This window comes from Kitasatospora sp. NPDC023118 (assembly GCF_055560875.1).
Genome location: NZ_JBVHHW010000006.1, coordinates 55,355 through 165,420, shown reverse-complemented (window position 1 = coordinate 165,420; position 110,066 = coordinate 55,355). Strand labels below are relative to the sequence as shown.

107 protein-coding genes and 2 pseudogenes (2 of these 109 running past the window's edge) are annotated in these 110,066 nt (G+C 73.1%); 46 read left to right on the top strand and 63 right to left on the bottom strand.

The features are described 5' to 3' along the window. The 7 genes from ACZ3UD_RS10225 to ACZ3UD_RS10195 form a co-directional block, all read right to left on the bottom strand. On the bottom strand, positions 1-190 hold the 5' portion of the coding sequence (locus tag ACZ3UD_RS10225; RefSeq protein WP_465584791.1) for a hypothetical protein. 29 nt of this gene lie to the left of the window's left edge; only the first 190 of its 219 coding nucleotides appear in the window; it begins with the start codon at positions 188-190; the stop codon falls past the left edge of the window. Between the two features lie 132 nt (positions 191-322). After that, on the bottom strand, positions 323-1,093 hold the full coding sequence (locus ACZ3UD_RS10220) for a bestrophin-like domain (RefSeq protein WP_393028238.1): 771 nt from the start codon (positions 1,091-1,093) through the stop codon (positions 323-325). Between the two features lie 114 nt (positions 1,094-1,207). Continuing rightward, complete coding sequence (locus tag ACZ3UD_RS10215) at positions 1,208-2,101, bottom strand: hypothetical protein (protein WP_465584787.1); 894 nt, start codon at positions 2,099-2,101, stop codon at positions 1,208-1,210. A gap of 317 nt (positions 2,102-2,418) precedes the next feature. Next, positions 2,419-3,825 carry a family 2B encapsulin nanocompartment shell protein gene (locus ACZ3UD_RS10210; protein WP_465584785.1) on the bottom strand — a complete coding sequence of 469 codons (1,407 nt, stop codon included), beginning with the start codon at positions 3,823-3,825 and terminating at the stop codon, positions 2,419-2,421. Positions 3,826-4,383: 558 nt separating this feature from the next. Continuing rightward, positions 4,384-4,896 (bottom strand): hypothetical protein, encoded by a 513-nt coding sequence (locus ACZ3UD_RS10205; protein WP_465584782.1) that lies wholly within the window; start codon positions 4,894-4,896, stop codon positions 4,384-4,386. Between the two features lie 192 nt (positions 4,897-5,088). Continuing rightward, the gene (pdxR, locus tag ACZ3UD_RS10200; RefSeq protein ID WP_465584780.1) at positions 5,089-6,543 is read right to left on the bottom strand and encodes a MocR-like pyridoxine biosynthesis transcription factor PdxR; all 1,455 of its coding nucleotides are present in this window, start codon (positions 6,541-6,543) and stop codon (positions 5,089-5,091) included. 160 nt (positions 6,544-6,703) lie between these two features. Beyond that, positions 6,704-7,222, bottom strand: a complete 519-nt coding sequence (locus ACZ3UD_RS10195; RefSeq protein ID WP_465584777.1) for a universal stress protein — start codon at positions 7,220-7,222, stop codon at positions 6,704-6,706. 201 nt (positions 7,223-7,423) lie between these two features. Here ACZ3UD_RS10195 and ACZ3UD_RS10190 point away from each other — a divergent pair, with 201 nt between their 5' ends. Next, entirely contained in the window at positions 7,424-7,858 is a 435-nt protein-coding gene (locus ACZ3UD_RS10190) for a GNAT family N-acetyltransferase (protein WP_465584774.1), read from the top strand. Between the two features lie 7 nt (positions 7,859-7,865). On the opposite strand, the gene ACZ3UD_RS10185 is transcribed toward ACZ3UD_RS10190, so the two are convergent. Both ACZ3UD_RS10185 and ACZ3UD_RS10180 read right to left on the bottom strand, forming a co-directional pair. Further along, positions 7,866-8,453: a pyridoxamine 5'-phosphate oxidase family protein gene (locus tag ACZ3UD_RS10185; RefSeq protein ID WP_465584772.1), complete on the bottom strand. Its 588-nt coding sequence runs from the start codon at positions 8,451-8,453 to the stop codon at positions 7,866-7,868. 107 nt (positions 8,454-8,560) lie between these two features. Further along, positions 8,561-8,995 carry a CBS domain-containing protein gene (locus tag ACZ3UD_RS10180; protein ID WP_465584769.1) on the bottom strand — a complete coding sequence of 145 codons (435 nt, stop codon included), beginning with the start codon at positions 8,993-8,995 and terminating at the stop codon, positions 8,561-8,563. A 228-nt stretch (positions 8,996-9,223) separates the two neighbouring features. Here ACZ3UD_RS10180 and ligD point away from each other — a divergent pair. Further along, a pseudogene (gene ligD, locus ACZ3UD_RS10175) lies at positions 9,224-10,102 on the top strand (non-homologous end-joining DNA ligase); the annotation flags it as partial. Positions 10,103-10,204: 102 nt separating this feature from the next. Next, complete coding sequence (locus tag ACZ3UD_RS10170; protein WP_465585095.1) at positions 10,205-11,059, top strand: ATP-dependent DNA ligase; 855 nt, start codon at positions 10,205-10,207, stop codon at positions 11,057-11,059. Between the two features lie 11 nt (positions 11,060-11,070). Here ACZ3UD_RS10170 and ACZ3UD_RS10165 read toward each other — a convergent pair whose 3' ends face one another. The 4 genes from ACZ3UD_RS10165 to ACZ3UD_RS10150 all read right to left on the bottom strand — a co-directional run bounded on the left by ACZ3UD_RS10165 (position 11,071) and on the right by ACZ3UD_RS10150 (position 12,893). Beyond that, positions 11,071-11,658: a type 1 glutamine amidotransferase domain-containing protein gene (locus tag ACZ3UD_RS10165; protein ID WP_465584767.1), complete on the bottom strand. Its 588-nt coding sequence runs from the start codon at positions 11,656-11,658 to the stop codon at positions 11,071-11,073. A 3-nt stretch (positions 11,659-11,661) separates the two neighbouring features. After that, positions 11,662-11,958, bottom strand: coding sequence for a PRC-barrel domain containing protein (locus tag ACZ3UD_RS10160; protein WP_465584764.1), 297 nt, complete (start codon positions 11,956-11,958; stop codon positions 11,662-11,664). A 14-nt stretch (positions 11,959-11,972) separates the two neighbouring features. Then, a complete protein-coding gene (locus ACZ3UD_RS10155; RefSeq protein ID WP_465584762.1) occupies positions 11,973-12,383 on the bottom strand; it encodes a hypothetical protein in 411 nt (136 codons plus the stop codon). A 66-nt stretch (positions 12,384-12,449) separates the two neighbouring features. Then, positions 12,450-12,893, bottom strand: coding sequence for an HAD family hydrolase (locus tag ACZ3UD_RS10150; protein ID WP_465584759.1), 444 nt, complete (start codon positions 12,891-12,893; stop codon positions 12,450-12,452). Positions 12,894-13,542: 649 nt separating this feature from the next. Here ACZ3UD_RS10150 and ACZ3UD_RS10145 point away from each other — a divergent pair. Continuing rightward, positions 13,543-13,776: a hypothetical protein gene (locus ACZ3UD_RS10145; RefSeq protein ID WP_465584756.1), complete on the top strand. Its 234-nt coding sequence runs from the start codon at positions 13,543-13,545 to the stop codon at positions 13,774-13,776. 22 nt (positions 13,777-13,798) lie between these two features. Beyond that, positions 13,799-14,185 carry a VOC family protein gene (locus tag ACZ3UD_RS10140; RefSeq protein ID WP_465584754.1) on the top strand — a complete coding sequence of 129 codons (387 nt, stop codon included), beginning with the start codon at positions 13,799-13,801 and terminating at the stop codon, positions 14,183-14,185. Between the two features lie 91 nt (positions 14,186-14,276). On the opposite strand, the gene ACZ3UD_RS10135 is transcribed toward ACZ3UD_RS10140, so the two are convergent. From ACZ3UD_RS10135 to ACZ3UD_RS10125, 3 genes are all read right to left on the bottom strand, one after another. Beyond that, positions 14,277-14,885, bottom strand: coding sequence for a GNAT family N-acetyltransferase (locus ACZ3UD_RS10135; RefSeq protein ID WP_465584752.1), 609 nt, complete (start codon positions 14,883-14,885; stop codon positions 14,277-14,279). Between the two features lie 132 nt (positions 14,886-15,017). After that, positions 15,018-15,674, bottom strand: a complete 657-nt coding sequence (locus ACZ3UD_RS10130) for a TNT domain-containing protein (RefSeq protein ID WP_465584748.1) — start codon at positions 15,672-15,674, stop codon at positions 15,018-15,020. A gap of 254 nt (positions 15,675-15,928) precedes the next feature. Continuing rightward, positions 15,929-17,242 carry a geranylgeranyl reductase family protein gene (locus tag ACZ3UD_RS10125; protein WP_465584745.1) on the bottom strand — a complete coding sequence of 438 codons (1,314 nt, stop codon included), beginning with the start codon at positions 17,240-17,242 and terminating at the stop codon, positions 15,929-15,931. 466 nt (positions 17,243-17,708) lie between these two features. Here ACZ3UD_RS10125 and ACZ3UD_RS10120 point away from each other — a divergent pair, with 466 nt between their 5' ends. After that, positions 17,709-18,743: an LPXTG cell wall anchor domain-containing protein gene (locus ACZ3UD_RS10120; RefSeq protein WP_465584742.1), complete on the top strand. Its 1,035-nt coding sequence runs from the start codon at positions 17,709-17,711 to the stop codon at positions 18,741-18,743. A 287-nt stretch (positions 18,744-19,030) separates the two neighbouring features. On the opposite strand, the gene ACZ3UD_RS10115 is transcribed toward ACZ3UD_RS10120, so the two are convergent. The 3 genes from ACZ3UD_RS10115 to ACZ3UD_RS10105 form a co-directional block, all read right to left on the bottom strand. Then, entirely contained in the window at positions 19,031-20,131 is a 1,101-nt protein-coding gene (locus ACZ3UD_RS10115) for a calcium:cation antiporter (RefSeq protein ID WP_465584739.1), read from the bottom strand. Positions 20,132-20,222: 91 nt separating this feature from the next. After that, a complete protein-coding gene (locus ACZ3UD_RS10110; RefSeq protein WP_465584736.1) occupies positions 20,223-21,758 on the bottom strand; it encodes a serine/threonine-protein kinase in 1,536 nt (511 codons plus the stop codon). Continuing rightward, positions 21,755-22,516, bottom strand: a complete 762-nt coding sequence (locus ACZ3UD_RS10105) for a serine/threonine protein kinase (protein ID WP_465584734.1) — start codon at positions 22,514-22,516, stop codon at positions 21,755-21,757. Before ACZ3UD_RS10105 ends, ACZ3UD_RS10110 begins: the two co-directional genes overlap by 4 nt. Positions 22,517-22,819: 303 nt before the next feature. Here ACZ3UD_RS10105 and ACZ3UD_RS10100 point away from each other — a divergent pair, with 303 nt between their 5' ends. Both ACZ3UD_RS10100 and nagB read left to right on the top strand, forming a co-directional pair. Beyond that, positions 22,820-23,227, top strand: coding sequence for a hypothetical protein (locus ACZ3UD_RS10100; RefSeq protein ID WP_465584731.1), 408 nt, complete (start codon positions 22,820-22,822; stop codon positions 23,225-23,227). Between the two features lie 260 nt (positions 23,228-23,487). Further along, positions 23,488-24,270: a glucosamine-6-phosphate deaminase gene (gene nagB, locus ACZ3UD_RS10095; protein WP_465584728.1), complete on the top strand. Its 783-nt coding sequence runs from the start codon at positions 23,488-23,490 to the stop codon at positions 24,268-24,270. Between the two features lie 75 nt (positions 24,271-24,345). Here nagB and ACZ3UD_RS10090 read toward each other — a convergent pair whose 3' ends face one another. The 3 genes from ACZ3UD_RS10090 to ACZ3UD_RS10080 all read right to left on the bottom strand — a co-directional run bounded on the left by ACZ3UD_RS10090 (position 24,346) and on the right by ACZ3UD_RS10080 (position 27,895). Next, a complete protein-coding gene (locus ACZ3UD_RS10090; RefSeq protein ID WP_465584725.1) occupies positions 24,346-25,476 on the bottom strand; it encodes an aminotransferase class I/II-fold pyridoxal phosphate-dependent enzyme in 1,131 nt (376 codons plus the stop codon). Positions 25,477-25,481: 5 nt separating this feature from the next. Then, positions 25,482-26,147 (bottom strand): helix-turn-helix transcriptional regulator, encoded by a 666-nt coding sequence (locus ACZ3UD_RS10085; protein WP_465584722.1) that lies wholly within the window; start codon positions 26,145-26,147, stop codon positions 25,482-25,484. A 98-nt stretch (positions 26,148-26,245) separates the two neighbouring features. Continuing rightward, complete coding sequence (locus ACZ3UD_RS10080; protein WP_465584719.1) at positions 26,246-27,895, bottom strand: beta-propeller fold lactonase family protein; 1,650 nt, start codon at positions 27,893-27,895, stop codon at positions 26,246-26,248. 369 nt (positions 27,896-28,264) lie between these two features. On the opposite strand from ACZ3UD_RS10080, the gene ACZ3UD_RS10075 reads away from it, so the two are divergent. Genes ACZ3UD_RS10075 through ACZ3UD_RS10065 form a run of 3 tightly spaced genes read left to right on the top strand, consistent with a single transcriptional unit; the run spans position 28,265 to position 31,106 of the window. Next, a complete protein-coding gene (locus ACZ3UD_RS10075; protein WP_465585094.1) occupies positions 28,265-29,026 on the top strand; it encodes a (Fe-S)-binding protein in 762 nt (253 codons plus the stop codon). Then, positions 29,023-30,453 carry a lactate utilization protein B gene (locus ACZ3UD_RS10070; RefSeq protein ID WP_465584716.1) on the top strand — a complete coding sequence of 477 codons (1,431 nt, stop codon included), beginning with the start codon at positions 29,023-29,025 and terminating at the stop codon, positions 30,451-30,453. The genes ACZ3UD_RS10075 and ACZ3UD_RS10070 overlap by 4 nt, the downstream gene beginning before the upstream one ends. Then, positions 30,450-31,106: a LutC/YkgG family protein gene (locus tag ACZ3UD_RS10065; protein ID WP_465584713.1), complete on the top strand. Its 657-nt coding sequence runs from the start codon at positions 30,450-30,452 to the stop codon at positions 31,104-31,106. Before ACZ3UD_RS10070 ends, ACZ3UD_RS10065 begins: the two co-directional genes overlap by 4 nt. Here ACZ3UD_RS10065 and ddaH read toward each other — a convergent pair. Together ddaH and ACZ3UD_RS10055 are read right to left on the bottom strand one after the other, a co-directional pair. Then, positions 31,093-31,920, bottom strand: a complete 828-nt coding sequence (ddaH, locus tag ACZ3UD_RS10060; RefSeq protein WP_465584711.1) for a dimethylargininase — start codon at positions 31,918-31,920, stop codon at positions 31,093-31,095. The genes ACZ3UD_RS10065 and ddaH overlap by 14 nt on opposite strands. Positions 31,921-32,081: 161 nt before the next feature. Then, positions 32,082-32,993: a 4Fe-4S domain-containing protein gene (locus ACZ3UD_RS10055; RefSeq protein WP_465584708.1), complete on the bottom strand. Its 912-nt coding sequence runs from the start codon at positions 32,991-32,993 to the stop codon at positions 32,082-32,084. A gap of 220 nt (positions 32,994-33,213) precedes the next feature. Between ACZ3UD_RS10055 and ACZ3UD_RS10050 the strand changes: the two genes are divergently transcribed. Then, a complete protein-coding gene (locus ACZ3UD_RS10050) occupies positions 33,214-33,996 on the top strand; it encodes an SGNH/GDSL hydrolase family protein (RefSeq protein ID WP_465584705.1) in 783 nt (260 codons plus the stop codon). A gap of 7 nt (positions 33,997-34,003) precedes the next feature. On the opposite strand, the gene ACZ3UD_RS10045 is transcribed toward ACZ3UD_RS10050, so the two are convergent. Further along, a complete protein-coding gene (locus ACZ3UD_RS10045) occupies positions 34,004-34,417 on the bottom strand; it encodes a ribosomal maturation YjgA family protein (RefSeq protein WP_465584697.1) in 414 nt (137 codons plus the stop codon). An 85-nt stretch (positions 34,418-34,502) separates the two neighbouring features. On the opposite strand from ACZ3UD_RS10045, the gene ACZ3UD_RS10040 reads away from it, so the two are divergent. Beyond that, positions 34,503-35,966, top strand: a complete 1,464-nt coding sequence (locus tag ACZ3UD_RS10040) for a DUF2252 domain-containing protein (RefSeq protein ID WP_465584694.1) — start codon at positions 34,503-34,505, stop codon at positions 35,964-35,966. Between the two features lies 1 nt (position 35,967). Here ACZ3UD_RS10040 and ACZ3UD_RS10035 read toward each other — a convergent pair whose 3' ends face one another. The 3 genes from ACZ3UD_RS10035 to ACZ3UD_RS10025 are packed head-to-tail and all read right to left on the bottom strand — an operon-like array spanning position 35,968 to position 38,685. Beyond that, on the bottom strand, positions 35,968-36,654 hold the full coding sequence (locus ACZ3UD_RS10035) for an alpha/beta fold hydrolase (RefSeq protein ID WP_465584692.1): 687 nt from the start codon (positions 36,652-36,654) through the stop codon (positions 35,968-35,970). 28 nt (positions 36,655-36,682) lie between these two features. Next, a complete protein-coding gene (locus tag ACZ3UD_RS10030; RefSeq protein WP_465584689.1) occupies positions 36,683-38,212 on the bottom strand; it encodes an MFS transporter in 1,530 nt (509 codons plus the stop codon). Continuing rightward, positions 38,209-38,685: a helix-turn-helix domain-containing protein gene (locus tag ACZ3UD_RS10025; RefSeq protein ID WP_465584687.1), complete on the bottom strand. Its 477-nt coding sequence runs from the start codon at positions 38,683-38,685 to the stop codon at positions 38,209-38,211. Before ACZ3UD_RS10025 ends, ACZ3UD_RS10030 begins: the two co-directional genes overlap by 4 nt. A gap of 171 nt (positions 38,686-38,856) precedes the next feature. Between ACZ3UD_RS10025 and ACZ3UD_RS10020 the strand changes: the two genes are divergently transcribed. From ACZ3UD_RS10020 to ACZ3UD_RS10010, 3 genes are all read left to right on the top strand, one after another. Beyond that, positions 38,857-40,155, top strand: a complete 1,299-nt coding sequence (locus ACZ3UD_RS10020) for a DUF5685 family protein (RefSeq protein ID WP_465584684.1) — start codon at positions 38,857-38,859, stop codon at positions 40,153-40,155. A gap of 58 nt (positions 40,156-40,213) precedes the next feature. Beyond that, entirely contained in the window at positions 40,214-40,570 is a 357-nt protein-coding gene (locus ACZ3UD_RS10015; protein ID WP_465584681.1) for a hypothetical protein, read from the top strand. A 198-nt stretch (positions 40,571-40,768) separates the two neighbouring features. Further along, positions 40,769-41,809: a TolB family protein gene (locus ACZ3UD_RS10010; RefSeq protein WP_465584678.1), complete on the top strand. Its 1,041-nt coding sequence runs from the start codon at positions 40,769-40,771 to the stop codon at positions 41,807-41,809. Here the strand turns inward: ACZ3UD_RS10010 and ACZ3UD_RS10005 are convergent. Both ACZ3UD_RS10005 and ACZ3UD_RS10000 read right to left on the bottom strand, forming a co-directional pair. Beyond that, positions 41,797-42,396 carry a hypothetical protein gene (locus tag ACZ3UD_RS10005; protein WP_465584675.1) on the bottom strand — a complete coding sequence of 200 codons (600 nt, stop codon included), beginning with the start codon at positions 42,394-42,396 and terminating at the stop codon, positions 41,797-41,799. The genes ACZ3UD_RS10010 and ACZ3UD_RS10005 overlap by 13 nt on opposite strands. 221 nt (positions 42,397-42,617) lie before the next feature. Then, on the bottom strand, positions 42,618-43,145 hold the full coding sequence (locus ACZ3UD_RS10000) for a MarR family winged helix-turn-helix transcriptional regulator (protein WP_465584672.1): 528 nt from the start codon (positions 43,143-43,145) through the stop codon (positions 42,618-42,620). 82 nt (positions 43,146-43,227) lie between these two features. Here ACZ3UD_RS10000 and ACZ3UD_RS09995 point away from each other — a divergent pair, with 82 nt between their 5' ends. Further along, positions 43,228-44,475, top strand: coding sequence for an MFS transporter (locus tag ACZ3UD_RS09995; protein WP_465584670.1), 1,248 nt, complete (start codon positions 43,228-43,230; stop codon positions 44,473-44,475). Between the two features lie 10 nt (positions 44,476-44,485). Here ACZ3UD_RS09995 and ACZ3UD_RS09990 read toward each other — a convergent pair whose 3' ends face one another. Both ACZ3UD_RS09990 and ACZ3UD_RS09985 read right to left on the bottom strand, forming a co-directional pair. Next, positions 44,486-45,427 (bottom strand): alkaline phosphatase family protein, encoded by a 942-nt coding sequence (locus ACZ3UD_RS09990; protein WP_465584667.1) that lies wholly within the window; start codon positions 45,425-45,427, stop codon positions 44,486-44,488. Positions 45,428-45,503: 76 nt separating this feature from the next. Then, positions 45,504-46,499 carry a phospholipase D-like domain-containing protein gene (locus tag ACZ3UD_RS09985; RefSeq protein ID WP_465584664.1) on the bottom strand — a complete coding sequence of 332 codons (996 nt, stop codon included), beginning with the start codon at positions 46,497-46,499 and terminating at the stop codon, positions 45,504-45,506. 280 nt (positions 46,500-46,779) lie between these two features. Here ACZ3UD_RS09985 and ACZ3UD_RS09980 point away from each other — a divergent pair, with 280 nt between their 5' ends. Then, on the top strand, positions 46,780-48,042 hold the full coding sequence (locus ACZ3UD_RS09980; RefSeq protein WP_465584661.1) for a serine hydrolase domain-containing protein: 1,263 nt from the start codon (positions 46,780-46,782) through the stop codon (positions 48,040-48,042). Positions 48,043-48,402: 360 nt separating this feature from the next. Here the strand turns inward: ACZ3UD_RS09980 and ACZ3UD_RS09975 are convergent, their stop codons facing one another. The 4 genes from ACZ3UD_RS09975 to ACZ3UD_RS09960 form a co-directional block, all read right to left on the bottom strand. Then, on the bottom strand, positions 48,403-49,026 hold the full coding sequence (locus ACZ3UD_RS09975) for a sigma-70 family RNA polymerase sigma factor (RefSeq protein ID WP_465584658.1): 624 nt from the start codon (positions 49,024-49,026) through the stop codon (positions 48,403-48,405). 201 nt (positions 49,027-49,227) lie between these two features. Next, a complete protein-coding gene (locus ACZ3UD_RS09970; protein WP_465584656.1) occupies positions 49,228-49,578 on the bottom strand; it encodes a hypothetical protein in 351 nt (116 codons plus the stop codon). 750 nt (positions 49,579-50,328) lie between these two features. Next, positions 50,329-52,575: a hypothetical protein gene (locus tag ACZ3UD_RS09965; protein ID WP_465584653.1), complete on the bottom strand. Its 2,247-nt coding sequence runs from the start codon at positions 52,573-52,575 to the stop codon at positions 50,329-50,331. Positions 52,576-52,916: 341 nt separating this feature from the next. Next, positions 52,917-55,295 (bottom strand): ATP-binding protein, encoded by a 2,379-nt coding sequence (locus ACZ3UD_RS09960; protein WP_465584651.1) that lies wholly within the window; start codon positions 55,293-55,295, stop codon positions 52,917-52,919. 176 nt (positions 55,296-55,471) lie between these two features. Between ACZ3UD_RS09960 and ACZ3UD_RS09955 the strand changes: the two genes are divergently transcribed. Then, on the top strand, positions 55,472-56,032 hold the full coding sequence (locus ACZ3UD_RS09955) for a hypothetical protein (protein WP_465584648.1): 561 nt from the start codon (positions 55,472-55,474) through the stop codon (positions 56,030-56,032). A gap of 91 nt (positions 56,033-56,123) precedes the next feature. On the opposite strand, the gene ACZ3UD_RS09950 is transcribed toward ACZ3UD_RS09955, so the two are convergent. The 3 genes from ACZ3UD_RS09950 to ACZ3UD_RS09940 form a co-directional block, all read right to left on the bottom strand. Then, positions 56,124-57,743, bottom strand: coding sequence for a serine/threonine-protein kinase (locus ACZ3UD_RS09950; RefSeq protein ID WP_465584645.1), 1,620 nt, complete (start codon positions 57,741-57,743; stop codon positions 56,124-56,126). Positions 57,744-57,757: 14 nt separating this feature from the next. Further along, positions 57,758-59,413 carry a serine/threonine-protein kinase gene (locus ACZ3UD_RS09945; protein WP_465584643.1) on the bottom strand — a complete coding sequence of 552 codons (1,656 nt, stop codon included), beginning with the start codon at positions 59,411-59,413 and terminating at the stop codon, positions 57,758-57,760. Between the two features lie 693 nt (positions 59,414-60,106). Next, complete coding sequence (locus tag ACZ3UD_RS09940) at positions 60,107-60,325, bottom strand: helix-turn-helix domain-containing protein (protein WP_465584640.1); 219 nt, start codon at positions 60,323-60,325, stop codon at positions 60,107-60,109. Positions 60,326-60,564: 239 nt separating this feature from the next. Between ACZ3UD_RS09940 and ACZ3UD_RS09935 the strand changes: the two genes are divergently transcribed. Then, positions 60,565-61,002, top strand: a complete 438-nt coding sequence (locus ACZ3UD_RS09935; RefSeq protein WP_465584638.1) for a helix-turn-helix domain-containing protein — start codon at positions 60,565-60,567, stop codon at positions 61,000-61,002. Positions 61,003-61,077: 75 nt separating this feature from the next. Here the strand turns inward: ACZ3UD_RS09935 and ACZ3UD_RS09930 are convergent, their stop codons facing one another. The 3 genes from ACZ3UD_RS09930 to ACZ3UD_RS09920 form a co-directional block, all read right to left on the bottom strand. Then, complete coding sequence (locus ACZ3UD_RS09930; RefSeq protein ID WP_465584635.1) at positions 61,078-61,242, bottom strand: peptidoglycan-binding domain-containing protein; 165 nt, start codon at positions 61,240-61,242, stop codon at positions 61,078-61,080. 244 nt (positions 61,243-61,486) lie between these two features. Next, complete coding sequence (locus ACZ3UD_RS09925) at positions 61,487-62,170, bottom strand: hypothetical protein (protein ID WP_465584633.1); 684 nt, start codon at positions 62,168-62,170, stop codon at positions 61,487-61,489. 108 nt (positions 62,171-62,278) lie between these two features. After that, the gene (locus ACZ3UD_RS09920) at positions 62,279-63,148 is read right to left on the bottom strand and encodes an SAM-dependent methyltransferase (RefSeq protein ID WP_465584631.1); all 870 of its coding nucleotides are present in this window, start codon (positions 63,146-63,148) and stop codon (positions 62,279-62,281) included. A gap of 164 nt (positions 63,149-63,312) precedes the next feature. Here ACZ3UD_RS09920 and ACZ3UD_RS09915 point away from each other — a divergent pair, with 164 nt between their 5' ends. Next, complete coding sequence (locus tag ACZ3UD_RS09915; protein WP_465584628.1) at positions 63,313-64,149, top strand: ATP-grasp domain-containing protein; 837 nt, start codon at positions 63,313-63,315, stop codon at positions 64,147-64,149. Here the strand turns inward: ACZ3UD_RS09915 and ACZ3UD_RS09910 are convergent. After that, positions 64,124-65,002 (bottom strand): NAD-dependent protein deacetylase, encoded by an 879-nt coding sequence (locus ACZ3UD_RS09910; RefSeq protein ID WP_465584626.1) that lies wholly within the window; start codon positions 65,000-65,002, stop codon positions 64,124-64,126. The two genes, ACZ3UD_RS09915 and ACZ3UD_RS09910, sit on opposite strands and share 26 nt — an antisense overlap. A 718-nt stretch (positions 65,003-65,720) precedes the next feature. Between ACZ3UD_RS09910 and ACZ3UD_RS09905 the strand changes: the two genes are divergently transcribed. Both ACZ3UD_RS09905 and ACZ3UD_RS09900 read left to right on the top strand, forming a co-directional pair. Continuing rightward, positions 65,721-67,211: a purine-cytosine permease family protein gene (locus tag ACZ3UD_RS09905; RefSeq protein WP_465584623.1), complete on the top strand. Its 1,491-nt coding sequence runs from the start codon at positions 65,721-65,723 to the stop codon at positions 67,209-67,211. Between the two features lie 549 nt (positions 67,212-67,760). After that, positions 67,761-68,696, top strand: a complete 936-nt coding sequence (locus tag ACZ3UD_RS09900) for an NmrA family NAD(P)-binding protein (RefSeq protein WP_465584620.1) — start codon at positions 67,761-67,763, stop codon at positions 68,694-68,696. A gap of 125 nt (positions 68,697-68,821) precedes the next feature. Here the strand turns inward: ACZ3UD_RS09900 and ACZ3UD_RS09895 are convergent, their stop codons facing one another. Continuing rightward, entirely contained in the window at positions 68,822-69,862 is a 1,041-nt protein-coding gene (locus ACZ3UD_RS09895) for a transporter substrate-binding domain-containing protein (RefSeq protein WP_465584618.1), read from the bottom strand. A gap of 316 nt (positions 69,863-70,178) precedes the next feature. On the opposite strand from ACZ3UD_RS09895, the gene ACZ3UD_RS09890 reads away from it, so the two are divergent. Beyond that, entirely contained in the window at positions 70,179-70,493 is a 315-nt protein-coding gene (locus ACZ3UD_RS09890; protein WP_465584615.1) for a metalloregulator ArsR/SmtB family transcription factor, read from the top strand. Continuing rightward, positions 70,490-70,894 carry an SRPBCC family protein gene (locus ACZ3UD_RS09885; RefSeq protein ID WP_465584613.1) on the top strand — a complete coding sequence of 135 codons (405 nt, stop codon included), beginning with the start codon at positions 70,490-70,492 and terminating at the stop codon, positions 70,892-70,894. The genes ACZ3UD_RS09890 and ACZ3UD_RS09885 overlap by 4 nt, the downstream gene beginning before the upstream one ends. A 14-nt stretch (positions 70,895-70,908) precedes the next feature. Here ACZ3UD_RS09885 and ACZ3UD_RS09880 read toward each other — a convergent pair whose 3' ends face one another. From ACZ3UD_RS09880 to ACZ3UD_RS09870, 3 genes are all read right to left on the bottom strand, one after another. Then, a complete protein-coding gene (locus ACZ3UD_RS09880) occupies positions 70,909-71,310 on the bottom strand; it encodes a pyridoxamine 5'-phosphate oxidase family protein (protein WP_380613454.1) in 402 nt (133 codons plus the stop codon). Between the two features lie 108 nt (positions 71,311-71,418). Continuing rightward, positions 71,419-72,051 (bottom strand): MBL fold metallo-hydrolase, encoded by a 633-nt coding sequence (locus tag ACZ3UD_RS09875; protein WP_465584609.1) that lies wholly within the window; start codon positions 72,049-72,051, stop codon positions 71,419-71,421. Then, positions 72,048-73,133 (bottom strand): S-(hydroxymethyl)mycothiol dehydrogenase, encoded by a 1,086-nt coding sequence (locus tag ACZ3UD_RS09870; RefSeq protein ID WP_465584606.1) that lies wholly within the window; start codon positions 73,131-73,133, stop codon positions 72,048-72,050. Before ACZ3UD_RS09870 ends, ACZ3UD_RS09875 begins: the two co-directional genes overlap by 4 nt. A gap of 639 nt (positions 73,134-73,772) precedes the next feature. Between ACZ3UD_RS09870 and ACZ3UD_RS09865 the strand changes: the two genes are divergently transcribed. The 5 genes from ACZ3UD_RS09865 to ACZ3UD_RS09845 all read left to right on the top strand — a co-directional run bounded on the left by ACZ3UD_RS09865 (position 73,773) and on the right by ACZ3UD_RS09845 (position 78,863). Further along, on the top strand, positions 73,773-74,993 hold the full coding sequence (locus ACZ3UD_RS09865; protein ID WP_465584604.1) for a cytochrome P450: 1,221 nt from the start codon (positions 73,773-73,775) through the stop codon (positions 74,991-74,993). Beyond that, entirely contained in the window at positions 74,990-75,247 is a 258-nt protein-coding gene (locus tag ACZ3UD_RS09860; RefSeq protein WP_465584602.1) for a ferredoxin, read from the top strand. The genes ACZ3UD_RS09865 and ACZ3UD_RS09860 overlap by 4 nt, the downstream gene beginning before the upstream one ends. A gap of 358 nt (positions 75,248-75,605) precedes the next feature. Beyond that, positions 75,606-77,285: a murein biosynthesis integral membrane protein MurJ gene (murJ, locus tag ACZ3UD_RS09855; RefSeq protein WP_465584599.1), complete on the top strand. Its 1,680-nt coding sequence runs from the start codon at positions 75,606-75,608 to the stop codon at positions 77,283-77,285. Between the two features lie 94 nt (positions 77,286-77,379). Beyond that, entirely contained in the window at positions 77,380-78,342 is a 963-nt protein-coding gene (locus ACZ3UD_RS09850) for a trypsin-like serine peptidase (protein WP_465584596.1), read from the top strand. Between the two features lie 158 nt (positions 78,343-78,500). Next, positions 78,501-78,863: a hypothetical protein gene (locus ACZ3UD_RS09845; protein ID WP_465584594.1), complete on the top strand. Its 363-nt coding sequence runs from the start codon at positions 78,501-78,503 to the stop codon at positions 78,861-78,863. 409 nt (positions 78,864-79,272) lie between these two features. Here ACZ3UD_RS09845 and ACZ3UD_RS09840 read toward each other — a convergent pair whose 3' ends face one another. After that, the gene (locus tag ACZ3UD_RS09840; protein ID WP_465584591.1) at positions 79,273-80,511 is read right to left on the bottom strand and encodes a phosphotransferase family protein; all 1,239 of its coding nucleotides are present in this window, start codon (positions 80,509-80,511) and stop codon (positions 79,273-79,275) included. Positions 80,512-80,597: 86 nt separating this feature from the next. On the opposite strand from ACZ3UD_RS09840, the gene ACZ3UD_RS09835 reads away from it, so the two are divergent. After that, on the top strand, positions 80,598-81,167 hold the full coding sequence (locus ACZ3UD_RS09835) for an MBL fold metallo-hydrolase (RefSeq protein ID WP_465584589.1): 570 nt from the start codon (positions 80,598-80,600) through the stop codon (positions 81,165-81,167). A 128-nt stretch (positions 81,168-81,295) separates the two neighbouring features. Here the strand turns inward: ACZ3UD_RS09835 and ACZ3UD_RS09830 are convergent, their stop codons facing one another. From ACZ3UD_RS09830 to ACZ3UD_RS09820, 3 genes and pseudogenes are all read right to left on the bottom strand, one after another. After that, positions 81,296-82,165 carry a PhzF family phenazine biosynthesis protein gene (locus ACZ3UD_RS09830; RefSeq protein ID WP_465584586.1) on the bottom strand — a complete coding sequence of 290 codons (870 nt, stop codon included), beginning with the start codon at positions 82,163-82,165 and terminating at the stop codon, positions 81,296-81,298. A gap of 55 nt (positions 82,166-82,220) precedes the next feature. Then, complete coding sequence (locus ACZ3UD_RS09825; RefSeq protein WP_465584583.1) at positions 82,221-82,358, bottom strand: hypothetical protein; 138 nt, start codon at positions 82,356-82,358, stop codon at positions 82,221-82,223. Between the two features lie 137 nt (positions 82,359-82,495). Further along, positions 82,496-82,666: pseudogene (locus tag ACZ3UD_RS09820) on the bottom strand (hypothetical protein); the annotation flags it as partial. Between ACZ3UD_RS09820 and ACZ3UD_RS09815 the strand changes: the two are divergent. From ACZ3UD_RS09815 to ACZ3UD_RS09790, 6 genes are all read left to right on the top strand, one after another. After that, on the top strand, positions 82,643-82,801 hold the full coding sequence (locus ACZ3UD_RS09815) for a hypothetical protein (RefSeq protein ID WP_465584582.1): 159 nt from the start codon (positions 82,643-82,645) through the stop codon (positions 82,799-82,801). The pseudogene ACZ3UD_RS09820 and the gene ACZ3UD_RS09815 sit on opposite strands and share 24 nt — an antisense overlap. 27 nt (positions 82,802-82,828) lie before the next feature. Next, complete coding sequence (locus ACZ3UD_RS09810; RefSeq protein WP_465584579.1) at positions 82,829-83,392, top strand: hypothetical protein; 564 nt, start codon at positions 82,829-82,831, stop codon at positions 83,390-83,392. Between the two features lie 154 nt (positions 83,393-83,546). Continuing rightward, complete coding sequence (locus ACZ3UD_RS09805; protein WP_465584576.1) at positions 83,547-84,350, top strand: MBL fold metallo-hydrolase; 804 nt, start codon at positions 83,547-83,549, stop codon at positions 84,348-84,350. A gap of 7 nt (positions 84,351-84,357) precedes the next feature. Then, complete coding sequence (locus ACZ3UD_RS09800; RefSeq protein ID WP_465584573.1) at positions 84,358-84,789, top strand: nuclear transport factor 2 family protein; 432 nt, start codon at positions 84,358-84,360, stop codon at positions 84,787-84,789. Between the two features lie 158 nt (positions 84,790-84,947). Continuing rightward, a complete protein-coding gene (locus tag ACZ3UD_RS09795) occupies positions 84,948-86,204 on the top strand; it encodes an NAD(P)/FAD-dependent oxidoreductase (RefSeq protein ID WP_465584571.1) in 1,257 nt (418 codons plus the stop codon). Between the two features lie 62 nt (positions 86,205-86,266). Continuing rightward, the gene (locus ACZ3UD_RS09790) at positions 86,267-86,431 is read left to right on the top strand and encodes a hypothetical protein (RefSeq protein ID WP_465584568.1); all 165 of its coding nucleotides are present in this window, start codon (positions 86,267-86,269) and stop codon (positions 86,429-86,431) included. Positions 86,432-86,439: 8 nt separating this feature from the next. Here the strand turns inward: ACZ3UD_RS09790 and ACZ3UD_RS09785 are convergent, their stop codons facing one another. Continuing rightward, entirely contained in the window at positions 86,440-86,997 is a 558-nt protein-coding gene (locus ACZ3UD_RS09785) for a GNAT family N-acetyltransferase (RefSeq protein ID WP_465585092.1), read from the bottom strand. A gap of 612 nt (positions 86,998-87,609) precedes the next feature. Here ACZ3UD_RS09785 and ACZ3UD_RS09780 point away from each other — a divergent pair. Further along, complete coding sequence (locus ACZ3UD_RS09780; RefSeq protein WP_465584566.1) at positions 87,610-87,762, top strand: hypothetical protein; 153 nt, start codon at positions 87,610-87,612, stop codon at positions 87,760-87,762. Between the two features lie 183 nt (positions 87,763-87,945). Here the strand turns inward: ACZ3UD_RS09780 and ACZ3UD_RS09775 are convergent, their stop codons facing one another. The 3 genes from ACZ3UD_RS09775 to ACZ3UD_RS09765 all read right to left on the bottom strand — a co-directional run bounded on the left by ACZ3UD_RS09775 (position 87,946) and on the right by ACZ3UD_RS09765 (position 91,694). Continuing rightward, complete coding sequence (locus ACZ3UD_RS09775) at positions 87,946-88,362, bottom strand: hypothetical protein (protein WP_465584563.1); 417 nt, start codon at positions 88,360-88,362, stop codon at positions 87,946-87,948. Positions 88,363-88,368: 6 nt separating this feature from the next. Next, positions 88,369-88,923, bottom strand: a complete 555-nt coding sequence (locus tag ACZ3UD_RS09770; protein WP_465584561.1) for a universal stress protein — start codon at positions 88,921-88,923, stop codon at positions 88,369-88,371. Between the two features lie 386 nt (positions 88,924-89,309). Next, positions 89,310-91,694 carry a sensor histidine kinase gene (locus ACZ3UD_RS09765; RefSeq protein WP_465584558.1) on the bottom strand — a complete coding sequence of 795 codons (2,385 nt, stop codon included), beginning with the start codon at positions 91,692-91,694 and terminating at the stop codon, positions 89,310-89,312. A gap of 79 nt (positions 91,695-91,773) precedes the next feature. Between ACZ3UD_RS09765 and ACZ3UD_RS09760 the strand changes: the two genes are divergently transcribed. From ACZ3UD_RS09760 to ACZ3UD_RS09745, 4 genes are all read left to right on the top strand, one after another. Beyond that, a complete protein-coding gene (locus ACZ3UD_RS09760; RefSeq protein ID WP_465584556.1) occupies positions 91,774-92,121 on the top strand; it encodes a GntR family transcriptional regulator in 348 nt (115 codons plus the stop codon). A gap of 68 nt (positions 92,122-92,189) precedes the next feature. Then, positions 92,190-93,119 carry a DUF1648 domain-containing protein gene (locus tag ACZ3UD_RS09755; protein WP_465584553.1) on the top strand — a complete coding sequence of 310 codons (930 nt, stop codon included), beginning with the start codon at positions 92,190-92,192 and terminating at the stop codon, positions 93,117-93,119. A 156-nt stretch (positions 93,120-93,275) separates the two neighbouring features. After that, positions 93,276-93,401 (top strand): hypothetical protein, encoded by a 126-nt coding sequence (locus tag ACZ3UD_RS09750; protein WP_465584551.1) that lies wholly within the window; start codon positions 93,276-93,278, stop codon positions 93,399-93,401. Between the two features lie 187 nt (positions 93,402-93,588). Then, entirely contained in the window at positions 93,589-94,338 is a 750-nt protein-coding gene (locus ACZ3UD_RS09745; RefSeq protein WP_465584548.1) for a hypothetical protein, read from the top strand. A gap of 29 nt (positions 94,339-94,367) precedes the next feature. Here the strand turns inward: ACZ3UD_RS09745 and ACZ3UD_RS09740 are convergent, their stop codons facing one another. Next, positions 94,368-95,039, bottom strand: coding sequence for a response regulator (locus tag ACZ3UD_RS09740; RefSeq protein ID WP_465584545.1), 672 nt, complete (start codon positions 95,037-95,039; stop codon positions 94,368-94,370). After that, entirely contained in the window at positions 95,036-96,232 is a 1,197-nt protein-coding gene (locus ACZ3UD_RS09735) for a sensor histidine kinase (protein ID WP_465584542.1), read from the bottom strand. Before ACZ3UD_RS09735 ends, ACZ3UD_RS09740 begins: the two co-directional genes overlap by 4 nt. Positions 96,233-96,356: 124 nt before the next feature. Between ACZ3UD_RS09735 and ACZ3UD_RS09730 the strand changes: the two genes are divergently transcribed. Together ACZ3UD_RS09730 and ACZ3UD_RS09725 are read left to right on the top strand one after the other, a co-directional pair. Beyond that, a complete protein-coding gene (locus ACZ3UD_RS09730; RefSeq protein ID WP_465584539.1) occupies positions 96,357-97,268 on the top strand; it encodes an ATP-binding cassette domain-containing protein in 912 nt (303 codons plus the stop codon). Further along, entirely contained in the window at positions 97,265-98,086 is an 822-nt protein-coding gene (locus tag ACZ3UD_RS09725; RefSeq protein ID WP_465584537.1) for an ABC-2 transporter permease, read from the top strand. Before ACZ3UD_RS09730 ends, ACZ3UD_RS09725 begins: the two co-directional genes overlap by 4 nt. A gap of 52 nt (positions 98,087-98,138) precedes the next feature. Here ACZ3UD_RS09725 and ACZ3UD_RS09720 read toward each other — a convergent pair whose 3' ends face one another. Both ACZ3UD_RS09720 and ACZ3UD_RS09715 read right to left on the bottom strand, forming a co-directional pair. Then, entirely contained in the window at positions 98,139-99,608 is a 1,470-nt protein-coding gene (locus tag ACZ3UD_RS09720; RefSeq protein WP_465584534.1) for an MFS transporter, read from the bottom strand. Positions 99,609-99,816: 208 nt separating this feature from the next. Further along, positions 99,817-102,219 carry a sodium-translocating pyrophosphatase gene (locus ACZ3UD_RS09715; protein ID WP_465584532.1) on the bottom strand — a complete coding sequence of 801 codons (2,403 nt, stop codon included), beginning with the start codon at positions 102,217-102,219 and terminating at the stop codon, positions 99,817-99,819. Between the two features lie 214 nt (positions 102,220-102,433). Between ACZ3UD_RS09715 and ACZ3UD_RS09710 the strand changes: the two genes are divergently transcribed. Beyond that, entirely contained in the window at positions 102,434-102,916 is a 483-nt protein-coding gene (locus ACZ3UD_RS09710; RefSeq protein ID WP_465585090.1) for an inorganic diphosphatase, read from the top strand. A gap of 43 nt (positions 102,917-102,959) precedes the next feature. On the opposite strand, the gene ACZ3UD_RS09705 is transcribed toward ACZ3UD_RS09710, so the two are convergent. The 4 genes from ACZ3UD_RS09705 to ACZ3UD_RS09690 form a co-directional block, all read right to left on the bottom strand. Continuing rightward, a complete protein-coding gene (locus ACZ3UD_RS09705) occupies positions 102,960-103,346 on the bottom strand; it encodes a VOC family protein (RefSeq protein ID WP_465584530.1) in 387 nt (128 codons plus the stop codon). Positions 103,347-103,423: 77 nt separating this feature from the next. Beyond that, positions 103,424-103,948, bottom strand: coding sequence for a cupredoxin domain-containing protein (locus ACZ3UD_RS09700; RefSeq protein ID WP_465584527.1), 525 nt, complete (start codon positions 103,946-103,948; stop codon positions 103,424-103,426). 560 nt (positions 103,949-104,508) lie between these two features. Further along, positions 104,509-104,640 carry a hypothetical protein gene (locus ACZ3UD_RS09695; protein WP_465584525.1) on the bottom strand — a complete coding sequence of 44 codons (132 nt, stop codon included), beginning with the start codon at positions 104,638-104,640 and terminating at the stop codon, positions 104,509-104,511. After that, positions 104,640-107,024 carry a sensor histidine kinase gene (locus ACZ3UD_RS09690; protein ID WP_465584523.1) on the bottom strand — a complete coding sequence of 795 codons (2,385 nt, stop codon included), beginning with the start codon at positions 107,022-107,024 and terminating at the stop codon, positions 104,640-104,642. The genes ACZ3UD_RS09695 and ACZ3UD_RS09690 overlap by 1 nt, the downstream gene beginning before the upstream one ends. Positions 107,025-107,517: 493 nt before the next feature. On the opposite strand from ACZ3UD_RS09690, the gene dnaE reads away from it, so the two are divergent. Next, positions 107,518-110,066, top strand: partial view of a DNA polymerase III subunit alpha gene (gene dnaE, locus ACZ3UD_RS09685; protein WP_465584520.1) — the 5' portion only. 1,018 nt of this gene lie beyond the right edge of the window; only the first 2,549 of its 3,567 coding nucleotides appear in the window; it begins with the start codon at positions 107,518-107,520; its stop codon lies beyond the right edge, outside the window.

Here is a 110,066-nt window from a genome sequence, read left to right as displayed (position 1 = left end):
GGTCACCCCCGGCCGCGGCGTGCGTCGACGACCTCGGCATACGCACGGGCGAGCGGATCCGGGCCTTCTCGCGGCTCTTCGATCCATTCTCCTTGCGCGACAGCTCCCGCTGCCGCTTGCGGAGTCGCACTGACAACAGCGAGGAACGGTGAGGAGCGTGCCGGTCAGAGCAGAGATCGATCTGCTTCACCACCAAGCCTCGGCCCGGTGGTGAAGCAGATCGATCTCGACACCTCGACCGAGGCCCCCGACAATCCGGGCAAGGTTATCCGGTGATCACCTGCCCGGATTTCCAGAGGTCGGAGGGCTTCCGAACCCTTGGTCAGCTCTTGAGGTTGAGCGAGGGGAAGAGGTCAACGAACGGCTGCGTGGTGACCGAGACGCTTCTGGCGAACGGATCGTCGAAGTCCCAGATCATGAACAACAGGAAGGCGATCAGCGCGCTGAAGCAGGCCGCGAGGATCAACTCCCGCGGCGTGCGCCGGATCTGCAGCGCGAACAGCATGCCGATGGTCACCACGGCGCCGCCGATCAGCCCGAACCAGACCACGCCCGGCATGCCCGGTCCGGCGTTCTGGCCGCGCTGGTTGCGGGCGTCGGAGGCCTGGCTGATCCGGTCCATGATCGGCTGGTAGGCCTGAGACTCCAGGTCCGAGGCCGGCGACCGGGTGGCCACGTCGTTCTGGAGCTTCTCCAGCAGCTCGGTGCCCTTGTCGGTGATCTCACCGTGCTTGGCCATGTAGTCCCACTCGACGTTGACCACGTACGTGACGTAGCCGTCCACGTCGGCCCGGACCTGGTCACGGAACTCGGCCGGGTAGACCACCGCCCGGTCGCTCACCTCCCGCAGCGACTGCGCCTCGCGGAACAGGTCGTCCTGGGCGGCGCCGCGCGCCTCCCAGACACCCGCGATGGCGAGACCGAGGACGATCGCGTAGACCACGCCGATCATCATCGTGATGTACTCGATGACGTCGGGCGTCTCGTCGACCTTCTTCTCGGTGCCCACCCGACGGTGCCTCAGCAGCACCACCGCCACCACGACGGCACAGGCCGCCGCCATGGCGATGACCAGCGCCACCCACTCGGACATGGGAACTCCCTTCTCTGGCTTGGCTTGTGACGTGAACGGGATGCGAGGGAACTCGGGGTCCGGCGGCCACGGGGTCGCGGGCCCCGCGCCCGGGGGTCTTGTGGGCGAGCGCCGTCAGGACCCGGAGCGACCGCGGCCTCGGTTGCCACGACCCGGCCGCAGGGCCGCCGCCGCCAGCACGGCGGGGACGGTGATCAGCAGCATCGTGGTGGTCGCCGGGGCCGCATGGTGGTTCCGCGCGACGGGCTGCGGCTGGGCCGGCCGGACGTGGAACACCGGCTGCGCCGAGGGGGTCGGCCACAGCGGACTCGGGCGCGCCGGGCTCGACGCCGCGGGGCTGGGCACCACGGCGGGCGGGGCCGCCTGGGGGGCGGGCGAGGCAGGCGCAGGCGCGGCAGGCGCGGGCGGCGGGGGGACGCGCGGTGGCGCGGGCGGAGTGGGCACCGGGGTCGGGCTGGGCGGCGGCGGGGTCGGAGACGGCGTTGGGATCGGCGTTGGAGTCGGAGTCGGAGTCGGAGTCGGAGTCGGTGTGGGGGTCGGCGTGGGAGTCGGGCTGGGCGTCGGGGTCGGGCACGGGTGGTGATGGTGGTGGTGATGCCCGTGCCCGTCGTGGTCGCCGTGCCCGTCGTGGTCACCGCGGTCATCGCCGTCGCCCTGCTCCTCGTCCGGCCGTCCCGGCTGGTGCCCGTGCGGCGGCTTGGGCCCGTGGTGCTTGGCGCCGGGAGCGACGGTCACGCCGACCTGGACGTCCACGTCCAGGTCGACGTCCACTCTGCCGCCCGGACCCACCGTCATCGACATGTCCGTCTCACCGCACACCCAGGTGTCGACCACCGGACCGTGCGGGTGTCCACCCGGGCGCTCGGCGCCGGAGGCGGTGGCGCCGCCGACCAGCGAGCACATGGCCACCACGCCGACCGCAGCGCCGATCAGTCGCACCCGCCGCCCGGGGGTCGCAGTCCCACCGCCGTGCTGCGGTATCCGTCGGAACTGCCGACGCTGCGACATGGGCTCCACACACCTTTCGGGTCGGCCGGGGGACGGCAGGGGCTCGGGCTGATCAGCCACGGCGAAGGAGACAGAGTCAGTCGAATCCGGAACGAGAAACCGATCGGGCACGACCAGGTGCCTTCAAACGTGATCAGGCGGACGGCCCGCCGTCGCGGGCGGGCCGTCCGCCATCAGGTCAAACGATCTTCACGCCGGCCGGTTACGGCCTGCGCGCACTGTTCTCCGCACTCGGCGGAGCACTCAGCGGAGCACTCGGCACTCGGCGTTCAGCACCCGGTCCTCAGCGTCCAGCACGCAGCACTCGACACCGACACTCAGTGGCGGCGGTGCGCGATCTCGACGTTCTCCAGGACGCCGACCGCGTCCGGCACCAGGATCGCGCAGGAGTAGTAGGCACTGACCAGGTAGGAGATGATCGCCTTCTCGTCGATCCCCATGAAGCGCACCGACAGCGAGGGCTGGTACTCGTCCGGGATGCCGTTCTGGTGCAGGCCGATGACGCCCTGATTGTCCTCACCGGTACGGATCACCAGGATCGAGCTGGTGTTCTCCTTGGTGATCGGGATCTTGCTGCACGGCAGGATCGGCACCCCGCGCCAGGCCGGCACCTGCTGCCCGCCGAGGTCGACGTGGTGCGGGTAGATGCCCCGGGCGTTGAACTCGCGGCCGATCGCGGCGATGGTCCGCGGGTGCGCCAGCAGGTAGTCGGGGTCGCGGCGGCGGTTGAGCAGCTCGTCCAGGTCGTCCGGGGTGGGCGGGCCGGAGTGGGTCTGGATCCGCTGGTCGAAGTCGGCGTTGTTGAGCAGGCCGAACTCCGGGTTGTTGATCATCTCGTGCTCCTGGCGCTCGCGCAGGGCCTCGATGGTCAGCCGGAGCTGGTGCTCGATCTGGTTCATCGGCTCGTTGTACAGGTCCGCGACACGGGTGTGGACCTTGAGGATGGTCTGGGCGACGCTCAGCTCGTACTCACGCGGCTTGAGCTCGTAGTCCACGAAGGCGCCGGGGAGTTCGTACTCGCCATGGTGGCCGGCCGACATGGCGATCTCGGCCTCGCCGCGCTCGTTCTGAGCCTGCAGCGGCAGGGCCAGGAAGGACTCCAGGTGCTCCTGGAGGCTGGGCGCGTTGTCCCGAATGCGGGCGAAGTCGGCCCGGTTCAGGGTCAGGGCGACACCGGAGGTGGCGGTCTTCGCGGTGTACTCCCAGACGGCGTCCTCGTTGAGCAGCGAGTCGTCGCCGAAGCGGTCGCCGTCACCGGCCACGCCGACCACGGTCTCGTCGCCGTACTTGCCGGTGCCGATCTTGTTGATCTTGCCGTGGGCGATCAGGAAGATCTTGTCGGCCGCGTCGCCCTGGGTGGCGAGGACCTCACCGGGACCGAAGTCGACCTGCTGGCAGCGGTCGGCGAGGGCGGTCAGCACCTCCTCGTCCTCGTAGCCGCGCAGCAGGGCGAGCTCGCCCAGCTCGGCCGGGATCACACGAACCTGGGAGCCGGTCTTGATGAACTCCACCACGCCGTTGCCGACGGTGTAGGTGAGCCGACGGTTGACGCGGTAGGCGCCACCGTTGGCCTGCACCCAGGGAAGCACCTTGAGCAGCCAGCGGGAGGTGATCTCCTGCATCTGCGGCGCGGACTTGGTCGTGGTGGCAAGGTTGCGGGCAGCTGCCGTCGCAAGGCTCTGCTGCCGGTCCTGCTGTGTCTCCGGGCTTGTGTCCACGGGCATCGGCAGGGTCTCCATTCGTGTGGTCGGATCACGCGGCCTGGGCCGTACCGCACCGCCGGGGCACGCGAGCCGTGGCGGACCATCAGATCTGCCTACTGGTGGGGAAGTTGGCGGGGTACGGAGAGAGCGGCCACCGTCTCGCGGCGGCCCATCCGGAACCCTAGATCACCAGAACCCGGCCAGGACCATACGGAGGCCGACTACCCCCCGATAGGGTGAATCTCCCCCGATCCACTCACACGGCCCCACTCTCCGCAGGAACATCCGTTCCCACCTCCGGCCCCCGTCCTGCCAACGCCTTCCCGCCCCTTCCTCCGCCCCCACCGGTCGCCCGAACCCGGGCCGCGGGCGTCAACCCGGCGCATCGCTCAGGCCACCTCGCACCAGACCCGGACCCGGTCCAGCCGGCCCGCCGCCAGGTCCTCGCCGGGAATGCGCGGGGGACCGACGGCACGAAAAGCCCGTCAGGTGCCGGTACGGGGGCGGCCGGCACCTGACGGGGGTACGGGGGAGGCGCAAGAGGGGGATGCGCCGGGGAGAGGTGGTGCTGCCGGCGGGTCAGGCGCAGGCGACCTGGGTGCCCGGGATACCGGTGATGCCCGAGTTCTTGGCCTCACCGGCCTGGTACTCGTAGTACAGGTAGGAGTAGAAGTCGATCCTGGTCTCCGCGCCGCAGGACGAGTCGGGGGCGATGGTGTAAGTGACCGTGAAGGTGCTGCTGGCGCCTGGGGCCAGCGGCACGTTGTAGCGGGCGATGCCGCCGTGGACGTTGTCGCTGCAGCCGTTGGTCTGGGTGCCACAGGCCGTGGCGGTGAACTTGAGGCCCTGCTCCAGGCTGGTGTCGTAGGTCTGCTGGACGCTCTGGTAGACGAACTGGATCGGTGTGTCGTACGGGTTGGTGAGCGTCATGGTGAGCGTGAACTCGCCGCCGCGGACGGTGGTCTGACGGTCGGAGACCGCCGTGAGCGGCAGCTGGCTGTCGGCCCGGGCCGGCGCGGCGGAGAAGAGCAGACCGACGGCGACGGCCGGACACGCCGCGAGCGCCGCCCGGCTCAGATGTGTTCTGCGCATGCCCAAGGAGCGTAGGCGGCGGTGCCGCTCCGCTTGCCCTCCTCGGCCCGAAGCCGTACCGACGCAGGACCGGAGAGCGGACGCCCGGGACCGGTCGTACGCCGAAACGGCCCGGCGGGGTGTGCGCAGGCCCTATGCTTCGCCACCCGCCGGTCACCGCCCGCCGGTCACCGCCCGCCGGTCGCGCTTCGCTCAGGCGGACGGCGGCAGGATGTCGGACAGGGCGGCGAGTGCCGCCGGGTAGGCGTGGTCGGGTGGGGTGGCGTAGCCGACGACCAGGCCGTCGGCCGGGGGCATGGCCTCGGGGGTGACGGCCGGGTGGCGGTAGTCGGCGAGGCCGTCGAGGGCGAGACCGCGGTAGGCGGCGGCCTTCAGCACCGACCGCTCGGTGCCCGGCTCCAGGCGCAGCACCGCGTGCAGGCCCGCCGCGATGCCGGAGACCTGGATGTGCGGGGCGTTCGCGGCGAGCGCGGCCACCAACTGGTCGCGGCGGTCGCGGTAGCGGCGCCGCATCCGACGGACGTGGCGGTCGTAGCCGCCGGAGTCGATGAACTCGGCGAGGGTCAGCTGGTCCAGCGCGCTGGCCCAGCCCTCGCGTTCGCCCTTGACCGCGAGCACCCGGTCGACCAGGTGGTCCGGCACCACCATCCAGCCGAGCCGCAGCGCGGGGCTGAGGCTCTTGCTGGTGCTGCCGAGGTAGAGCACCCGCTCGGGGTCCAGCCCCTGGACGGCGCCGACCGGTTGGCGGTCGTAGCGGAACTCGCCGTCGTAGTCGTCCTCCAGGAGGAGCCCGCCGCGTCCGCGCGCCCAGTCGATGACGGCGGCGCGGCGGCCGGCGTGCAGCGGGCCGCCGGTCGGGAACTGGTGGGCGGGGGTGAGCAGCGCGGTGCGGACGTCCGGGAGGTGCGCCAACACGCCGACCCGGGCGCCCTGTTCGTCGATCGGCAGCGGCACGGTGGTGACCCCGGCGGCGGCGAGCAGCCCGCGGTGGAAGCCCAGCCCGTACGCCTCGACGGCCAGCGGCCCCCGCTCGGCGGGCGGCAGAACGGGCGCCGAGCCGTCGAAGAGCAGCCGTAGCGCGTGGGCGAAGCCGGAGCAGACGACGATCCGGTCGGGGTCGGTGCGCACCCCGCGGGCGCGGGCGAGGTAGTCGGCGAGGGCGGTGCGCAGTTCGCGCCGGCCTTGCGGATCGCCGGGCCCGAAGGCCTCGTTGGGCGCGGCGGTGAGGGCCCGGCGGGCGGCGGCCAGCCAGGCGGTACGGGGGAAGGAGGCGGCGTCGGGCTGGCCCTGGCGCAGGTCGTGGACGGGCCCGGGCCGCACCGAGGGGCGGCGGGCCCGGGCGGGCGGGACGGGCGCGGCGCGTTCGGCGACGGTGGTGCCGGAGCCCTGGCGGGCGGTCAGCCAGCCCTCGGCGACGAGTTCGGCGTAGGCCTCGGCGGCGGTGTTGCGGGCCAGGCCGAGGTCGGCGGCGAGGGCGCGGTACGGGGGCAGCCGGGTGCCGGGCGCGAGTCTGCCGCTGCGGATCGCCTCGCGCAGCGCGGCCATCAGCGCGGCGCGGCGACCGCCGCCGGCGGGGAGGTCGAGGTGCAGGTCGTTGCCGGTCGGGTGGGCCGGCTCGGTAGGGTGCGCGCCCGGCGTTTCCGTCATGGTTCCGCACCCTACCCGCCGCCTCCGCGCGCTCCTGCGGGCGGTCAGCCCTGGCGGTAGGGGCTCGCCTGGCCGTAGTCCCCGTACGGGTTGGGCTGGTTGGGCTGGTTGGGCCGCCGGGTCTGGCAATTCGCGCCCGGCGGGAATCGTCAGACAGGTCTTAGGGGACGACGGTCACCGGCCAGCGCCCGGCCTTGACCAGCCGGACGGCCACCGAGCCGATCACCTTGTGCCCGGCCTGTTCGGAGACGCCGACCACGACGGCGTCGGCGCGCAGCTCGTCGGCGAGCTTGGCCAGGCCGGTGTACGGGTCGCCGCGCATGGTCAGGAAGCGCCAGTCCACCTTCCACACGTCACGGGAATGGTGCTCGGCCTCGCGCAGCGCGGCCAGCAATTCGTCCGCGATCTCCCGGGTCGTCTCCTCCACCGCGGCCCCGGCCAGGGCGGTCGCGGCGCCGAGTACCGGCTGGACGTACGCCACGGCGAGGGCGGCGCCCTGGCGGCGGGCCAGTCCTGCGGCGTAGGCGGTGGCTCGCCAGGAGGAGTCGGAGCCGTCCAGGCCCGCCAGGATCACCTTGGGCCCGTCGGTCCCCAGTTCGAAGCCCGTGGGCGCGGCCGCCACCTCGTGGTCCTCGTCGCCGACGGCCCCGGTGTCCGCCGCATCGCTCTCTTTGCTCATGGGCCGAAGGCTATGCCCGCCGCTGCGGGCGAGTGCGAGGGGCACTCCGGGTGAGGGCTGTGGCGCGGGCCACCGGCAACTGGGCCGTCCGGGCCGGCCTGTCCGAGTAAGGCCCCCCGGACGCACGAAGCCGTCGCACCCCGCCCAGGGTCCGGCCTCCGCCGTCGTCGGGCCCTCATCAGGTCACTAGCATGGCGCCTCATGATCACCACTCACCAGGGCGGCTACCGGCTCTCCACCGACCCCGACCTCCTCGACCTCGACCTCGTCCACCACTGGCTCTCCACCGACGCCTCCTGGGCACTCGGGCGCAGCCGGGAGGTGGTGGAGCAGTCGGTGCGCGGGTCGGTGGTGTTCGGGGTGTACGAACCCGAGGGCGGGCAGGTGGCGTTCGCGCGGGTGGTGACCGATCACGCGACCTTCGCCTGGCTGTGCGACGTGTACGTCGACCGGGGGCAGCGGGGGCGGGGGCTCGGCACCTGGCTGGCGGAGGAGGTGGTGGCGTACCTGCGACCCTACCGGCTGAAGCGGGTGCTGCTGTCGACGGTGGACGCCCACGAGGTGTACGCCAAGGCCGGGTTCGTGCCGTTCCCCGACCCGCAGAAGCTGATGGTCCTCGGCGGGCCGGGGAGCTGACGCGGCGTCAGGCCGCAGGCCGGGGCGGGAGCGGCAGCGGGACGGCGGGCAGGCCGTCGATGCTGCTGGCGACCAGCGGCTTGCGCTCGCAGTAGGCGCTGAACTCCGCCTCGTCCTTGCGGTCGAAGTACTGGGCGTGCAGGTCGCGGTCGGCGCGGTAGTCCATGAACGGCACCGCGTAGCCGCAGGAGTCGCTGACCCGGTCGGCCTTCACCAGCACGATCGCGCGCAGGCCGGAGCCGTCCGCGGTGGGCTCGAAGCGGCCGAGCAGGTCGGCGAAACGCGGGTCGTCACGGAAGACGGGCTCGCCGTGGCCGTGCACTCGCACCACGGTGGGTGGGCCCTCGAAGGCGCACCACATCAGCGTGATCCGGCCGTTCTCCCGCAGGTGGGCGACGGTCTCGGCCTGCGAGCCGCCGAAGTCCAGGTAGGCGAGGGTGAGTTCGTCGATCACCACGAGGGTGCCGGAGCGGCCCTTGGGCGAGATGTTGACGTGTCCGTCGGCGGCCAGCGGCGCGGTCGCGACGAAGTAGACGGGCTGACGTTCGATGAACTGCCGCAACCGGCCGTCGATGCATTCGTACTGCTTTCCCATGTGCGCAAGTGTGCCCGCATCTCGGACCGTGAGAAAGGAAAATCCATCCGATGAGACGGCGACCAGCCGCCCCGGGGCCTGCCCGGGGCGGCTGGTCGCCGGCAGGGTCAGCGCTTCATGTAGACGCTGTCCATGAAGTCGATGATCTGCTGATCCGTCAGTCGGTGGCCGTTGCGGTGGCCCATCGCCAGGTCGGCCTCGCTGATCATGCCGACCAGCCGCTCCCCGTCGATCACCGGGATGCGGCGGATCTGGTGCTGCTCCATCTTCTTCAGCACCACGTCCATGGTGTCGTCGGCGCGCACGCAGTGCAGGTGCCCGGCCAGCTCGATCGCCGTCATCTTGGCCGGGTCCTTGCCCTCGGCGAGACAGCGCGTCACGATGTCGCGGTCGGTGATGATGCCGTGCAGCTTCTGGTCGTCGCCGCAGATCGGCAGCGCGCCCACGTTCTTGTCGCGCATCATCCGCGCGGCCTCGTCCAACGTCTGGTGGGCGCCGATGCACTGGGCGCCGGTGTGCATGATGTCTCGGGCAGTGGTCACGGGGACTCCTTAGTCGGTGCTACCCCCCGACGGCTCTCCCCCTCATGGTCGACACCGGCGATCGCGGTGTGACCGTGCCATCACCATAGGCAACACCGCGCCCACTCGCGACCGCGAGGGCCGACGCCGCAGTGCCGATACGAAGGACGGTGAAGGCCCCGGGCGGTCGTGGTCGCGGCGCGGCAGACTGGCTGCGGGGGCCACCGCAGGACGCTTCGGAGACGGCCCATGCCGCAGATGACGGTGGACGGGCGCACCCTCGCCCTCTCCCACCTCGACAAGGTGTACTACCCGCGCACCGGCACCCCCAAGGGCGAGGTGCTGCGCTACTACGCCGCCGTGCACGCCGCCCTGCTCCCCCACCTGCGCGACCGCCCGGTCTCCTTCCTGCGCTGCCCGGACGGCGTCGAGGCCGAGGTCTTCGTCGCCAAGAACCCGCCGCCCGGCACCCCGGACTGGGTGCGCACGGTGGAGGTGCCCAGCAGCGGCGGCGACCTGCGCCAGGTGGTGCTGGAGGACGGCGCGGCGCTGCTCGCGGTCGCCAACCTGGGCTGTCTGGAACTGCACGTCCCGCAGTGGCACGCGGCCGCGCCCGGCCTGGCCGACCGGCTGGTGCTGGACCTCGACCCGGGCGAGGGCGCGGACGTGCTGACCTGCCGGGCGGTCGCGCTGCTGCTGCGCGAGCGGCTGGCCGCGGACGGCCTCTCCGCCTGGGTGAAGACCTCCGGCTCCAAGGGGCTGCACCTGCTGGTGCCGATCGAGCCCACGCCCAGCGCCGAGGTCTCCGGGTACGCGAAGGCGCTGGCCGCCGCCCTGGAGGCCGAGCACCCGGAGCTGGTGGTGCACACCATGGCCAAGGCGCGCCGCCGCAGCCGGGTGCTGGTCGACTGGTCGCAGAACAACGCCAAGAAGACCACCGCCGCCCCGTACACCCTGAGGGCCCGACCGCTGCCGACTGTCTCCGCCCCGCTCTCCTGGGCCGAGCTCGAGCGGGCGCGCGGGGAGGCGGACCTCGTCCTCACCCTCGCCGAGGTCCCCGACCGGCTGGCGGCCGAGGGCGACCTGTTCGCGCCGCTGCTGGACCCGGCCGAGGCCCGGCCGCTGCCCGGCGCGCCCGGGCCGGGTGCCGCGCCCGCGCCGTCAGGCGCACCCAGGACGTCCGCAGCGCCCGGCCAGCCCCGCCAGGTGCTGCACCCGCCCGTCGAGGTGATGCGCCCCGCCGCCGTCACCGCCGTCCCGCCCGCCGACGGGCTGGGCGGGGGCGGGGTGCAGTACGAACTGAAGCTGGACGGCTTCCGCTGCGTCGCCTTCGCCCGCGGTGACCGCCCCGCCGTCCTGCAGTCCCGCTCCGGCCGCGACCTCGCGCCGGAGTTCCCGCCGATCGCCGCCGCCGTCGCCCGGCTACCCGAGGGGCTGGTGCTGGACGCCGAACTGGTCGCCTGGCGCGCGGGCCGGTTCGCCTTCGAGGAACTGCTGCACACCCGCCAGGCCCGGGCGGCCGCTCCGGACGTCGCCCTCGGGCTGATCGCCTTCGACCTGCTCGCCCTGCCCGGCCGCGACGTCCGGCGCCTCCCGCTCACCGACCGGCGCCGCCTGCTGCTCGCCGCCCTGGCCGACGTCCCGCCGCCGATCCAGCCGGTGATGGCCACCGCGGACCGGGCGGAGGCGATGGAGTGGATGGACCGACTCGTCGACATCGGCGTGGAGGGCCTGGTCTGCAAGGCCTCCGGCTCCCCCTACCGCCCGCGGGGCGCGGGCCGCGCCTGGGTCAAGTACCGCCGCAGCGACACCGTGGACGCCACCGTCCGCGCCCTCACCGGCCCGGCCGCCCGCCCGCACGCGCTGGTGGTCCGACTCGACGACGACCGGGTCCTGTTGACCACCCCCCGGCTCACCCCCGTTCAGGCCCGCGAGATCGCCGAGGCCGCCGCCCCGCTCCTCGGCCCGCCCGCCGTCGACCCCGACCACGGCCCGGTCCACCCCCTCACCACCCCCCTGCGCGCCGAACTCACCCTCACCGGCCGCCCACCCACCGCCACCTTCATCCGCCTGCGCGGGGACTGAGCGCGAACGCCTCAGGTCGGGTACCGCTTCGCCGTCGCGTGGGCGAACTCGGTGACCAGGGCGTCGTTGAAGACCGGCAGGTCCCCCGGTTTGCGGCTGGTCACCAGGACGCCGGGCCCGTCGTGGCAGACGTGCACCTCCTCGTCCACCCAGTGGGCGCCCGCGTTCACCAGGTCGGTGCGCAGGCTGGGCCAGGAGGTGAGGGTGCGGCCGCGGACGGCGTCGGCCTCGATCAGGATCCACGGCGCGTGGCAGATCGCCGCGACGGGGCGGCCGGAGGCGCAGCAGCCGTGCACGAAGGCGACCGCCGCCCGGTCCAGCCGGAGCCGGTCCGGGTTGGCGACGCCGCCGGGCAGTACCAGTGCGTCGTAGTCGGCCGGGTCCGCCTCCGCCACCAGGGCGTCCACCGCGAAGGTGTCCCCGAGCGCGCGGTGCCGGACGGCCTGGACCCGGCCCGCAGCGGTGGAGAGCAGCCGCGGGGTGCCGCCGGACTCGGCGACCGCCTGCCAGGGCGAGGTCAGTTCCTCCTGCTCGACGCCGTACGGGGCGACCAGGAGGGCGATCGTCCGGCCGGTGAGGGTCGTGGACGGCCAGGGCATGGCTCAGCGCGGGCGAGGGGCGGTCAGGCCCTCGGCGGTCGGCGGGGCGGTGCTGAGCCGGGCCCGCGGGCAGTCGAGGTGGACGGCGAGGTCCAGGTGGTCGATCCGGGCGACCAGGCCGACCGGGACCAGCACCCGGTTGCCCGGCACCCAGGCCGAGGCGTCGACCAGCAGATGGTCCCCGGCGTCCTGCTCGACCCGGCCGAGCGGGCCGTCGGTCGCGTGCACCTCGTACCCGACCAGGGTCAGGTCGGCGGCGGGATGGGAGCCCGGTCGGTACTCCCACAGGTCGGTACTCATCAGCTCACGTCACCTCACGCCTCCGGCCGGTCCCAGGGGCGGCGTTCACGGCGTTCGCGCCGCTCCTCCCGGTCCGGGTCAACCAGCTCGGCCCCGCTCGCGTCCCGGCGACGGCGCCGCAGCAGCTCGGCGGTGGCGACCGCGGCCGCCACCGAGGCCGTCCAGACCACCGCGAGGGCGATCAGCACGGCCGTGGTCGGGGTCCGTACGCCGATGCTGAGACAGATCGCCGTCATCACCAGCGCGGTCAGCACCACCCCGGCCGAGATCCGGCGCCCGGCGCTGCGCAGCGCGCCCAGGACCCGGCTCGGCCGTTTGGCACCCATGGTGCTCAGTTTCCGGTCGAGGCGTATGTCCTGGCGCAGATCGGACTCGATCTCCTCGAGGAGCCGCCGCTCCCATCCGCTCAACGCGGGTCCGTCCATCTCGGTCACCTCCGACACTTCCGGTGACGTGCTCGCACCCGTGCGGTTGCCCGGTACGGGCCGGCGCTAACCGTTCCGGGGACCGCCTGTTCCGGCGCCCACGGGGCCGAAGGCCCGGGGGCGGGCGAGCAGACTGTCGTCCAGGACACGCAGCAGGGCCGCGGCGTCGCGGTGGACCTCGACCGCGCCGGCCGCCCTCAGCTCGGGACCGGCGTCCCCGCCGCTCTCCAGGGCGACGCAGGGCACCCCGGCCCGCCGCGCCGCCAGCACCTCGCGCACGCTCCCGGCGACGGCCACGGCGTGCGAGGGCAGGCCGTCCACCAGCTGCAGGCCTGCCCCTACCGGGTCGCTGCCGGGAGCGGCCACGGTCAGGGCGGGCGCCCCGGCCGGACCGGGCCCGGTCAGCACGACCGTCCAGCCCCGGGCGGCGCACTCGCGCAGCAGCTCGGCGCCGCCGGGCAGCCGGGGCCGCCAGTCGGTACCGAACAGAGCCGCCGAGATCACCGTCATGGCCACCGCTTCCGCACTTCCGTTCCGCAGGCCCCACACCGTATGCGCCCTTCCAGGTTAGGACGCCGCACGGCCGCGCGCGCTGCCTGCCGGGGAGGGGTTCGCGGGCCTGCGAAACCGCTTGGCGGGCGGTTCACGGGCCGGGATACTCCGGTAGTCCACGAGGGGGGAACGGCTGGCGGTGTTCGCGTGTGCGGGGTGCGGGGTGCGGAGTGCGGTACGGAGCTGACCGGGCCGGTGACCGAGGTGGCGCTGCCGCCGCACGCGCACCGGGAGGGCGGGCACCGGTACCTTCCGGCGCTGCTGGAGCCAGGGACGTTCGCGGTGGATCCGGAGCCGTCCGAACCGCCCTGGCGGCCATGGCACGAGATCGGAGCGGACGAGGCCACGGCACGGGGCGTGTTCGCGCCGATCAGCGGCCTGTGGTCCGGCCCCGGCGGCGCGGTCGTGCTGGCACCGGGCGACACCCGCAGCACCGTGCTGATCCCCGAGCAGTGCGACGGCTGCTGCGCTGCCGCCGGAGGCCCGAATCCGGCGTGCGAGCGGTGCGGTCGGACGGTGGGCACCCGGATCGACGACTGCTACCGCTGGCAGGCGGCCCGGCTCTACCCGGGGGCGGTCCGCCGCCTGGCAGCCCCCGAGCGACGCGGTGCCCGTCCCGCTGGACACCGAGGTGCGGACGTACCTGGCCTTCCCGCCCACCCCGTCCACGGCCCGCCTGGCTGTCGGCGAGGAGCGCGACGACCCGCTGCCGCTGCGCCCGCGGACGCTCTTCGAGCCCGACCGGCGCCTGCTGCTCCACCGCCTCGCCCGGCTGCCCGCCGTCCGGCAGCCGTGGCTGCGCGCGATCTACGATCGGCTCGGCGACGGCCGCCAGTACTAGCGCACACCGAAGGGCACATCCCGTGAGGATCAACCTGACCACCGTGTTCGTCGACGACCAGGACAAGGCACTGCGCTTCTACACCGAGATCCTGGGCTTCGTGAAGAAGACCGAGGTCCCGCTCGGCGAGTACCGCTGGCTCACGGTGGTCTCCCCCGAACAGCCCGACGGCACCGAACTGCTGCTGGAGCCCGACGCGCACCGCGCCGTCGGGCCGTACAAGACGGCCCTGGTCGAGGACGGCATCCCGGCCGCCCAGTTCGCGGTGGACAACGTGCACGCCGAGTACGACCGCCTGCACCGCCTCGGGGTGCGCTTCACCCAGGAGCCGCTGGCGACGGGCCCGGTCACCATCGCCGTCCTGGACGACACCTGTGGCAACCTCATCCAGCTCGCCCAGTACCACTGACGTTGACCTCGCCGTAGTGGTGCTGGAGCGTCATCGCCCGTTCCACACGTTCTGCCAGAAGCCTTGAGGGCGATCGCGATCCCAGGGCGTGTCAGCCGAGTCCCACCTCCGGGTCGGTGGCCAGGCGGGCGTGCAGGTGCTCGTTCGTGTAGGGGCCGTCGCCGTGGCGGTAGGAGGCCCGCAGGGTGCCCTCGTACGGGAAGCCGGCGCGGGCGGCGACGTGACAGGAGGCCTGGTTGTCGACGTCGTGGTAGAGCTCGATCCGGCGCAGGCCGGCGGTGCGCACGCCCCAGCGGGTCACGGCGGTGGTGGCGCGGGTGGCCAGGCCGCGGCCGCGGGCGGCGCGGAGCAGCCAGTAGCCGACCATGGCGACGCCGTCGGCCTGGTCGGCCCAGAGCAGGGCGACGTTGCCGCAGAGGGTGCCGTCGGCCGAGTCGGTGATGGCGAAGGAGGCCGTGCTGCCCTCGGCCCAGCGAGCGTCGGAGCGGTCGAGGTAGGCCTCGGCGCCGGCCGGGTCGGCGGCGTCCGGCAGCGGGTTCCAGCGGGCGATCTCCGGGTCGACCGCGGCCGCGATCACGGCGGCGACGGTGCCGCCGGTCAGGTCCAGGGCGCGGCCCCACGGGCGCAGCTGGACGTCGCCCAGGTCGACGACGGCGGGGCGGAAGAGGCGCTGGTCGGTCGCGGTGTCGCTGATGGTCACCCGGCCTTCCTACCGCCTGCCCGCCCGCGCCCGCCAGCGAATTACCCGGTTCCGGGCGGGCTCCCCGAGTGCGAGGATCGGGCCGTGATCGAGCCGCTGACGGCCCGACGGCCGACGGGACGCCGCGCGGGGTCAGATCCGGGCCAGGTAGCCGTTCTCCACCAGCCACAGCACGTTCAGCCTGGCCGGGCCGCCGGGCACCAGGGAGGCGTCGAGCTGGTACTGCAGGCCCCAGCCGGGCTGGTTGAACCAGGGCGCGATCGGGCCGGCGTGCACCTTGAACGGCTTGACCACCTTGTAGTCGTGGTAGTTGCAGCCGGCCGCCGGGGTGCCGTCGAGGCTCTGCGGCGGTATCGCGCGGTTGGCGTAGGGCAGGCCCTCGGGGGCGAGGAAGGCGCCGTACTCGCTGCCGTAGCGGTCGATGTTCTGGTTCGGGTAGAGGGTGAGGTCGAACTCGACCGGGGTGCCGTCGGGCAGGGTGACGTAGCCGTCGGCGGGCGGGTAGTTCCAGCCGCCCTTGCCTCCGTTGGCGGCCGGGTCGTAGTACTCGGCCAGGAAGTCCTGGTCGGCGGCGCCGCCGGTGCGCTGGTAGCCGAGGAGCTGGCGGCCGACCGGGCCGGTCTTCGGGAGGTCCTCGGGGCCGAGGCGGGCGTCGCCGTGCTGGAAGGTGGCGGAGCACTGGTCGGCCGGGGCGGCGGCCGCGCCGGTGTCGGCGGCGGCAGCGGGGATGCTCACGGCGGTCAGGGCGGCGGCCGCGGCGAGGGGCGCGACGAGCAGGCGAAGGCGCACGGTGTCTCCGTCGAGTCGAACGGGTCGGTCGGAAAGGAGCCATGGCGGGGCCTGGGGATCACTCTCCGTGGCTGGATCGACACCAGGCAATCGGATTCTTTGATCATTCGTCAACATGACCCGGTCAACAGCCCGCTGAACGTCCGGGTTTCGGCCAAACCCCGGACGCCGGGGCCGCCCGTCCGCAAGGATGCGCGCTCCCGGCGTCGACGTCACCGGCCTGGCGTCACCACCCCGACCTCACCACCCCGACCTCACCGCCCCGGCGCGACCCGCCCGAGCAGATGGAGCAGCCGGTCGAGGGCGTCCTTGGAGTTGGGCTCGGTCAGGTTGACCATCAGCCGGAACGCGATCTTCAACAGCGCCGGATTGCCGAGTCCGGCCGCCCCCGCCGCGCCCAGCAGCTTGGGGCGGCCGAGCAGGTCGGCCGCCAGCCGGCCGAGCGCGAAGTAGCCCGCGTACGCGGAGCGCAGCGCCTGCGGGTAGGCGCGCAGGGCGAGTTCGCGGCCGCGGTCGGTGCGGCGGGCGTGGGCCTGGACGATGGTCTCGGCGGCGTAGCGGCCGGACTCCATCGCGTAGGCGATGCCCTCGCCGGTACCGGGGCTGACCGTGCCGCCGGCGTCGCCGATCAGCAACAGGCCGTCGGCGTAGTGGGGTTGGCGGTTGAGGCCCATCGGGAGGGCGGAGCCGCGGATGGGCTCGGTGACGGCCTCGGGGGTGTAGCCGTAGCCGGGCGGGAGGTCGGCGCACCAGTGGCGCAGCAGTTCCCGCCAGTCGACGTCGGTCTTCGAGGTGTCCAGGACGCCGAGGCCGACGTTGGCGGTGCCGTCGCCCATGCCGAACACCCAGGCGTAGCCGGGCAGGAGGCGGCGCGCGGGGTCGTTGGGGTCGCGCAGGTCGAGCCAGGCCTCCAGGTAGCGGTCCTCGTGGCGCGGGGTGGTGAAGTAGGTGCGGTAGGCCACGCCCATCGCGCGGTCGGTGCGCCGGTAGCGCTTCATCGCGACGGAGAGCCGGGTGGAGTTGCCGTCGGCGGCGACCACGATCGGGGCCCGGTACTCGACGGGCCTGCGGTCCTCGCCCAGCTTGGCGGTGACGCCGGTGATCCGGCCGGTCCTCTCGTCCGTCAACGGGCCCGCCACACGGGCGAGTTCGACCAGCCGGGCGCCGGCCGAGGCGGCCTTGCGGGCGAGCAGTTCGTCGAAGTCGGCGCGGCGCCGGACCAGTCCGTGGCCGGGGAAGGCGGACAGCTCGGGCCAGTCGAACTCCAGTGAGCGCCGCCCGGAGATCAGCCGCAGGCCGCGGTTGTGCAGCCAGCCGGCCTCCTCGGACACGTCGATGCCCATGTCGACCAGCTGCTTGACGGTGCGCGGGGTGAGGCCGTCCCCGCAGACCTTCTCGCGCGGGAAGGCGGACTTCTCCAGCAGCAGGACGTCCAGGCCGGTACGGGCGAGGTGGTAGGCGGCGGTGGAGCCGGACGGTCCGGCGCCGACCACGATGACGTCGGCGCTGTCCTCGGCCGGGCCGACCGCCTGTCGGTCCGGTCGCACCTGCTGCTCTGGGCCGGGCATCGTGCATTCCCCCTGGGTCGGATCGGCTGCGCATGACGACGGAACACACACCAGATCACGCAACGGAACGAGCGGACTGGACGGTTCCAGACGGACGATAGAGAACCTCGGCACCGGCCCGCCGCCCCGACACGCGACCCCGGCCCGCCGACCGGCCGAAACCGGCCACCCGCGCGGCCCGTCGGTTCACCCGTCGACGCGCAACCCTCCGTTGACCAGCACCTCGACCATCTGCGGCGCACACTGGTTGATCACAATCGGGTGATCGTATTGTTGCAACGGACTAATCGGATCTATCGCTCTCAGCGCTGCATTTCGGCCAAACCTCCCTTGCGTCATGTTTCTGACTGCGGAACTTTTGTCCCCTCCCGCTCGTTCGGCACCGGCCTCTGGTCCGGCGGCCGACCCGAGGGCTCCCTCCCACTGCGCAGGTTCGTCCCGACCTGCCGTACCCGATGGAACACGCATGCACATCCGCTCCACCGCCGCGCGCACCCTGGTGGCCGTCCCGACCGCCGCCGCCCTGATGCTGCTCGCCCCCGCCGCGCACGCCGTCGCCGGCGGCAACGGCAACGGCAAGGGCGCCCCCGGCAACAACGGCACCGTGAAGATCCACGACGCCGCCACCGGCCAGGAAGACGTGCGCAACGAGCCCAAGGTCTGTACCTTCTACCTGGACTCCTTCGGCTTCGACCCGAACCAGGACGTGCTCTGGGCGATCTTCGACATGAACGACATGTCCGAGCCGGTCGTCTACGGCGACATCCCGGTCGACGACCACGGCCACGTCCGCACCGAGGACATCAACCTGCCGGACGGTCACTACAAGCTGTTCTGGAAGGCTGTCCCGCTGGTCAACGGCGAGCTGCCGGAGATGCCGGACGTCAGCAACCCCAAGCACAAGGTCTTCATGGTCGACTGCGGCGGCAAGACGCCGGCCCCGACCGGCAAGCCCTCGCCGACCGCCACCCCGACCAAGGCCCCGTCGGCCAGCCCGACCGCCGTGCCGAGCACCACCCCCTCGCACACCGCCACGCCGACGCCGTCGCACACCCCGACGCCGACCCACACCCCGGCGCCGACCCACACCCCCGAGCCGACCCACTCGGCCACCCCGGCGCCGGTCCCGCCGACCACCCCGGCCACCCAGCCGTCGGCGACGACCCCGGCGACCCCCGCGCCGACCACCCCGGCCGCCGACGTTCCGACCGACGCCCCGAGCGACGCGCCCAGCACCGCCCCGAGCGCCGGCCCGTCCACCGCGCCGACCGCCACCGTGCCGGTGCACCCCGGAACCGGCACCAAGGTCAGCCCGGACCAGCCCCTGGTCGTGCCCGCCAAGGTCAGCGTCCCGACCCCGATCCCGGGCGCCGCCTCGGACGGCAAGAAGCTGGCCACCACCGGTAGCGACGGCACCCTGCTGTACGCGGGCGCCGGCACCGCCCTGCTGGTCGCCGGCGCGGGCGCGGTGGTCTACACCCGCCGTCGCCGCACCTCCTGAGGCATCCGAGCCTGAGGCCGCTGCCTCCGGGGGTCTGAGCCCTCCGGAGGCCGCACGCCGCGTCTGAGCCGCGGCACCACGGAGCCCCTGACCCGCGGACAGCCGCGGGACGGGGGCTCCCCGCCGTGACCACGGGCGGCGCACCCTGCGGGGTCCGGCACCGGGGGCGCGGCAGCAGGGCCTGTCTTGTGGCCCCGGCGAGGACCCGCAAGACAGGCCCTCAAAGCCCCTGGCCCGTACGGGGGACGGACCAGGGGCTTCCACTCGGGAGTACGGAGCACGGGCCCTCAGGGGTTCACCGCCAGCACCACGAATTCCGCCAGCACCCCCAGGTGCACCGCGCCCTGGAGCATGGTCGCCCGGCGCGGGATGACCGTCAGGGTGCCGAGCACGACGGTCAGCGTGAGCAGCACCATGTGCGCGGGTTCCAGGCCGAGGACGAGCGGGCCGGAGAGCCAGGCGGAGGCGATGGCGACCACCGGGATGGTCAGGCCGATACTGGCGAGCGCCGAGCCCAGGGCCAGGTTGAGGCTGGTCTGCACCCGGTTGCGCAGGGCCGCGCGCAGCGCCGCGATGGTCTCCGGCAGCAGCACCATCATGGCGATCACCACGCCGACCACGGCGTGCGGCAGCCCGGCGTCGTCCACCGCGGACTCGATGGTCGGCGAGACGCCCTTGGCCAGGCCGACCACCGCGACCAGCGCGACGGCGAGCAGCAGCAGGCTGACCCCGGCGGCCCGGAGGGTGGGCGGGCTGGCATGGTCTTCGTCCACCCGGATCTCGCCCTCGGCGGTGACCGGCACAAAGTAGTCCCGGTGCCGCAGCGTCTGGGTGGTCACGAACAGCCCGTACACCAGCAGCGAGGCGGTGGCCGCGTAGCTCAGCTGGGTGGTGGAGAACTGCGGGCCCGGCGCGCTGGTGGTGAAGGTCGGCAGCACCAGGCTGAGCGTGGCGAGGGTCGCGACGCAGGCGAGCGCGGCGCCGGTGCCCTCGGCGTTGAAGACGGCGGTGCGGTACTTGATCGCGGCTACCAGGATGGACAGGCCGAGGATCCCGTTGCAGGCGATCATCACGGCGGCGAACACGGTGTCCCGGGCCAGGGTGGAGGACTTGTCCCCGCCGTCGGCCATCAGCGTCACGATCAGCGCGACCTCGATCACGGTGACCGCCACCGCGAGCACGAGCGATCCGAACGGCTCCCCGGTCCAGCGCGCGATGACCTCGGCGTGGTGCACGGCGGCCAGCACGGCACCCACCAGGAAACACGCGACCACGCCCACCACCCAGCCGGGCAGGTCCTCGTGCCAGGTCAGGGCGAGGACGACGAACGCCACCACGGGGACGACGACGGTCCACTGCGCGGTGACCGCGCGGAGCTTCGTGATCATGCGGCCGAGGATCCCAGACCACGGGCCGGTCACCCGGGTGCCCGCGCCGGGATACGTATGGATGTGGCATGACTCATCCCGATATGGACAGTCACCCGCCGTAGCCGGCAAGGTACCTGAGCACCCTGTCGACATGCGGTCGGACCCGCTCCGGGACGCCCCCGGCGGCCGCCACGGTCTTGTCACTGGTGCGGTAGCCGGCGGTGACCAGGGCGGGCAGGTCGCGGCTGAAGCCGCGTCGCTTGAGCTGCTGGTCCAGCCAGCAGACGTAGTTGCCCATCGCGGCGATCGCGTCGCCCGGGTCCAGGTAGGACTTGGGACCGGGGTGGTTGGCGGCCTTGGACCACGCGTCGAAGACGGCGGGCGTCCACATCGCGATGCCGTACTCGCCGGTCTCCGGGCGGGCCGCGTTCGGGTCGAAGCCGCTCTCGGCCTTGAGCATCGCGGCCAGCAGGATCGGCGTGACCTCCGGCTCTGGGCAGCGCCGGGCCGCCTCCTCGATCATGCCGCGGTAGGCCGTCGGGACGTCCGAGCTGGCCGGGATCGCCCCCGGCGGCGGCGCGGCCCGGTGGGCGTCCGACCCGGTGGGCTCGGGGCCGCCGGTCAGCGCGAGCACGACGGCGGCGCAGGTCAGCAGGCCCAGGCCGGCCCGGGCGGCGGCGCGGCGGCGCCCGGCCGGACGGGCGGTGGCGCGGGCGACCAGCGCGGCGAGGTCGGTGCGGGAGCGCTGGTCCCGGTCGGCGGTCAGGCAGGCGGCCACCACGGCGCGCCAGGGTGCGGGCAACGCCTGGTCCGGCCGCAGTGGGGCCGCGCCGCGGGCGTACGCCTGGGCGGCCAGCGAGCGGGCCCGGGCGGTGGCGCCGAGGAAGGGGTGCAGCCCGCCGGTGAGCAGCTGGTGGGCGATCACCCCGAAGGCCCAGATGTCGGCGCTGGGGCGCAGCGCGACCCCGCGCGCGCCGGTGCGCTGGGACCACCACTCGGGCGGGACGTGGTCGGGCGAGCCCAGCGGCGGGGCGTACGCGTGGGTGCCCTCCAGTTCGGCGGTGAGGCCGAAGTCGGCGATCTTGGCGGTGCCGTCGGGCATCAGCAGGATATTGGCCGGTTTGAGGTCCCCGTGGACCCAGCCACCCCGGTGCATGTGGGTCAGTCCGGCGCAGACCTGGGCGAGGACGCGCTCGGCGCCGGGCACCGCCGTGCCGGGGCGGGCGGTGGCGAGGAGGTCCTGCAGGCTGCGGGCGGCGCGTTCCATCACCAGGGCCACGGCGCCGTCCAGGGCGGGGTGGTCGGGGTCCTCGACGGTGACCACGGCGAGGGTGCGGATCAGGTGGGGGTGGTCGGCGCGGCGGCTGAACCGCAGCTCGCTGTGGGCCATCTGGGCCGCGGTGCGGCGCTGGCCGGGGCTGAACCGGGCCGGGCCGAGGATCTTGACGGCGGCCGGGGTGCCGTCCGGGCCCTCGGCGGCGTAGACGCTGCCCCAGGCACCCGCGCCGAGGAAGGCTCCGGTGCGGTAGCCGGCCAGCGGGTAGCCCTCGGGGACCTCGAAGGGCGGGCGGGCCTGCGGAGGGTGCCGCTCCTCGGATGGCTGGGGGTCCGGCCGGGCGGCGCCCGGTTGATCGGCGGGGGTCACGGCCGGGCGGCCGGGCGCCGGGGCGGGAGCAGGGTCAGGTGCTCCTCCCGGACGAGGTCGAACTTCAGGGCCAGGGCGACGAGTTCCTCGCGCTTGCCGCCGGCCGGGCCCTGCTCGTACGGCTCGCGCAGCCGCAGTTTGGCGCACACCAGGTAGTCGATGTGGTAGTTCACCGCCGAGCGGGTCAGCCCGCGGCAGGAGGACAGGGCGCGCAGCCGGGCCAGCACCTCCGTCACGCCGGGGACGGCGGCGGTGGAGGGCGAGCGCAGCCGGGGTTCGCAGAGCGCGAGCAGGACGAGGAAGTACTTGGCGGTCGGGTCCAGGGCGAAGGGGCTGACGGTGCGCTCGCCGTCGGCGCCGATCGGGCCGCCGTCCAGGTAGGCGTGCTGCGGGGCGAAGACCTTGAAGGAGGCGGGTGTTCCGAGGGCGGGCAGGAGCACCCGGGAGAGCTCGAAGGGAACGGGTGCGCCGAGCCGCCCGGGGGCCACCTTGACGTGCTCCCCCGCGCCCTCCAGGTTCTCGACCACATACGTGGCGGTGGTGCTGAAGTTGGACAGCCGCCAGTAGTCCTCGGCGGCGGCCACCTCGCCGGCGCGGCGGGAGACGCCCTGGTCGCTCAGCGGGATGGCGACCGGCCTACCGGGTTCGCCGCGCCCGAACACCGCCGTCTCGCCCGGGCCCATCCGCAGCAGTCCGGGCGCCGCTCTGGGCGCCATGTCCGGCCCCGGGCCGGGCAGTTGCACGATGACCGTGTCCACGCAGTCACCTCCGCTGGGGTCGGTTCGATGCTATCCGTCCGATTCGCCGCAGCGGCGAGGCGCCACTCGGACGGGTGAAGGAACACCGCCAACCACGGCCGGTTGCCGGGGAGTTGTCAGCCAAAGAACTGATCATTTGTCAGACCGCAGTTCGTCCGCGCGCCGAACGTTCAGCGAACGATTGCAGCCAGTAGTTGAACAGTCACCATGAGTGTGACGCAACGCACACGCAACACGTCCATGATTTGTGCAAGACTCATCTCAAGGAGTGAGATTCCCTTAATTTCCAAGGAGGTTCGCATCATGCGCACTCGGATCGCAGCTGTGATGATGACGGTGGCAGGGATCGCGACCCTGACGGCCGGTCCCGCCACGGCCGCCACGGCGACGTCCGAGACCGGCACCGCGGCCTGCGCCACGGTGCTCAACCGCCCCTGCGTCTCGCACCAGATCGACGGCGAGGGCATCGTCGGCGTCGCCCAGGTCAGCGCCGACCCGAACCAGTTGACGATGGTTCAGGTCGAGGTCCGCACCCAGCAGGCCTGGGGCAGCCCGTGGGAGCCGGTCGCCAGCGCCACCACCGTGCGGCTCGGCTCGGCCCAGGCCGTCACCCCCCGTGTGACCGCCACCGCCCCGCGCGTCATCTGCGCCACCGCCGGCCCGGCGCTGGACGCGAGCAAGCAGGTCACCACCTGTACCAACCCGTTCTGACCGGGGGCCGCCCCGACGCACCACCCGTTCCGCACGACGAGGCGGCATCCGCAGGACAGGGCACCGGGAGCCGGGGCGTTCGCGCCCCGGCTCCCTCCACACCCGCCCCGAGCTCCGCACCCGCCCCGACGGCCCCCACCAGGCGGTACGCCCACCGGCCCGCACCGGCCCCGGGTGGACCTAAAGGCCCCGTTCACGGCAAACTGGTCTAGACCTCGGAGGTCTAGACCTCAGACTCGCCTCAGAACGGTGGACCCAGTATGGAAATCGTGATCGTCCCTGACGCCACAGCGGCCGGCGAACTCATCGCCGCGGCGATCACCGATCTGCTGACCGACAAGCCCGAGGCCCTGCTCGGCGTCGCGACCGGCTCGACCCCGCTGCCGATCTACCAGGCCCTCGCCGCCCGGGTCCGGGACGGCCGCCTGGACGCTTCCCGGGCGCGCATCTGCCAGCTGGACGAGTACGTCGGCCTGCCCGCCGGCCACCCGGAGTCCTACCGCTCGGTCGTGCTGCGCGAGGTCGTGGAGCCGCTCGGCCTGACCGAGGAGTCCTTCCTGGGCCCGGACGGCAACGCCGCCGACATCGCCGCGGCCGCCACCGCCTACGACCGCGCGCTGGCCGGGGCCGGCGGCGTGGACCTGCAGTTGCTCGGCATCGGCACCGACGGCCACATCGGCTTCAACGAGCCCTGCTCCTCGCTCGCCTCGCGGACCCGGATCAAGACCCTGACCCGGCAGACCCGGGTGGACAACGCCCGATTCTTCGACAGCATCGACGAGGTCCCGCACCACGTCATCACCCAGGGCATCGGCACCATCCTGGAGGCCCGCCACCTGGTGCTGCTCGCCACCGGCGAGGCCAAGGCCGAGGCCGTCGCGCTGGCCGTCGAGGGCCCGCTCGCCGCCGCCGTCCCCGCCTCGGCGCTGCAGCTGCACCCGCACGCCACCGTGGTGGTGGACGAGGCCGCCGCCTCCCGCCTCAAGCTGGCCGACTACTTCCGCGACACCTACGCGGCCAAGCCGGCCTGGCAGAAGCTCTGACCCGTAGCAGCCGCAGCAGCCGGGGCGCCGAGCTCCACGGTCTCCATGGGTCGGCGCCCCGGCCGTTCGTGTCCGCTACCGCTTGCGGAGCCAGTCGGCGAAGGCCTCCAGCGCCGGGCCCGGGTCGCTGCGGCCGACGCCGATCCGGAAGCGGTCGGCCGGGGTGGGGGTGAGCTCGGAGCGGAACATGCTCGCGGGCATCAGCAGCACCCCCGCCTGCTCGACCAGCGCCGTGCAGAAGTCCTCCACCCCGTCCGCGCCGAGGTAGCGCGGGTAGGCGACGCAGCCGCCGTCCGGAGCGCGCCAGTCGAAGAGCTCGGGGAACTCGGCGAAGAAGGCGTCGAACCGCGGCAGGTTCTCCGCGATGATGCCCCGGTTGCGGTCCAGGATCCGGTCCCGGGCGGTGATCGCGATCCGGGCCAGCACCTCGCTGGGCGCCGAGTTGCAGATGGTGGTGTAGTGCTTGGCCCGCTCCAGCCGGGTGCGCAGCTCGCGGTCCCGGCAGGCGATCCAGCCGATCCGCAGCCCGGGCAGGCCGAGCGACTTGGAGGTGACGTTGAGCGAGAGCGCCGTCGCCGACAGGTCGGCGGCCTGCGGCAGGATGCGGGCCGGGTCGCGCTCCAGGCCGCGGTAGACCTCGTCCGAGAACAGCCGGATGCCGCGCTCCTCGCACAGGTCGACGAGGCGGCTGAAGTCGGCGGCGTCGATCAGCGTGCCGGTCGGGTTGTTGGGGAAGTTGACCGAGAGCAGCTTGGTGTTGGGGCGCAGCGCCGCCTCGACCGCGTCCAGGTCGAGCGCCCAGTCCTGCCGCTCGTCCAGCGCGACGCCGGTGACCTCGCAGAGTGAGAGCGGGATCGTCTCGGCGGACTGGTAGTTGGGGGTCAGCACCACGGCGTGGTCGCCCGGTTCGAGCAGCACCTGCATGGCGAGGTTGATCCCCTCCTGGGCGCCGCCGAAGCAGATCACGTCTTCCGCCTCGACCCGGTCGTACATCCCGGCGATGGCCTGGCGCAGGCCCGGGTCGCCGTAGGTCTCGGTGTAGCCGAGCGCGAGGGTGTCCCAGGCCTCGCGGTCCTCGGGGCCGGCCAGGGCGAGCAGCTCGGCCATCGTCATGGTCTGGGCGTCGGAGGCGGTGAGGTGGTGGCGCGCGGTGAACTCCCAGCGCGAGAAGTAGGTTTCGAGCCGGAAGTCGGGCAGCTGGGTCATCGGTCTCAGTCCTTCCTGGGGCTGGCGGCGCTGGGGCCGGGGCCCGCCGGGTGCTTGAGCTCGGCGAGCAGGGCGTAGGCGGTGGAGCGGGAGATCCGCAGTGCGGTGGCGACGGCGGGGACGGCGCGGCGGACGGCGAAGATCCCGGCCTCGTCCAGTTCGCGCAGCACGGTGAGCCGGTCCTCGCGGGTGAAGCGTTCCAGCGGGCGGCCCTGGGCTCGGACGTGGCCGCCGATCACGTCGTTCATCCGCTCGGTCCAGTCGCGTTCGAACAGCGGCTCGGGGCGGGGCGCGGTGGGCGCGGCGAAGTTCGCCAGCAGGGCGGCGGCCTGGTCCAGCGGCCCCCGGTCGAGGTTGACGCAGAGCACCGCCGAGGGGTTTCCGGCCTGGTCGCGCAGTACGGCGCTGACCGAGGAGAGCCGCCGGCCGTCCGGCAGCAGCTTCTCGTAGGGGCCGTAGACGTCGGGCGCGGACGGGCCCAGCTGGTCCAGTTCGCCGAGCAGGGAGGGGTCGCCGGGGGCGCGGGTGGTCATCGGGTTCCAGATGGCGAGCACCCGGTCGGTGGCGGTGTCGTGCAGCACCACCTCGGCGTAGGGGCCGAGCAGCAGGGCCACCGCGCGGCAGACGGGTGACCAGGTCCGGACGCGCGGGTCGGGGTCTTCGGCAGGCATGCATGGACTGTACGTCCGGACCGGACACTTCGTCCAGGACTGCTTGGCAGAGGCCCCGCCCACGGGTGCGGGCGAGGCCTCTGGGGAGCGGGTGTCGCTCAGCCGCAGGTGATCAGCAGGCCGAGGACGGAGGTGCAGCTGCGGGTGTCCTTGCTGGTGGCGGGCGACGGGTCGGCGGGGGCGCCGGCGTTGCGGGCCACCGTGACGTCCCAGCTGCTGACCAGGTTCAGCGGGCCGACGCCGAGGGAGAAGTGCCGGGTGGCGCTGGCGCCCTTGGCGAGCGGGGCGCTCAGGGTGCACGTGAGCTTGCCGGCGGCCACGGTGCAGTCGCTGGAGCTCGCGGCCAGGCCGGCGGGCAGGTCGGCCGAGACGGTGGCCGAGGCCACCGGGTCGGGGCCCTGGCCGGTGAGGGTGACGGTGTAGTCGACCCGGCCGGCGAACAGGTCGGTGGCCGGGGTCGCGGTGAGCGCGACGCCCAGGTGGGCGCTGGGCGCGGTGTAGCTGAAGCGGTCGGCGGCGACGGCGGCGCTGGTGCCGCCGGGCGTGGCGACCTGGACGTCCACCGGGCCGGTCACCGTGGTGGCCGGGGCGGTCGCGGTGCAGCTGGTCCTGGTGCAGCTGAAGGAGGTGGCCGCGCCGGCCGCGCCGAAGGTGACGGCGGTGGCGCCGTTCAGGTCGGTCCCGGTGACGGTCACCGTGGTACCGCCCGCCCCGGAGCCGCCGCTCGGGCTAATCCCGGTCACCGCGGGCACCGGCAGCGGGAAGTTCAGCAGGTCGACGGCGTTGCCGGTGAAGTCGGCGAGGTAGCCACGCCGCCCGTCGGCGCTCAGCGCCAGGGTGTACGGGCTGGCGCCGACCGGCACGGTCGCGGTGACCGTCCGGCTCGCGGTGTCGACCACACTCAGGGTGTTGTCGTTGTAGTTGGAGACGTACGCGGCGGAGCCGTCCGGGGCGAGGGTGACGGTGTACGGGCCGTTGCCGACCGCGACGGTGCCGAGCAGGGTGTTGGCGCCGGTGTCGATCACCGCGGCGGTGCTGTCGTCCCCGTCGGCGACCCACAGCCGGCTGCCGTCCGGGCTGAGCGCCAGGCCGAAGGCGCTGTGGCCGACGGCCACGGTGGCGCTCACCGTGCCGCTCGCGGTGTCGACCACGTTCACCGCCTTGCCGCTGGAGGCCGCGACGTACAGCCGCTTGCCGTCCGGCGAGACGGCCAGCCCGTGCGGCTCGGCGCCGACCGGGACGGTGGCCGTGACGGTGTTGGACGACGTGTCCAGCACGCTCACGGTGTCGGCCCCGGCGTTGCTGACGTAGGCGCGCGTGCCGTCCGACGACAGCGCCAGGCCCCAGGGCTGGGCGCCGACCGGGACGGTGGCGATGACGGTGTCGCTCGCGGTGTCCACCACGCTGACCGCGTTGTCCAGGTGGTGGGTCAGGTAGGCCCGGTGCCCGTCTGGCGAGAGGGCGACCGCGTACGAGCCGGTGCCGGCGGTGAAGCTGCCGGTCACGGCCTTGCTCGCGGTGTCCAGCACGCTCACCGTGCCACTGCTCTGGCTGGTCACGTACGCCCGGGCGCCGTCCGGCGTGAGCGCCACCCCGGCCGGGTAGGGCGCCACCGGCACGTGGGCGGTCACGGTCGGCGGCGGTGCGGCCGCCTCGGCGGTCACGGGCTGGGACAGCAGTGCGGCCGTGGCTGCGGATATCGCCACCAGCGCCGTCCAGGTGCGCCGGGGTGCGCGACGTGCTCTCACGGAATCTTCTCCAGGGGGATGGGCCGAGGGGTGCGGTGAATGACGTGGTTCCGGAGCCGCACGAAGCGTAGAAGGCGTGCTGATGGTGCGTCAGGAGCTGATCGGTAATGTCGCCAACTGTTCGGATTCGACCGGATGCGGCTTCGACGGCCGCACCGGGCCGCGAGCCGCTCCACCGGCCCCACCCGGGGAACGCGACCAGGGTCTCGATCGAACCGCGGCGGACATCCACTACGAGGTGTTCGGCCCGGACCTCTGGCTCGGTGCCTGAGATCCTCCGTCAGATCCTCCGTCAGATCCTTCGTCAGCGCGGGCCCGCCCGATACGATTACGGGCGGACCGGTGCCGCTTCGACCGAAGGAGTCCGGGTTGCGGGTCGCGCTGTTCGCCACCTGCGTCAACGACGCGCTGTTCCCCGCCACGGCGGTCGCCACCGTCCGGCTGCTGGAGCGGCTCGGGGTGACGGTGGACTTCCCCGCCGGGCAGACCTGCTGCGGGCAGCCGCACTACAACACCGGCTACCGCCGGGCCTGCGAACCGCTGGTGCGACGCACGGCCCGGGCCTTCGCCGGGTACGACCACGTGGTGACGCCCTCGGGCTCCTGCGTGGCGATGGTCCGGGACAACTACCCGCGGATCGGCGCCCGAGCCGTCGCCGAGGGCCGGGGCGGCGAACTCACCGACGCCGCCGTCGACCTGGCACCCCGAGTGGTCGAACTCACCGAGTTCCTCACCGACGTGCTGGGCGTCGAGGACGTCGGCGCGTACTTCCCGTACACCGTCACCTACCACCCGTCCTGCCACGGCCTGCGGGTGCTCGGCCTGGGCGAGCGGCCGCTTCGACTGCTGCGCGCCGTCAAGGGCCTGGAACTGGTGGAGCTGCCCGGCGCGGAGGAGTGCTGCGGCTTCGGCGGGACCTTCGCGGTGAAGAACGCGGCGGTGTCGGCGGCGATGGCCGAGGACAAGCTCGCCAACGCCCTCGGCACCGGCGCCCACGTGCTGTGCGGCGCCGACAACTCCTGCCTGCTGCACCTCGACGGCACCCTGCGTCGCCGGGGCGAGCCGCTTCGGCCGCTGCACCTCGCGGAGATCCTGGCCAGCACCGAGGAGCACCCCTGGAGGCCTTCGTGAGCAGCACTTTCGTCGGCATGCCCGCCTTCCCACAGGCCGCCGCCCGGGCGGTACGGGACGGGCAGCTGCGCGCCAACCTGCGGCACGCCACCCACACCATCCGCGACAAGCGCGCCCGGGCCGTCGCCGAACTCGACGACTGGGCCGAGCTGCGCGCCGCCGGGAAGGCGATCAAGGACCACACGCTGCGCCATCTCGACCGCTACCTGGTGCAGTTGGAGGAGTCCGTCACGGCGGCGGGCGGCACCGTGCACTGGGCGGCGGACGCCGAGGAGGCCAACCGGATCGTCGCCGCGCTGGTCCGGGCCACCGGAGCCAGTGACCATGAGAAGCGTGATGTGGTCAAGGTCAAATCGATGGCCACCCAGGAGATCGGGCTCAACGAAGCGCTGGCGGCCGAGGGGATCACCGCCTACGAGACCGATCTCGCCGAGCTGATCGTGCAGTTGGGCGAGGACCGGCCCTCGCACATCCTGGTCCCGGCGATCCACCGCAACCGGGCCGAGATCCGGGAGATCTTCGCCGAGCGGATGGCCGCCTGGGGCCGCCCCGCGCCCGAGGGGCTGACCGACCGCCCCGCCGAACTCGCCGAGGCCGCCCGGCTGCACCTGCGGGAGAAGTTCCTGCGGGCCCAAGTGGCGATCTCCGGCGCCAACTTCATGGTCGCCGAGACCGGCACCCTGGTGGTGGTCGAGTCCGAGGGCAACGGCCGGATGTGCCTCACCCTCCCCCGCACCCTGATCTCCGTGGTCGGCATCGAGAAGGTCGTGCCGACCTGGCGGGACCTGGAGGTCTTCCTCCAACTGCTCCCCCGCTCCTCCACCGCCGAACGGATGAACCCGTACACCTCGCTCTGGACCGGGACGACCGAGGGCGACGGCCCCTCCGAGTTCCACCTGGTGCTGCTGGACAACGGGCGCACCGCCGCGCTGGCCGACCAGGTCGGCCGCCAGGCGCTGCGCTGCATCCGCTGCTCGGCCTGCCTCAACGTCTGCCCGGTGTACGAGCGGGCCGGCGGGCACGCCTACGGCTCGGTCTACCCGGGCCCGATCGGCGCCATCCTGACGCCCCAACTGCGCGGCACCGCCAGCCCGGTGGACGCCTCGCTGCCGTACGCCTCCTCGCTCTGCGGGGCCTGCTACGAGGTGTGCCCGGTGGCGATCGACATCCCCGAGGTGCTGGTGCACCTGCGCGAGCGGGTCGCCGAACAGGGCGGGCACCCGCTGGAGCGGGCGGCGATGGCGGCCGCCGGGTACGTGCTGGACCACCCGGCGGCGCTGGCGGCCGCCGAACGGCTGGCCGGGCGCACCCGGGCGCTGCACCCGCGCCGGCTGCCCGGGCCGGGGCGGGCCTGGACCGACACCCGGGACCTGCCCCAGGTGCCGGCCGAACCGTTCCGCGACTGGTGGAGGAGGAACCGGGGATGAGCTCAAGGGAGTTGGTCCTCGGCCGGATCCGGGCCGCGCTCGGGGACGCCGCCGAGGCGGCCGAACAGCCGCTGCCGCGCGGTTACCGGAGCGCACACGTGGCGACGGACGATCCGGCGGCGCTGCTCGACCTGCTGCACCGCAACCTGGCCGACTACCGGGCGCTGGTGCACCGCTGTTCCACCGCCGAACTTCCCGTGCGCGTCGCCGAGTTGCTCGCCCAGCGCGGCAGCCGCACGGTCGCCGTGCCGGACGGCCTGCCGGCCTCGTGGCTCTCCGCAGCCGGTGACGTCGAGCTGCTGCCGGACGGCAACGGCCTCACCGCCGCCCGGCTGGACGCAGTGGACAGCGTGGTCACCGGCTGCGCGCTGGCGATCGCCGAGACCGGGACGATCGTGCTGGACGCCGGACCCGGTCAGGGCCGACGGCTGCTCTCGCTCGTCCCGGACCACCACATCTGCGTGGTCCGGGCGCCCGAGCAGGTCGTCGCCTCGGTGCCGCTCGCGCTGCCCCGGCTCGACCCGGCACGCCCGCAGACCTGGATCTCCGGGCCCTCGGCGACCAGCGACATCGAGCTGGACCGGGTCGAGGGGGTGCACGGGCCGCGCACCCTGGAGGTGCTGCTCACATCGCCGGACGTCACTGGAGCCTGAGCTCCAGGGTGCAGCACTTCGCCCCGCCACCGCCTTTGAGCAGCTCCGAGACGTCCACCGGGATCGGCTCGTAGCCGTGCTCGGTGAGCCGGCCCGCCAGGTTCTTGGCGGCCTCCGGCAGCAGCACCCGGCGGCCGTCCGACACCGCGTTCAGCCCGAACACCTCGGCGTCGGCCCGGTCGGCGAGGATCGCGTCCGGGTAGAGGGAGCGCAGCACCGAGCGGCTGCGGGCGTCGAAGGCCTCCGGGTAGTACATGACGTGGTCGTCGGCGAGGACGGCCAGCGCGGTGTCCAGGTGGTAGAAGCGCGGGTCGACCAGGGTGAGGCTGACCACCGGCACGCCGAACAGCTCCTCCGCCTCGGCGTGCGCGGCCCGCGAGGTGCGGAAGCCCGTCCCGGCGAGCACCCGGCGGCCGACCACCAGGTGGTCGCCCTCGCCCTCGTTGACGTGCCCGGCGCGCCGCACCGCGCGGTAGCCGCGCGAGCGGAACCAGGCCTGGTAGGCCCCGGACTCGGCGGCCCGCTCCGGGTGGCGGAAGGTCGCCACCAGGGCCCGGCCGTCCAGCACGGTGGCGCCGTTCGCGGCGTACACCATGTCGGGCAGCCCGGGCACCGGGTCGATCAGCTCGACGGTGTGGCCGAGGCGGCGGTACGTCCGGTAGAGCCGCTCCCACTGGCGGACGGCCAGCGCGGTGTCGGTGGGTTGCGTCGGGTCCATCCACGGGTTGATCGCGTAGTCCACCGTGAAGTACGTCGGCCGGCACATCAGGTAGCGGCGCGGCCGCGCCGTGCGTGCCGGGGTGTGCGTGGGCATTGCTCAACCGTCCTCGGATCTCGGGAAGTCGGGGGTACGCCTCGCTCCAGAGGCGGCTGCCCCGCCGCTCCCGTTCGCACACCCGCGCGGGCGCCCCCGCCGGGCGCAACCCCCCGCGCACCCGGCGCGAGCCCCGGCGCACGGGCCCTGGTGTCCGGCGGCTACCAGCGCACCGCAGCGAAGTCCACCGGCTCGGTGCGCAGCGCCCGGGCGCGCACGGCGAGGGCGCGCAGGCGGCGGTCGGCCTCCTCGGCGGGCATCCGGCGCTTGTCTCCGTGGCCGGGCAGCAGCCACTCGAAGCGCAGCGCGCCCAGGCTGCGGTCCAGCGAGGCGGACTGCTCCTCGATCGAGTACCAGGTCACCGCCTCCTGCACCTCGATGTCCTGGTTGGTGCGGGACCAGTACAGGCTGTCGCCGCTGAAGCAGTAGCGCTCGTCGGCGACGTACAGCACGCTGCCGAGGGTGTGGCCGGGGAAGGGGTGGGCGACCAGGCCCGGGGAGATCTCCACCGGCTCGATACCGCGCAGCACCTGGTCGGCGTCGGGCGCGGACTCGAGGTCGCCCTCGTGGATCCAGAGCCGGGCGCCCAGCCGGTCGGCGTACGCACGTCCGTGCACGGCGTGGTCGCGGTGGGTGAGCAGGACGTCGGTGACCGGGCCGAGCGCCTCGTAGCGGGCGGCGAGGCCCTCGCTGAAGCGGGGCGTGTCGATCATCACCCAGCCGCCCGGGCGACGGCAGAGATAGGAGTTGGCGCCCGCGTTGCGCCGGGAGTTGTGGCCGAGCAGCAGCACCCCGTCGTCCAGGGTGAGCGGGAACGGGTCGGTGGCCGGGTCGAGCCGGCCGTTGCCCCGGCGGATCGAGCGGGTCGGGCAGGCGTGGGCGGCGGCGAGCAGCTGCTGCCGCTCGGCCTCGTCACGCGGCTGGCGGATCAGTTCGGACCTGCGGTTGCGCTCGATGATCAGGTCGGGCGCGAGCTGCCGGGCGACGTCGCAGTTGGTGCAGCGGTCGTCGATGGTCCAGTTCTGGTCGGCGGTCGGGTTCTGGTCGGCGGTCGGGTTCTCGGAGCGGTTCACGGGTGGCTTCCCCCTGGAAGGACGGCGGCCGGGGCGGCCGCACACCTTGAGCATCGTCCGTTCGCCCCCAAAACGGGAAGGGGGCAAGGATCTTGTGGTTTTCAGACTGCGCCGCTCTGCGGGGGCGCGGGTGGTCCCTGAGAGTACGTGGCCCATCTCACGTGCCCACACGGTCACCTACGGTGGCGTAGGTCACTTGATTCGGTGAACTATCTCTTTCATGCCGAACCTCCAGGAGACCCTTGACCTCAGTTCGTATGCCGCCCTCGGGGACAGCTTCACCGAGGGCCTGAACGACCCCGGTGCGGGCGGCGCCTTCACCGGCTGGGCGGATCGCCTGGCCGGGATGCTCGCCGACGGGCGACCGCCGGGCGGGTTCCGCTACGCCAACCTGGCGGTGCGCGGACGGCTGTTGGACCAGATCGCGGCCGAGCAGGTGCCGCAGGTCCGCCGGCTCCAGCCCGACCTGGTCACCTTCTGCGCCGGCGGCAACGACATCCTGCGGCCCGGCAGCGACCCGGACGAGGTGGCCGAGCGCTTCGAGGCCGCCATCGCCCAACTCGCCGAATCCGCCGGGACGGTGCTGATCTGCACCGGCTTCGACACCAAGGACGTGCCGCTGCTCAAGCACCTGCGCGGCAAGATCGCCACCTACAACGGGCACATGCGGGCGGTCGCCGACCGCTACGGCTGCAAGGTGGCCGACCTGTGGTCGCTGCGCGCGGTGCAGGACCGCCGCGCCTGGAGCGAGGACCGGCTGCACCTCTCCCCCGAGGGCCACCAGCGGGTCGCCCTGCTGGCCGCCCGCTCGCTGGGCCTGGCCACCGCGCAGGACCCGGAGGACCCGTGGCCGGCCGCGCCGGTCCTGTCCCCGGCCGACCAGCGGCGGGCGGACATCCAGTGGGCCCGCGAGTACCTGCTCCCGTGGGTCGGACGACGGCTGCGCGGCGAGTCCTCGGGCGACCACGTCGAGCCCAAGCGGCCGGAGCTGCTGCCGCTCTGACGAACCATCAGCTCCTGACACCGGGTGCTGTGGCGCGACCGGCCCGCAGCACCCGGTGCAGCAGGGCGGCACCGGCCGCGCCGACCAGGTACCAGGCGAGGTCCGGCGGATTGAAGGTCGACCCGAGCACCAGGTGGACCAACGCGCTGCGCCGGCCCCAGGCGTCCGGCAGCCCGGTGGCCTGGAACAGCTCCACCGCCCAACTCGCCGCTGCCGCCAGGACCGCCGCCCGCACCGGGCGTACCCTCGGCGCGACCAGCACCACCAGGGCGTACACCAGGATGGTGTAGAGCGCGTCGCCCGCGCACTTGGCCGGGTCGCCGGGCATCACAGCACGTACGCCCAGGCCGGCCGCCACCGTGAGCAGCGCGGCCGCGGTAGCGGGGAGTCGTGCGACCAGGCCCTTCCGAAGATCGTTCACCCGCCCCAGGCTACGGCCGGCGCCCGTCAGATCCGCACCCTGGCCCCAGGAACCACCGCGCGACGCCGGACGTCACTCCTCCCTGATGAGCCATCCGTGCAGGTCACGGGCGGGAGTTCGGAGCAAGGCAGGCGGGCGGGAAACAGTGACGGACAACGGAAACACCACCGTGCGGCGGCAGTTCGCCGTCCCCGGGTTCGCGGCCGGACCGGACGGCCGGGCGCAGCGGGCACGGGAGCGCGGGAAGGCACTGCGGCAACGGGTGCCCCGGGAGCGGCATGCGGAGTTCGCGGCCGCCACCGACCGGCCGACCGCCGTGGCCGCGATAGAGGCGTCCAACGCGGGCCGGATCCCGGGGCTGGTGCCGATCAGGGTGGGCCGGATGGCCGCCACGCCGTTCGCGTTCCTGCGCGGGTCGGCCGGGCTGATGGCCGCCGACCTCGCGGGCACCCCGGTGACCGGGGTGGACGCGCAGCTGTGCGGGGACGCCCACGCGGCGAACTTCGGGCTGTACGGCGACGCGCGCGGCCAACTCGTGATGGACATCAACGACTTCGACGAGACCGTGCCCGGCCCCTGGGAGTGGGACCTCAAACGCCTCGCGACCAGCCTGGTGCTGGCCGGCCGGGAGACCGGGGCGAGCGAGACCACCGCCCGGACGGCCGCCCAGCACGCGGCGGGCTCCTACCGCCGGACCATGCGCACGCTCGCCAAGCTGCCCGCGCTGGACGCCTGGAACGCCGTGGCGGACGAGCAGTTGGTGTCCTTCGCCGAGGCGCACGACCTCGCCGACGTGCTGCAGAAGGTCGGCGCGAAGGCGCTCGGCAACACCAGCGCCCGGTTCGCCGCCCGCAGCACCACCCGTACGGCGGACGGCGGTTGGCGGTTCACCGCCGCGCCCCCGGTGCTCACCGAGGTGACCGACGCGACCGCCCGCGCGGTGGCCGAGGCGCTCGGCCCGTACGTGGCGACGGTCGCCCCCGAGGTGCGCACCCTGCTGTCCCGCCACCGGGTGCAGGACGTGGCGTTCCGGGTGGTGGGCACCGGCAGCGTCGGCACCCGCTCGTACGTGGTCCTGCTCACCGACCACCGGGACCAGCCGCTAGTGCTGCAGGTGAAGGAGGCCAGGCCGTCCGTGCTGCTGCCGTACCTGCGACGCGAACAGCCGGAGGAGCACGAGGGCAAGCGGGTCGTGCTCGGCCAGAAGCACATGCAGGTGGTCAGTGACACCCTGCTCGGCTGGACCACCGTCGACGGACTTCCGTACCAGGTCCGGCAGTTCCGCAACCGCAAGGGCAGCGTCGACCCGGCCGCGCTGCTGCCGGCCCAGCTGGACGACTACGCGCGGATCACCGGCGCGCTGCTCGCCCGGGCCCACGCCCACACCGCCGACCCGGGCCTGCTGGCCGGGTACTGCGGCAAGAGCGAGGCGCTGGACGAGGCGGTCGCCGCCTTCGCCGTCGCGTACGCGGACCGCACCGAGGCGGACCACGCCGAGCTGGTCACGGCGGTACGCAGCGGACGGCTGCCCGCCGAGCAGGGCGTCTGACTCACGTGGCGAGGAACGGCGCGACGGCGGCGACGAACTCGCCCGGCCGGGCACTGTGCACCAGGTGTCCGGCTTCGATCGTGACCAGCCGGCAGTCCGGGATCAGCCGGGCGAGTTCGGCGATCCGCTCCTGCGGGACGTGGCTGTCCCCCGCGCCCGCGACGGCCAGGGTGCGGGCGGTGATCCGGGTCAGTCCCTCCCGCCAGGCCGGGTCGGGGGTGTCGAGCTGTGCCTTGACGGCCCGGACCATCGCCCAGTCGAAGTGCGCCGGCTCCTCCGTTCCTTCGGCCGGCCCGCTGGCCGGACGCGGGTGGAGCGCGGGGATCTCCTCCAGGACCAGCCGGTCGATCCGCTCGGGCACCGCCTGGGCGAGCAGGTAGGCGACCGCGCCGCCCATCGAGTGGCCGACCAGGTCGATCCGGCCCAGGCCGAGCGTGTCGAGGAAGGCCAGGACGTCGTCGCGCATCGCCTCCAGGCTGTACCCGGCGGTGCGGCCGCTGTCGCCGTGGCCGCGCAGGTCGAGCGCGTAGACGTGGTGCCCGGGGGCGAGGTCGGGCAGCACGACGTCCCAGTCCGCCGCGCGCTCACCGAGGGCGTGCAGCAGCACCAGCGGCGGGCCGTCGGGCCGTCCGCTCTCGCGGTAGGCGAGCACGACCTCGGGGAGTTCAACCGTCCGTACCTTCGTCATGCCCGCCACCGTACGTGCCGACGGGGCCTCACCGGACGGGTGTTCGCCCTCGGCTCATCGCGAGCGGTTCGTTCTCGCGCTGCTCCCGCCCGCCCGCCCGGCCGGCGAACACCGAGGCCAGCACGGCGAGTCCGGCCACCGCGGCGCAGACCGTACTGGCGGCCAGGTAGGCGGAGCGGTGGCCGCCGCCCCCGGCGGTCGCCCGCAGGTAGACGCCGGACAGTGCCGAGACCGCGACGGCGGCGGCGATCCGCTGGGTCATCTGCAGGATCGCCCCGCTCACCCCGGCCGCCTCGGCGGGCGCGTGGCGCAGCACGAACGCCTGGTTGGTGGAGCCCATCAGGCCGACCGAGGCGCCGCTGAGGAGCTGCAGCATCGCCAGCAGCCAGGGCAGTACGGCGGCCGGGGCCCAGTGGGCGACCAGTCCGCTGCCCAGCATGGCCAGGGCGGAGCCGATCATGCCGATGGTGATGGTGCGTCGGCCGAAGCGCTGCACCACCCGCCAGGCGAGCGCGGAGGCGGTGGCCATGGCCAGTGCGGAGGGCAGCGCCACCAGGGCGGCGCCCAGCGGGGACAGGCCCAGGCCGTCCTGGAGGAACATGGTGAGGACGAGCGAGGCGGCCAGCGAGGAGCCGAACTGGGCCATCGCGGTGGCCGTGCCGAGCACGTACGGCGCGGAGCGGGTGAGCGCCGGGTGGATCAGCGGGTGCCCGCCCCGTCCGGCGTAGCGGCGCTGCCACCAGGCGAGCGTGCCGAGCAGCAGCAGGGCGGCGGCCGTGAAGCCGAGCCAGCCGGTCCAGCCGGGCGGCTGGACAAAGGGCAGCATCAGGGCGAGGGTGAGCGCGCCGACCAGCAGCAGGCCGGCCAGGTCGAGGTCGGCGTGCCGGGCGGCCGGGCGGGGCTTGGGCAGGTGGCGCGCGGCCAGGGCGACGGTGGCCACGCCGAACGGAACGTTCAGCAGGAAGGTCAGCCGCCAGCCGAGTTCGGGGCCGGCCGCGGCCAGCACCATGCCGCCGATCGGCGGGCCGAGGGCGAAGGCGAGGCTTCCGGTGACGGCGTACATGCCGAGGGCCCGGGCGCGCAACTGGCCGTCGAAGACGTCCTGGAGGGTGCCGATCATCTGGGAGTTGACCAGCCCGGCACCCGCACCCTGGAGCAGCCGGGCGGCGATCAGCACCCCGGGGTCAGTGGCGGTCGCGGAGACCAGGCTGACCAGGGTGAACAGGGCGAGTCCGGTGACGAAGAACCACTTGCGGCCCTTGACGTCGCCGAGCCGGCCGCCGGGGATCAGCGCGAGGCCGAAGGCGAGCGAGTACCCTGCGACGATCCACTGCAGGTGGGCGGGCTGGGCGTGCAGGGCCTCGCGCAGGGCGGGGATGGAGGTGTTCAGGACGGACTGGTCGAGCAGCGTGGTGAACCCGCCCGCGACGCAGACCAGCAGGACGCGGCGCCCGGCGGCGTCGAAGCGCTCCCTGGGCGGCTTGGCTGCCGGGCCCTCGTTTATCGGGCCGTCGGCCATCGGGCCCTCGCCTATCGGCCCGGTGGCGGCGGCGCTCACGGTTCGACCACCACGAGCGCGTAGCGGGCCTCACCTGGGCCGAGGCTGCGGAAGCGGCTGGTGCCGGAGCCGTAGCGCAGGCAGTCGCCGGGGCCGAGCAGCTGTGCCTCGCCGTCCAGGGTCAGTTCCAACCGCCCCTCGAACACCCAGAGATGGTGCTCCAGCCCGGGCAGACAGGGGCGGTCGTAGGCGATGTCGGCGTCCTGCCAGACCTGCTGCTCCCCGGCGCGCACCAGCCGGGCCGGTTCGGACTCCACCTCGGCGAGCAGCCGGGACATCGTCCGCCCGTACACGGCGCAGAGCCGCCCGAGCAGCGCGGCGGTCGGGCTGACCTCGGCCCGCTCCACCCGGGACAGCGTGGAGCGGCTGACGTCCGCCTGCCGCGCCAACTCCTCCAGTGTCCAACCGCGTTCGACCCGCAGCTCGGCGAGCCGTTGTGCCAGCCGCTCGTCGGCAGCCGTATCGATTCCCATATTCGCGATGCTATCCCGGATATGAGATCACCTTCTCCGGTTTTTCGAGGGCCTGGTGAAGGTCTGACGGCAGCTCGCCTCCTCCCCCTCGACCCTGGCGAGCCGGTGATCATATGATGTCCGCCGACAAAGTGGCCGGTCAGCGGCCCATCGGGCGGGGGGACCACGATCGTGTTCGGCATCATCAGACCGTGTAGGCACCGGCTGTCCGAACGGCTCCAGACCTCCTGGATGGCGCACCTGTGCGGGCTCTGCCTCGCCCTGCGCGACGACCACGGACAACTCGCCCGCACCGCCACCAACTACGACGGGCTGATCATCTCCGTCCTGGTCGAGGCCCAGGCCGCCCGGGAGGACTCCTCCTGGCGGCGCACCGCCGGGCCGTGCCCGCTGCGCGGCATGCGGACCGCCTCCGTCGCCAAGGGCGAGGGCGCCCGGCTGGCGGCCGCCGTCTCGCTCGCGCTCGCCTCGGTGAAGATCCGCGACCACGTCGAGGACCGGGACGGCGTGTTCGCCCGCCGCCCGGTGGCCGCCGGGGCTCGGGCGGTGACCCGGCGCTGGGACCGGCAGAGCGCGGGCAGTGCCTCCACGGTCGGCTTCGACACCGCCGTGCTGCTCGACGCCGCCTCCCGGCAGGGCGAGTTGGAGCGCTCGCTACTGCCGGGCGGCTCGGTGCTGCTGGTCACCGAGCCCACCGAGACCGCCACCTCGGCCGCCTTCGCGCACACCGCCGCGATCGCCGGGCGCCCCGGCAACGCCGCCCCGCTCGCCGAGGCGGGGCGGCTGTTCGGCCGGCTCGCCCATCTCCTGGACGCCGCCGAGGACCAGGCCGCCGACGCGGCCTCGGGCGCCTGGAACCCGCTGACCGCCACCGGCACCGACCGCGCCGAGGCCGAGCGGCTCTGTCGCGACGCCGTCCACGGCATCCGGCTCGCGCTGCGCGAGGTCGAGCTGAGCGACCGAGCGCTGGTGCACGTACTGCTCGGGCACGAGACCGAGCGCGCGGTCGACCGGGTCTTCGGCCCGGCCGCGCACGGGGCGGACTGCCGGCGCGGCGCCCAGGGCGAGCACCCTCAGGACGCGCCGCCGCGTCAGGTGCCGCCCGGGTACCCGGGCGGGCCGTACCCCGGCCAGGACCCGAACCAGGCGCCGATCCCCCCGTGGGTGCCGCAGGGCCCCGGCTTCACCCCGCCCGGCGGCAAGCCGCCGCACCCGCGCAACCTGCTCGCCGGGTGCGCGGTCTGGGCGCTGATGGCCTGCACCTGCCAGCTGCTCTGCTGCGAGCACAACGACCCGTTCAGCCGCGAGCGCCGCAAGGGCTTCTGCGAGCGGCACGACTGCTGCGACGCGTGCGACTGCGGCTGCGATTCCGGCTGCTGCGACTGCTGCAAGTGCGGGTGCGACTGCTGCGACGACTGCGGCTGCGACAACTGTGGTTGCGACGGCTGCGACTGCGGCTGCGACTGCTGACGTACCGTCGGTTCTCCTCCCGGCCGGGCTCGGCCCGATCGGACGAGACCGGCCCGGGGTGCCCCCGCAGCACCCCGGGCCGGTCCACGTCCTCGCGCTGCTCGGCTCTTCGCCGGAGCGGCGGCACCACCATCGGGTGCGGCTCGACGCCCTCAGGCGTCACGCCCCGCCGCCTCCCGGGCCGCCGCCAGCGAGCTCTCCAGCCCGGCCAGCAACTGCCGGAACCGCTCGGCGCCCTGTCTTCGAAGGCCGGGTCGACGACCTGAACAACCCGGCCAACTCCTCCACCGCCGACGAGTGGCACACGTCGGTCGACCGGGTGGAGTGCCTGCGCCGGATCGCCGCCACCGGCAACTACGACCTGGACGGCCCGTCCACCATCACCGCCTTCGGCTCCGGCTACACCATCAGCTGAGCCCCCTCCCCTCGCCCCGGGGTCCGGGGTCCGGGGTCCGGGGTCCGGGGTCCGGGGTCCGGGGTCCGGGGTCCGGAAGAGTGTGGGACCCGGGCCCACTCTGTTCCACGCCTGTGACGCGGCGGGCATCGGGCGCAGACCTGGGACTGGGAACCTCCTCGTCGGAAGCGAACAGCACCACCCGAGGGGGACCTGGAAATGTCCGTGCGCAACAGATTCGGCAACGCCGCCGCGATCGCCCTGATGACCACCGTCGGAGCCGTCCTGCTCTCCGCCTGCGGCCCCGACAACAGCGACCCCGGCTCCACCGCCGCCCCCAGCGCGCCCCGTACGGCGGCGCCGGGGACCGCGGTGCCGGGCGGCGGGTCGCACTCCGGCAGCCCCGCGCCGGGCGGCAAGGAGGTCAACGGCACCTCCGCGGCCAACCACCTGGCCATCAGCACGGGCACCAACGCCGTCGCGATGAACGGCACCACCGTCGACTTCGGCACGGTGGTCCGCGACCTCGCGTGGTCCCCCGACGGCAAGAAGGTCGTCTTCGTCAACGGCGACGGCGATCTGATGACCGCCAACCCGGACGGCAGCGGCAAGGCGCCCCTCGCCAAGGCTCCCAGCGGCGAGACCTGGTCCCACCCGACCTGGCAGCACGCCGACAAGGGACCGAGCGGGGGCGCCGTGCCCAACGAGACCGAGCGCTTCAACAACATCGTGTTCGCGTCCAGCAAGGGCGGCACGCTGCGGCTGGAGACGATCCCCGCCAAGGGCGGCACCCCCCAGGTACTCACCCCGAGCAGCTCCGAGGGCGGTGGCGACAGCGTGCCGCAGCCGCCGGAGACCGGCAACACCTGGCCCAACGCGGGCGGCAAGCAGGACCAGATCGTGTACGCCAACACCCCGGCCGACGAGGTGTACATCTACGACGACTACATCCGGCCCTCGACGAGGGAGCTGGCCAAGGGCTCGCAGCCGGCCCTGTCCCCCGACGGCGAGCACATCGTCTTCGTCCGCTCGGTGAACGGGCACGACCACCTGTTCACCCGCTCCACCTCGCACGACCAGAAGGCCGAGAAGGACCTCACCCCCTCGGCCACCACGGACTACACCGAGCCCGCGTGGTCCCCCGACGGCAAGACCGTCGCAGCCCGCACCCCGGACGGCGTGAGCACCCTGCCGGCCGACGGCTCGGCGGCACCGACCCAGGTCTCCACCATCAAGGGCCTGCCCTCCTACCGGCCCTGAGCCCCGGTCGCCCGGGCCAGCTCGGCGCGCAGCTCGGCCAGATGCTCGTCGGCCGACTCGTGCGGCAGGAACTCGACCACGTCCAGGAAGCGGAACAGCACCCGGGTCTCGGTGACCGCGTACTCGTAGTCACCGAACCCGACCACCGCGCCCGTCCCGCCGCGCGCCGCACCGCGGACGGCGGCAGACGTCACCCCGTCCGCCGCGGGTTGGGCGGTCACCTTCCGGCGGGCGTTGGGCCGGGCCAGGTACGGGCAGACCATCGACGCGTACAGCATGCAGGACCGGTGGCCCGGGCCCTCCATGGTCGGTGCGAGGTTGCGGTACGGCCGCCCCGCCGCGATCGCCTCGGCGATCGCGGCGCTTTCGGCTGCGCCGACCACCCGCCAGACCGGCCCGCGCGGCATCAGCCCGCCGCACACCGAGCACCGGCGCTCCAGCGCGCAGTCGGCGCTGCGCCCGTGGTCCGTGAGCGCGAACTGCGGCTGACCGTCCTGCCACGGCGTGATCGCCGGCACCGGGTATCCGCGCCCGTCCTTGGGGCGCGCCCCCACCTCGTCCGGCATCGGCACTAGTTCGAATCGCACGCCCCTATCGATACCAGGCGGGTGCCTCGCCGGTCGACCCGTGCGCCTGCCGGGGCATGTCTCGCGGGTTTTCGCCGGGCCCTACCGCTTCCCCGACTCGCCGTCAGTGCCACCACCCTCACACACGCCACTGACAGTCGTCCCGTCGATCCAACGAGCCGTGACCGAAAACAAACTCGTGGACACCTATACGCACCAAAACGACCTCAACCCCCAGCAGTTCACAACCCCTCTGCCGCCTCCTGCACGAGCATCACCTTCCGCAGCAGGTCCGACAGCGTCCGCCGATCGTCCTCGGTCAGCACGCCCAGCAGCCGGCGCTCCTCGCGGCCGACCACGTCCAGGGCCTCCTGCCAGGCGGCGCGGCCGGCCTCCGTCAGCACGATGTCGACCTTCCGCCGGTCCTCCGTGGACGGGGAGCGGAGGACGAAGCCGCGGCGTTCCAGGGTTTCCAGGCGGCCGGTGATGGAGGCCGGGGCGAGGTTGAGGTCGGCACGCAGGTCGGAGGGGGCGGCGTGGCCGCCGCGGCCGGCCAGCACGTGGAGGGTGTCGAACTCGTGCTTGTGCAGGCCGTAGTCGCAGACGCCCTGTTCGCGGACGCGGCCGAGGTGATGGGTCAGCCGTGACATCCGGGTCACCGCGCCCTCGATGTCCGGGTCGAGGTCGGGCAGCACGGGTAGCCAGCGATCGAGGTGGCCGTCCGTCCAGTCGCGGGGCGGGGGCGGCTGCTGGGGAGGGTGCTCGGGCATGGGAGGAGTCTACAAAGGGGAAGATCTGTCGCTTCCGAAATATTCGTTGCCGAAATTTCGACACCGAAATACAGTACCGCGCATGCCCCAACACCCCTTGCGCCTGACCGACTTCCGCCTGCTCTTCCTCGGCCGGACGGTCTCCACCCTCGGCGACGCCGTCGTACCCGCCGCCCTGGCCATCGCCATCACCCGCGCCACCGGCTCCTCCGGGGCGCTCGCCCTCGTCCTCGGCTGCGCGATGGTGCCGAGGCTGCTCCTGCTGCCCTTCGGCGGAGTGGTCGGCGACCGCTTCAACCCGCGCCTGATCGCGCTCACCACCGACCTGCTGCGGGCCGCCACCCAGCTGCTGGTCGGCCTCGAACTCCTCGGCGGCCGCCCCAGCCTCGCCCACATCGCGGTCGCCGGGGCGATCGGCGGCGCCGCCTCCGCCTTCGCCATGCCGACCACCTCGCCACTGGTCACCGGCACCGTCCCGGGCGAGCACCGGCTGCGCGCCAACGCCCTGCTCGGCTCGGCCACCAGCGCCGCCCGGCTCGGCGGCCCGGCGCTCGCCGGGGTGCTGGTGTACACCGCCGGGCCGGGCTGGGCCTTCGTCCTGGATGGCGTCTCCTTCCTGCTGAGCGCCGCCCTGCTCACCCGGATCGCCGTCGCCCACGTACCCTCCGGGTCGCGCTCGCTGCGCCGGGACCTCGCCGAGGGCTGGAGCGAGGTGCGCTCCCGGGACTGGTACTGGACCAGCCTGATCGCCCACGGGGTGTGGAACGGCGCGAGCGCCGTCGCGCTCACCCTGGGCCCGCTGATCGCCGCCACCCGCCTGGGAGGGGACGGCGTCTGGGTGGCGATCACCCAGGCCGGGGCGGTCGGCCTGCTGCTGGGCTCGCTGCTCGCCGCGCGGGTCCGGCCCCGGCGCCCGGTGCTGGTCGGCAACCTCGCCCTCGCCCTGTACGGGCTGCCGTTGCTGGCGCTCGCCGTCCCGGCGCCCGCGCCGGTGACGGTGGCCGCGTACGGGGTGGCGACGGCCGGGCTGGGCTTCCTCAATCCGGTCTGGGAGACGGTGGTCCAGCAGGACTTCCCGGCCCGGGTGCTGGCCCGGGTCACCTCCTACGACTGGCTGCTCTCGCTGGCCGCCGCACCGCTCGGGTACGTGCTGGCGCCGCTGGCCGCCGACGCCTGGGGCAGCCGGGTGCCGCTGCTGGCCGCGGCCGCGCTGGTGAGCGCGGTGTGCGCGGGCACGGCGGCGGTGCCGGGGGTGCGCCGGCTCGGCGCCGACCGGGACGCACCGGAGCCGGCGGCCGTCGAGCAGCCGCCGGTCCCGGTCAACTCCTAGGACTGGCCCGTCAGTTCCAGATGCCGGTGATGTCCGTGGCGTTCGCCGCGTTGCCCGCGTGGCCGCTCGCCCCGGAGAGGTCCTCCAGGGTGCGCAGCACGTTGTAGTGGTTGTAGGTGGTGGCCGAGCTGCTGCCCGGGGCGACGTGGGCGCCGTAGACCACGGTCGGGATCCGGTTGCCGGACAGACTGTTGTCCTCGTCGAAGGTGACGATCAGCAGGCTATTGTGGCTCTGCGCCCAGGTGGCGTACGCGCCCAGGTTGTTCTGGATCCAGGTGTCACCCGTCTTGATCGAGCAGTCGTGCATGTCACTGCACAGGTTCGGCACCACGAAGGAGACGTTCGGCAGGGTGGTGTAGTCGGTCGGGAACTGCGCGAAGGTCATGGCGGTGTTCAGCGGGACGTTGCCGAAGCCGAACCAGGGGTTGTGCTTCTGCGCGTAGTTGCCGCTGCTGCAGACCGTGCTGCCCTGGCCGGGCAGGGACTCGTTGTAGCTGGCCCAGGTCTTCCCGGCGGCGGCCACCTCGGAGGCCAGGTTCGGGGCCTGGAACCCGCCGACCGTCACACAGCTGTCGTCGACCCTGCCCTGGGTGGAGCCGGAGAACAGGGCGTAGTAGTTCGGCTCGCTGGGGTGGGTGATGGCGAAGGACTGGGTGAGGTTGGCGCCGCCCGCCTTCAGGGTGTTGTTGATGTACGGCGCGCTGCTGCTGCCGATGATCTGGCTGTAGGAGTGGTTCTCCATCACCACGACGATGATGTGGTCGGGCGTGGGCAGCGCGGCGGCCTGCGCGGTGGTGGCGGTCGCCGCCCAGAGGCCGGCGGAGGCGGCGACCAGGGCGGCGGCCGAGCCGATCGCGGTCGCGCTGCGGCGGGAGCGGCGACGGGGGACGTCGGGGGTGTCGGGGGTGTCGTTCAGCGGGGCGTCGTTCAGGGGCTTCGCGGACGAGGTCATGACGAATCCTCGGGTGAGATCGGACTCGGGGAAAGAAGGAAGGGAGGTGACGGACTGTCGGACGCTCGCGAACGGCCTAGTACGGAGTGCCGTTGGCGAAGTCGGTGTTGAAGGTCGTCTCGATGGTGTTGAGCACCCCGGAGTCGGAGACGATCAGGCCCAGCTCGCGGTTGTTGTTCAGCGAGTTGTCGGAGAAGTTCTCCGAGCCGGCGAACACCTTCGCCGAGGGGGTGCCGTAGTCGGCCACGATGGCCTTGGCGTGGATGTACAGGCCGGTGGTCGAGGAGTAGGTGACGACGTTGGCGCCGGCCGTGGTGACCTGGTCGAAGTAGGAGCCGTACGAGCTCGGGTCCATGCCGACGACCCGCACGGTGACGCCGCGGTTGGCGGCGGCGGTGATCGCGTCCACCAGGGCCGGGTCGCCGAACTCCAGCTCCTGGACGTCGAGAGAGGTCTGCGCGCCGTTGATCAGCGCCAGCAGGCGGTCCTGCGAGTCGGTGGGCGACCAGACGAGGTTGTCGCCGTCCGAGGGGGTGATCGAGGTCCTGGCATAGTCGGCGGCGAAGACCCGCTCGATCGCGGCGACGTCGTTGGCGTCGTCGTCGAAGACGCCGTAGTCGCGGCTGCTGGAGTAGTAGGTGGCGTCCAGGTTCCCGGTCAGGATCAGGGACTTGGCACCGTCGACGGTGACGGTCTTCTGGTGGGTGTAGACGTAGGCCGAGGAGGAGTACGTCACGCCCACGCCGGCCGCGCGCAGCGCGCTGTAGGCGGCGCCGTTGACCGAGGTGTGCTTGGCGTCCAGGATCACCCGGACTCGCACGCCCGCCCGCTGACGGGCGATCAGGGCGTTGACCGCCGTGGTGTCGCGCAGCTCGTACATGGTCACGTCGACGGACGTGGTGGCCGAGCTGATGAAGCTGTCGACCACGCTGTGGCTCTGGTCGGGGAAGACGATCGCCGAGTACGTCCCGGCGTCGAGGGCGTCGGCCTGGGCGGTGCCGTTGGCGGATATCAGACCGGCGCCGACGAGGAGCAGCGCACCCGCACGGCGTGCGAAGGTGGCCAGGGGCATGGGGACTCCACTGATCGGTGGGGGGAAGTCAGGTGCGTCGCACCGGAAGCTCGAACGGCGCGCCCGAACAGGATGGGGTCATGCCAGTCAACGCGGGTAGACGACAGCAGGTAAAACCTTGTCTCCGGGCCGGGAAACGAACGGTGTGCCCGGCAAACCGGCCGACAACGGACGAGGCGGGCAGTCCGGTTCACATTGCCACCGGCCGCCCGGACCGGTGATAGTGATCTTCGAGCGGCGCAACCGGACGCCGCGTCAGCTCACGAGAGAGCCGAGGAACATGGCGAAGACCAGCCTGCTGCGTCCCCTCGCGGTGGCCGCCGCCGCTGCCGTCCTGGCGGCGACCGGAACCGTACCGGCCCTGGCCGTCGACCAGGACGGCGCCGCGCTGCCCGTCCCGGACACCGCCGGGGTACTCAGCGCACTTCAGGCCACCATGCGTGCGGGCGCCCCGGGCGCCTTCGCGGTCATCCGCGACCACGACGAGGACGAGAGGACCCGCTCCCTGTCCGTCGGCCAGGCCAACCTGGACGGGACCCCGATGAACTCCTCGTGGAGGTTCCGGGTCGGCAGCAACAGCAAGATGTTCGCGGCCGTTCTCGTGATGCAGCTGGCGGAGGAAGGCCGGATCGACCTCGACAAGCCGCTGCGCGACTACCTGCCGGCCGGCACCCTTCCGGAGAGCTGGACCATGACGGGCCGTCAGGTGATGGAGCACCGCGCGGGCATCTACGACCACACCAACGACCTGCTGGAACAGCCGGGCGAGGAGACCACCAGCGCCTTCGAGGCCCGCATCCGCACCAACGTGTACCAGCCGGCCGACCTGGTCGCGATGTCCGTCAAGCACGGCCAGCAGTACACCCCGGGCAGCCGCTACTCCTACTCCAACACCGACTTCGTGCTGATGGGCCTCGCCGTCGAGCACCTCACCGGCCGCCCGTACGCGGACGTGCTGCGCGAGCGGATCATCGAGCCGCTGAGCCTGGAGAAGACCTCCTTCGTCGTACCCGACCAGCGGATCAAGGGCGCGCACGTCACCGGCTACCTCACCAACGACGACCGCACCAAGCCGCTGCTGGACTCCACCGAGCAGACCGGCTCCTGGGTGTGGAGCGCCGGGGCGGTCATCTCCTCCGCCGGGGACCTCGACCGCTTCCTCACCGCGCTGATGGCCGGCAGCAACGGCGGACTCATCTCGGACGCCTCGCTGAAGCAGATGGAGGCCGCGCTGCCGACGCCCACCGCGAAGATCAGCTACGGGCTAGGGCTGCGCCGCATCTCGCTCTCCTGCGGCGACGTGTACGGGCACGGCGGCATCGTCCAGGGCTACCAGACCCAGTCCTTCACCACCCCGGACGGGCAGCGCAGCGTGGTCGTGTTCGCCAACGCCTCCAACAACGGCGCGGTGACCCAGGGGCTGATGAACGCGCTGGAGCCGGCCTTCTGCGGGAAGAAGCCCGCGGTCGCGCCGCGCACGGCCTTCGCGCCGCAGGACGGCGACGACCAGGACCTCCCGGTGGTGGAGGACATCCGGATCTGATCCCCGCGCCGCTGCCCCGGACCGGCCTCGCCGCCGAAGCTACGCTGCGACCCGGCCGGGGCGGTTGCCGTCCGCGCTCAGGTCGGTGAGCGCCTCGGTGAGGACGGCCGCGGTTGTCCCAGGTGCGGCATGCTGGAGGTACTGGTGCGGATTCGGCTCCTCGGGCCAGTGGAGTTACGGGTCGGGACGGGCTGCGCGAGGAGCTGGTGGCGCTGCTGATGCGCTGCCTGCGGCAGGCCGGACGGCCGCCTGAGCCCACCAGGCCGCCGACCGCTTCCCGGACGGCCGGCTCCACGCCGACCTGCGCGGACTCGACCCGGGCCGTCAGCCCGCTCCGCCCGCGCGCCGACCGGCCGGCTCTCACCCGCTGACCGGCGCGTACCCGCGCTCCGCCGCCAGGACCGGCCGCAGCGCCCGGATCGCGTAGAAATTCCGGGACTTGACCGTCCCCGGCGGCACCCCCAGCCTGGCCGAGGCCTCCTGCACCGAGCGGTCCTTCAGGTGCAGCTCGACCAGCACCTCACGGTGGTGCTTCTGCACCCGCCGCAGCGCCAGGGCGATGTCCCGGGCGACCACCACCTGCTCGTACGGGTCCTCGGCGAGCGGCCGGTCCTCCAACGGCTCGCCGATCACCTCCTTGGCGCGGGCGGCGGCCATCCGGTAGTGGTCGATCGCGATCCGCCGGGCCACCGTGAACAGCCAGGGGCGGCTCTGCTCGGGGCCGTTGGTCAGCGCCTCCGGGTGCTGCCAGGCCCGCAGCAGGGTCTCCTGCAGGATGTCCTCGGCCTTGCCCCGGTCACCGCCGGTGGTCCGCAGCAGGGCCCGCAGCAGGTAGCCACCGTGCAACCGGTGGATCTCTGCCAGGGTCTCGGGGGCGAGGGTCGGTCGGGCCGGGCCCTGCTCGGGTGTCGCCGCCACGGCGGCCGACGGGCCGGCGGGCGGCTGGACGACGGGCATGGGCTGGGCGACTGACGGCTTCGACACGCGCTACCTCTCAGGTCGGGCAAGGGCACGGCAAGACATCCGCCGTACGTCCTCGGCGGCTTCGACACCAGCCTGTCGGACGCCGCCAAGGCCGCACCAACGATTCGCCAACGCCCGCCACAGGGCACCCGACCTGCTGCGGAGTGCCGCAACCTCGGGCCTGGTCCCGGCCGGTCGTGACCCGGGGCGGCCCGGGCGCCGTCACGCCCCGTTGAGCGCCCGGACCAGCTCCTCCACGCCGTCCTCGCCCCGGTGCTCGATCAGCACCGCGACCCAGGTCGCCAGCCGCTCCCGCTCCGCCACCGTCCACCCCGGCGCCGACGGGTGCTCGTCCACCACCAGCGCCCGTGCCACACCCATCAGCCCCGGCGTCGGCTCCGGTCTCCACCTGCCCTCCGGCACCACCCGCAACGCCAGCCGCCGGGCGACCGCCGTCACCGCCTCGGCCGAGCCCCCCGGCACCGCCAGCCCGGGCGGCCCCGGCACCTCCGGCACGCCCACCCGCACCAGGGCCGCGACGAACTCGCGCGCCTCCGGCCCGTCCGCATCCATCCTGTGTCCCTCCGCCGTCCCGCACACGGGACTCGCACTCGTCCGACCTCGCTGGCACTCGGCGCGCGCCGGGTGCCAACGCACGACGGTACCGAGCGGTGGCCGGACGAGCAGAGGGCTTTCGACGTACGGCCGACCGGGCGCCGCTGCGCACGAGCAACCACTCGCACCCGACATGGGGGGCGCGGCCCGCGCCCTGCCCCGCTCAACGGTGCCTCCGTCAACGGCGGTTCAGGTGAACCGGAGGGGAACCGTCGGCCGTAGTCCCGGCTGTACGCACCGGCCGGAGACACCGCTCGTCGGGCAAGGCATCAATCGGGAGGTCACCCATGGCTTTCGGGGGCAAAGCGATGCGCCGACACCTCATCGACCGCATCCGCGTCCCACTGGGCGTCTGCCATCGCATCGCCGTCCGCGGCAGCCCCACCGAAGGCCTGACCACCCTCCTCGGCACCCTCCTCACCGAACACCGGGCCGACCCCGTCCTCGTGCTCGTCCCCGGCGGTACCCCCGGGGACGAGCAACGGCACTGCCCGGCCGGCTCGTCGTCCGCTCCGTCCACCCGATGCCCGAGGCCAGCCTGTTCAGCACGAACAGGTGCGCCTGCACCGGCCGTCGGGACGCGCCCCTGCACGCGCCCACGTCGGTGCTGCGGACGGTGGGGGCGATCCGGTTCACCACCTGCCTGCGGAAAAGGCGACAGCCAGCCGGGGGCGGGTGCCCCGGCCGGCCGTCAGCGCGCGGTTCGGGCTACTTCTTCGTCTGCGCCACCGGCGTCTGGTACGGATGGTGGTGCGTGCCGCCGACGTGCAGCTCCTCGTCCGGCTTCCCGGCGAGCTTGGGCAGCACGTGGGTGCCGTACGGGTCGGTGACCGTGATCGCGGTGCCGTTGCGGTGCACCTCGTGCGGCGAGCCGATCGAGTACGAGGCGAGCGCGATCCCGGTGCTCGGGGTCGGGCTGGTGGCGGTGCCGAAGGCGGCGGAGGTCAGGGTCAGGCTGGTCGGCGCGGCGCCGAGGGTGAGGTAGCCGGACTGCTCGCCGCCGTACACCGAGCCGAAGGCGGCGCCCCCGGTCACGGTGGTGCCGGCCGGGACGGTGACCGGCACGGTGGCGCCGGCCGGGCCCTGGACGGTGACGGCGCCGCCCTGGATGTAGCCGCTGACGGTGCCGGCAGTCAGGGTCTGCTGCCAGGCGGTCTGCCGCTGCAGGGTGGTACCGGCGTCGGTGAGGGTCTGGTTGACCACCGGGGTGTCCGGGGTGAACCAGCCGCGGTAGGTGGAGAGGATGCCGGTCAGGGTCTGCAGGGCGAGCCGGTCGTCGGTCAGGTTCGACTGGTGCATGAAGAACGGGCGCGGGTCGTTGCTGAGCACATACCCGAGGGTGATCTTCTCCTGCATCGGCAGGACGTAGCCCGCCCAGCCGGTGTTCAGGTCGAGCGGCGTGATGCAGGTGGTGGTGGTCGGGTTGGCCTCGCAGTTGCCGCTGCCGCCGTTCGCCTTGGAGGTGTAGAGCCAGTTGTACTCGCTCACCTCGTCGGGCTGGGTGGAGACGTTGTAGAAGACGTTGATCGGGTGGCGCGGCACGCCGAGCGCCGAGGCGATCTGCCGCTCGCCGGTCTCCCGGGAGGCGTCCACGCCGAGCCACTGGATGTTGTTCTGGCTGAGCGCGGCGAGGAAGTTCGGGTTGTCGTTGGGCTGTTGCGGCAGCATCATGGTGCCGGAGTGCTCACCGGCCACCAACTCGCCCGGCCTGAACGGCAGTCCGTTGGCCTGGCCGAACTGGATGTTCTGCTGGATCTGGCTGTCGACGGTGGCCTGGTCGACGTACTGGATCGCGCCGGTGGAGTCGGTCTGGCACTTCCACGGGATCACGGTGAAGTTCTGCACGCAGCCCAGGAACGGGTGTTGGTAGGTGTGGTTGAGCCACCAGAAGCTGTTCTTGTTCGCCAGCAGGGCGGTGGTCAGCGGGTCGGTGCCGCCGTTTGCCGCCGCGTAGTCCAGGCTGGGGCCGCCGTTGAACAGGAAGTCCAGGGTGTAGTTGTTCTGCTGCTGCCAGGCGACGGTGGCGGTGACGTCCGCCGGGGTCATCCGGATCGGCGTGGTCGCCGGCACGGTGCCGACGCAGTCGCCCTCCCCCGGAGTGCAGTGACCGCTCTGGCTCCACCGGGAGTTGGCGTTGAACAGGTCGTCGATGTGGGCCGAGAAGTAGTTGCGCCAGTACCCCAGGTGGACGCCCTTGGTGACCCAGTCCACGATGCCGTGCGCCAGCAGCCGGTACTGCTGCTGGTAGTAGTTGTAGGCGAAGGTCAGCACCAACTGCTGGCGCCCGCCGGAGGTGTAGACCCCGGCAAGGGTGCCCTGGGTGGTGGTGCCGGGCACCGTCTCGGTCAGGTACGGCTCGAAGTGCGAGCCTGTGGCCGGGTCGTCGGGCAGCGGGGTGGTCAGGTAGCCGTACGAGCCGTTCCCGCCGGGGGTGCCCTCGAAGGGCACCGGACCGTTCAGGTAGCGGAAGGCGTCCGCACGGGCGGAGGCGGTCGCGGTGGCGCTGGTGCCGTCCAGCGAGCCCGACCAACTCGGAGCGTTCAGACCGGTGTTGGTGCCGGGCCAGACGTAGGCGTCCACCTGCCGGACCTGGTAGCCCTGCTCGTAGCCGGCCAGTGTGCTCAGCTCGGCCGCGGAGAGCTGGGACGGGGCGTCGCTGGGCAGCACGACGCCCTCGAAGTGCCCGTGCGGGGTGCCGTCGGCCAGTGTGTCGGCCAGGAAGCCGGCCGTGATCGTGGCCCGGCTGGTGCTGGTGAGGTCGATGACAGTGGTCGGCACGCCCTCGGCGGCCAGCTGCTGCCGGATCCCCTCGACCCAGGGGTTGCCGTCGGTGACCACCAGGACGTTCAGGTCCACCCGTGATGTCGCGGCCGAGGCCGGGACGACGGCGGCCAACCCGATCACCGCGGTGGCGACGGCCAGCGCGACGGCGGGGAGGAAGCGGAAGGCTCTCACGCGAAAGCCCCCTGCGGTATTGCGGTGAGTCGACTCATGGGAGCTGATGATGCCCGGCCGGACAGGGCCCGCGCAGCAGGCTGGGAACAAGGTTTACCAAGGGCTGGGGAATTACTGGAAGAAGGTTCGGCCAGGATGCGCACCCGTCAATGTCGGGAGGGTTAACGACAATTGATGACGGCCTGGCCGAACGGCTCTGACCAGCCCTTTCCCCGTACCGGGCGGCATCGGCCGTGGGTTCTGGCGGGCCCCTGACAATTCCGCCCGAGCGCGCGGATTTCCCGTCCGCCACCGCACGGCCGGAATACCGGTCAGGTCAATTCCGGTGCCGGGTCCGCCGCTCAGCGGAGCCGCCCCGGCCCGGTGCTCGCGTTCAGCCGGGCCCGAACGGCGTCGGCGTCGCGGTGTTGCAGGTCTTCGAGGATGGCGAGGCTCCGGATCCAGGAGTCTCGGGCGGCCTCGACGTCGCCGAGGGCGAGGTGGGTGTCGCCGATGTGGGTGTGGATGTCGGCCTGGAGGAAGTAGTCGCCGACGGCCTGACGCAGGCGCAGCGACTCGTGGTAGGCGGGGAGCGCCTCGTGGTACTCGCCGAGGTGGTGGTGGATGAAGCCGATGCTGTCCCAGATGGACGACTGGCCGGGGAGGTTGCCGGTGTCGCGGGCCAGGTCCAGTGCGCGCCGGCAGTACGGGAGTGCCTCCCGCAGCTCGCCATGCTGCGCCAGGTACCAGCCGATGCTGTTGAGCGCGAGGGCCTGCCCGGAGGGGTCGCCGATGGCCTGGAAGAGCTCCAGGGCCCGGCGGGACTCGGCCACCGCCTCGGCGTCGGCGTGCTCCTCGCCGTGGGCGATGGCGAGGTCGAGCCGGGTCCTGCCCTCGCGCGGCCGGTCCCCGAGCGCCTCGAAGAGTTCGAGGGCCTGGCGCAGTTCGCGTTGGGCCTGAGGCTGTCGGCCCTGGGAGCGGTGCACCTGGCCGAGCCAGCGGTGCGCGTGTGCCTGTCGGCGGAGGTCCCCGGTGCGTTCGGCGGCGGCCAGCGCGGTCTCGCTCGCCCGCTGCCACTGCTGCCACAGCCCCGACTTGAGCAGGTAGGCGACCTGCGCGCCGACGAGCTGCCAGGCGTGGACGTCGGCCCCCGCCCGGTGGGCCGAGTCGACGATCCGTTCCAGCACCGATTGCTCGTCCCGGTACCAGTCGAGCGCCTGCCGGCGGTCGGCGAGGTCCTCGGGAGCCACCCCGGCGGTCGGCTCCGCGAGGTCGAGCGACTGCCAGGCGGCGTCGTCGGCGTAGGCGAGGCAGCCAGCGCGGTGTGCGGTGTGCAGGTAGTGGTCGAGCATCCGCAGGGTCGCCCCGGCTTGCCCCTGCGGGGATTCGAGGGCGGCCGCCTGCTCGGCGGCGTAGGCGCGCAGCAGGTCGTGGAAGGTGTACCGGCCCCGCTCCGGCTCGGTGATCAGATGGGCTCGGCGCAGGTCCTCCAGCAGGGCGCGGGTCTCGGACAACGGCAGGCCCGCGAGGCTCGCGGCGGCCGCCGCGCTGACGTGCGGGCCCGGGTGCAGGCCGAGCAGCCGGAACAGGCGGGCGGCCTGCGGAGCCAGCGCGCGGTAGGACCAGGAGAGCACCACCCGGACGTCGGCGTGGCTGTCGCCGGCCGACAGGAGGTCCAGGCGCACCTGGGAGTCCCGCAGTTCGCGCGCCCACACGCCGAGCGGGGTGCCGGGGTGGTCGGCCGCCCGTGCGGCGGCGATGTTCAGGGCCAGGGGCAGCCGGGCGCAGAGCTCGATCAACTCGTCGGCCGCGTCCTGCTGGTCCTCGACCACCGCGGCGCCCAGACGTCGGGCGAGCAGTTCGCGCGCCTCCGCACGGGAGAGCACGTCCAGGGTCAGCGGGACGGCGCCGTCCAGGGCGACCAGCCCGGGCAGCCGGTTCCTGCTGGTCACCACGACCAGGCAGGTGTTCGAGCCGGGCAGCAGCGGGCGGACCTGTTCCGCCTCGCGGGCGTTGTCGAGGACGATCAGCGTCCGGGTGCCGGCGAGCCGGCTGCGCAGGAGCGCGAGCTGCCCGTCCGGGTCGGCGGGGACGCGCAGGGCGGGAACGCCCAGCGCGTCCAGGAAGCCGCGCGCCACGTCGGCGGCGTCGACCGGGGCGCGGTCGGGGTCGAACCCGCGCAGGTTGGCGAAGAGTTGACCGTCGGGGAAGCGCTCGGCCACCCGGTGGGCGAAGTGCACGGCCAAGGTGGTCTTGCCCACGCCCGCGGTGCCGGCGATCGCCGAGATCACCACCGCGCCGCAGCCGGGGGTCACGTCGGCCAGCAGCTCGTCGAGCACCTGGAGCTCGCGGGCACGCCCGGTGAAGTGCCGGATGGCCATGGGCAGCTGCTGCGGCCTGCTCGACCCGGTCGGGCCGGACGACAGGCCGGGGGGAAGGGGCGGGAAAGCCGCGGCTCCGGGGGCCGGGGCCGCCGCCGGAGCGTCCGGCCCGTCCGACCCGGCCGAGCGCTGCGGGTCCGTGTCCCGTGCCGCCGCCAGCCACCGGGTACGGGTGTCCTGGTCGACGCCGAGGGCCTCGGCGAGCCGCACCACCGAGGACAGTCGCGGTCGGCGCCCGCCCGCCTCCAGGGCGCTGATCGATCGCGCCGACACCCCCGAGCGCTCCGCGAGCTCGTCCTGGCTCCACCCCGCCGACAGTCGTCGCTCCCGCAACAGCTCGGCGAAAACAGCAGCCCCCACTCATCCCCCTGGTCCCCTGCGAACCGTGCCGACGTCTGCCCGGCCGGCACTGATCGCGAACGAGAGTAGCCCGACGCATGCCCAAGTGTCAGGTCAACGTCAGGTCAACGTCGTGGTCGGCCCGGCCCCGCCGCGGCGATGATGAGCGCCGAACGGCCCCGTCCGAGGAGGAAGACATGAACGCTCGCAGGGCCGCTTCGCGACCGACCGGGGGTCCGGCCCGGATGACGGCGGTCGCCGTCGCCCTCGCGGCGCTCTGCGCGGGCGGCACGGTCGACGCTTCGGCTGCCCCGTCCACCACGTCGGCCCGTACCGGCCCCGTACCGGTCAAGGAGGTCAGGACCGCTGACGGGTTCCTCACCGTCTACCGCTCGACCGGCCGGCCGCAGACCGCCGCTCCCGCCCCCGCCTCGGGCACCGGCGACGCCACGCAGCCCACCTGGGCCACCACCTGCAACGGCGTCAACCCGAAGGTCTGCTTCGCCGTCGACGGCAGCGGCTACTACGTCCGCACGATGGAGAACAGCACCTACTACGGTGCGAGCACCTGGGCCGACATCCAGATCAAGAGCCCCTCCGGGGCCGTCGTGACGGGGACGAGCTTCCACGCGACCGGCGGCACCTGGTACACCGCGACCTACACGCCGAACGGCTACGTCACCGCCGGCTGGTGGTGCGGCTTCAGCGACGCCAACGGCGGTGTGTACACCGGCAGTTGCATCAATGTGAGCAACTGATCCACAGGCCGACGGGCCGCCCCGGGGCGCCGTCCGTCGACCGGCCGCGAGCCGCGGCAACGGGGGTACCGCGGCTCGCGGCCGGATCCGCTCAGCGCGGCATCGCGGCGAGGGCCGCGCGGGCGACCTTCACCGCCTCCGCCTCGCAGCCCTGCGTCGGGTGCTCCTTTCCGCCCAGGCCGACGGACAGGCTCAGGTTGCCGTCGCGGACCACCAGCGAGCACCCCTCCCCGCTCCCCGACGAGTCCCAGTACGCTTCGTCGCCGATCCCGAGCCCGTTGTCGCGCCGCTTGCCCTTGGCCGCGTGGGCGAAGTCCTTGCGCTGCGTCTGCGTGGCGTTGCCGCTGCTGCCGGCGCTGCGCTGCAACTCCCACTGGACGGAGGCGGACGGCGTCTGATCCCAGTAACGCTGCCCGGCGACGACGGTCGAGCCGTACCAGGAGCAGTTGATCCGGGCGAAGGTGGACTGCTCCAGGTAGCGGTCCTCGTCCGGCTTGTGCTCCGAGGACGGCAGCGGCAACTGCGCGGCGGCCTCCGCGCAGACCGGCGCCTTGAGGTACTTGTCCGGTACCGCCGGGCCGTTCGGGTCGCGCAGCAGCAGGTAGGCGCCCACGCCGATGCCCGCCGCGGCGACGGCCCCGGCGGTCACCAGGGCGGCGGTGCGGCGGTGGCGCCGGGGTGACGCGGCGGCGGGTTCCTCGGGCCCGGGCGCGGCGTCCACCGTGGTGGCCGGGGTGGCCGGCCTCGGCGCCACCAGGTGGTACGAGGTCGGCTCGGTCCCCTGCGGTGGCAGCACCACCGTCCGGTGCGCCACCGTCCGTTGCGGCTGCGCGAGCAGCCCGTCCACCGCGGCCTGCTGCGCCGCGATCAGCGCGTGCACCGCCGCCGGCCACTGCCGCCCGGCCGGGGCGACCGGGCCGAGGAGCTCGAGCAGCCGCGCCGGGGTGGGGCGGGCGGCGGGATCCTTGGCCAGGCAGGCCGCCAGGAGCGGGCGGGTGACGGCGGGGACGGCCGTGAGGTCCGGCTCGCTGTGCACGACGTTGTAGAGCGTCTGCAGGGTGGAGGCCCCGGCGAAGGGGCTGCGCCCGGTCAGGGCGAGGGCCAGCACCGAGCCGAGCGAGAACACGTCGCTCGCCGGGGTCAGCGCCCGGCCCTCGGCCTGCTCGGGGGACATGTACGCGGGCGAGCCGATCACCCCGCCGGTGTGGGTGAGTTCGGCCTCCTCCTCGGCGGCCCGGGCGATGCCGAAGTCGATCACCCGGACGCCGTCCTCGGCGAGCAGGACGTTCTCCGGCTTGAGGTCGCGGTGGATCAGCCCGGTGCGGTGGATCTCCACCAGGGCCGTGGCGAGGCCGACCGCCAGCCGGTGCACGGCGTCCGCGGGCAGCGCCCCGGCGGCCTCCACGGCGGCGCCCAGCGAGGGGCCGACCACGAACACCGAGGCCAGCCAGGGCGTCACCGCCTCGACGTCGGCGTCCATCACCGCGGCGGTGTAGGCGCCGGATACCCGGCGCGAGGCGCCGACCTCCCGCCGGAACCTGGCCCGGAACCCGGCGTCGGCGGCGAACCGTTCGTGCACCTGCTTGACCGCCACCAGCCGCCCGTCCGGCCCGGCCCCCAGCAGCACCCGGCCCATCCCGCCCCGGCCCAGCTCGGCGAGGACGCGGTACGGGCCGACCTCCGCCGGATCGGACTCCCGACGGGGCCTCAACTGCGGCATCCCCGTCACTGCGGGAACACCGGGGCCGTGGCGGTGCCCTGGGGGCTCGGGCCGTTCGCGGACACCGTCCGCGCCAGCTTCACCGCCGACTCGCCGAGCGTCCTGGTCATCGACTCGCACCGCCCCCGCGGATAGGTGGCCCCCTTCACCGCGATGAACACGTAGAGGTTGACGTCCCGGACGTAGAGGACGCAGTTGGACTCGTTCAGGTACTTCGACGGGAGCCAGAAGGCCTCCTCGGCGAAGGTGATGCCGGAGTCGCGGGTCCGGCCTCCCATGTAGAGGTTCTCGTAGTGCTGCTTGGCCCGCTCGGCGCCGGTCCTGCCGCCGGGGACCGTCGGGAAGACGTCCCAGACGATCTGGATCTCGTCGCCGGAACGGGTGTCCCACTCGCAGCCCTGCTCCGGGAGCTTCCCGTCGGAGTCCGTGGCCTCCCAGGTTCCGGGGTTCCCCCAGGGCTTCGAGAACTCGGGCGGCGCCGTCACCTTGGCGGCGTCCGCGCAGCTCGGCACCACGCGCGCGTACCGGTCCTGGACCTTCGAGAGCGGCACGTTCCCCGGCGTGGGCACCGGCTCGGGGAACACCGAGTCCAGGTTCACCACCCCGGTGGCGACCAGCCCGCCCGCCAGCCCGGCGAGCGCCAGCACCACCGCGCCCACTGCCAGGGCGATCCGCCGTCCCCGCCCGAGCCGCCGCACCGGTGCCCGCTGCGGCTCGGTCGGCGTGACGGCCGCGGCCACCGTGGGCGCGGGCTCGCCCACGGCCGGTGCGGCGGCCCCCAACAGCCGGGCGACCTCCGCCCGCTGCGCCGCGAGCAGGCCGTGCACCGCCTCCGGCCACGGCCGGGTCGAGGGCGCGATCCGGCCCACCGCCGCGAGCACCTGCTGCGGGGTCGGCCGGGCCGCCGGGTCCTTGACCAGGCAGGCCGCGACCAGCGGCCGCAGGCCCTCCGGCACCCCGCTGAGCTCGGGCTCGGCGTGCAGGACGTTGAACAGGATCCGCGGCAGCGACTCCCCGGTGAAGGCCGGCCGGCCCGTGCAGGCCACCGCCAGGGTCGCGCCGAGCGCGAACACGTCGCTGGCGGGCGTCAGTTCACGCCCCTCGACCTGCTCGGGCGACATGTAGCCGGGCGAGCCGATCATCGCGCCGGTGCGGGTGAGCTTGGTGTCCTGCCCCTCGGCCGCCCGGGCGATCCCGAAGTCGATCACCCGCACGCCGTCCTCGGCGAGCAGCACGTTCGAGGGCTTGAGGTCACGGTGGATCAGCCCGGCCCCGTGCACGTCGACCAGCGCCTGCGCCAGCCCGGCCGCCAGCCGCCGCACCGCCTCTTCGGGCAGCGCCCCGGCCGCCGCCAGCGCCTCGTTCAACGCCGGGCCCGGCACGAACTGGCAGGCCAGCCACGGGGTTCCGGCCTCCGGATCAGCCGCGATCACCGCCGCCGTGTACGCCCCGGACACCCGCCGGGAGGCCTCCACCTCGCGCCGGAACCGCACCCGGAACCCGTCGTCCTCGGCGAACTCGGCGTGCACCTGCTTCACGGCCGCCGTCCGCCCGTCCGGCGAGACCCCGAGCAGCACCCGGCCCATCCCGCCCTGCCCGAGCACCGCCAGCACCCGGAACGGACCCACCTGCACCGGCCCGTACGGCCCCAGCGTCTCCACGTGTACATGCCCCCCTGCCGCTGCGTGCGACAGATGATACAGACGGGGCGTTCGCGCCCGACCGGCCGCCTTCGACCCCCGGGATTCACGAAGCGTCAGGACCGCGTCAGCAGGTCGTCAAGGCGGGCTCGGGCGCGGGCGAAGCGGTGCAGGCTCGACCCACCTGCAGGTCCGCAGGTCGTTCCGGAGGTGATCCGCATGTCCGTATCCGCCGCGTTCCATTCCCGCGTCCCCGACGTGCGCCACCGGGCCCATCGGCTCCGCGCCGCGTTCTCGACGGTACTGGACCGGCTGGCGGCCAGCCCGCTGGACAGCCCGGTGCTCGGTGCCCTGGGAGCTCCCCGCTCGAAGCAAGCGGGCGCCCCGAGCGCCACGCCACGAACGACCCCGCCCCGCTGACCCCCACGGCCGCCCGAACCCCGCCCTGAACGGCCGTGACACTGCCAACAGCCCACCACACGGTGGGCTGTTGGCGTTTTCGCCTCGCAATCGGGCCAGGTGCGGGTTCCTCGCCGATCTCCTTCGGGGTCACGGCCTCGTAGTCCTGCCCGGCGAGGACCGGACACACCTCGCCCTACCCGGAGCGCCGGTGAATTCGAAGCGACTCGGGTTTTGCAGAGGCCCGCCGCGACGGAGTCAGCCCCCCCCCCCCCCACACCGAACCCGGTGAACCCGCAGGTGGGAGAGGCGAGTTCACTGCGGGGTGATCAGCCGCTTCCCGTTCAGCCACCGCTCCCAGGAGGCCTTGCTGAGGTAGGTCCGCTGGCCGAGCTCGGCCAACGAGATCCGGTGCGCGTGCTTGACCGCGCGCAGCTCTTCGGCCAGCCGCCGGGCGGGTTCCGAAAGATCATCAGGAAGCGGCTTCCAGGACTGGCTCATCGCGGGCCCCTCTGACGGGTCGACGGACGTCATGAACTGATCATTTCGGATGATCCGTCTCATCCGCTTCCCGGCGCCCCGTCTCAACCGTCTCCCGCTCGCCCGTCAAAACCTCAGCTCCGGGCCGTGAGACAGGACGGGTCCGTCTCAGAACGTTCGGAGACAGTCGAATGATCGCGGTCACATGTCGGAGAGTTGGCCCAACCGGGTAGCGGTCAGGACGTCCTCCGCACCACACCGGTCAGATCAGAGCAAGCACGGGGAGAAGCCTCATGGGCCGCCGGCATGAGTCCGAGATCACGTCTCTGTCCGCTGTCGACCAGCTCGCCAAGGAGCTCCAGTCGCTGAAGTCCGCATCGGGCCTGACCTACGCCCGCATCAGTGAACGCACCCACTACGCGAAGTCCTCGTGGGAGCGCTGGGTGAACGGGAAGCAGTTCCCGCCGCGCGACGCGGTGGAGAGCATCGCCTCGGTCTGCGAGGGCGACGCCGAGCACCTGCTCGCCCTGTGGCACCTCGCCAGCACCTGCCGCGTCACGATCAGCGCGCCGAACGCACTGCCGGCCGGGCCGCTGGACCACCCGCCGTCCGCGTGCCCGCACCGCCGGCAGGCCGTCATCCTGCGCCGTCTGGTCCTGCTCGGGCTGGGGCTCGCGGCGGGCGCGGGGCTGGCCACCGCCGGCCGACGGCCCCTGCGGCGCAGCTCCTGAACGATGGACGGCCCGGACACCGCGCCGAGGGGCAGCGCGCGGTGCCCGGGCCGGGTCGGATCGGTCCCCTTGGGGTCAGCCGAGCAGCCGGCTCCAGGTCCGGGCGTCCACCACGCCGTCGGCCGGCAGCGCGGCCGAGCTCTGGAAGCCCGTCACCCCGGCCTGGGTACCGGGCCCGAACGCGCCGTCCACGCTCACCTGGATGCCGTGCGCGACCAGCTGGCTCTGCACCGCCTGCACCGCGCTGCCCGCACGGCGGCCTGCGAGTAGTCCGTGACGTTGGCGGTCGCGGTGTGGTGCACGATCACCTTGTCCGGCACCCCCGCCAGGCCCCGGTGCCCGGTGCCCGGTGCCTGTAGCGGGTGAGCCCGGAGGAGGTGACGGGCAGTCGGCCGGCGTACGGGATCTCGGCGCCGAGGATCGACCGCCCGACCGGTCGCCGCGTCGCCCGTTCCCGAGGTGCCGGTGAAGCTCCGAATCCGGCTCAGCCCGACCAGACGGTGACCGTGGCGTCCACCCGGTAGTCCGACGGGGCGATGGCGTCGATCTTGATCAGGACCGTGCGGCCGCCCGGGCTCTTCAGGCAGACCAGCGATCCGACGCCGACGTGGGCCGAGTCGCCCGGGTGGGTCACGGCCCAGTCGGAGCAGGCGGCACCGGACGGCGGTGCCTGGCCCGTCCAGACGCCGAACTGGTCGTGGTCCATCCGGATCTCCTCCCGCAGCACGGCGCTCGTTGCGGTGAACCCGGTCGCGTAGATGCCCTGCGGGAAGCCGGAGTCGCGCCCCGGCGGGGTCAGGTCGAAGTCGACCCCGCCGTCCATCGGGATGCCGACCTGCCCGGTCCAGGCCACGGTGAGCCCGGTCGGAGACGGCACGGGCGGGGTCGGCACTGCCGGGGTGGCACCGGTCGCCGCGGGCGCCGTCGTCGACGCCGCGGTGGCGGGGGCGGGCGCCGCGGTCGGGGTCGCGACGGGCGGCGCGTCGCCCCTCGGCCGGATCGCCGTCCCCAGGATGAGGGCGAGCAGCCCGACCGCGACCACGCCGACCCGGGCTCCCGTGGTCTGCGGGCCCGGCAGCTTGATCCCGGCGCCGCTCGCGGCCTCCTTCGCGAAGGCCACGACGAAGCAGAGCAGTCCGAACACCCACAACGTGATGGTCCCCGTCACGGCGCCGCCCCCGATGTCCCACGTGTCCCGATCCCGAACGCGCAGATGCTACAAGGAATATGACCCGCTGGCAGGTCGATTCGGCCGGAGTCGGACGGGGAGGACGCGCTACGGCTTGACGGCGACACCCGCGTAGAAGGAGACCTGGGCGTCCGTGACGTCGGCCGGGAGCAGTCCGGCGGGGTCGTCGGACTCGTCGGGGTGCCAGCGGTGGGCGGGGACGACACCGGGGTCGAGGAGGTCGAGGCCCTCGAAGAAGGTGGCGAACTCGGCCTTGGGGCGCAGCCGGAGAGAGGTGCCGGCCTGGTTGTATATCTCCTCGACCTTGGTGGCGCCGGACGGGTCGAGTTCGGCGGTGGCGTGCGAGAGGACCAGCGCGGAGCCCGCCGGCAGCGGGGCGAGGAGGTGCTTGAGGATGGCGTGGGCGTCGGCGAGGTCGGGGACGAAGTGGAGCAGGGCCACCATCGAGAGGACCACGGGCTGGTCCAGGTCGAGGGTGCGGGCCACTTCGGGGGTGGCCAGGATCGCGGCCGGGTCGCTGACGTCGCCGTGGACGTACGCGGTGCGGCCCTGCGGGGTGCTGGTCATCAGGGCGCGGGAGTGGGCCAGGACGACCGGGTCGTTGTCGGCGTAGACCACGCGGGCCCGGGGCTCCACGGCCTGGGCGACCTCGTGGAGGTTCGGCGAGGTGGGGATGCCGGTGCCGATGTCCAGCCACTGGCGCAGGCCGCGCCGGGCCAGGGCCCGGGTGGCGCGGTGCATGAAGGTGCGGTTGGCGCGGACGGCGGTGCGCATGGTGGGGAAGGCGGTCAGCACCCGCTCGGCGGCCTCGCGGTCGACGGCGAAGTTGTCCTTGCCGCCGAGGAAGTAGTCGTACATCCGGGCGCTGTGCGGGATGTCCTGGCGTATGTGCGGGACGACCGGTTCACCGGACCGCCCCGGCTCGACGGCCGTCATCCAGGTCTCGTCCGCGCTCATCCGCTGTCCCCTCATCTGTGATCACGTCAGGCCCGCCGCAGTCTAGCCAACTCGCCGGTAACCCACGGGCGGTCCGGCCGGACCGCCCGTGCAGCCGTCGATCCCACTGCCGCCGAAAAGGAGGGTAGTAGGCTGAGCAGGAAAGATGATCTTCAGGAGACGACATGCCCGCCACCAAACCCCGCGTCCTGCTCGTCACCGACCTCGCCTACCAGGCCCGGGGCCGCCGGTACTGCGACGAGGACATCCGGCTCTCCGCCGGCCTGCGCGAGGACTTCGACCTCGCCCTCTGCCACCCCCTCGACGCCGCCGCGCTGATGGACGCCTTCGACGTGGTCCTCGTCCGCAACAGCGGCCCGGTGCTCAACTACCGCGCCGAGTACGAGGCCTTCCGCAGCCGTGCCCTCGACCGCGGCACCCGGGTCTACAACCAGCTGACCGGGCGCGCCGACATGGCCGGCAAGCAGTACCTGCTCGACCTGAGCGCCGCCGGGTACCCGGTCATCCCCACCGTCGACCGGGCCGAGGACCTCGCGCGCCTGCCCGTCGTCCCCGAGTACGTGGTCAAGCCGAAGCTCGGCGCCGACTCCATCGGCCTGCGGACCGTCCCCCGCGAGCAGCTCGACTCCGTCACCTACGACGAGGACGTCCTGGTCCAGCCGCTGATCCGCTTCGCGTACGAGGTCTCGTTCTACTTCGTCGACGACGCCTTCCAGTACGCCCTCCACGCCCCCGACCCTGAGCAGCGCTGGCGCCTCGAACGGTACGAGCCCACCGCCGCCGACCTGGAGTTCGCCCACCGCTTCATCGCGTGGAACACCGTCGAGCACGGCATCCAGCGGGTCGACGCCTGCCGCACCCCCGAGGGCGGCCTCCTCCTCGTCGAGCTGGAGGACCTCAACCCCTACCTGTCCCTGGACCTGGTGGACGAGGCCACCCGGGACCGGTTCACCGCCGCCCTCAGGGCCTCCCTGCTCAAGCTGGCGGCGAACCGGCCCTGACCCGCCGGGCCGCCTCGGTCAGCACCGCGCCCAGCGGCAGGCCGACCCGGGCGACGGCCAGGCCGTCACCCCGGGTCGCGCCCTGGTTGACGATCGCGACCGGGGTGCCCGCACGCGCGGCGTGCCGGACGAGGCGCAGGCCCGACATGACCGTGAGCGAGGAACCGAGCACCACCAACGCCTGTGCCGCGTCGACGAGTTCGAAGCAGCGCTGGACCCGCGGCTTGGGTACGGCCTCACCGAAGAAGACCACGTCCGGCTTGAGCACTCCCCCGCACGCCGCGCAGGGGGCGACCCGGAACCCGTCCACCAGCTCCTGTGGCAGCTCGGCGTCGCCGTCGGGGTTGACCCGGGCCGATCCCGCCCGGAAGTCGGCGTTCAGCGCCTCCAGCCGCCCGTCCAGCTCCTCCCGCGAGCTGGTGCGCCGGCACTCCAGGCACACCACCCGGTGCAGCCCGCCGTGCAGCTCCACCGCCGCACGCGTACCGGCCGCCCGGTGCAGACCGTCCACGTTCTGGGTGATCACCGCCGCCACATGACCCGAGCGCCGCAGCTGCTCCACCGCGCGGTGCCCGGCATTCGGCTCGGCCCGCGCGATCGTGCGCCACCCGGCGTGGCTGCGCGCCCAGTACCGGCGCCGGGCCGCGTCGCCGCCCGTGAACTCCTGGTACGTCATCGGCGACCCGCGCCTCCGCGTGCCCGTCTCGCCCCGGTAGTCCGGAATGCCCGACTCCGTCGACAGCCCCGCACCGCTGATCACCACGACGCCCCGCGCGGCCAGCAGCCGCACCAGCGCCTCCAGGCCGACCGCATCGGCCGCCGTACCGCTGAGAGTCGTCGCGGGCACACCCATGCCGTCCAGCCTAGAACCCGCCGACGGGCCCGCGCGACGGGCCGCCGCGAGCCGGCTGATCACCATGGCGGGCGCTGCCGCAGCCCTTCCGGGACCGGTCGGCGCTCGATACCGCCGTCCGGCTTCCCCGGCACCCGCCCCGGCTCGCCGCCGCCCCGACCGGAGGTCATCTCGGACCTCGTCGAAGGCGGCACGCCCGCCTACCTGATCACCATCGGCGACCAGCTGAGCATCCTCGACAGCGGCGGCGCCAACTACGACGCCCGCCACCTCGCCGGCCTCGCCCCGGAGGTCCTCCTCGTCCAGCCCGGCGGAGCCTCCGTCCCGGACTACGTCCCCCGCCTCCTCGACGTCCTCGACCACCCCCCGTACGTCATCCCCACCCACTGGGACGACTTCGACCACCCGCTCACCGAACCCGCCCACGACTGGGGCGGCCTCCCCGCCCTCCAGGCCGCCGTCCACCGGTCCAGCCCCGAGACCCGCCTCATCCGGCTCGACCACCTGGAGACCGTCACCTTCTGACCCACACCCGCGATCCCGCCCCGCCCCGCCCCGCCCCGCGACCGCCTGCCACCGCCGGCGAACAACCACATCAATCGGGTCACATCTCAAACACAGTAGGATGACTCAACTCCCGCGCTACGCGCGAAGAGTTCCATAAATAAGTCATTTGCCCGAATTATCTCCCCCGCTTCACACGCACGGAGCCACCCTCATGGACAACCCGTCCGCCGCTGACACCGACGGCGCGATAGAGACACGCGGCATCGAACCCGTCCCCGACCACGAGCGCCGGGGCAGAGTCCGCGAGCTCTTCCCGACCTGGGTCGCGGCGAACATCAGCGTCCTGCTGCTCACCATGGGTGCCGCCCTGGTGGTGTTCAACCAGTTGAACTTCTGGCAAGTCCTGATCGTCGCGGCGTGCGCCGCCCTCGTCTCGTTCGGCATGGTCGGCGTGCTGTCGGTCTCCGGGAAGTGGGGCGGGGCGCCGGGCGCGACCCTCTCGCGGGCCACCTTCGGGGTGCGCGGGAACCTCTTCCCCGGCGCGATCCTCTGGATCGCCCGGTTCGGCTGGGAGACGATCAACGCCGTCACCGGTGCCTACGCCGTGCTGACCGTCCTCGACCTGCTCTTCGGCGTCAAGAGCAACACCGCGCTGATCGTGATCACGCTCTTCGCCTTCGTCGCCTGCACCTTCGTGGTCTCCGGCATGGGCCGGAAGGCACTGAACGTCTGCAACACCTGGTCGACGTACCTCTTCGGCATCTTCAGCGTGCTGGTGCTGGGCTACCTGATCGCGACCATGCACTGGAGCGAGGTCTTCGCCAAGCCCGCCGGCACCACGGCGATGATGATCGCCGGCATCGGGACCATCGCCGCCGGTGGCATCAGCTGGGTCCCCACCGGCCCGGACTTCGCCCGCTACCTGCCGCACGCCGCCTCCGGCAGGAAGATCGTCGGCGTGACGGTTTCCGGTGCCGGCCTGGTGATGGTGCCGATGGTGCTGATGGGTGCCGTGATGGCGGTGGCCTCGCCCGGCCTGGCGCAGGCCGCGGACCCGGTCTCCTTCCTCGGTGACCTGCTGCCGACCTGGCTGGCCGTGCCCTACCTGCTGACCGCGATCGTGGGCATGCTGCTGATCAACAGCCTCTCCATGTACTCGGCCGGCTTCACCGCGCAGACCATGGGTGTCAGGCTGCCGCGCGCCCTGGCCGTCAGCATCAACGCCGTGATCTCGCTGGTCGGCGGCCTGCTGCTGATGCTGGTCGCCAAGAGCTTCCTGGGCTCCTTCATCACCTTCCTCATCCTGCTCGCCGTCTCCTTCTCGGCCTGGATCGGTGTCTACGCGGTGGACATGTTCCGGCGCCGGTCGCGCGCGGTGCGCTACGACGCCGCCGCGCTGATGGACACCAGCAGGGGCAGCCGGTACTGGTACGCGGGCGGCTTCTGCTGGCAGGCGATGGTGGCCTGGGTGCTCGCACTGCTGATCGGGCTCGCCTTCACCAAGTGCGACTGGTTCGCCGGCCCGCTCTCCGGCACCCCCGTCGGCAAGTACGGGCTGGCCTGGGCGGCGACCATCGTGATCTCCGGCGTGATCATGGCCGTGCTCCCCGCGCCCCGGGAGAACACCTCCGCCACCGCCGAGCACCCCGCCGAGCACCCCGCCGACCTCCAGGCGGAGCGGTCCGAACAGGTCACCGTCTGACCCCTCGGCCCGAACCTCCGCACGCCCCGACGCACCCGGACCGCCCGGTCGCCGGCTCAGGTGAGCCCGCGACCGGGCGGTCCGGTTTCGACGTCGTGGTCCCGCTGCGCCTCTCCCTACCGCCCGAGCGCGCCGGCAGAGGACGCTTCGGTCAACCTCGGTGGAGGTACACACCACCGGAGGAGTGTGGTCCACGACCGACCACGGCCGTCGGTCGCGAACTCGATGCCCTGCTCGCTCAGTTGATCAGCCTAATCGGCGGCGCAATGCCCCCGCACCCGGCAACCGCGTAAGCACCGACGCCGGTGCGGGTCCCTTGCCGGTGACCGGGTGCCCGTGAACCGACCGCCACGATCACCGACGCGCCTGCGGCGTACTGCTGCCACGGGTACGGTGAAGGAGGCGGCGGCCTGGCCCGTGTCGCCGCCGAGGTCGACGACGGTGCCGGTGGCGCATGACGAGGGACGTCTTCCACGGCACGCTCAACAGCCCGCAGAGCCGCCCTGAGCGGACCGGACACCCGGTCCGGAAGACAGGAGGCGATCGACGATGCGTTCCCAGCCCGTGCTTGTCACTGGCGTCGGTGGCGGCGTCGGCGGAGTCGGACGAACGGTCCTCGACCGGTTGTATGCCGAGGGCGTGCCCGTCCGGGCTCTTGTACACCACGACGACGAACGGGCCTCGGCTCTGCGGGCCATGGCCGGCGTGGACGTGGTGGTCGGCGATCTCACACGTGGCGCCGACGTGGTGGAGGCGCTGGCGGGCTGCCGCCGGGCCTACTTCGGGATGAGCGTGTCACCCGCGTACCTGGAGGCCGCGACGACGGTCGCTGCAGCCGCCCGGGAAGGCGGCGGCCTCGAACTGCTGGTGAGCATCTCGCAGATGACGGTCTCTCAGATGGACCTCACCAGCGATGCCGAATCCCGGCAGCAGCGGCTGCACTGGCTGGCCGAGCACGTCCTCGACTGGTCGGGGGTGCCGGTCGTCCATGTCCGGCCCACGGTGTTCATGGAGAATCCGCTCTTCGCCCAGGTCGCTGTCGCCTCGATCCTGCGAGACCGCACGATCCGCCTCCCGTTCGGCTCCGCGCGGACTTCGCCGGTCGCCGCAGCCGATGTGGCGGAGGTCATCGCACGCCTCCTGCGCGACCCGGCTCCGCAGTCCGGCCGCGTCTACGAACTGACCGGAGCGCGCTCCCGTGACATGGCAGCCATCGCGGCCGAGTTCTCCGCCGGCCTGGGCCGGACCGTGACCTACGTCGATGTGCCGTACGAGGAGTGGCTGGAACGCGACCTCAAGGAGCAGGACCTGCCGCCCCACGTCTTCGAGCACATCGCCACGATGGCGCGGCTGCACCGCGAGAATCGGTACGACCGGGCCACGAACGACGTCACCGAGCTGCTCGGGCGCCCCCCGCTGGGGTTCGACAGCTTCATCAGGAACACCCCCGCCCTGCAGTCGCAACCAGGTCTGTTGCCGGGCTGAGCGAGCGGTGGTTCCGCGGTCCAGCTGCATGGGCCCTGTCCCGTGATCGGGACAGCGCCGAAGACCGTACAGACCCCCAACGGCTTCGATGACGACGCCAAGAGGCCCCCTGTTCCTTTCTGCGGTCATGAGTTGACGTACTGCGCCGCGGGTGGCTGCAATTCGGGGTGGCCGGGGACGTTGGGCTTGATCCAATGGTCGTAGCTCTGCCGCCAGGCGCCGCTCGTGCGGTAGTCCTCCAGGACCTGGTTGACCCAGGAGGCGAGGTCCGGTTCGCCGGGTGAGATGGCGACGCCGTAGGGCTCGTCGGAGAGCTGGTCGCCGACCACGGTGGTTTGCGGGTCCTGGGCGGCCAGGCCGTAGGCGATGGCGTCGTCGGTGAGGATCGCGTCGTCGTTGCCGAGTTCGAGCTGGACCAGGCAGTCCAACTCCTGGTCCCGCTTGTCGAGTTCGGCCACCTTGTACTTCTGCTGGGCCGCCGGCAGCGTGGTGTCCGGTTCCAGCAGGGTCTCGGCGGTGGAGCCGGCGGCGACGCACACACGCCTGCCCTTCATCGCGTCGGGCCCGCTTTCACCCTGTCCGGCCTTCGCGGCCGGCATCAGGACCCGCTGTCCGGCTTCGAAGTAGACAGTGGACATGGCCACGTCCTGGCTCCGCTTGCAGGTGATCGTCATGGTGTGAACGACCAGATCGACGTGCTGGTCGCCGGTGGCCTTGAGGCGCGGCTGGCGTTGGGCGTCGTCGAGTGCGACCCAGTTGACCTTCGGGTTTCCCAGCGAAGCGACGATCGCCTTCGCGAGGTCGATGTCGAATCCCTGGGGTGTGGCGCCGCCCGGGCCCAGGAATCCCCAGTCGTAGTCGTTCAGGTCCACGCCGATGTTGATCGTCCCGCGGGCCTGGATCGCCTTGATGGTCGGCCCGGAGGGATCCTTCTTCGGGGGGTACCTGCTCGCCTTGCAGGACGGGTCCGAGGCGGAAGCGGTGTCGGCCGCGAGGCTGGGCGGGGGTGAGGACAGCGGGCCGGTGGCCGCGGTGGTCCGCGTGGCGGCCGGCCGGGCAGGTCCGCCCGCCGTGAGGGCCACCGCCACCAGGGTGGTGAGGGCGAGTAATGCCGTGGTTCCGCGAAGCCGCATCAGGTGTCCTCCGATGGTTTCGTTGCGGGTCACCGGCACTCCGCCGACCGGCGTCCGACGCCGGCCGGCACGCCGGCGGCGGCGGCCGGCAGTGTGCATGGAAGATATGTGATGGCACGTCGAACGAACTGGCAAGGGGCCTGGGCTTTTTGGTGAACCCCGGCAGTCACGGGACGCGGGCTGCGGCCCTGGCGGTTCCGCTCCCACACCCCGACGGAACCGCGCCTCGACGCACGAGCGGGGCCCCGTGGACAGACGGGCCGCTCGATCGGGGATCCCGGCACGCAGGAGTCGAGCTACGCGTCGGAAGAAGTTGACATGTCGGGGATCTCCGACACATAGTGGGGCCATGGCGGATGTCGATGTCTTCAGCGCGCTGGCCAACCCCGTACGGCGGAAGCTGTTGGAGAGCCTGCGGGAGGGGCCCCGGGCGGCGGGCGAGCTGGCCGGGGAATTCGAGCTCAGTCGGCCGGCCGTCTCCGAGCACCTCGCGGTGCTCCGGAATGCCCGACTGGTGCGCGAGGAACCGAGGGGGCGGCATCGCTACTACCACCTGGAGCCCGCCCCGCTCGCCGAGGTCGAGGCGTGGCTCCACCCCTTCGAGCACTACTGGCGGGCGCGGATGCGTTCGCTGCGCGAGCTCCTGGACGAGGAGAGTTCATGACCGAGAAGGCCGCGATCAACCGTGACGAGTTCCTGCCGTACCCGCCGGCGCGGGTGTGGGAGGCGCTGACCGATCCGGAGCTGCACGCGCGGTGGTGGGCCGCCGGGGACGTGAAGGCGGTGGTGGGGCACCGGTTCACGCTGGACATGGGTCCGTGGGGGCAGCAGCCCTGCGAGGTGGTCGAGGTAGAGGTGGAGCGGCTGCTGAAGTACAGCTTCGCCGAGGGGTCGCTGGACACCACCGTCACCTGGCGGCTGGTGCCCGAGGGGCACGGAACGCGGCTGCTGCTGGAGCACGCGGGCTTCGACCTGGACACCCCGATGGGCCGGCAGGCCCACCAGGGCATGGCGCAGGGCTGGCCGTCGGTGCTGCGCCGGATCGCCCCGGCGCTCGCGGAATAGGCTGGGACCCTGCCTCAGGCGCGGCCGAGGACGCGCTCCACGGCGATCTCGATAACCACCCGGTCCGGGTTCTCCCGGGGCGTGCGGTAGCGCTCGGCGTAGCGCCGCTCCGCGTCGGCGACCTGCTCGGGCTCGTCGCGCACCACCGCGACGCCCTCCAGGGTGGACCAGCGGGCCCGGTCCACCTGACAGACCGCGACCCGCAGGCCCTCCGCCCCGGCCGCCGCGACATTGCGCGCCTTGCGGCTGGTGCGGCTGGTGATCACCCTGGCGGTGCCCGTCTTCGGCTCGAAGGTCACGCCGACCGGCACCACGTGCGGCGAGCCGTCCGGGCGGGTGGTGGTCAGGGTGGAGATGTGCCGCTCGCGCCAGAAGGCGAGGAAGGCTTCGTCGAGGTCGCGCGGGTCGTGGGCCATGATCGGGATCGTACGGCCCCCGGGAGACGATCAACGTCCCGGGGGCCGTAGCGGCATGTGGATCAGGGCCGTGGCCCCATCAGGACCGGCCCCATCAGGACCTACGGCTCAGTGCCCGCGCGCGATCCACTCCGGCAGGGCCGGGGCCTCGGCGCCGATCGTGGTCGGCTCACCGTGGCCGGTGCGCACCACCGTCTCGGCCGGGAGCGAGAGCAGCCGCTCGCGGATCGACTCGATGATGGTCGGGAAGTGCGAGAACGAGCGCCCCGTCGCACCCGGACCGCCCTGGAACAGGGTGTCCCCGGTGAACACGGTGCCCAGCTCCGGCGCGTACAGGCAGACCGCACCCGGCGCGTGCCCCGGGGTGTGCAGCACGGTCAGCCCGGTGCCGGCCACCTCGATCCGCTGCCCGTCGGCGAGTTCGCCGTCCGGGAGCCGCTCGGGGTGGGTGAGCTTCCACAGCGGGAGGTCGTCCGGGTGCAGCAGGATCGGCGCCCCGGTGCGCTCGGCGAGGGTCGGGGCGGCGTCGATGTGGTCGTTGTGCGCGTGGGTGGACACGATCGCCACCAGCCGCCGCCCACCGAGCGCCGCCTCGATCGCCGTCGCGTCGTGCGCGGCGTCGATCACCACCGCCTCCCGGTCGTCGCCGACGATCCAGACGTTGTTCTCCACCTCCCAGCTGCCGCCGTCCAGCTCGAAGGTCCCGGCGGTGACCAGCCGGTCGATACGGGCGGAGGTCACAGCACCACCACCGAGCGGAGGACGTCGCCCCGGTGCATGCGCTCGAAGGCCTGCTCCACCGCGTCGAGTTCGATGGTCTCGGTGACGAAGGCGCGGAGGTCCAGGCGGCCCTGGAGGTAGAGGTCGATCAGCATCGGGAAGTCGCGGGACGGCAGGCAGTCGCCGTACCAGGAGGACTTGAGGGCGCCGCCGCGGCCGAAGACGTCGAGCAGCGGCAGTTCCAGGGTCATCTCCGGGGTCGGGACGCCGACCAGGACCACGGTGCCGGCGAGGTCGCGGGCGTAGAAGGCCTGCCGGTACGTCTCGGGGCGGCCGACGGCCTCCACCACGACGTCCGCGCCGTTGCCTCCGGTGAGTTCGCGAATCGCCTCGACCGGGTCGGTGGTACGGGAGTTGACGGTGTGGGTGGCCCCGAGCGTACGGGCCGTCTCCAGCTTGCGGTCGTCGATGTCGACGGCGATGATCTTCGCCGCGCCCGCCAGCCGGGAGCCCATCACGGCCGCGCCGCCGACGCCGCCGCAGCCGATCACGGCGACCGAGTCGCCCCGGCTGACGTTGCCGGTGTTGATCGCGGCGCCCAGGCCCGCCATCACGCCGCAGCCCAGCAGGCCCGCGACGGCCGGATCGGCGGTCGGGTCGACCTTGGTGCACTGGCCGGCCGCGACCAGGGTCTTCTCGGCGAAGGCGCCGATGCCCAGGGCCGGGGACAGCTCGGTGCCGTCCAGCAGCGTCATCTTCTGCTTGGCGTTGTGGGTGCTGAAGCAGTACTGCGGGCGGCCGCGCTTGCAGGCGCGGCACTGGCCGCACACCGCGCGCCAGTTGAGGACGACGAAGTCGCCGGGCTCGACCTCGGTGACGCCCTCGCCGACCGACTCCACGATGCCCGCGGCCTCGTGGCCGAGCAGGAACGGGAACTCGTCGTTGATGCCGCCCTCGCGGTAGTGGAGGTCGGTGTGGCAGACGCCGCAAGCCTGGATCCGGACCACTGCCTCGCCCGGCCCCGGGTCCGGCACCACGATCGTGGTCACCTCCACGGGCGCGCCCTTGGCGCGCGCGATGACTGCCTTGACCTGCTGGGGCATCCGATTCCACCTCCGTCGGCCGGTACTGCTCCGCACCGGCGTGACCTGCGACGAACGACTGCAGAGGAACTGTAGAGGGACTCCGGTGGCTCTGCCTACGAAGCGTAGCGCCCGGCCGGTCGGCCGCCGTCGGAGCGGGTCGGGTGATCCCGCTCACCGCACGTGCCAGGCGCATATCCGCCGCCTGACCGCGTCTCACGCGGCGCCCGCCCCGGCGCGGCTCGGCACCAGGGGCGCGTGGGTGGCGCTGAGCGCCCGTCAGCGTGCCACGAACTGCCCGGAAAGCACCGCCGTTGGCTGGAAGTGCCGCAGACGGCTGCCCCGCCGTCCACGTACGGTCGTAGCAGAGGCGGTCCACGCGACCACGCTCAGCACACCCGCCCCACCTGACGGCACGCCACCGCGCGCCGCCCGTGCCGGGTACGTACCGACCGTACGCCCCCGCACGTTTCGCGCCATCCCGCGCACGGGCCCGCGCCCCTGCGCGAGCCGCGTTTCCCGGCCCACCCGCACCCCGGTCCACCCGAACCCCGGCCCTGAGTCGAGCCGCCCGGCCGAACCGCCCGTCCCCGCACGATCCCGGATCACCCCCCGTCGGACCGCCCCGCGCGGCCCGCTGACCTGGAGTCTGGAGTACGGATGTCCACCGAGAACAGTGCGACCGGTGCCGGCACCGGCACCGCCCCGCTCCCCCCGCTGCACTGCCTGCGCCACGTGGAACCCGGCCCGCCGCGGCTCGCCGCGCTGCCCACCGGCACCCCGGTCTGGCTGGTCAGTCGGCACGCCGACGTGCGACAGGTGCTCACCGACCCGCGCCTGGGCCGCGCCCCGCTCTACGCGCCGGACGCGCCGCCGGTCACGGTCACGCCGAACATCCTGGACGACCCGCAGAGCATGCTGAACATCGACGGCACCGAGCACCAGCGGCTGCGCCGCACCGTGCAGCGGGCGTTCACCCCGCGCGCGATCGCCCGCTGGAAGCCCTGGGTGGCCTCGGTGGTCGAGTCGCTGATCGACGAGCTGATCGACCACGGCTCCCCCGCCGACATCGTCGCCGCCTACACCCGTCCGCTGCCGGTCGCGGTGATCAGCCGTCTGCTGGGCCTGGACAACCTCGACAGCAAGCGGCTGGCGCACTGGAGCGACCACGCGCTGTCCACCACCGCCTACACCGCCGAGGCGATCGGCACCGCGATGACCGAGTTCGCCGCCTTCGGCGCCGAGGTGATCACCGAACGCCGCGCCGCCCCCGGCGAGGACCTGGTCAGCGCTCTGCTCGCGGCCGCCGCCGAGGACGGCTCGATCACCGAGGGGCAGCTGATCGCGCTGGTCATCGGCCTGGTGGTGGCCGGGCACGAGACCACCATGACCAGCCTCGGCAACGCCCTGGTCTACCTGCTGGAAGACGGCCGGGAGTCCTGGCAGCGGCTCGCCTCCGACGAGGCCAGCGCCGCCGCCGCGACCGAGCAGATCCTGCGCGCCGTCCCGCTCGGCGACGTCCAGGAGTGCATGCCCGGACTGCTGCGCCGCACGGTGGAGGACGTGGAGATCGGCGGGGTGGTGATCCCGGCCGGCAGCGTGGTGGCCGCCGACGCCAACGCCGCCAACCGGGACCCGTCGGTCTACACCGGGGACCTCAGCACCGAGCTGTTCTCCCCGCTGGCCGCGCCGATGCTCACCTTCGGCGCCGGTCCGCACCACTGCCTGGGCGCCTGGCTGGCCCGGATGGAGCTCGAACTCGCCCTGCACCGGCTGGCCCGCCGCCTGCCCGCGCTGCGGATGGCCGGCCCGGTCGACGGCATCGACTGGCGGCGCGGGCTGCTCACCCGCAGCCCCAACGCGCTGCAGGTCTCCTGGTGACGGGCTCCGCCGAGACCGAGGCCGTGGTGGTCCGGGTGGACCGGGAGCGCTGCATCGGCTCCGGGATGTGCGCGCTGAGCGCCCCCGGCTCGCTGGCCCTGGACGCCGACGGACGGGCCCAGCCGGTGGCCGAATACGCCGACGGCGGCGCGGAGTTGACGGACGGACTGGCCGAGGCGGTCGAGTTCTGCCCGGTCGAGGCACTCGCCCTCCACTCGGCGCGCGGCGGGTACCGGATCGCCCCGGCGGACTGACGGACCACCCGGTGCCGCCCGGTGCCGCCTGCTGCGACTGCGGCAGCAGGCGGCAGGCGGCACCGGGGCTTGACCAGCTGCGACACCCGCCCCTGCGACACCCCGAGCAGCTCCGCCGTCCGCCCGAAGTGCAACTGGTGCGCGAGGACGGCGAAACACTCCAGCTCCTGCAACGGCAGCTCCGGCAGCACCACACCGGGCCCGGGGGACGAACGCTCCACCTCGGTGGTCTATGCCGGGACGACCACGGACTCCCGAAGCCCCGACCCGCCGGAGCCCGTACCCCGAAGTACGCCGAAGTCCATCGAAGTCAGAGAGCCCCGTGAGCCGACGGGGTGTCGGATCGTAGATTGTGCCCATGATCGAGGAGACATCGCCCGAGAAGTCAGCGCGATCGACACTGCCACGCAGGCGGCATGCCGCCCCCAAGCGGGCCGCGGCCGGTGGCGTGCTGCGGTCGTCCGCGCTGATGGCCGCCGGAACCGTGGTCTCGCGCGCCACCGGACTGATCCGCCAGGGACTGCAGGCCGCGGCATTAGGCGTCGGGCTGCTGGCCACCACCTACAACCAGGCCAACACAGTGCCCACCAGCCTGTACTTCCTGCTGATCGGCGGCGCGCTGAACTCCGTCCTGGTCCCCCAACTGGTCCGGGCCCGGGCGGAGGACCCCGACGGCGGGGTCGCCTTCGAACAGCGCCTGGTCACCCTGGTGCTGTGCGTTCTGGGCGCCGGCAGCGCACTGGCCACCTTGGCCGCTCCCGAGATCATCCGCATCTACCAACACGACACGCCCGCCACCCACGACGCGTTCGAGCTGACCGTGGCCTTCGCCCGCTTCCTGCTCCCGCAGATCTTCTTCTACGGCGTGTTCAGCATCTTCGGACAGACCCTCAACGCCCGGAACCGGTTCGGCGCGATGATGTGGACCCCGGTCCTGAACAACACCGTGCTGATCACGATGTTCGGCCTGTACCTCGGCATGATGACGGCCCCGCCGAAGGTCGCGGACATCACCGGTGCCCAGGTCAGGCTGCTCGGCATCGGAACCACCCTCGCCCTGGCCCTCCAGGCACTCGCCCTGATCCCGTACGCCCGCGCGGCCGGCTTCCGGCTGCGACCGCGTTTCGACTGGCGGGGCACCGGCCTGCGCAAGAGCGTGAGCGCGGCGCGCTGGACCCTGCTGTTCGTCCTGGCCAACCTCGTGGCGAGCACCGTGGTCACCCGTCTGGCGTCCGCTGCGGACGCGACCCTGCCCAGCGACGGGGTCGGCTACACCGCCTACAGCTACGCCCAGCAGATCTGGATGCTCCCCCAGTCGATCGTCACGGTCTCCCTCATCACCGTGCTCCTCCCGCGGATGAGCCGGGCGGCAACTGAGCACCGCCTGGACGACCTTCGCGCCGACCTCTCCCGCGCGCTGCGGGTCAGCGGCGTCGTCATCGTCCCGGCGGCGTTCTTCTTCGCCGCCTTCGGCCCGCAGATCGCGCAGCTGCTGTTCGCCCACGGAGCCGCCGACGCCGCGGCGACCGTCCCGCTGGGCCACATGCTGCAGGCCTTCGGCCTGGGGCTGATCCCGTTCTCCGCCCAGTACCTCCTGCTGCGCGGCTTCTACGCCTTCGAGGACACCCGCACGCCGTTCCGCATGGCGCTGTGGATCAGCGGTATCAACATCGCCCTGGCCGTGGCCTGCCACCTGCTGCTGTCCCCCCGGTGGGCGGTCACCGGAATGGCCGCCGCCTACGCCCTGTCCTACGCCATCGGCCTGCTGCTCACGGCCCTGCGGCTGCGGCGCCGTACCGGCGGACTCCTCGACGGCCGGCGAATCTGCCGCACCTACGCCAAGTTGACCGCCGCCGCCGGCGGCGCCGGCGCCGCCGGCTGGCTCATCGCCCGCACCTGCGGCCCCGGCCTCGCACCGGCCTCCTGGATGCCTGCCGTCCCGCTGACCGCAGGCGGCATCGCGATGGCGCTGCTGTTCCTCCTCTTCGCACGACTCCTGCGCATCGGGGAACTGCGCGGCCTGCCGGGTAGGCCCTGACCGCGCTGTGCAGCGCGCAGGCCAGGTGGTAGAGCGGTTCGGCGAGGTCCGGCCGCAACGGCAATATGGTCATCAACCATGAACAAAGGGGCAGATGATGGTACGTAGGGCCACAGCCCTCAGGAATGCCGCAGCGGCCACAGCCGCGCTGCTGCTGGGCGCCGGGCTTGCCCCGGTCGCCTCCGCCGCAACGCCGAACGCGGGCAATCCGGCCGCAGAGCGGCTCAGCACGTACTGGACGGCGGCCCGCATGGCGGCCGCACTGCCCGACGACACCGCACTGCCCGACGACACCGCACCGGCCGCGGCGGACGGGCCCCGGCCCGGCGAGTTCATCCCGCCGAGCAAGAGCTTCGACGGCATCCCGCAGGCGGGCGCGTTCTTCTGGACCGATGCCGACGGCACGGGCCGCACGTGCAGCGCCTCCGTGGTGCACAGTCCCGACCACAACCTGGCGCTGAGCGCGGGACACTGTCTCAAGGGGTACTCCGGCACCTCTCCCAAGCGGAACCTGGGGTTCGTTCCGCAGTACCACGACGGACTCAAGCCGTTCGGCATCTTCCCGGTCAAGGACGACGGCGTCTACGTCGCGCAGGAGTACTACGACAGGGGTGAGCACGCGGGGGCCGCGTACGACTTCGGGTTCGCGGTGACCGAGCCCAACCAGGACGGCCACCGGCTGGAGGACGCGGTGGGCGCGGTCCAGCTGCTCACCGGCACCGGCTACTCCCACGCTCCGGTACGAATGATCGGGTACCCGGGCAGCGCGCAGAAGCCGCTGGAGTGCTTGAGCTGGACCACCAGGTGGGTCAGCGACGACCCCGCGGATCCGGGCACCTTCGAACGCATCGCCTGCGACGGCTTCGTGGGCGGGACCTCGGGCGGGCCCATGCTGGTGCCGCGGCCGCACGGCTGGGCGGTGATCGGGGTCATCGGCGGCTACCACACCGGCGGCAACACCCCACAGATTTCCTACAGCGCCTACTTCGGTCCCGCCACCCAAACCCTGTACGACGCCGCAACCACCGGCGCACCGCCAGCGGGCCCGGCCTCCTGAGGCCGAACTCGGCATCTCCCGGCGGCCGACCGCCTGAACGGCGTCAGCCGTTCGACGGAGCCCGAGGCCAGCTCGAACCCCGGTCCTGGATGACACGTCACCAGGTCCGAGCCTCTCCCGCCTTCATCCTGGAGTGTGGCCTGCCGCGCTGCCGCCCGGTGGACAGCGGCCTCACCTCAAGCCAGGACGTCAGGAGACATCAGTGGTCAGACATCACGCCCCACAGCACCCTCCCACCGGAGTGGTTCGTCCAGGGTAAGCGGGGGACCTACACCATCACCCTCAAGGTCAAGGTCTCCTGCGACCGCGACACAGCCCACGAGGTCACCGACACCGCCACCGTCACAGGAGGCGGCGACACCGCCACCCGCACCGCCATCGACCCCACCACCATCAAACGCAGCAAGCACTGCCACACGACGAGCACGAGCCCCGGTAGTCGATCGGTCGCGGCTGAGTGCTGCAGCGAAGTGCGGCAACCACCGCCACCAGAATCGGCACGGGCCGCGCCCCGGCACTGACGGAACCCGGCCGCAGGCGTTCCGCGACCGCTTCCACGTCCCGGAGGACCGGCCCCCGTCCAGGGCACTTCTCTTCGATCACCGGATCGTTGATCTGGTCGTGCCGTTGGCTGACGCGCAGTGGGCGCGGACAGAGCCGTTGTTGCCGGACCGGACGCCGAGGGCGACCCGGACCGGAACCTCGCGGTCGACTCCACGATCGTGCGCTCGCACCAGAACGCGGCCGGGGCCCGGCAAGAGGGGCCCGGCCGACGGGCCCGACCACCACGCCATCGGGCGCCCGCGTTCGAAACCGCCTGAAGAACCCGCGCGGCCTGGCCACCCGCCAGGTGAAGACCACCACCGTCTTCCGAGCCGGACTCCACATCGTGGGCATCGTCTTCCGGCCCGCCCGCCGATCCGGAGGAACCTAGCCGCGCCGCGCCCACGCCAGGACGGCGCGCAGCTCCACGGCCGGATCGCCCTCGTGGTACGGGCGTTCGCTGGGCTCGATGTGGTCCAGGAACTCCTGGTAGCGCAGCGCGTAGGACAGGTGGTAGAGCGGCTCGGCGATGTCCAGTGCCCGGTGGGGGTCCGAGCCGGGGGCGTGCTGCCGCCAGGCATCCGTCCAGACCTGGGCGTGGTGCCGCCAGGCCTCCGGGGTGAGGTAGGCGCGGGGGCGCAGGCCGTCCAGGGCGGGGTGGCCGAGGCAGGCGTCGGCGTAGTCGACGACCACCGAACTCGCGCCGTCGGAGCGCCAGTTGCCGGGGTGGAAGTCGCCGTGCACCAGGGTCTCGGGGAGGCCGCAGGCAGCCAGCTGGTCCAGCAGCTCGGGGAGGTCGACGGCGAAGGCCAGGAGGCGGTCCAGCTCCTCGGGCGTCAGGTCGGTCTCGGCGGGTATCCGGTCCAGCAGCGCCCTCAGCTGGGCGAGCAGCGTGCCGGGCGTCCGGTCCCGCAGGCCGGCAAGGGCGGTCCGGCGTTCCGCCAGCGCCGCCTGGGCGGCCACCAGGCGCGGGACGACGTCGGCGACGGTCCCGGCGGAGGGGCTCCAGCAGTCCGCGCCGGGGACGTGGTCGAGCAGCAGCCGCCCGCCCGCCGGGTCGGCGGCGAGGACGGTCGGGACGAGGGTCGGGTCGACGCCGCCGAGCAGCGCGATGACCTCGCCCTCACGGGCGTTGAAGGCGGGGGTGGTGGTCTTGAGCCAGGCGTCGGCGCCGGTGGCCGTCGGGAGGCGGAGGAGGCCGGAGAGGTTCCAGGTGCGAATCTGCCGCGCGGGCGCGGCACTTGGGCGACCGATTGCCAGGAGCTCCTGTTCCGCCCAGCCCAGGGCCTCCCGCAGGCCCTCCGGAGTCGCCCAGGCGGCCCGCAGCGGGGCGGGGGCGAGCAGTGCGGCCGTTTCGCCTTCCAGTGGGCGGGAGTTGAGCGCCGTCGGCCGCCGCAGCGTCTCCGCGTGGTACCGGACCCGGCCGCCGTGGCCGGGATCCTCGCTGCGCCCGTCGACCAGCCGAGCCACGAGCACCGGCACCCCGGCCAACTCGGTCGCCCGAGCGATCACCCCGTCGACGGAGGACCACCAGCCGAGTTCCACCTCGAAGGGGCCCACCTGCCCGAAGTACTCGTTCCCGTAGGTGAGATCGACGGTCACGGTCCGGCTGTTCGCTCGCTGCATGCGGGCAGCTTCACCCGCCGGGGCAACCGAACGCGAACGGTTTTCCGGAGCGACCGACGACTGCGGGCACATGAGATCACCGGCCGGTGCGCGGACTGACGGTACTGGGGACGTGCGGGGCCTGGCCGGAGGCCGGGCGGGGTGCCAGTGGCTTCCTGCTGGAGTACGACGGGTACCGGCTGGTGCTGGACCTCGGTTACGCGTCCTTCCCCCGGTTGCAGGAGCACTGCGGTGCCGGGCAGTTGGATGCCGTGGTGATCACCCATGAGCACCCCGACCACTGCGCGGACCTCAGCGCGCTGCGCCGCGCCCGCTACTTCGCCGAGCGGCGCGGCGCCCGTCTGCCGCTGTACTGCCCGCCCGGGGTGGTCGCCCGGGTCCAGGCGATGGAGCCGACCGAGGATCTGCTCGACGTCTTCGAGGTGCATCCGCTCCCCTCGGAGGGCCGCCAAGTCGGGCCGTTCCGGCTGGACTCCGCGCTGCTTCCGCATCATGTCCCGCACGCGGGCGTCCGGTTGACCGCGCCCGGCCTCACCCTCGCCTACAGCGGTGACGCCGGACCGGCCGAGGAACTGGTCCAACTGACCGCAGACGCCGATCTGTTCATCGCCGGAGCGACGCTTCACGGCTCCGGGACCGCGACCCCCTCCTGCTGAGCACCGCCGAAGCCGGCAGCTGGGCCACCCGCGCCCGCACGAAGCGGCCGATCCGGCCGGTGATCGCGAAGGACGGCATCGAGTCCAACAGCGTGGTCACCGGCCGGAGGCTAACGCGAAGCCGCGCCCTACGGGATCGCCACCGCCGCACCGGAGACCCGCACCCGGGTGTCCTCCGCGCGCAGTTCGACCCGCAGCACGCCGGGGCGGCCGAGGTCCTCGCCCTGGTGCAGCGTCAGCACCACCGGGGCCGTCACCGCGCCCAGCTCGCGCAGGTAGGCGCCGAAGGCAGCGGCGGCGGCGCCGGTGGCCGGGTCCTCGACGACGCCGCCGACCGGGAAGGGGTCGCGGACGTGGAAGACCTCGGCGGCCTCGCGCCAGACGAGCTGAAGGGTGGTCAGGTCGCGGGCGCGCATGTAGGCGGCGAGCCCGTCGAAGTCGTAGTCGAGGCGGGCGAGGCGCGAGCGGGTGCCGGCGGCGAGCACCAGGTGGCGGGCGCCCGCGTAGGCGATGCGCGGGGGCAGGGCCTGGTCCAGGTCTGCGGCGGACCAGCCGAGCAGGGCGAGCGCCTCGGCGACGTCGGTCTCCGGCACCTCCTCGGTCTTCGGCTCGACGCTGGTGAGGGTCGCCCGCAGCACACCGTCGGTTCCGCGCTCGACCTCGACCGGGACGTCACCGGCCGCCGTGCCGAACACGTACCGCCCGGGCCCGGTGCGCTCGGCCAGTGCCACGGCGGCGGCGACGGTCGCGTGCCCGCAGAAGGGAACCTCGGCAAGCGGGCTGAAGTACCGTACGGCGTAAGAACCTTGGAGAGGACCAGCGGTCAGGAAGGCGGTCTCGGAGTACCCGACCTCGGCGGCGACGGCGAGCATCCGCTCGTCGGTCAGCCCGGTGGCGTCGAGCACCACGCCGGCCGGGTTGCCGCCCTCGGGGCGGGTGGAGAAGGCGGCGTAACGGAGGATCTCGGGCGGGGCAACAGCGGCAGCGTCGTCGGTCATGACCGGACGAACGTGTTCCGGCCGGCTACCGTTCCCGGTCACCACAGCATCGCCGTCACCGCAGCATCGCCTCCAGGAAGTCCGAGCCGAGCCGGGCGCTGGACGACAGGTCCAGGTGGTAGAGCATGTACCGCCCGCGCCGCTCGGTGATCAGCAGCCCGGCCTTGCGCAGCACGGCCAGGTGGCGGGACACCTCGGCGGCGCTGAGCTGCCAGGAGGCGGCCAGTTCGCCGGTGGTGTGCGGGCCGCGTGCGATGGTGCGGGCGAGGAAGTTGCGAAGAACGCGGACTGGCAGTCCTCCAGCATCCTGCGCACCAGCGCCCGGACGGCGGACGGGTCGGCGAGCAGCCGGTCGGCGAACGCGGCCTGCCGGGGGCCGGGTCGCTGGGCGGCACCTCGGGCGCGATGGGCATCGCGGCGGTAGCGGTGCTGTACACGCTGGGCGAGATCCTCTACACCGGCTCGGGTACGGCCCTGGTGACGGCGTCCGCGCCGCCGCACGTGCTCGGGCGGGCGCTGACGGCGCTGACGGCGCTGACGGCCGCCGGGCCCGGGTTGCTGTGGGTCCGCCTGGCGACGACCACGGCGGTCGGGGCGCTGGCGGTGCTGCGGCTCGCGCCGGCCGAGTCCGAGTAGCCCGGGCCGGATGGGATGATCATCGGTATGGCCCTGACCCCCTTCCAGCAGCAGCTCCACGACCGGGTCACCGCCGCCACCGAGGTGACGGCCCCGCCGAGGCCCTGGCGGCCCGTCGGCCGGGGCCTGATCCCGGTCGGCGCGCTGCAGGGCATCGGCTTCGCCGTCCACCCGGAAACCGGGCACGACCTGGTGCTGAGTGTCTCCAGCAGCGGGCACGGCCTGTTCGATGCGGTGACGGGCGAGAAGCTGGAGCGCGAGTACGACCCGGAGGAGGACCCTGACGGCGCGGACCTCTCCTGCCCCGGCATCGGCCCGGTCGCGGACGTCCGGATCCCGGTGGCCGGGATGTGGGGCGGCGGCCTGCACAACCGTGCGGCGGGCGGCTGGGGAATCGAGGTGATCTCCCCGGAGTGGCCGAGCCACCGCGTCCTGCTGACGGCCGGGCCCTGGAGCGGCGAGCACGGCACGGCCTGGTGGCACGTCTTCCACGCCGGCTGGTCCGAGTTCCGCGCCGCCGGGTTCTCCCCCACCGGCCGCACCCTCGCCGTGGCCACCAGCAGCGACCTCGCGCTCTGGACCCGGCACTGACCTTCCGGATGCGGACGCCGCCGCCAGCACGGATGCTGGCGGCGAGGCGTGCCCGGCCAGAGGAAGGACTGACCCGCATGAGCGCACGAAATGAGCGAATCATCGAAAGGTGCGCGTTGCGCGAAGCGCACGCCGAGCGAAGCGAGGTGGGCGCATGAGTGCTCTCGGCTTCGAGGTCATCGACAGCCCCGACAGCTCGCTCAACAAGACCTCCGTCCTGGTCACCGGCCCGAACAACGCCCTGCTGGTGGACGCCGGGTTCACCCGCTCCGACGGGCGCCGCCTGGTCGAGCGGGTGCGTGCCAGCGGCAAGCGGCTGACCACCGTCTTCATCAGCCACGGCGACCCGGACTTCTACTTCGGCGCCCAGGAGGTCCAGGACGCCTTCCCGCAGGCCCGCTTCCTGGCCACCGCCTCGACCGTGGAGCACATCCAGGAGACCTTCGACGCCAAGCTGCGCGCCTGGTCCCGCCTCGGCCCCGAGCTGCCCACCAGGCTGGTCCGGCCGGAGGTGCTGCCCGGGGACGAACTCGTCTTCGAGGGGCACCGGTTCGAGGTGCGCGGTGCCGACTTCCACCTGCCCGACCGGCACTACCTGTGGCAGCACCACCACCGCGCGGTGCTCGGCGGGGTGCTGCTCTTCGAGGGCCTGCACGTGTGGACGGCCGACACCCCCACTCCCGCCCAGCGCGCCGCCTGGATCGACCTGGTGGACGGCATCGAGGCGCTCCACCCGACCTGGGTGGCGGCCGGCCACCGGGTCGCCGACGCGCCCACTGACCTGAACGCCATCGACCACACCCGCGCCTACCTGCGCGCCTTCGAGACCGAGCTCGGCCGGGCGGCGGACGCGGCCGCCGCCAAGGAGGCGCTGGAGCGGCGCTTCCCGCAGCTCGGGCTGAGGATCGCGGTCGACATCGGCACGAAGGTCGCCATGGGCGAGATGGCCTGGGGTTGAGCGCGCGATGATCGAGATCCCCCGGGACGTCGCCACCTTCGCCGAGTCCGCCGCCCCCGCCGACGTGGTCCGCCGCCAGTACCTGGCCTCCGCCCGGGGCGACCTGTCCGCGCTGCGCGCCACCCTCGCCGACGACGTCGAGTGGACCGAGATGGCCGGCTTCCCGCTGGCCGGCACCTACCGCACCCCGAAGAGCGTCACCGCCCACGTCATGGAGCGCCTGTCCGCCGATTGGGACGACTGGACGGCGCACGACGACACCTATGTGGTGGACGGCGAGAACGTGGTGGTCCTGGCCCGCTACACGGCCGTCCACAAGGCCACCGGAAAGCCGCTCGCGGTCCGGGTGGCCCACCACTTCACCGTGCGCGGCGGCCGGATCGTCCGGTTCGAGCAGTTCACCGACACCGCGTTGGTCCGGGAGGCGATGACGCCGTAGCGCGGCGCGTTCGGCCGCCAGGACCGCACGTTCGGCCGCAGCACCGCGCATTCACCCGAACGGGCGAGCGTGGCGCGGCGCGCCCGTCGCGGTCTCGACACGCCACCCGTACGGCGACACGCTGGGGCCTGATCTGCGGCGAGAGCGAGGAGTTGAGCATGGCGGGCACGGAAACCGAAGCGGGACAGGGGCGGGAGCGTCCGATCGTGATCGTCGGGGCGTCCCTGGGCGGCGCCAAGGCGGCCGAGGCACTGCGCGAGGCCGGGTACCGGGGCGGCATCGTCCTGATCGGAGAGGAGCACGAGCGCCCGTACGAGCGGCCGCCACTGTCCAAGGGCTACCTGCTCGGCAAGGAGTCCCGGGAGAAGATCTACGTCCACCCGCCGCAGTGGTACGCCGAGCACGACGTCACGCTGCGCCTGGGCATGGCGGTGGCCGCGATCGACCCGGCCGGACACACCGTGACGCTCACCGACGACGGCCGGGTGGAGTACGCCAAGCTGCTGCTGACCACCGGCTCGGTGCCGCGCCGGCTGCCGGTGCCCGGCGCGGACCAGGAGGGCGTGCTCTACCTGCGCCGGGTCGAGGACAGCGACCGGATCAAGGAGGCGCTGCGCCCGGGCGCCCGGATCGCGGTGATCGGCGCGGGCTGGATCGGCCTGGAGGTGGCGGCCGCCGCCCGCACGGCGGGCGCCGAGGTGACCGTCCTGGAGGCGATGGAGCTGCCGCTGCTGCGGGTGCTGGGCCGGGAGGTCGCCCAGGTCTTCGCCGACCTGCACCGCGACCACGGCGTGGACCTGCGCTTCGGCGTCCAGGTCACCGAACTGACCGGTGCCGACGGCACGGTGAGCGGCGTGAAGCTCGGCGACGGCGCCGAGGTGGCAGCCGACGCGGTGGTGATCGGCATCGGCATCGCCCCCGCCGCCGGGCTCGCAGAGGCGGCCGGGCTGGAGGTCGACAACGGCATCAAGACCGATCAGCACCTGCGCACCTCCGACCCGGACGTCTACGCGGCCGGCGACGTCGCCAACGCCTTCCACCCGCTGTTCGAGCGGCACATCCGGGTCGAGCACTGGGCCAACGCCCTCAAGCAGCCACAGACCGCCGCCCGGGCGATGGTCGGGCGGTCGGACGCGGTCTACGACCAGGTGCCGTACTTCTTCACCGACCAGTACGACCTGGGCATGGAGTACGTCGGCTACGTCGAGCCGGGCGGCTACGACCGGGTGGTGTTCCGCGGCGACCCGGCCACCCGCGAGTTCATCGCGTTCTGGCTGTCCGGCGGCCGGGTGCTCGCGGGGATGAACGTCAACGTCTGGGACGTCACCGACCCGATCCGCGAACTGGTCCGCTCGGGGCGGGTGGTGGACGCCGACCGGCTGGCCGACCCGGGCGTCCCGCTCGGCGAGGTCTAGGGGCCCGTCCCGCCGGGGACGCCGTGCCACGGCATCGGCCTCTCACCGGTGTCGAGGACGGCGTGGAGGCGGGCGCAGTCGAGGCCGAGGCCGGCGAGCAGTTCGCCGTCGGCGCGGTCCACGTCCGACTGGGGCTCACGGCGGGCCACTTCATGGACGGCCGGCAGCGCGAGCAGGACGTGCTCGGTGCCGGGCGTACGGCGCCCGAACTCCCCGCCGACGACTGACATCGAGGCTACGCGTCCGCCGGCTCGCGCGGAGCGCGTCGCATCGCCCACAGCGTCGGCCCGTTCCCCGGCAGCCGGATCTCCTCCAGCACCTCGAAGCCGAAGTGCCCGTACACGGCGAGGTTCGCCTCCTTGGAGGACTCCAGGTAGACCGGCAGCCCCGCCTCGTCGGCCCGGGCCAGCCCGGAGCGCAGCAGCGCGGATCCCTGCCCCCGCCCCTGGGCGACCGGGTCGGCGCCGAGCACCGCCAGGTACCAGTGCGGTTCCTGCGGCGCGTTCGCGGCGGCCGCTTCGACGGAGCGCCGGAACGGCTCGGCCTGATCGCCGAGCAGGCCGGTCAGCTCGCGAATCGTCTCCGCGTCCGGGACGGCCTTGTCCTGCGCCTCCGGTGGCACCCAGAACGCGGCGGCGTTCTCGGTGCGCTCGCACACCCCGTGCGGCAGGTACTGCCGGGTGAGCAGCGTGGTGAAGTAACCGCCCAGCGCGGCCGGGCGGGTGGCGCCCTCGGGGAAGAACCAGCACATCATCGGGTCGTCCCCGAAGGCCCGCGCCAGTAGTTCGGCCATCGGCCCGGCGTCCTCGACCGTCGCCGTCCTCGGCACGATCGGCGTGATCGGCGTGTTTCGCGCATTCGGCGTGTTCGGCGTGTTCGGCGTGTTCGGCATGTTCGTCATCCGCATACGGACATTCTGCGCGTCCTTATCCCGGCCGCCCCTGCGGGGCCTCCAACTCGCCTGCCGGGCACAACCCCTGACGGAGAACCGCGAGCAGCCGGCCCCCGGGCGCGCTCGTCGGGCCCGGCGGACTCCCGGGTGGGGCGCGCGGACATCAATGCCTTGACGTCGGGCAGGTCCACGGCGCGCTGCCCCTGCTGCGGGCCGCCACCGACCCGGGCGCGACCGGGGCGGAGCACTACGCGCCCGGCGGCCTGGCCGAGTTCAGGGTCCACCCGGTCCACCCGGTCCGCCGCGGCTCCAGCCCGCTGTCCCATGACCCCGGGCTGCAGCGGCAGTTGTGGCAGGCCGCGGAGCAACTGGCCGGTGTGCTTCATCAGTTCGGCGGCAGCGATGGGCTGAGTGGAGTCGGGCGGTCTGGCCCGGCCTGGCCGCCGGGGCGGCGCAGTCGCTCGACCTGCTGCGCGAGGGAGCGGCGCACTCGCCGGGCCGGCCGGTGCGGGCGTGACCACCCCGATGCTCTGGGGTGCGATGCTGCTGAGCCGCAACGGCGCGCTCGCGTACGGCGGTTGGCACACGGCCGCCTTCCTGCCGGGTGGGCTCGCCTGCGGGGCGCTCGGGGCGGCGCTCCCGCTCCCCCGCCGCCGGAAGGCCTGACGGTTGATGGAGTGGCCGCTGCGGGCGGCGGACCCGCTGTCCGAACGGCGGCCACCCCACCGGGAGGCGCCGGGGGCGCCTCACCTGTTCTGCACCGGTCGCCGAGGGCTCCGGAGTACCGGCCGGAGCCCCGGGGTCCGGCGCGGTCCGCCCGCGCGGGCGGACCGTCCTCGGGAGGGCGCCTCAGGCCGGACGGTCCAGGCGCACCAGCGTCGCCCGCACCCTCCGGCGGGGCAGGGCCGTGGGCAGGGAGACCAGCAGCGCGGTGGCGGTGAACACCGCGAAGTGCCAGGCCTCCGGCCAGGGCCCGGACCAGCCGAGTTCGGCGTGCCGGTGTTCGGCGAAGGCATTGCAGCACACCCAGGCGGCCAGGCCGATCAGCGGCGCGGCGTGCGGTCGGCCGAAGCCGCCGACCAGGCCGCACAGCGCCAGGTACGCGACGAGGGCGAGCCAGCCGGAGTGCAGTTCGCCGAGCCCGCGCAAGCCGAGGGCGAGCAGGCCGCCACCGAGCAGGGCGACGGCGCCCGAGGTGCCCGTCGAGAGGCGGTCCAGCACCGGGTGGTAGCGGGTGCCGCCGGGGCGCGCCGAGTACATCCGCACCGCGGACTACCCCTTCGCCGCGACAAGTTCGGGCGCGGGGCCGACCGGCAGGTGCCAGCGGGTGCGGCGGTGGAGGGCCTCCAGGTCGTGCAGCAGCTCGGGCACCGGGACGGTCAGCACCGGGCAGCCGGCCTCCTTGGCGCAGTACGCGGACACCGAGCGCCGCAGCCGTCGGCGCAGCAGGCCGCCGCTCCGCCCGAGCACCAGCAGGTCGTCGGCCCGGCCGGCGACGTGCACCAGGGCAGGCCCGGACTCGCCGCGGATCACCACCGGCCGGATCGGCACCCCCGGGTCGGCCCCGCCGAAGGCCGCGTCCAGCGCCTCGTTCAGCCGCTGCTCGGCGGCGTCCCGTACGGCGGCCAGCAGCGGCGGGCAGGGCGAGCGGCGGTAGCCGAGCTCGCCGCCGGGCGGCTCCCAGGCGAGTACCGGCACCAGGACGGCGCCGCGCTCGCGGGCCTCGGCGACGCCGCGGTGCAGTGCCGCGAGGCTTCCGAGCGACCCGCTGACGCCGACCACCACCCTGGGGCCCGCGCTGTCCTGGTGCCGACCGTTGCCGTGCATGATCCGTCCTCGTCTGGTCGCGTCGTCCGTCGCTCTCCACCCAACCGCCGCCCGGGCGCCGACCAGCCGCTCTTGACGGCTTCCTGACGGCCTGGACGCCATTCCCAACGCACTCCATACGCGGACGGATCCCGGCCCGCCCTCACCCGTTCGGCCTACCCGGCGGGCGAGGATCACCTCCGGACGGGTGCCTGGCAGCGCCCATGCGGACCGGTATGCCCCACGGGCTGTTCGATATCGGACCTTCGAGGCCGTGCGGGGGCGTGGAGCGCGGCGTGCCCCAGGTCTTCGACTCGGCCTACGACGTGCGCAGGCTCCTCGCCGCCACCGCCCGGCTGCGCGACGGCGCCGAACTCGACGACCGGCAGCGCTCGCGGCCGATGCAGCTAGGCCGCGCACGGGAGATCGAGCAGGTAGGCCATCCCGCCGCCCGGGGCCGGTTCGACGGTGAGCTCGCCGTTCATCGCCTCCACGAAGCCCCGGGCGACGGTCAGCCCGACCGGCTCGGCCTCGCCCGGGGCGCTCACCCGCAGGTGGACGCGGCCCGCCACGGTGCCCGCGTCCACCGCGGCCGGGCGCCCGGCCGCCGCCAGCACGTCGGCGACGGCGCGCTCCAGCAGGCCCGGGTCGGCGAGCACCGGCGGCAGCCCGTCGCCCAGGGCGAGCCGGACCTCGCCGTTCCCGTGCAAGCCCGCGCCGGAGAGCGCGGCCGCCACCACCGGGCGCAGCGCGGTGGGCCGCAGTACCACCGGGATCTCCCCGGCCCGCAGCCGGCTGAGGTCCAGCAGGTTGGCGACCAGCCGCTCCATCCGCCGCACCCCGGCGTCGATCCGCCGCCGCTGCGGGGCCGGCAGTTCGGCGGCGTCCCGGCGCAGCACGGCCAGCGGGGCGCGCAGGTCCTGGCCGACGGCCTCCAGCAGGGCGGTGTGCAGGGCGTCGGTGTGGGCGAGGGTCTCGGCCGCGGCGGCCTGGGCGGCGAGCCGCTCGCGGTCGCGGGCCAGCCGCAGCTGGGTGACGTACGGGCCCAGCAGCCGGGTGTCCTCCTCGCTGAGGGCCGGTCCGCGCAGCGCGAGGACGGTGTCGGGGCCGAGCTCGACGGCGAGTGAGGCCTCGTCGGGACGCAGCGGGTAGCCGGCGCCGGAGGCGGCGGCGGGCTGCCAGAGCTGCCCGGTGCGGACCAGCACGACGGCGCCGTCCAGGCCGAAGACCTGGCGCAGTTCGGCGACCAGGTCGGGCAGCGCCCGGGCGCCGGATTCGACGGTCTCGCCCGCGAGGTGGGCGAGGCAGGCGGCCTCGGCGCGGGCCCGGTCGGCCTGTTGGGAGCGGCGGGCGAGGCCGTCGATCAGGTGGGCGATGATCCCGGCGACGGCGAGGAAGAGCAGGGGCACGGCGAGGTCGGCGCCGCGTCGGACGGTGAGGCTGTGCCAGGGCGTGGTGAAGAACCAGTCGGCGGCGAGCGCCCCGGCGACGGTGGTGCCGGCGGCGGGCAGCAGGCCGCCGAGCCGGGCGGTGGCGGCGACGGCGAGCAGCAGGCAGAGCAGCACGCCGCCGAGCGCGAGCGAGCCGCGCAGCGGGGAGAGCGCCCAGGCGAGGGCGACGGCGGTGGCCGGGCCGAGCACCCAGGCGAGCCGGCGCCGGGGCAGCGATACGGCGGCCGGGCGGCGGCGTCTGGGGGCGGGTGGGACGGCCAGCAGGCCGGGTTCGGGCGGGGGCACCACCCGGACGTCGATCGGGCCGGCCAGACGGATCACCCGGTTGATGACCGAGCCGGAGAGCAGTTCGCGCGGCCGGCTGCGGCTGGTGGGGCCGAGCAGGATCTGGGTGGCGCTCTCGGCGTGGGCGAAGTCCACCAGGGCGCGGGCGACGTCCCCGGCGTTGACCTCGACGTAGCTGCCGTGGAGTTCGTGCAGCAGGGCGCGCTGTGCGGCCAGGCCGGGCGGCTCGCGGGCGGCGGTGCCGTCGTCGGGGCGGATGTGGACGCCGATCAGGTCGCCGTGCACCCGGGTGGCGGTGCGGGCGCCGCGGCGGATCAGGTGCTCGCCCTGCGGGGCGCCGTTGAGGGCTACGACGATGCGTTCCTTGGTCTCCCAGGGGGCGTGGATGCCGTGCCGGGCGCGGTAGTCGGCGAGTTCCTCCTCGACCCGGTCGGCCAGCCAGAGCAGGGCGAGTTCGCGCAGGGCGCCGAGGTTGCCGGCCCGGAAGTAGTGGTCGAGGGCGATGTCGACCCGGTCGGGCGGGTAGATCCCGCCCTGGGCCATCCGGGTGCGCAGGGCCTCGGGGCTGAGGTCGACCAGTTCGATCCGGTCGGCGGCGCGGACGACCTGGTCGGGGATCCGTTCACGCTGGGCGACGCCGGTGATCTGCTCGACGACGTCGTTGAGGCTCTCCAGGTGCTGGATGTTGACGGTGGTGGCGACGTCGATGCCGGCGTCGAGGAGCTGGCGGACGTCCTGCCAGCGCTTGGGGTGGCCGCTGCCGGGGGCGTTGCTGTGGGCGAGTTCGTCGACCAGGGCGAGTGCGGGGCGGCGGGCGAGCAGGGCGGCCGTGTCGAGTTCGGTGAACCGGGCGCCCCGGTAGTGGACGGTCCGGCGGGGCAGCACCGGCAGGTCGCCGAGCTGCTGTTCGGTGCCCCGGCGGCCGTACGTCTCGACCAGGCCGACCACGACGTCCAGGCCCTCGTCGTCGCGCAGCCGCCGCCCCTCGGCGAGCATGGCGTACGTCTTCCCGACCCCCGGCGCCGCCCCCAGGAACACCCGCAGCCGTCCGCTCACCGCACCGCCTCCAGGTCCATGGTCGGCCGTGGATCGCCCGTGCGCACCAGATCTTGATGGTGCTATCGTCAGTAGCACCATGTTGCTGAAGCTGGACCTTGGCGACGCCCGCCCGCTGCACGAGCAGGTGGCGGGCGCGATCCGACGGGCCGTCGCGGAGGGCGAGTGCGCCCCCGGCGACAGACTGCCGCCCGCCCGGGAGCTCTCCCGGGCCCTCGGCGTCAACACCAACACCGTGCTGCGCGGGCTGCGCGCCCTGCGCGACGAGGGGGTGCTGGAGTTCCGCCGGGGCCGTGGCATCACGGTTGCCGCGGACGCCGGAACGCGCGCCGAACTGATTGACCGGGTACGGCAGTTGATCGCCGACGCGGCCCGGGCCGGCTACAGCAGGAACGATCTCGTGGATCTGATCAGGGGGATGTCGTGAGGAACGAAGAGCCCGTAGGAGAGCCTGTCCCAAGCCGGCCGGTACGCCGGGGGGCGCTCTTGGGGGCGGTGGCCTGGACGCTCGGCGTGCTGGCGCTGCTGATCGTGCTGCCGCTGGCCGCACGCGACCGGCTGCCGGCCCAGGTGGCGACCCACTGGAGCGGGCGCGACCCGGACGATTCGATGTCGGTGACGGCGGCGGCACTCTTCCCGGCCGGCGTCTGGCTCCTGGTGGCGCTCGGCGTCGCCGTCGCCCTCCGGTACCGGACCGACTCGGCCCGCCACTGGGCCGCCCCGGTGCTGGCGGCCACCGGGGTACTGCTGACGGGCGCGCAGACCTCCATCGTGCGCGCCAACCTGGACCGTGCCCGCTGGCAGGACGCCGCGCCGATGGGCATCGAGGTGGTCCTGATCGTCGTGGCGGCGGGCCTGGCCGGTGTGCTGTCCTGGCTGGCCACCCGCCCGGGCGCCACCGCCCCGGCCCGGCCCGGCACGCCGGTGCTGGAACTGAGGGCCGACGAGCGAACGGTCTGGCTCTCCCAGGCCGCCAACCCGTGGCTGCAGCTGCTCGCCGCCGTCACGGCGCTGATCCCGGTGACGGCCGTGCTGGTCGCCGTGGGCGGGCTGGCGGAGCCCGACTGGGCGACCGTCGTCATCCTCGCCCTCTCCTCCGTCGTCCTCCTGCTCTGCTCCTCGGTACGGGTCCGGGTGACCGACGCGGGACTGCGCGTCGGCTTCGGCCCGTTCGGCTGGCCCGCCCGGAAGCTGTCCCCCGCCGAGCTCGTCTCGGCCCGGGTCGAGCGGCTCACCGCCCACGGGGCCGGCGGCTGGGGCTACCGCGCCAACCGCCAGGGCACCACCGTGTTCCTTCGCCGGGGCGAGTGCCTGGTGGTCCGCACCGAGCGCGGGAAGGACTTCGCGATCAGCGTCGACGACGCCGACCGCGGGGCCGCCCTGTTGAACGCGCTGATCGCCCGCACCGGCAGCCCGACCCGCTGACGGCGCGGCCGGTCCGCCCCGCCCGAACCCTTCTGGACCCCGCCACCGGAGGCACCCGTAGGACCGCCTCCGGCGGCGGGCCCGTCCGTCTGCGGTCAGGCTGGTACGCGGTCAGGCCGGTGCGGTCGGCCCCAGGGCGGCGAGCGACTGCTGCGAATGGCGGCCGGCGGCGCCTGGAACGCCTCGATCGTCGCCGAGGTGGTCGACTACGGCGAGCTGCACGACTACGAAGCGGACGACGCCGAGTTCGTGCTCGAACCCGGCGCCGAGGCCGCGCTGTAGCGGCGTCGCGTCAAGTCGGCGCCGCCGCAAACCACCTGATCCAGTGGTGCGCCGGTCTGCTTTACGGGTACACCAGTTGACGGCCGCTTCGGTGCGGCGGAGACCGTCGACACCGCCCCACGTGATTCCCCAGCGGCCGGACGATCCGCGGGCCACGGCTGCCCGTACGGTAGGCGAGGAGGCGTCCGTGAGTGACGACCTGCGCAGCGAGAGAACTCCCGACCCCCCACAGCGAGAGAGCCTCCAGGACGAACGGACGGTCAGCTTCCTGCGCTTCGGCGTCGGGGCGATCGGCGTTCTGCTGCCGCCGGCGCTGCCGGTCGGCAACTGGTTGGCGGACGAGGTCATGGTGCGCGGCACGGACGGCTCCTGGCCGGCCTCGATGAGCGCCGCGTACTACACCGGGACGCGGAACGTCCTCGTCGGGGCGCTGTGCGCGCTCGGGGTGTTCCTGATCTGCTACCGCTTCGACCGGCGGGACGACCGGTGGAGCACGGCGGCCGGGGTGTTCGCCCTCGGGGTCGCGATGTGCCCGACGGCGCCGGGGGACCCGACGGAGGTGCAGCGGGTGGTCGGGGTGTTCCATCTGGTCTTCGCCGCGCTGCTGTTCGTGATGCTGGCGCTGTTCTGCCTCTACTCCTTCCGCAATCCGCGCTCGGCGCAGCCGGCCCGGGTCGGCGCGGCCTACCTGGCGGCGGGGGTGCTGATCCTGGTCGCGCTGCTGGCCGCGGCCGTCTGCGGGCTGTCCGGGTTCGGGGCGGACTGGACGGTGCGGCCGATGTACCTGTGCGAGTGGGTGGCGACCTGGGCCTTCGGCGCGGCCTGGATCGGCGCGGCGGTGGAGCTCGCGGCGGGGCACCGCGGGCGGGCCGGGTCCGGGGCGCTCCCCCATCAGGCGGTCGGGATCGAGGCACGGAGTCCGGACGCCCGGACCTGAGGGTTCGCCACTGACGCAGGCGGGCCTGGTCAGCCGGGCACGGAGACCAGGCCCGCCTCGTACGCCAGGATGACCAGCTGCACGCGGTCGCGGGCGTCCAACTTGGCCAGCAACCGGGTCATGTAGGTCTTCACGGTGGCGATGCTGAGCACCAGCTCGGCGGCGATCTCGGTGTTGGACAGACCCCGGCCGACCAGGGTGAGGATCTCCCGCTCCCGGTCGGTGATCACGTCCAGCCGGTGGGACGCCGGCGCCGCCCGCGCCCGTTGCAGCAGCGGCCGCTGCCCGGCGAACGCTCCGATCAGCCGCCGGGTGACGCTCGGTGCGATCAGCGCGTCCCCGGCGGCGACCACCCGGACGGCGGCGAGGATGTCGTCCAGCGCCATGTCCTTGACCAGGAAGCCGGACGCCCCGGCGCTCAGCGCCGCGTACACGTGCTCGTCCTCGTCGAAGGTGGTGAGCACGATCACCCGGGTCGGCCCGCCGGCGGCGGTCACCAGCCGGGTCGCCTCGATGCCGTCCGTACCGGGCATCCGGATGTCCATCACCACGACGTCCGGCCGCAGTTCGGCGGCCAGCCGGACGGCCTCGGCGCCGTCGCCGGCCTCGCCGACCACCTCGACGTCCGCGGTCTCGGTGATGACCATCTCCAGCGCGGCCCGCACCAGCGGCTGGTCGTCGGCCAGGACGACGCGGATCATGCGCTCACCTTCTCGGGGATGGGCAGCCGGGCCGCGACCCGGAAGCCGCCGTCCGGGCCCGGCCCGGCCTCGAACTCGCCGTGCAGCAGCGCGACCCGCTCGCGCAGCCCGGCCAGGCCGAAGCCGCTGCCGGGCACGGAGCCGCGACCCCTGCCCCGGCCCTGGTCGGTGATCTCGACCGCCAACTCGCCCTCCCTGCTGCGGTCCACGGTCACCAGGCAGTCCCGGGCGTCCGCGTGCCGGACGACGTTGGTGACGGACTCCTGGATGATCCGGTACGCCGAGAGGTCGATCTCCGGTGGCAGCGGCCCCTGTTCACCCGCACGCCGCACCGTGACCCGCAGGCCCGCGGCGGTGGTCGTCTCGGCCAGCCGGTCGAGGTCGGCCAGGCCCTGCGGGGCGGTGTCCGACGCCTCGCCGTCGGCCTGACGCAGCGCGACCACCATGCGGCGCAGGGCTGCCAGGGTCTCCCGCCCGGCGGCCTCGATCTCGCCGAGGGCCTGCTTGGCCCGCTCGGGCCGACTGTCGATGACCCGGCGGGCGGCGCCGGCCTGCAGGGCGACGATGCCGATGCTGTGCGCGACGGTGTCGTGCATCTCGCGGGCGATCCGCAGCCGTTCGGCGGTGACCGCCTCGGTGGCGGCCCGGCTGCTCAGCGCCTCGGCGTGCTCCCGGTTCTGCCGGAGCGAGCGCCCGGCCAGCCAGGCGACCAGGGCGAGCAGCGCGGCGCCGTCGGCCGAGCCGATGTGGGTGCCGGTGAAGACGCCGACGGTGCTGCCGCGCACCAGGCCGATGTGCAGCACCAGGAAGACCGCCACCAGGGTGAAGGCCGTGCGGGAGCTGCGGCGCGGGCGGGTGGCGGTGATCAGGAAGAGCGCGACGTCCACGGCGAGCAGCGCCGCCGGGGACACCTGGGTGTTGGCGGCCCAGCCGTCGGTCTCGGTCCAGGTGGCGATCAGCAGCAGGGTGACCGAGAGCACCGGTAGTCGGCGCACCAGCGCGGCGCCGAGGAAGGCCACCGCCGTGTCGGCCAGGGTGAACGCCAGGCCGCCGTGCTCGGCGGCGCCCCGGTGCAGCCGCGCGCCGCCGCCGAGCAGGACGGCGGGGTAGGCGGCAGCCACGCACCAGGCGAGGGCGACCCAGACCTCGGGCGGGATACGCCGGAACAGCGGGGGCGGGGGCGTCGCGGGCATGATCGAGATCGTAGCCAGGCGGGCGGGCGCCGTCATCCAACCGTGGTTGTACGGCCGGGGGTGACCTGCGGTGTCGACACCGGTCCGATGTGGCGGCGGGGCCTCCCCCGGCACCGTGGTGCCCATGATCGAAGTCACCGAGCTGACGAAGCGCTACGGCCGCCGGACCGCCGTCGACCGCCTCACCTTCACCGTCCGCCCCGGCCGGGTCACCGGCTTCCTCGGCCCCAACGGCGCGGGCAAGTCCACCACCCTGCGACTGATCCTCGGCCTGAACGACCCGACCGGAGGCACCGCCACCGTCGACGGCCGGGCGTTCCGCGGCCTGCCGCGCGGCCTGCGCGAGGTCGGCGCGCTGCTGGACGCCGGCGACGTGCACGGCGGGCGCACCGGCGCGGCCCAGCTGCGGGCACTGGCCCGCGGCAACGCGATCCCGCGCGGGCGGGTGGACGAGGTGCTGGCCGAGGTCGGGCTCTCCGATGCCGCCGGGCGGCGGATCGGCGGCTACTCGCTGGGCATGAAGCAGCGCCTCGGCATCGCCGGCGCGCTGCTCGGAGACCCGCCCGTGCTGCTCTTCGACGAGCCGCTCAACGGACTCGACCCGGAGGGCGTGCTCTGGGTGCGGCGGCTGTTCCGCCGGCTCGCGGCCGAGGGGCGCACGGTGTTCGTCTCCAGCCACATGATGGCCGAGATGGAGCACACCGCCGACCACCTGGTGGTGATCGGACGCGGACGGCTGATCGCTGACGAGAGCCTCACCGAGTTCGCCGCCCGCGCCGACCGGGCCGCAGTCACCGTCCGCGCCGCCGAACCCGACCGGCTGGCCGCCGTGTTGCGCGCCGCCGGCGCCACCGTACGGCCCGGCCCGGACGGCGCCCTGGACGTGACCGGCCTGGCCGCCGGCCGGATCGGCGAACTCGCCCTGGAGCAACGGCTGTTGCTGAACGCCCTGACCGATCGCGGCGCCTCCCTGGAGGAGGCCTTCATGGAACTGACCGCCGACAGCGTCGAATACCTCGCCGGAGAGCCCCGTTGAACACCACAACTCCCCGCCCCCGTAACCGCTTCGGCGACCTGCTCGCCGCCGAGTGGCTCAAGTTCTGGTCGCTGCGCTCGATCCCCTGGGTGCTCGGTGTCGGCACGCTGGTCGTCATCGCCGCCAACCTCAAGTCCGCCCAGTACACCCACGACCACTACGCGCCCGGCGAGGGCGATCCGGCGGTGATGACGCAGGTCGCACTGAACGACTCCTTCGACACCGCCTCCGCCGACATCCTGATGCTGCTCGCGGGCGGCCTCGGCACCATCGTCATCGCCGGCGAGTACGCGACCGGCCTGATCCGCACGACGCTGGCCGCCGTGCCCGACCGCCGGGCGGTGCTGCTCGCCAAGGCGGGCGTGCTGACCGCGGTGCTGCTCGGCTTCGGAGTGGTCAGCGCGGGCGTCTCCTTCGGCCTCACCCAGGCGATGCTGGCCGACCGGGGCATCGGCCAGTCGATCGGCGACCCTGCGGCCCTGCGGTACGTGGCGGCGGCCGCGCTGTTCGCTCCGGTGTGCGGGCTGGTCGGGCTCTGTCTCGGCACACTGCTGCGGCACAGCGCGGGCGCGGTGGTGGGCACCGTGGTGGTGCTGTTCTTCCTGCCGTCCTTCGTCACCGAGCGCTACCGCTGGACTGCCGACGTGCTGCACGCCCTGCCCTTCCCCGCCTGGCAGCGCCTGGCCCGCACCACGCTGACGGGCCTGCGGCCCACCGAGTACCCGGCCACGGTCGCGGGCTCCTGGACCACCTACGCGGTGTGGTCGCTCGCCTCGGTGGTCATCGCGGCGGTGGTGATCCAGCGCCGGGACCACTGACAGCGCGGTCGCCGCCCGGTCAAACCTCGCCGTCACAACAGCCGGGACCGCCCTACGCCCGCCGGCCCGCCACCTCGTCCGCCAGCGCCACCAGCAGCGCCACCAGGACCAGGCCCCCCGCCACCGCGACGCCCAGTTGGAAGGCCAGCGCCCAGTCCGGGTGGCGGCCGCCGGCGTGGGCGAAGAAGACCGAGCCGACCACCGCGATGCCGACCGCCGAGCCGACCCGCTGGGCGGTCTGCAGCACACCGCCCGCGCTGCCCGCGCGGGCGAGCGGGACGTACTGGAGGGTGAGGGTCTGGTTCGGAGAGATCACCAGGCCACTGCCCACCCCGGCGACCAGCAGCGGGCCGAGCGTCGTCCAGGCCACCAGGGGGCCCGACCACAGCTGCACCGCCAGGGCCGAGGCCAGCAGGCCGAGCAGCACCAGCAGCAGCCCCGCCACCACCAGCCGCCGCCCGAGCCGGCTCACCAGCCGGCCGCCGACCGCCGCCGCCACCCCCGAGCCGACCGCGAAGGGGGTGACCGCCAGGCCCGCCGTCAGCGCCGAGTAGTGCAGGCCCACCTGGAGGTAGAGCGTGAAGATGAAGAAGATCGCGGTGAACCCGGCGAAGTACACCAGCGACAGCAGCACCCCCGCCGCGTACGGGCGCACCGCGAACAGCGCCATGCTCACCAAGGGCTCGCGTCGCCGTGCGTAGTGCCGCTCCCAGCCGACGAAAACCGCCAGCAGCACCGCCGCCAGCGGCAGCAGCAGCCAGCGCGCCGAGCCGTGCCACTGCTGCGCCTGGACGAAGGGCAGCAGCAGCGCGACCGTCCCGGCGCCGAGCAGCAGCACGCCGACCGGGTCGAAGTCGCGGTGCCCGGCCCGTCCTGCGGTCGGGCGGGGCGCCGGGAGCAGCCGGTAGCCGATCGGCAGCGCGGCGGCGCCGATCGGCAGGTTGACCAGGAACACCCAGCGCCAGCCGTCCTGCGGGCCGAACAGGTGGATCAGCAGACCGCCGAGCAGCGGTCCGACGGCGGTGGACAGCCCGATGGTCGCGCCGAGCGCACCGAAGGCCCGACCGCGCTCGGCGCCCTGGAACAGGGTCTGGATGAAGCCGGACACCTGCGGCACCAGCACACCGCCGGCCGCGCCCTGGAACAGCCTGGCCAGCACCAGCCACTCCTGGTTCTGCGCCGCCCCGGCCAGCACACTGGCCGCGGTGAACAGGGCGAGCCCGGCCAGGAAGACGGCCCGTCGGCTGCGGGCGTCGCCGAGCCGCCCGGCCGGGACGAGCACCAGGCCGAAGGCGAGCGCGTAGCCGCTGAGCACCCACTGCAGGCCGCTGTCGGACATGTGCAGCCCGGCCCGCACGGTCGGCAGGGCGACGTTCACGATGCTGACGTCCAACAGGGTCATGAACCCGGCGACCAGGCAGACCGTGAGCGCCCGCCAGCGCCGTGCCTCGGCCCGCCCACCGGCGGCGGATGCGCCGGGCGGCTCGGGGTTCGCGGCGTTGCGGGAGGACTGGGCGATCATGGGAGCCCCTTCCCGGTGTCCGGGGGGATCAGGCTCGGCCCATCGTCGCCCGGCCCGCACCGCGCCGCCACCCGGGCCCGGGCGCGGGCCTCCACCCACCCGCACGGCCGAACCGGATCACACCCGGCCCGTACCAACCGGCCCGTACCTCCGGAGGCTGGCGGCATGACTGTCGCCAGCTGAGGCACGTCCGGTGCGGTCGGGCGCCTCACCGGACGGGTGCGGGCTCCTCCGGCGCGCGGGTGCCGGTGGGCGTTTCGTCGGCGCCGACGGTGATGCCCCGGCGCTTGGAGATCCACACGGCGAGGACGACGACGGCCAGGGCCAGCAAGGCGATGGCCAGCCGGAGTCCCAGGTTGGCATGCGGGCCGAAGCTGAGTTCGACGATCGCCGGCGCCACCAAGAGGGAGACCAGGTTCATCACCTTCAGAAGCGGGTTGATGGCCGGTCCGGCGGTGTCCTTGAAGGGATCGCCCACCGTGTCGCCGATGACGGTGGCTTCGTGCGCGGGGCTGCCCTTGCCGCCGTGGTGACCGTCCTCGACCAGCTTCTTGGCGTTGTCCCAGGCGCCGCCCGAGGTGGCCAGGAAGACGGCCATTAGGGTGCCCGCGCCGATCGCTCCGGCCAGGTAGGAGCCCAGCGGGCCGACGCCGAGCAGGAAACCGAGGGCGATCGGGGTCAGCACGGCGAGCAGGCCCGGGGTGACCAGTTCGCGCAGCGCGTCGCGGGTGCAGATGTCCACCACCCGGCCGTACTCGGGCCGCTCGGTGCCGTCCATGATGCCGGGCCGGGTCCGGAACTGGCGCCGGACCTCGAAGACGACCGCGCCGGCGGAGCGCGAGACGGCGTTGATCGCCAGACCGGAGAAGAGGAAGACGACGGCGGCACCGGCCAGCAGGCCGACCAGGTTGTTGGGCTGGTCGATGGCCAGGCTCAGGCTCGAACCGTGGGCGGCCGGGCCGATCTGTGCCTCGGCGGTCGCGATGGTGTCGGTGTAGGAGCCGAACAGCGCGGTGGCGGCGAGCACCGCGGTGGCGATGGCGATGCCCTTGGTGATCGCCTTGGTGGTGTTGCCGACGGCGTCCAGTTCGGTGAGCACCTGGGCGCCGGCGCCGGTGACGTCCCCGGACATCTCCGCGATGCCCTGGGCGTTGTCGGAGACCGGGCCGAAGGTGTCCATCGCGACGATCACACCGACGGTGGTCAGTAGTCCGGTCCCGGCCAGCGCGACCGCGAACAGGGACAGGATCAGCGAGCCGCCGCCGAGCAGGAAGGCGCCGTAGACGGCGGCTCCGATGGCCACGGCGGAGTAGACGGCCGCTTCCAGGCCGAGCGCGACGCCGGAGAGCACCACGGTGGCCGGCCCGGTCAGCGAGGTCTTGCCCACGTCCCGTACCGGGCGGCGGGTGGTCTCGGTGAAGTAGCCGGTCAGTTGCTGGATGACGGCGGCCAGCACGATCCCGATGGCCACCGCGGCCAGGGCGAACACCCGCGGGCTGCCGGCGTGCCGGGTGATCTCGGCAGACACCCCGTGCAGACCGGAGAAGCGGGCCGGGAGGAACGCGAAGACCGCGCCGGCCACCAGGGCGAGGGACACCACGGCGGAGGCGAAGAAGCCGCGGTTGATGGCGGTCATCCCGCTGCGGTCCGTGGGCCGCGGGGAGACCATCTCGATGCCCAGGACCGCCGTGAGCACCCCGATGGCGGGCACCACCAGAGGGAAGGTCAGCCCGTTGTCACCGAAGGCGGCTCTGCCCAGAATCAGCGCGGCGACCAGGGTCACGGCGTAGGACTCGAACAGGTCGGCCGCCATCCCCGCGCAGTCGCCCACGTTGTCACCCACGTTGTCGGCGATCGTCGCCGCGTTGCGGGGATCGTCCTCGGGGATCCCCTGCTCGACCTTGCCCACCAGGTCCGCGCCCACGTCCGCGGCCTTGGTGAAGATCCCACCGCCCACCCGCATGAACATCGCCAGCAACGCCGCACCGAAGCCGAAGCCCTCCAGCACCTTCGGCGCGTTCGCCTGGTAGATCAGCACCACCGTCGCCGCCCCCATGAGGCCCAGCCCCACGGTGAACATCCCCACCACCCCACCGGTGCGGAAGGCGATCCGCATCGCCCGGTGCGACACCCTTCGCACGATCGATGCCGCCGTCGGTCCCTCCCAGGACTCGACGGCCGGGACCGGCGCCGTCCCCGCGCGGGCCGCCGCCGCCACCCGAACATTGCTGCGCACCGCGAGCCGCATCCCGACGTACCCCGTCGTCGCCGAGAAGGCCGCCCCGACCAGGAAGAACACCGAACGCCCGATCCGCTGCCCCCAGTTGTCCGCCGGCAGCAGCAGAAGCACGAAGGGCACCACCCCTGCGAAGACGCCCAGGGTGCGGAACTGGCGCCTCAGGTAGGCGTTCGCACCCTCCTGAACCGCCCCGGCGATCCGCCGCATCGTCTCGGTGCCCTCGTCCGCTGCCAGGACCTGGCGGGCAAACGCCCCGGCCACCATCAGGGCTCCCGCCCCGATCACCGCGGCGATCACCAGCAGCGTTCGGCCCGACCCGGTCAACACGGGCGCGGCCGCAACGGACGCGCCCGCAGGAAAGATCCCAGCCATTCCGTCCTCCTTGACGTCGTGTCTGGGGCGCCAGGTGCGCGAATTCGCCGCCCGGGAACTGTCAGACCGAGGCTAACCCCGGGGGCTGGAGGTCTCCACGGGGGTTAGGGCAATCGCGTGCCCGGCATGCGGCGGCGGGTGATCCCCTCGAAGATGGTGCTGCCGACGCCGTCGGACGCCACGGATCGCGAAGGAGAGCGACATGGACTTCGAGGTGGACTTCGAGGTGATCGTCGAGATCCCGCAGGGATCACGGAACAAATACGAGATGGACCATGCCACCGGACGGATCCGCCTGGACCGGATGCTGTTCACGGCCACCCGCTATCCGGCGGACTACGGGTTCATCGAGGACACCCTCGGCGGAGACGGCGACCCCCTCGATGCCCTCATCCTCGTCGACGAGCCCACCTTTCCGGGATGCGGCATCACCTGCCGCGCCATCGGCATGTTCGTCATGACCGATGAGAAGGGGCCGGACGAGAAGATCCTCTGCGTGCCCGCCCACGACCCCCGCTTCGCCCGTCTGCAGGACATCGACGACATGCCCCCGCACGACCTGCAGGAGATCACCCACTTCTTCGAGGTCTACAAGGATCTCGAACCCGGAAAGTCCGTCGAGGGCTCCCACTGGGCGAACAAGGCCGACGCCTACGCCGAGATCGAGACCTCACGCTCCAGAGCCGCCGCCCGGTAGGCCTGCGCTGCGACCGCTCGACCTCCAGCTATCCGACGCGACGTCAGGAGCCGCTGCCATAGGGCCTGGTGATGACTTCCAGGCCGTGGCCGGACGGATCCCGGAAGTAGACGCCGCGGCCGCCGTCGTTGTGGTTGATCTCGCCGACCCGCTGCATGCGCGGGTCGGCGTAGAACTCGATGCCGCCCTGCTGGATCCGGGCGAAGATACCGTCGAACTCCTCCTCCGAGACCAGGAAGGCGTAGTGCTGCGGGGTGAGGTGCTCGGGATCGGCGGTGGCGAAGTCGAGGGTGACTCCGTTCGCAGTGGCAAGTGGCAGGAACGGGCCCCAGGCTGCTCCGAGTTCGAGGCCCAGGATGCCGGCCACGAACTCGGCGGACACCTGGCGGTCACGGGCGAAGACGATGGTGTGGTTCAGCTCGACGGACATGGCGGAATGCCTCCAACGGCATCAACACGTAGCCGCGGTGCGCGGCATTCCACTCAGCCGGCCTCCTTCGTCATGAACTACTGCACCACAACCGTGCCGTGCATGAAGGGGTGGATCGAGCAGATGTACGCGTATGTCCCGGGCGTGGTGAAGGTGTAGCTGTACGAGGCGCCCTGGTTCAGCGCCGCGGAGGCGAGCGGGCCGGAACCGGTGCTGGTCACCGTGTGAGCGTCGCTGTCGTTGTTGGTCCAGGTGACAGTGGTGCCCGTGCTGACCGTGAGCGTGCTGGGCGAGAACGCGTAGTTCGCTATGGTGACTTGCTGTGCTCCGGCGGCCGGGGCCTTGGGCACGGCCGTCAGGACCGTCTGCGACACCGCGGACGCGGCGACCCCGTGCGATTGTGCGGCCGCCGGGCCCCCGGCGCCGAGCGCGCCGAGCCCCGCGGCGACCACAGCGGCCACCAGGGGTCTCGCGATTCGACGGCGCGCATTGTCGCTGCTCTTGGTATTCCTGCGTGATATCTCAGTCATGATGCCCACCCGACGTGTGTTGGCTTTACGCAGGGCCTTCTTCAGCGTATCCCCGCGCCGCCGGACGGACATCTCAGCAGCCGGTGAAAGCCAGTGAGCACGGTTTTCGCAGGTCGGTCAGCCATAGGCGGATTCAGCCGGGCGAAGCCCTCCTGACGGCGGTACGGGAGGCAGTGGCGCACTGTTCCCCCACCTGTGCTTCTGTGGCTACCTGGGTGCCCCGGGACACGGAGAGGGCACACCGCTCAGAGCCTGCTCGATCGCTGCCGCGGATCAAGCGCGTCGCGTCCGGCGTCGGCGAGCGCGCCATGGCCGTCGCGTTCATCCACCGATGCCGGGCGGTCGGCTGACGCGCTGCCACGGCCGGGGACGAACGCACCGGCGCCCTCCGACAGGGACCGGTTCCGACACCTGCCTGTTATGTGGATAATCCCTTCCGTGACCTCAGGAACAGCCCGCCACAGGTGGCGGTCCGCGCTTCGCGCCTTCGTTCTCTTCCTCGTGTGCGGTGGGACCGCGCTCCTCGTCTGCGGGACGGTGACACCACGGCCTGCTGGTGTGGTGCCGTGGGGCGGGCTCCTGTTCGGGGCCGCCGTGTGTGCGACGCTCACCGCGCTGCTCCCACCTCGACGTCATCGCTGAACCTCTCCGGCCGAAGGCCGACGGGTCTCGTCGGCGTTGAGGTCGTACGCCACCGCGCGCGCCCGGCTGAGGGCGATCGCCGAGCCGAAGGAGTTGCTCTTCGCGACCACCAGCCACGGCATCAGGCCACCGCGCGGACGAGGCTGATCACGTACGCGGTACCGCCACCGGGCGCCTCCTCGACGGCCAGTTCGCCGTTCATCGCCTCCACGAAGCCCCGCGCCACCGCCAAGCCCGCAGGCTCCCCGACGGGAGCCTCGCGGACGGTCACCCGAACATCCACCCGCCCGGCCACCGCACCGGCGTCGACCACCACCGGCCCCGCTCCTGTCCGCCCTGCGGCCATGACGTCCGCGAACGCCCGTTCCAGCAGCCCGGGATCGGCCAGCACCCGAGGCAGTTCCGGCCCGACGTCGATACGGACGCCGCCCAGCCCCTCGGCAGCTGCCCGCAGCGTCTCCGCCACCACGGTCGGCCGCAGCACCACCGGCATCACCCCGGCCCGCAGCCGGCTCAGGTCCAGCAGGTTGGCGACCAGCCGCTCCATCCGCTCCACCTCCGCGCCGACCCGCTGCCCACCCGGGCCCGGCATCCGACCGGCCTCCCGGCGCACCACCGCCAGCGGCGCCCGCAGGTCCTTCCCGACGGCCTCCAGCAGCGCGGTGTGCAGCGCGTCGGTGTGCGCGAGCACCTTCGCCGCCGACGCCTGCGCGGCCAGCCGCTCCCGCTCCCGGGCCAGCTTCACCTGGGTGACGTACGGCCCGAGCAGCCGGGCGTCCTCCTCGGTCAGCGGCGCGCCGCGCAGGACCAGCACCGCGTCCTCGCCCAGGTCGACGGAGAAGGACCCCTCGTCGGGTCGCAGCGGCACCGACGCGCCTGCCGCGGCCGCCGGCCGCCAGAGCCCACCCGTACGAACCAGCACGGCAGCACCGTCCAGTCCGAACACCTGCCGCAGCTCCGCCACCAGATCGGGCAGCACCCTCGCCCCGGACTCCACCGTCTCCCCCGCGAGCCGGGTCAGCACCGCCGCCTCCGCGCGCGCCCGGCCCGCCTGCTGCGAGCGCCGCGTCAGCCCGTCGATCAGATGCGAGATCACCCCGGCCACCGCGAGGAACACCACCAGCGCCGCGACGTCCGCACCCCGCTCCACCGTCAGGCTGTGCCACGGCGTGGTGAAGAAGTAGTCCGCCGCCAGCGCCCCGGCCGCCGTACTGCCGGCCGCCGGAAGCAGCCCGCCCAGCCGGGCCGTCCCCGCCACCACCAGCAGCAGGCACAGCAGCACGCCGGACAGCGCCAGCGAATCGCGCAGCGGCGACAGCACCCAGGCCAGCGCGACCGCCCCGGCCGGCCCGAGCAGCCACCCCAACCGGCGCCGCCGGACCGGGACCAGCGCCGGGCGTCGGCGCCGGGGCGCGGGCGGCACCGTCAGCAGCCCAGGCTCCGGCGGCGGCAGCACCCGCACGTCGATCGGGCCGGCCAGGCGGATCACCCGGTTGATGACCGAGCCGGAGAGCAGCTCGCGCAGCCGGCTGCGGCTCGTCGGCCCCAGCAGGATCTGGGTGGCGCTCTCCGTCCGGGCGAAGTCCACCAACGTCCGGGCCACGTCGCCGCCGCTCACCTCTACGAAGCTGCCGCGCAGCTCCCGCAGCAGCGCCCGCTGCGCCGCCAGGCCCGGCGGCTCGCGCTCCGCCGTACCGTCGTCCAGCCGGACGTGCACGCCGACCAGGTCCCCGTGCACCCGGGCCGCGGTGCGGGCGCCCCGGCGGATCAGATGCTCGCCCTGCGGGGCGCCGTTCAGCGCGACGACGATCCGTTCCTTGGTCTCCCAGGGAGCCCGGATGCCGTGCCGGGCCCGGTAGTCGGCCAGCTCCTCCTCCACCCGGTCCGCGAGCCAGAGCAGCGCCAGCTCCCGCAGGGCGCCCAGGTTGCCGGCCCGGAAGTAGTGGTCCAGCGCCACGTCGATCCGGTCCGGCGCGTAGATCTCCCCCTGCGCCATCCGGGTGCGCAGCGCCTCCGGGCTCAGGTCGACCAGCTCGATCCGGTCGGCGGCCCGGACCACCTCGTCGGGGATCGTCTCGCGCTGGGCGACGCCGGTGATCTGCTCGACGACGTCGTTGAGGCTCTCCAGGTGCTGGATGTTGAGCGTCGTCGCGACGTCGATCCCGGCGTCCAGCAGCTCCCGCACGTCCTGCCAACGCTTCGCGTTCCGCCCGCCGGGCACGTCGGTGTGCGCGAGCTCGTCCACCAGCGCCAGGGCCGGGCGGCGCGCCAGCAGCGCGTCCACGTCCAGCTCTGTCAGCTCCGTCCCCCGATAGGGCACCGACCGCCGGGGCAGCACCGGCAGGTCCCCCAGCTGCTCCTCCGTGCCGTGCCGCCCGTACGTCTCCACCAGGCCGACCACCACGTCCAGCCCCTCGCCGCGCAGCCGGCGGCCCTCCCGGAGCATGGCGTACGTCTTCCCCACCCCCGGTGCCGCCCCCAGGAACACCCGCAGCTTCCCGGTCACACCCGCCTGGCCACCTCCTCCGTTTCCACGTCCATGCTCCGCCCTTCTGGAAGACAGGCCCTACCCGACGTGGACGCGTGGGCACCGGGAGCGGTCCGGCTCCGCCCCGCGCAGCACCTCCCGGGTGACCGGGGCGACCTCGCCCCGGCCGAACAGGAAGCCCGCCGCGTCGACGAAGCCACACCCGACGAACTCACCCTGCGCCCCTGTCCACGTCCCCGATTCCGGCGCCACCGAGGCGGCGGCAGGGCGAAAGGCTATGCGACCGGCAGCTCCGCTCCCGGCAACCGCCCACGTGGGTACGCCCGGTTGGTCCAGCGGCCGGCAGGCAGCCACCCGGCGCGTGTCGCCCCCGGAATCAACGCTCCGTCAAGGAGCCGGGAAGAACACATCAAGGTCGCGACCGCAGGCGCCCGGCACGGCGCGTCGTCCGCGCCGACCCGCTAGTGTGGGCGGCTTCCTTTCCCGAGACCCGTCCGAGGAGCGCAGTCCCGTGTCCGCCAGCTTCACGCACCTGCACGTCCACACCGAGTACTCGATGCTGGACGGGGCGGCGAAGAACGGCAAGCTGTTCGCCGAGGCGGAGAGACAGGGCATGCCCGCCATCGCGATGAGCGACCACGGCAACATGTTCGGCGCGTACGAGTTCTTCCACGCGGCCGCGAAGACCGGCGTGAAGCCGATCATCGGCATCGAGGCGTACGTCGCGCCGGGCTCGCGCTTCGAGAAGAAGCAGGTGTTCTGGTCGCCCGGAGGCCAGCGCCCGACCGGCGCCGACGGCGAGGGCGGCAAGGACGTCTCCGGCGGTGGCCGCTACACCCACATGACGATGTGGGCGCGGAACCCGACCGGTCTGCGGAACCTCTTCCGGCTCTCCTCGCTCGCGTCGATGGAGGGCTACTACATGAAGCCCCGGATGGACCGCGAGCTGATCGCCGCGCACGCGGACGGCATCATCGCCACCACCGGCTGCCCCTCCGGCGAGGTGCAGACAAGGCTGCGGCTCGGCCAGTACGACGAGGCGGTCAAGGCGGCCGGCGCCTACCAGGACATCTTCGGGAAGGACAACTACTTCCTGGAGCTGATGGACCACGGCCTGGACATCGAGCGCGAGGTCCGCGCCGACCTGCTCCGGCTCGCGAAGCAGCTGAACATCCCGCTGCTGGCCACCAACGACTCCCACTACGTGACCGCCGACCAGGCCGACGCCCACGACAGCCTGCTCTGCGTCGGCGTGGGAAAGAACAAGGACGACCCGAACCGGTTCAAGTTCCAGGGCACCGGCTACTACGTGAAGACCGCCGCCGAGATGCGCAAGCTGTTCCGTGAGCTGCCGCAGGCCTGCGACAACACGCTGGCGATCGCCGAGCGGGTCGAGTCGTACGAGGAGGTGTTCACCTACGTCGACCGGATGCCGCAGTTCGACGTGCCCGAGGGCGAGACCCAGGCCTCGTACCTGCGCAAGAAGATCGAGATCGGCCTGAAGGCGCGGTACGGGGACAACCCGAGCCAGGAGGTGCTGGACCGGATCGAGCTGGAGATGGGCGTGATCACCCCGATGGGGTTCGACGCCTACTTCCTCGTGGTCGCCGACATCTGCCAGTACGGCCGGGACAACGGCATCCCGGTCGGCCCGGGCCGCGGTTCGGCGGCCGGCTCGATGGTCGCGTACCTGACCGGGATCACCCAGCTGGACCCGCTGGAGCACGACCTGCTGTTCGAGCGGTTCCTCAACCCCGAGCGGATCAACCCCCCGGACGTCGACATCGACTTCGACGACCGCCAGCGCGACCAGATGGTCCGCTACGTGACCGAAAAGTACGGCGCCGCCTACACGGCCCAGGTGAACACCTTCGGCACGATCAAGGCCAAGGCCGCCGTCAAGGACGCCAACCGCATCCTCGGCTACCCGTTCTCGATGGGCGACCGGATCACCAAGGCGATGCCGCCGGACGTCATGGGCAAGGGTGTGCCGCTGGCCGACCTGTTCGACGAGAAGCACCCCCGCTACAACGAGGGCACCGAGATCCGCGGGCTCTACGAGACCGAACCCGACGTCCGCAAGATCATCGACACCGGCCGGGGCATCGAGGGCCTGATCCGCGGCACCGGCGTGCACGCCGCCGCGGTCATCCTCTCCTCCACGCCGCTGCTCGACCTGATCCCGCTGCACATGCGGGACAAGGACGGCGTGATCATCACCGGCTTCGACTACCCGTCCTGCGAAGCCATGGGCCTGATCAAGATGGACTTCCTGGGCCTGCGGAACCTGGGCATCATCGACCACTGCATCAAGATCGTCAAAGCCAACCGGGGCGTCGACGTCGACATCGAGAACATCCCGCTCGACGACCCCACCACCTACCAACTCCTCGCCCGCGGCGACACCCTGGGCGTCTTCCAGCTCGACGGCGGGCCCATGCGCGCCCTGCTCCGGCTGATGAAGCCCACCGAGTTCGCCGACATCTCCGCCGTCTCCGCGCTCTACCGACCCGGCCCGATGGGCATGAACTCCCACACCAACTACGCCCTGCGCAAGAACGGTCAGCAGGAGATCGTCCCGATCCACCCCGAACTGGAGACCCCGCTCGCCGACGTCCTCGGCCCCACCTACGGCCTGATCGTCTACCAGGAGCAGGTCCAGCGAGCCGCCCAGGTACTCGCCGGCTACTCGCTCGGCCAGGCCGACCTGCTCCGCCGCGCCATGGGCAAGAAGAAGAAGGAAGTCCTGGAGAAGGAGTTCGTCCCCTTCCACGCGGGCTGCAAGGAGCGCGGCTACTCCGACGAGGCAATCCAGGCGGTCTGGGACGTCCTGGTGCCCTTCGCCGGCTACGCCTTCAACAAATCGCACTCCGCGGCCTACGGCCTGGTCTCCTACCAAACCGCTTACCTGAAGGCCAACTACCCCGCCGAGTACATGGCCGCACTGCTCACCTCAGTGGCCGACGACAAGGACAAGATGGCGGTCTACCTGGCCGAGTGCCGCCAGATGGGCATCCGCATCCTCTCCCCCGACGTCAACGAGTCGGTCGTCGACTTCAC

Bases quoted from the DNA above. Each gene is read 5' to 3' on its own strand.
- ACZ3UD_RS10220 (WP_393028238.1), bottom strand. From the start codon at position 1,093: ATGTCCGAGTGGGTGGCGCTGGTCATCGCCATGGCGGCGGCCTGTGCC.
- ACZ3UD_RS10215 (WP_465584787.1), bottom strand. From the start codon at position 2,101: ATGTCGCAGCGTCGGCAGTTCCGACGGATACCGCAGCACGGCGGTGGG.
- ACZ3UD_RS10210 (WP_465584785.1), bottom strand. From the start codon at position 3,825: ATGCCCGTGGACACAAGCCCGGAGACACAGCAGGACCGGCAGCAGAGC.
- ACZ3UD_RS10205 (WP_465584782.1), bottom strand. From the start codon at position 4,896: ATGCGCAGAACACATCTGAGCCGGGCGGCGCTCGCGGCGTGTCCGGCC.
- pdxR (WP_465584780.1), bottom strand. From the start codon at position 6,543: ATGACGGAAACGCCGGGCGCGCACCCTACCGAGCCGGCCCACCCGACC.
- ACZ3UD_RS10195 (WP_465584777.1), bottom strand. From the start codon at position 7,222: ATGAGCAAAGAGAGCGATGCGGCGGACACCGGGGCCGTCGGCGACGAG.
- ACZ3UD_RS10190 (WP_465584774.1), top strand. From the start codon at position 7,424: ATGATCACCACTCACCAGGGCGGCTACCGGCTCTCCACCGACCCCGAC.
- ACZ3UD_RS10185 (WP_465584772.1), bottom strand. From the start codon at position 8,453: ATGGGAAAGCAGTACGAATGCATCGACGGCCGGTTGCGGCAGTTCATC.
- ACZ3UD_RS10170 (WP_465585095.1), top strand. From the start codon at position 10,205: ATGCGCCCCGCCGCCGTCACCGCCGTCCCGCCCGCCGACGGGCTGGGC.
- ACZ3UD_RS10165 (WP_465584767.1), bottom strand. From the start codon at position 11,658: ATGCCCTGGCCGTCCACGACCCTCACCGGCCGGACGATCGCCCTCCTG.
- ACZ3UD_RS10160 (WP_465584764.1), bottom strand. From the start codon at position 11,958: ATGAGTACCGACCTGTGGGAGTACCGACCGGGCTCCCATCCCGCCGCC.
- ACZ3UD_RS10155 (WP_465584762.1), bottom strand. From the start codon at position 12,383: ATGGACGGACCCGCGTTGAGCGGATGGGAGCGGCGGCTCCTCGAGGAG.
- ACZ3UD_RS10150 (WP_465584759.1), bottom strand. From the start codon at position 12,893: ATGACGGTGATCTCGGCGGCTCTGTTCGGTACCGACTGGCGGCCCCGG.
- ACZ3UD_RS10125 (WP_465584745.1), bottom strand. From the start codon at position 17,242: ATGCCCGGCCCAGAGCAGCAGGTGCGACCGGACCGACAGGCGGTCGGC.
- ACZ3UD_RS10120 (WP_465584742.1), top strand. From the start codon at position 17,709: ATGCACATCCGCTCCACCGCCGCGCGCACCCTGGTGGCCGTCCCGACC.
- ACZ3UD_RS10115 (WP_465584739.1), bottom strand. From the start codon at position 20,131: ATGATCACGAAGCTCCGCGCGGTCACCGCGCAGTGGACCGTCGTCGTC.
- ACZ3UD_RS10100 (WP_465584731.1), top strand. From the start codon at position 22,820: ATGCGCACTCGGATCGCAGCTGTGATGATGACGGTGGCAGGGATCGCG.
- nagB (WP_465584728.1), top strand. From the start codon at position 23,488: ATGGAAATCGTGATCGTCCCTGACGCCACAGCGGCCGGCGAACTCATC.
- ACZ3UD_RS10090 (WP_465584725.1), bottom strand. From the start codon at position 25,476: ATGACCCAGCTGCCCGACTTCCGGCTCGAAACCTACTTCTCGCGCTGG.
- ACZ3UD_RS10085 (WP_465584722.1), bottom strand. From the start codon at position 26,147: ATGCCTGCCGAAGACCCCGACCCGCGCGTCCGGACCTGGTCACCCGTC.
- ACZ3UD_RS10065 (WP_465584713.1), top strand. From the start codon at position 30,450: ATGAGCTCAAGGGAGTTGGTCCTCGGCCGGATCCGGGCCGCGCTCGGG.
- ddaH (WP_465584711.1), bottom strand. From the start codon at position 31,920: ATGCCCACGCACACCCCGGCACGCACGGCGCGGCCGCGCCGCTACCTG.
- ACZ3UD_RS10050 (WP_465584705.1), top strand. From the start codon at position 33,214: ATGCCGAACCTCCAGGAGACCCTTGACCTCAGTTCGTATGCCGCCCTC.
- ACZ3UD_RS10040 (WP_465584694.1), top strand. From the start codon at position 34,503: ATGAGCCATCCGTGCAGGTCACGGGCGGGAGTTCGGAGCAAGGCAGGC.
- ACZ3UD_RS10035 (WP_465584692.1), bottom strand. From the start codon at position 36,654: ATGACGAAGGTACGGACGGTTGAACTCCCCGAGGTCGTGCTCGCCTAC.
- ACZ3UD_RS10025 (WP_465584687.1), bottom strand. From the start codon at position 38,685: ATGGGAATCGATACGGCTGCCGACGAGCGGCTGGCACAACGGCTCGCC.
- ACZ3UD_RS10010 (WP_465584678.1), top strand. From the start codon at position 40,769: ATGTCCGTGCGCAACAGATTCGGCAACGCCGCCGCGATCGCCCTGATG.
- ACZ3UD_RS10000 (WP_465584672.1), bottom strand. From the start codon at position 43,145: ATGCCCGAGCACCCTCCCCAGCAGCCGCCCCCGCCCCGCGACTGGACG.
- ACZ3UD_RS09995 (WP_465584670.1), top strand. From the start codon at position 43,228: ATGCCCCAACACCCCTTGCGCCTGACCGACTTCCGCCTGCTCTTCCTC.
- ACZ3UD_RS09990 (WP_465584667.1), bottom strand. From the start codon at position 45,427: ATGACCTCGTCCGCGAAGCCCCTGAACGACGCCCCGCTGAACGACACC.
- ACZ3UD_RS09985 (WP_465584664.1), bottom strand. From the start codon at position 46,499: ATGCCCCTGGCCACCTTCGCACGCCGTGCGGGTGCGCTGCTCCTCGTC.
- ACZ3UD_RS09980 (WP_465584661.1), top strand. From the start codon at position 46,780: ATGGCGAAGACCAGCCTGCTGCGTCCCCTCGCGGTGGCCGCCGCCGCT.
- ACZ3UD_RS09970 (WP_465584656.1), bottom strand. From the start codon at position 49,578: ATGGATGCGGACGGGCCGGAGGCGCGCGAGTTCGTCGCGGCCCTGGTG.
- ACZ3UD_RS09955 (WP_465584648.1), top strand. From the start codon at position 55,472: ATGAACGCTCGCAGGGCCGCTTCGCGACCGACCGGGGGTCCGGCCCGG.
- ACZ3UD_RS09940 (WP_465584640.1), bottom strand. From the start codon at position 60,325: ATGACGTCCGTCGACCCGTCAGAGGGGCCCGCGATGAGCCAGTCCTGG.
- ACZ3UD_RS09935 (WP_465584638.1), top strand. From the start codon at position 60,565: ATGGGCCGCCGGCATGAGTCCGAGATCACGTCTCTGTCCGCTGTCGAC.
- ACZ3UD_RS09920 (WP_465584631.1), bottom strand. From the start codon at position 63,148: ATGAGCGCGGACGAGACCTGGATGACGGCCGTCGAGCCGGGGCGGTCC.
- ACZ3UD_RS09915 (WP_465584628.1), top strand. From the start codon at position 63,313: ATGCCCGCCACCAAACCCCGCGTCCTGCTCGTCACCGACCTCGCCTAC.
- ACZ3UD_RS09910 (WP_465584626.1), bottom strand. From the start codon at position 65,002: ATGGGTGTGCCCGCGACGACTCTCAGCGGTACGGCGGCCGATGCGGTC.
- ACZ3UD_RS09905 (WP_465584623.1), top strand. From the start codon at position 65,721: ATGGACAACCCGTCCGCCGCTGACACCGACGGCGCGATAGAGACACGC.
- ACZ3UD_RS09900 (WP_465584620.1), top strand. From the start codon at position 67,761: ATGCGTTCCCAGCCCGTGCTTGTCACTGGCGTCGGTGGCGGCGTCGGC.
- ACZ3UD_RS09890 (WP_465584615.1), top strand. From the start codon at position 70,179: ATGGCGGATGTCGATGTCTTCAGCGCGCTGGCCAACCCCGTACGGCGG.
- ACZ3UD_RS09885 (WP_465584613.1), top strand. From the start codon at position 70,490: ATGACCGAGAAGGCCGCGATCAACCGTGACGAGTTCCTGCCGTACCCG.
- ACZ3UD_RS09880 (WP_380613454.1), bottom strand. From the start codon at position 71,310: ATGGCCCACGACCCGCGCGACCTCGACGAAGCCTTCCTCGCCTTCTGG.
- ACZ3UD_RS09870 (WP_465584606.1), bottom strand. From the start codon at position 73,133: ATGCCCCAGCAGGTCAAGGCAGTCATCGCGCGCGCCAAGGGCGCGCCC.
- ACZ3UD_RS09865 (WP_465584604.1), top strand. From the start codon at position 73,773: ATGTCCACCGAGAACAGTGCGACCGGTGCCGGCACCGGCACCGCCCCG.
- murJ (WP_465584599.1), top strand. From the start codon at position 75,606: ATGATCGAGGAGACATCGCCCGAGAAGTCAGCGCGATCGACACTGCCA.
- ACZ3UD_RS09850 (WP_465584596.1), top strand. From the start codon at position 77,380: ATGATGGTACGTAGGGCCACAGCCCTCAGGAATGCCGCAGCGGCCACA.
- ACZ3UD_RS09840 (WP_465584591.1), bottom strand. From the start codon at position 80,511: ATGCAGCGAGCGAACAGCCGGACCGTGACCGTCGATCTCACCTACGGG.
- ACZ3UD_RS09830 (WP_465584586.1), bottom strand. From the start codon at position 82,165: ATGACCGACGACGCTGCCGCTGTTGCCCCGCCCGAGATCCTCCGTTAC.
- ACZ3UD_RS09810 (WP_465584579.1), top strand. From the start codon at position 82,829: ATGGCCCTGACCCCCTTCCAGCAGCAGCTCCACGACCGGGTCACCGCC.
- ACZ3UD_RS09805 (WP_465584576.1), top strand. From the start codon at position 83,547: ATGAGTGCTCTCGGCTTCGAGGTCATCGACAGCCCCGACAGCTCGCTC.
- ACZ3UD_RS09800 (WP_465584573.1), top strand. From the start codon at position 84,358: ATGATCGAGATCCCCCGGGACGTCGCCACCTTCGCCGAGTCCGCCGCC.
- ACZ3UD_RS09795 (WP_465584571.1), top strand. From the start codon at position 84,948: ATGGCGGGCACGGAAACCGAAGCGGGACAGGGGCGGGAGCGTCCGATC.
- ACZ3UD_RS09785 (WP_465585092.1), bottom strand. From the start codon at position 86,997: ATGGCCGAACTACTGGCGCGGGCCTTCGGGGACGACCCGATGATGTGC.
- ACZ3UD_RS09770 (WP_465584561.1), bottom strand. From the start codon at position 88,923: ATGCACGGCAACGGTCGGCACCAGGACAGCGCGGGCCCCAGGGTGGTG.
- ACZ3UD_RS09760 (WP_465584556.1), top strand. From the start codon at position 91,774: ATGTTGCTGAAGCTGGACCTTGGCGACGCCCGCCCGCTGCACGAGCAG.
- ACZ3UD_RS09750 (WP_465584551.1), top strand. From the start codon at position 93,276: ATGGCGGCCGGCGGCGCCTGGAACGCCTCGATCGTCGCCGAGGTGGTC.
- ACZ3UD_RS09740 (WP_465584545.1), bottom strand. From the start codon at position 95,039: ATGATCCGCGTCGTCCTGGCCGACGACCAGCCGCTGGTGCGGGCCGCG.
- ACZ3UD_RS09735 (WP_465584542.1), bottom strand. From the start codon at position 96,232: ATGCCCGCGACGCCCCCGCCCCCGCTGTTCCGGCGTATCCCGCCCGAG.
- ACZ3UD_RS09730 (WP_465584539.1), top strand. From the start codon at position 96,357: ATGATCGAAGTCACCGAGCTGACGAAGCGCTACGGCCGCCGGACCGCC.
- ACZ3UD_RS09720 (WP_465584534.1), bottom strand. From the start codon at position 99,608: ATGATCGCCCAGTCCTCCCGCAACGCCGCGAACCCCGAGCCGCCCGGC.
- ACZ3UD_RS09715 (WP_465584532.1), bottom strand. From the start codon at position 102,219: ATGGCTGGGATCTTTCCTGCGGGCGCGTCCGTTGCGGCCGCGCCCGTG.
- ACZ3UD_RS09705 (WP_465584530.1), bottom strand. From the start codon at position 103,346: ATGTCCGTCGAGCTGAACCACACCATCGTCTTCGCCCGTGACCGCCAG.
- ACZ3UD_RS09700 (WP_465584527.1), bottom strand. From the start codon at position 103,948: ATGTCCGTCCGGCGGCGCGGGGATACGCTGAAGAAGGCCCTGCGTAAA.
- ACZ3UD_RS09695 (WP_465584525.1), bottom strand. From the start codon at position 104,640: ATGCCGTGGCTGGTGGTCGCGAAGAGCAACTCCTTCGGCTCGGCGATC.